General features: G+C 37.0%; 117 protein-coding genes, 11 tRNA genes, 1 riboswitch and 3 other annotated features (1 of these 132 running past the window's edge). Of the genes, 111 read left to right on the forward strand and 17 right to left on the reverse strand.

What is annotated here, in order from left to right; translation table 11 throughout:
- Positions 1-2: 2 nt before the first annotated feature.
- From AC6UDC_RS02920 to AC6UDC_RS02955, 8 genes are all read left to right on the forward strand, one after another.
- Positions 3-75: transfer RNA gene (locus AC6UDC_RS02920), tRNA-Val, on the forward strand.
- Between the two features lie 8 nt (positions 76-83).
- Positions 84-158: transfer RNA gene (locus tag AC6UDC_RS02925), tRNA-Asp, on the forward strand.
- 68 nt (positions 159-226) lie between these two features.
- Positions 227-299: transfer RNA gene (locus tag AC6UDC_RS02930), tRNA-Phe, on the forward strand.
- 6 nt (positions 300-305) lie between these two features.
- Positions 306-388: transfer RNA gene (locus tag AC6UDC_RS02935), tRNA-Tyr, on the forward strand.
- Between the two features lie 10 nt (positions 389-398).
- Positions 399-469: transfer RNA gene (locus AC6UDC_RS02940), tRNA-Trp, on the forward strand.
- A gap of 14 nt (positions 470-483) precedes the next feature.
- Positions 484-556: transfer RNA gene (locus AC6UDC_RS02945), tRNA-His, on the forward strand.
- Between the two features lie 56 nt (positions 557-612).
- A tRNA-Cys gene (locus tag AC6UDC_RS02950) sits at positions 613-683 on the forward strand.
- 30 nt (positions 684-713) lie between these two features.
- Positions 714-798 (forward strand) — tRNA-Leu (locus AC6UDC_RS02955).
- A 190-nt stretch (positions 799-988) separates the two neighbouring features.
- Here AC6UDC_RS02955 and AC6UDC_RS02960 read toward each other — a convergent pair.
- On the reverse strand, positions 989-1522 hold the full coding sequence (locus AC6UDC_RS02960) for an Ltp family lipoprotein (RefSeq protein ID WP_500695751.1): 534 nt from the start codon (positions 1520-1522) through the stop codon (positions 989-991).
- A 745-nt stretch (positions 1523-2267) separates the two neighbouring features.
- Here AC6UDC_RS02960 and AC6UDC_RS02965 point away from each other — a divergent pair.
- From AC6UDC_RS02965 to AC6UDC_RS02995, 7 genes are all read left to right on the forward strand, one after another.
- Positions 2268-3632, forward strand: a complete 1365-nt coding sequence (locus tag AC6UDC_RS02965; protein ID WP_500707161.1) for a purine-cytosine permease family protein — start codon at positions 2268-2270, stop codon at positions 3630-3632.
- 1 nt (position 3633) lies between these two features.
- Positions 3634-4869, forward strand: coding sequence for a cytosine deaminase (gene codA / locus AC6UDC_RS02970; protein WP_500721233.1), 1236 nt, complete (start codon positions 3634-3636; stop codon positions 4867-4869).
- Positions 4870-4946: 77 nt separating this feature from the next.
- Complete coding sequence (locus AC6UDC_RS02975; RefSeq protein WP_500721235.1) at positions 4947-5993, forward strand: zinc-dependent alcohol dehydrogenase family protein; 1047 nt, start codon at positions 4947-4949, stop codon at positions 5991-5993.
- Positions 5994-6230: 237 nt separating this feature from the next.
- Positions 6231-7532 carry a uracil-xanthine permease family protein gene (locus AC6UDC_RS02980; RefSeq protein ID WP_500721238.1) on the forward strand — a complete coding sequence of 434 codons (1302 nt, stop codon included), beginning with the start codon at positions 6231-6233 and terminating at the stop codon, positions 7530-7532.
- Between the two features lie 314 nt (positions 7533-7846).
- Positions 7847-8626 (forward strand): transporter substrate-binding domain-containing protein, encoded by a 780-nt coding sequence (locus AC6UDC_RS02985; protein WP_500693618.1) that lies wholly within the window; start codon positions 7847-7849, stop codon positions 8624-8626.
- 24 nt (positions 8627-8650) lie between these two features.
- On the forward strand, positions 8651-9367 hold the full coding sequence (locus AC6UDC_RS02990; protein WP_500693619.1) for an amino acid ABC transporter permease: 717 nt from the start codon (positions 8651-8653) through the stop codon (positions 9365-9367).
- The gene (locus tag AC6UDC_RS02995; RefSeq protein ID WP_500695745.1) at positions 9367-10104 is read left to right on the forward strand and encodes an amino acid ABC transporter ATP-binding protein; all 738 of its coding nucleotides are present in this window, start codon (positions 9367-9369) and stop codon (positions 10102-10104) included. Before AC6UDC_RS02990 ends, AC6UDC_RS02995 begins: the two co-directional genes overlap by 1 nt.
- 37 nt (positions 10105-10141) lie before the next feature.
- On the opposite strand, the gene AC6UDC_RS03000 is transcribed toward AC6UDC_RS02995, so the two are convergent.
- Positions 10142-10837 (reverse strand): hypothetical protein, encoded by a 696-nt coding sequence (locus tag AC6UDC_RS03000; protein ID WP_500721242.1) that lies wholly within the window; start codon positions 10835-10837, stop codon positions 10142-10144.
- Positions 10838-10942: 105 nt separating this feature from the next.
- A riboswitch (SMK box riboswitch) is annotated at positions 10943-11024 on the forward strand.
- Here AC6UDC_RS03000 and metK point away from each other — a divergent pair.
- Positions 11022-12209 (forward strand): methionine adenosyltransferase, encoded by a 1188-nt coding sequence (gene metK / locus AC6UDC_RS03005; protein WP_500721244.1) that lies wholly within the window; start codon positions 11022-11024, stop codon positions 12207-12209. It overlaps the preceding riboswitch by 3 nt.
- Positions 12210-12270: 61 nt before the next feature.
- Positions 12271-13740, forward strand: a complete 1470-nt coding sequence (locus AC6UDC_RS03010; protein WP_500699548.1) for an MDR family MFS transporter — start codon at positions 12271-12273, stop codon at positions 13738-13740.
- Positions 13741-13742: 2 nt separating this feature from the next.
- Here the strand turns inward: AC6UDC_RS03010 and mnmM are convergent, their stop codons facing one another.
- Entirely contained in the window at positions 13743-14312 is a 570-nt protein-coding gene (gene mnmM, locus AC6UDC_RS03015) for a tRNA 5-(aminomethyl)-2-thiouridylate-methyltransferase MnmM (RefSeq protein WP_500699547.1), read from the reverse strand.
- An 87-nt stretch (positions 14313-14399) separates the two neighbouring features.
- Positions 14400-14593 (forward strand) — a binding site (T-box leader).
- 62 nt (positions 14594-14655) lie between these two features.
- Between mnmM and leuS the strand changes: the two genes are divergently transcribed.
- Entirely contained in the window at positions 14656-17073 is a 2418-nt protein-coding gene (gene leuS / locus AC6UDC_RS03020) for a leucine--tRNA ligase (RefSeq protein WP_500721246.1), read from the forward strand.
- Between the two features lie 73 nt (positions 17074-17146).
- Positions 17147-18829: a putative polysaccharide biosynthesis protein gene (locus AC6UDC_RS03025; protein ID WP_500693626.1), complete on the forward strand. Its 1683-nt coding sequence runs from the start codon at positions 17147-17149 to the stop codon at positions 18827-18829.
- A 44-nt stretch (positions 18830-18873) separates the two neighbouring features.
- Here the strand turns inward: AC6UDC_RS03025 and AC6UDC_RS03030 are convergent, their stop codons facing one another.
- Entirely contained in the window at positions 18874-19698 is an 825-nt protein-coding gene (locus AC6UDC_RS03030; RefSeq protein ID WP_500721249.1) for an NAD(P)H-hydrate dehydratase, read from the reverse strand.
- A gap of 110 nt (positions 19699-19808) precedes the next feature.
- Between AC6UDC_RS03030 and pepV the strand changes: the two genes are divergently transcribed.
- Positions 19809-21212: a dipeptidase PepV gene (gene pepV / locus AC6UDC_RS03035; protein ID WP_500721253.1), complete on the forward strand. Its 1404-nt coding sequence runs from the start codon at positions 19809-19811 to the stop codon at positions 21210-21212.
- 37 nt (positions 21213-21249) lie between these two features.
- Here pepV and AC6UDC_RS03040 read toward each other — a convergent pair whose 3' ends face one another.
- Positions 21250-21882: a deoxynucleoside kinase gene (locus tag AC6UDC_RS03040; RefSeq protein WP_500721256.1), complete on the reverse strand. Its 633-nt coding sequence runs from the start codon at positions 21880-21882 to the stop codon at positions 21250-21252.
- Positions 21883-22039: 157 nt separating this feature from the next.
- On the opposite strand from AC6UDC_RS03040, the gene AC6UDC_RS03045 reads away from it, so the two are divergent.
- Genes AC6UDC_RS03045 through AC6UDC_RS03055 form a run of 3 tightly spaced genes read left to right on the forward strand, consistent with a single transcriptional unit; the run spans position 22040 to position 23871 of the window.
- Positions 22040-22726: a CPBP family glutamic-type intramembrane protease gene (locus tag AC6UDC_RS03045; protein WP_500709179.1), complete on the forward strand. Its 687-nt coding sequence runs from the start codon at positions 22040-22042 to the stop codon at positions 22724-22726.
- Between the two features lie 14 nt (positions 22727-22740).
- Positions 22741-23367: a hypothetical protein gene (locus AC6UDC_RS03050; protein WP_500721259.1), complete on the forward strand. Its 627-nt coding sequence runs from the start codon at positions 22741-22743 to the stop codon at positions 23365-23367.
- A 3-nt stretch (positions 23368-23370) separates the two neighbouring features.
- On the forward strand, positions 23371-23871 hold the full coding sequence (locus tag AC6UDC_RS03055; protein WP_500693632.1) for a phosphatidylglycerophosphatase A family protein: 501 nt from the start codon (positions 23371-23373) through the stop codon (positions 23869-23871).
- A 32-nt stretch (positions 23872-23903) separates the two neighbouring features.
- Here the strand turns inward: AC6UDC_RS03055 and AC6UDC_RS03060 are convergent, their stop codons facing one another.
- On the reverse strand, positions 23904-24131 hold the full coding sequence (locus tag AC6UDC_RS03060; protein ID WP_500693633.1) for an SH3 domain-containing protein: 228 nt from the start codon (positions 24129-24131) through the stop codon (positions 23904-23906).
- Between the two features lie 588 nt (positions 24132-24719).
- On the opposite strand from AC6UDC_RS03060, the gene AC6UDC_RS03065 reads away from it, so the two are divergent.
- The 3 genes from AC6UDC_RS03065 to AC6UDC_RS03075 all read left to right on the forward strand — a co-directional run bounded on the left by AC6UDC_RS03065 (position 24720) and on the right by AC6UDC_RS03075 (position 27475).
- Entirely contained in the window at positions 24720-24956 is a 237-nt protein-coding gene (locus tag AC6UDC_RS03065; RefSeq protein WP_500693634.1) for a hypothetical protein, read from the forward strand.
- Between the two features lie 297 nt (positions 24957-25253).
- The gene (locus AC6UDC_RS03070; RefSeq protein WP_500721262.1) at positions 25254-26525 is read left to right on the forward strand and encodes a BspA family leucine-rich repeat surface protein; all 1272 of its coding nucleotides are present in this window, start codon (positions 25254-25256) and stop codon (positions 26523-26525) included.
- A 104-nt stretch (positions 26526-26629) separates the two neighbouring features.
- Complete coding sequence (locus AC6UDC_RS03075; RefSeq protein ID WP_500695734.1) at positions 26630-27475, forward strand: glycosyltransferase family 8 protein; 846 nt, start codon at positions 26630-26632, stop codon at positions 27473-27475.
- 111 nt (positions 27476-27586) lie between these two features.
- On the opposite strand, the gene AC6UDC_RS03080 is transcribed toward AC6UDC_RS03075, so the two are convergent.
- Positions 27587-27670 (reverse strand) — tRNA-Leu (locus AC6UDC_RS03080).
- A 131-nt stretch (positions 27671-27801) separates the two neighbouring features.
- Here AC6UDC_RS03080 and AC6UDC_RS03085 point away from each other — a divergent pair.
- From AC6UDC_RS03085 to AC6UDC_RS03100, 4 genes are all read left to right on the forward strand, one after another.
- Positions 27802-28260, forward strand: coding sequence for a MarR family winged helix-turn-helix transcriptional regulator (locus tag AC6UDC_RS03085; protein WP_500693637.1), 459 nt, complete (start codon positions 27802-27804; stop codon positions 28258-28260).
- 210 nt (positions 28261-28470) lie between these two features.
- Positions 28471-30018 carry a UDP-N-acetylmuramoyl-L-alanyl-D-glutamate--2,6-diaminopimelate ligase gene (locus tag AC6UDC_RS03090; RefSeq protein ID WP_500693638.1) on the forward strand — a complete coding sequence of 516 codons (1548 nt, stop codon included), beginning with the start codon at positions 28471-28473 and terminating at the stop codon, positions 30016-30018.
- Complete coding sequence (locus AC6UDC_RS03095) at positions 30008-31264, forward strand: carboxylate--amine ligase (protein WP_500695733.1); 1257 nt, start codon at positions 30008-30010, stop codon at positions 31262-31264. Before AC6UDC_RS03090 ends, AC6UDC_RS03095 begins: the two co-directional genes overlap by 11 nt.
- A 4-nt stretch (positions 31265-31268) precedes the next feature.
- Positions 31269-31994 (forward strand): aspartate/glutamate racemase family protein, encoded by a 726-nt coding sequence (locus AC6UDC_RS03100; RefSeq protein WP_500721267.1) that lies wholly within the window; start codon positions 31269-31271, stop codon positions 31992-31994.
- A 22-nt stretch (positions 31995-32016) separates the two neighbouring features.
- On the opposite strand, the gene AC6UDC_RS03105 is transcribed toward AC6UDC_RS03100, so the two are convergent.
- Positions 32017-32382 carry a DUF1516 family protein gene (locus AC6UDC_RS03105; RefSeq protein ID WP_500721270.1) on the reverse strand — a complete coding sequence of 122 codons (366 nt, stop codon included), beginning with the start codon at positions 32380-32382 and terminating at the stop codon, positions 32017-32019.
- A gap of 61 nt (positions 32383-32443) precedes the next feature.
- Here AC6UDC_RS03105 and AC6UDC_RS03110 point away from each other — a divergent pair.
- The 7 genes from AC6UDC_RS03110 (at position 32444) to AC6UDC_RS03140 (ending at position 41839) form a co-directional block, all read left to right on the forward strand.
- Positions 32444-32514 (forward strand) — tRNA-Gly (locus AC6UDC_RS03110).
- 220 nt (positions 32515-32734) lie between these two features.
- The gene (argS, locus tag AC6UDC_RS03115; RefSeq protein ID WP_500693641.1) at positions 32735-34426 is read left to right on the forward strand and encodes an arginine--tRNA ligase; all 1692 of its coding nucleotides are present in this window, start codon (positions 32735-32737) and stop codon (positions 34424-34426) included.
- Between the two features lie 100 nt (positions 34427-34526).
- The gene (locus AC6UDC_RS03120; protein WP_500721274.1) at positions 34527-36641 is read left to right on the forward strand and encodes a transglycosylase domain-containing protein; all 2115 of its coding nucleotides are present in this window, start codon (positions 34527-34529) and stop codon (positions 36639-36641) included.
- Positions 36642-36694: 53 nt separating this feature from the next.
- Positions 36695-37042 (forward strand): YlbF family regulator, encoded by a 348-nt coding sequence (locus tag AC6UDC_RS03125; RefSeq protein ID WP_500693643.1) that lies wholly within the window; start codon positions 36695-36697, stop codon positions 37040-37042.
- A 59-nt stretch (positions 37043-37101) separates the two neighbouring features.
- Positions 37102-38313: a metallophosphoesterase family protein gene (locus AC6UDC_RS03130; protein WP_500721277.1), complete on the forward strand. Its 1212-nt coding sequence runs from the start codon at positions 37102-37104 to the stop codon at positions 38311-38313.
- Positions 38303-40864, forward strand: a complete 2562-nt coding sequence (locus AC6UDC_RS03135) for an AAA family ATPase (RefSeq protein WP_500721281.1) — start codon at positions 38303-38305, stop codon at positions 40862-40864. The genes AC6UDC_RS03130 and AC6UDC_RS03135 overlap by 11 nt, the downstream gene beginning before the upstream one ends.
- A 15-nt stretch (positions 40865-40879) precedes the next feature.
- Positions 40880-41839 carry a 3'-5' exoribonuclease YhaM family protein gene (locus AC6UDC_RS03140; protein ID WP_500695728.1) on the forward strand — a complete coding sequence of 320 codons (960 nt, stop codon included), beginning with the start codon at positions 40880-40882 and terminating at the stop codon, positions 41837-41839.
- A 36-nt stretch (positions 41840-41875) separates the two neighbouring features.
- Here the strand turns inward: AC6UDC_RS03140 and AC6UDC_RS03145 are convergent, their stop codons facing one another.
- The 3 genes from AC6UDC_RS03145 to AC6UDC_RS03155 form a co-directional block, all read right to left on the reverse strand.
- Positions 41876-42757: a peptidylprolyl isomerase gene (locus AC6UDC_RS03145; protein ID WP_500721284.1), complete on the reverse strand. Its 882-nt coding sequence runs from the start codon at positions 42755-42757 to the stop codon at positions 41876-41878.
- 120 nt (positions 42758-42877) lie between these two features.
- The gene (locus tag AC6UDC_RS03150; protein ID WP_500721289.1) at positions 42878-43168 is read right to left on the reverse strand and encodes a hypothetical protein; all 291 of its coding nucleotides are present in this window, start codon (positions 43166-43168) and stop codon (positions 42878-42880) included.
- A gap of 3 nt (positions 43169-43171) precedes the next feature.
- The gene (locus AC6UDC_RS03155; protein WP_500721292.1) at positions 43172-43612 is read right to left on the reverse strand and encodes an HIT family protein; all 441 of its coding nucleotides are present in this window, start codon (positions 43610-43612) and stop codon (positions 43172-43174) included.
- Positions 43613-43727: 115 nt separating this feature from the next.
- On the opposite strand from AC6UDC_RS03155, the gene AC6UDC_RS03160 reads away from it, so the two are divergent.
- Genes AC6UDC_RS03160 through trmB form a run of 3 tightly spaced genes read left to right on the forward strand, consistent with a single transcriptional unit; the run spans position 43728 to position 46323 of the window.
- A complete protein-coding gene (locus tag AC6UDC_RS03160; protein ID WP_500695725.1) occupies positions 43728-44465 on the forward strand; it encodes an ABC transporter ATP-binding protein in 738 nt (245 codons plus the stop codon).
- Positions 44458-45672, forward strand: a complete 1215-nt coding sequence (locus AC6UDC_RS03165) for an ABC transporter permease (RefSeq protein ID WP_500721295.1) — start codon at positions 44458-44460, stop codon at positions 45670-45672. Before AC6UDC_RS03160 ends, AC6UDC_RS03165 begins: the two co-directional genes overlap by 8 nt.
- A 9-nt stretch (positions 45673-45681) precedes the next feature.
- A complete protein-coding gene (gene trmB / locus AC6UDC_RS03170; RefSeq protein WP_500699530.1) occupies positions 45682-46323 on the forward strand; it encodes a tRNA (guanosine(46)-N7)-methyltransferase TrmB in 642 nt (213 codons plus the stop codon).
- On the opposite strand, the gene AC6UDC_RS03175 is transcribed toward trmB, so the two are convergent.
- Complete coding sequence (locus AC6UDC_RS03175) at positions 46320-46652, reverse strand: hypothetical protein (RefSeq protein ID WP_500693653.1); 333 nt, start codon at positions 46650-46652, stop codon at positions 46320-46322. The two genes, trmB and AC6UDC_RS03175, sit on opposite strands and share 4 nt — an antisense overlap.
- An 82-nt stretch (positions 46653-46734) precedes the next feature.
- Between AC6UDC_RS03175 and AC6UDC_RS03180 the strand changes: the two genes are divergently transcribed.
- From AC6UDC_RS03180 to rpmF, 25 genes are all read left to right on the forward strand, one after another.
- The gene (locus AC6UDC_RS03180; protein ID WP_500699529.1) at positions 46735-47058 is read left to right on the forward strand and encodes a thioredoxin family protein; all 324 of its coding nucleotides are present in this window, start codon (positions 46735-46737) and stop codon (positions 47056-47058) included.
- Positions 47059-47077: 19 nt separating this feature from the next.
- Positions 47078-47716 carry a YtpR family tRNA-binding protein gene (gene ytpR, locus AC6UDC_RS03185; RefSeq protein ID WP_500721299.1) on the forward strand — a complete coding sequence of 213 codons (639 nt, stop codon included), beginning with the start codon at positions 47078-47080 and terminating at the stop codon, positions 47714-47716.
- Positions 47717-47760: 44 nt separating this feature from the next.
- On the forward strand, positions 47761-50082 hold the full coding sequence (locus AC6UDC_RS03190) for a DNA translocase FtsK (RefSeq protein ID WP_500721302.1): 2322 nt from the start codon (positions 47761-47763) through the stop codon (positions 50080-50082).
- A gap of 77 nt (positions 50083-50159) precedes the next feature.
- The gene (murC, locus tag AC6UDC_RS03195; RefSeq protein WP_500693956.1) at positions 50160-51491 is read left to right on the forward strand and encodes a UDP-N-acetylmuramate--L-alanine ligase; all 1332 of its coding nucleotides are present in this window, start codon (positions 50160-50162) and stop codon (positions 51489-51491) included.
- Positions 51492-51503: 12 nt separating this feature from the next.
- Positions 51504-52205 (forward strand): Bax inhibitor-1/YccA family protein, encoded by a 702-nt coding sequence (locus AC6UDC_RS03200; protein WP_500693657.1) that lies wholly within the window; start codon positions 51504-51506, stop codon positions 52203-52205.
- Between the two features lie 93 nt (positions 52206-52298).
- On the forward strand, positions 52299-54962 hold the full coding sequence (gene polA / locus AC6UDC_RS03205) for a DNA polymerase I (RefSeq protein ID WP_500721306.1): 2664 nt from the start codon (positions 52299-52301) through the stop codon (positions 54960-54962).
- A 12-nt stretch (positions 54963-54974) separates the two neighbouring features.
- A complete protein-coding gene (gene mutM / locus AC6UDC_RS03210) occupies positions 54975-55817 on the forward strand; it encodes a DNA-formamidopyrimidine glycosylase (protein ID WP_500695718.1) in 843 nt (280 codons plus the stop codon).
- Positions 55810-56403 (forward strand): dephospho-CoA kinase, encoded by a 594-nt coding sequence (gene coaE, locus AC6UDC_RS03215; RefSeq protein ID WP_500721309.1) that lies wholly within the window; start codon positions 55810-55812, stop codon positions 56401-56403. The genes mutM and coaE overlap by 8 nt, the downstream gene beginning before the upstream one ends.
- Before the next feature lie 17 nt (positions 56404-56420).
- Positions 56421-56912, forward strand: a complete 492-nt coding sequence (nrdR, locus tag AC6UDC_RS03220) for a transcriptional regulator NrdR (RefSeq protein WP_500693661.1) — start codon at positions 56421-56423, stop codon at positions 56910-56912.
- Positions 56909-58252 carry a DnaD domain protein gene (locus AC6UDC_RS03225; RefSeq protein ID WP_500721313.1) on the forward strand — a complete coding sequence of 448 codons (1344 nt, stop codon included), beginning with the start codon at positions 56909-56911 and terminating at the stop codon, positions 58250-58252. The genes nrdR and AC6UDC_RS03225 overlap by 4 nt, the downstream gene beginning before the upstream one ends.
- 2 nt (positions 58253-58254) lie before the next feature.
- Positions 58255-59181, forward strand: a complete 927-nt coding sequence (dnaI, locus tag AC6UDC_RS03230) for a primosomal protein DnaI (protein ID WP_500710915.1) — start codon at positions 58255-58257, stop codon at positions 59179-59181.
- Positions 59182-59442: 261 nt separating this feature from the next.
- Positions 59443-61416 (forward strand): threonine--tRNA ligase, encoded by a 1974-nt coding sequence (gene thrS, locus AC6UDC_RS03235; protein ID WP_500721564.1) that lies wholly within the window; start codon positions 59443-59445, stop codon positions 61414-61416.
- Positions 61417-61433: 17 nt separating this feature from the next.
- Positions 61434-61558 (forward strand) — a sequence feature (ribosomal protein L20 leader region).
- Positions 61559-61596: 38 nt separating this feature from the next.
- Entirely contained in the window at positions 61597-62103 is a 507-nt protein-coding gene (infC, locus tag AC6UDC_RS03240) for a translation initiation factor IF-3 (RefSeq protein ID WP_500693664.1), read from the forward strand.
- 41 nt (positions 62104-62144) lie between these two features.
- The gene (gene rpmI / locus AC6UDC_RS03245; protein ID WP_010021583.1) at positions 62145-62339 is read left to right on the forward strand and encodes a 50S ribosomal protein L35; all 195 of its coding nucleotides are present in this window, start codon (positions 62145-62147) and stop codon (positions 62337-62339) included.
- A 34-nt stretch (positions 62340-62373) separates the two neighbouring features.
- Positions 62374-62730: a 50S ribosomal protein L20 gene (rplT, locus tag AC6UDC_RS03250; protein WP_010021582.1), complete on the forward strand. Its 357-nt coding sequence runs from the start codon at positions 62374-62376 to the stop codon at positions 62728-62730.
- 103 nt (positions 62731-62833) lie between these two features.
- Positions 62834-63379 (forward strand): YqeG family HAD IIIA-type phosphatase, encoded by a 546-nt coding sequence (locus AC6UDC_RS03255; protein WP_500693958.1) that lies wholly within the window; start codon positions 62834-62836, stop codon positions 63377-63379.
- Entirely contained in the window at positions 63379-64497 is a 1119-nt protein-coding gene (gene yqeH / locus AC6UDC_RS03260; RefSeq protein WP_500701031.1) for a ribosome biogenesis GTPase YqeH, read from the forward strand. Before AC6UDC_RS03255 ends, yqeH begins: the two co-directional genes overlap by 1 nt.
- A gap of 12 nt (positions 64498-64509) precedes the next feature.
- A complete protein-coding gene (gene yhbY, locus AC6UDC_RS03265; RefSeq protein WP_500695713.1) occupies positions 64510-64821 on the forward strand; it encodes a ribosome assembly RNA-binding protein YhbY in 312 nt (103 codons plus the stop codon).
- An 11-nt stretch (positions 64822-64832) separates the two neighbouring features.
- Positions 64833-65402: a nicotinate-nucleotide adenylyltransferase gene (locus AC6UDC_RS03270; RefSeq protein WP_500693667.1), complete on the forward strand. Its 570-nt coding sequence runs from the start codon at positions 64833-64835 to the stop codon at positions 65400-65402.
- Positions 65395-65997 carry a bis(5'-nucleosyl)-tetraphosphatase (symmetrical) YqeK gene (yqeK, locus tag AC6UDC_RS03275; RefSeq protein ID WP_500721316.1) on the forward strand — a complete coding sequence of 201 codons (603 nt, stop codon included), beginning with the start codon at positions 65395-65397 and terminating at the stop codon, positions 65995-65997. The genes AC6UDC_RS03270 and yqeK overlap by 8 nt, the downstream gene beginning before the upstream one ends.
- Before the next feature lie 8 nt (positions 65998-66005).
- A complete protein-coding gene (rsfS, locus tag AC6UDC_RS03280; protein ID WP_500693669.1) occupies positions 66006-66365 on the forward strand; it encodes a ribosome silencing factor in 360 nt (119 codons plus the stop codon).
- Position 66366: 1 nt separating this feature from the next.
- Positions 66367-67104, forward strand: coding sequence for a class I SAM-dependent DNA methyltransferase (locus AC6UDC_RS03285; RefSeq protein WP_500707138.1), 738 nt, complete (start codon positions 66367-66369; stop codon positions 67102-67104).
- Positions 67105-67109: 5 nt separating this feature from the next.
- The gene (locus tag AC6UDC_RS03290; protein ID WP_500721319.1) at positions 67110-68228 is read left to right on the forward strand and encodes a nucleotidyltransferase; all 1119 of its coding nucleotides are present in this window, start codon (positions 67110-67112) and stop codon (positions 68226-68228) included.
- 82 nt (positions 68229-68310) lie between these two features.
- The gene (locus AC6UDC_RS03295) at positions 68311-68865 is read left to right on the forward strand and encodes a YceD family protein (RefSeq protein ID WP_500696743.1); all 555 of its coding nucleotides are present in this window, start codon (positions 68311-68313) and stop codon (positions 68863-68865) included.
- A 42-nt stretch (positions 68866-68907) separates the two neighbouring features.
- Positions 68908-69087, forward strand: coding sequence for a 50S ribosomal protein L32 (gene rpmF, locus AC6UDC_RS03300; protein WP_010021570.1), 180 nt, complete (start codon positions 68908-68910; stop codon positions 69085-69087).
- An 87-nt stretch (positions 69088-69174) separates the two neighbouring features.
- Here the strand turns inward: rpmF and yidC are convergent, their stop codons facing one another.
- Both yidC and AC6UDC_RS03310 read right to left on the reverse strand, forming a co-directional pair.
- Positions 69175-70146 (reverse strand): membrane protein insertase YidC, encoded by a 972-nt coding sequence (yidC, locus tag AC6UDC_RS03305; protein ID WP_500721321.1) that lies wholly within the window; start codon positions 70144-70146, stop codon positions 69175-69177.
- Positions 70147-70216: 70 nt separating this feature from the next.
- The gene (locus AC6UDC_RS03310; protein WP_500693673.1) at positions 70217-70501 is read right to left on the reverse strand and encodes an acylphosphatase; all 285 of its coding nucleotides are present in this window, start codon (positions 70499-70501) and stop codon (positions 70217-70219) included.
- Positions 70502-70587: 86 nt separating this feature from the next.
- Here AC6UDC_RS03310 and AC6UDC_RS03315 point away from each other — a divergent pair, with 86 nt between their 5' ends.
- From AC6UDC_RS03315 to greA, 8 genes are all read left to right on the forward strand, one after another.
- Positions 70588-71355 carry a TrmH family RNA methyltransferase gene (locus AC6UDC_RS03315; protein WP_500696742.1) on the forward strand — a complete coding sequence of 256 codons (768 nt, stop codon included), beginning with the start codon at positions 70588-70590 and terminating at the stop codon, positions 71353-71355.
- Positions 71356-71442: 87 nt separating this feature from the next.
- Positions 71443-71925: an HDIG domain-containing metalloprotein gene (locus AC6UDC_RS03320; RefSeq protein ID WP_500693675.1), complete on the forward strand. Its 483-nt coding sequence runs from the start codon at positions 71443-71445 to the stop codon at positions 71923-71925.
- Between the two features lie 17 nt (positions 71926-71942).
- A complete protein-coding gene (locus AC6UDC_RS03325; protein ID WP_500721324.1) occupies positions 71943-72281 on the forward strand; it encodes a winged helix-turn-helix transcriptional regulator in 339 nt (112 codons plus the stop codon).
- Between the two features lie 262 nt (positions 72282-72543).
- Positions 72544-73581 (forward strand): phenylalanine--tRNA ligase subunit alpha, encoded by a 1038-nt coding sequence (gene pheS / locus AC6UDC_RS03330; RefSeq protein ID WP_500695707.1) that lies wholly within the window; start codon positions 72544-72546, stop codon positions 73579-73581.
- Positions 73582-73595: 14 nt separating this feature from the next.
- The gene (pheT, locus tag AC6UDC_RS03335; protein WP_500721326.1) at positions 73596-76007 is read left to right on the forward strand and encodes a phenylalanine--tRNA ligase subunit beta; all 2412 of its coding nucleotides are present in this window, start codon (positions 73596-73598) and stop codon (positions 76005-76007) included.
- Positions 76008-76020: 13 nt separating this feature from the next.
- Entirely contained in the window at positions 76021-77148 is a 1128-nt protein-coding gene (gene mltG / locus AC6UDC_RS03340) for an endolytic transglycosylase MltG (RefSeq protein ID WP_500693679.1), read from the forward strand.
- A gap of 12 nt (positions 77149-77160) precedes the next feature.
- On the forward strand, positions 77161-77835 hold the full coding sequence (udk, locus tag AC6UDC_RS03345) for a uridine kinase (protein ID WP_500696780.1): 675 nt from the start codon (positions 77161-77163) through the stop codon (positions 77833-77835).
- A gap of 63 nt (positions 77836-77898) precedes the next feature.
- A complete protein-coding gene (greA, locus tag AC6UDC_RS03350) occupies positions 77899-78375 on the forward strand; it encodes a transcription elongation factor GreA (RefSeq protein WP_500693680.1) in 477 nt (158 codons plus the stop codon).
- A gap of 45 nt (positions 78376-78420) precedes the next feature.
- On the opposite strand, the gene AC6UDC_RS03355 is transcribed toward greA, so the two are convergent.
- The gene (locus tag AC6UDC_RS03355) at positions 78421-81060 is read right to left on the reverse strand and encodes a YfhO family protein (RefSeq protein WP_500707131.1); all 2640 of its coding nucleotides are present in this window, start codon (positions 81058-81060) and stop codon (positions 78421-78423) included.
- 147 nt (positions 81061-81207) lie between these two features.
- On the opposite strand from AC6UDC_RS03355, the gene AC6UDC_RS03360 reads away from it, so the two are divergent.
- The 7 genes from AC6UDC_RS03360 (at position 81208) to AC6UDC_RS03390 (ending at position 86470) form a co-directional block, all read left to right on the forward strand.
- A complete protein-coding gene (locus AC6UDC_RS03360) occupies positions 81208-83271 on the forward strand; it encodes a peptidoglycan D,D-transpeptidase FtsI family protein (protein WP_500696738.1) in 2064 nt (687 codons plus the stop codon).
- 122 nt (positions 83272-83393) lie between these two features.
- Positions 83394-83543 (forward strand): 50S ribosomal protein L33, encoded by a 150-nt coding sequence (gene rpmG / locus AC6UDC_RS03365; RefSeq protein ID WP_500693683.1) that lies wholly within the window; start codon positions 83394-83396, stop codon positions 83541-83543.
- Between the two features lie 55 nt (positions 83544-83598).
- Entirely contained in the window at positions 83599-84132 is a 534-nt protein-coding gene (locus AC6UDC_RS03370) for a 5-formyltetrahydrofolate cyclo-ligase (protein ID WP_500693684.1), read from the forward strand.
- A gap of 10 nt (positions 84133-84142) precedes the next feature.
- Positions 84143-84817, forward strand: coding sequence for a rhomboid family intramembrane serine protease (locus AC6UDC_RS03375; RefSeq protein ID WP_500693685.1), 675 nt, complete (start codon positions 84143-84145; stop codon positions 84815-84817).
- 36 nt (positions 84818-84853) lie between these two features.
- Positions 84854-85081 carry a YqgQ family protein gene (locus AC6UDC_RS03380; RefSeq protein WP_010021549.1) on the forward strand — a complete coding sequence of 76 codons (228 nt, stop codon included), beginning with the start codon at positions 84854-84856 and terminating at the stop codon, positions 85079-85081.
- A 1-nt stretch (position 85082) separates the two neighbouring features.
- Entirely contained in the window at positions 85083-86045 is a 963-nt protein-coding gene (locus AC6UDC_RS03385) for an ROK family glucokinase (RefSeq protein WP_500693686.1), read from the forward strand.
- Positions 86046-86065: 20 nt separating this feature from the next.
- Positions 86066-86470, forward strand: coding sequence for a rhodanese-like domain-containing protein (locus AC6UDC_RS03390; protein WP_500696736.1), 405 nt, complete (start codon positions 86066-86068; stop codon positions 86468-86470).
- 43 nt (positions 86471-86513) lie between these two features.
- On the opposite strand, the gene AC6UDC_RS03395 is transcribed toward AC6UDC_RS03390, so the two are convergent.
- Positions 86514-86690, reverse strand: coding sequence for a DUF3042 family protein (locus AC6UDC_RS03395; RefSeq protein WP_500693688.1), 177 nt, complete (start codon positions 86688-86690; stop codon positions 86514-86516).
- Positions 86691-86782: 92 nt separating this feature from the next.
- On the opposite strand from AC6UDC_RS03395, the gene miaA reads away from it, so the two are divergent.
- The 24 genes from miaA to AC6UDC_RS03515 all read left to right on the forward strand — a co-directional run bounded on the left by miaA (position 86783) and on the right by AC6UDC_RS03515 (position 106166).
- Positions 86783-87703, forward strand: a complete 921-nt coding sequence (gene miaA, locus AC6UDC_RS03400; RefSeq protein WP_500707129.1) for a tRNA (adenosine(37)-N6)-dimethylallyltransferase MiaA — start codon at positions 86783-86785, stop codon at positions 87701-87703.
- Positions 87690-88214 carry a hypothetical protein gene (locus tag AC6UDC_RS03405; protein ID WP_500707128.1) on the forward strand — a complete coding sequence of 175 codons (525 nt, stop codon included), beginning with the start codon at positions 87690-87692 and terminating at the stop codon, positions 88212-88214. The genes miaA and AC6UDC_RS03405 overlap by 14 nt, the downstream gene beginning before the upstream one ends.
- 74 nt (positions 88215-88288) lie before the next feature.
- Positions 88289-88362, forward strand: a tRNA-Arg gene (locus tag AC6UDC_RS03410).
- Positions 88363-88462: 100 nt separating this feature from the next.
- Positions 88463-88535, forward strand: a sequence feature (ribosomal protein L21 leader region).
- Between the two features lie 16 nt (positions 88536-88551).
- A complete protein-coding gene (gene rplU, locus AC6UDC_RS03415) occupies positions 88552-88860 on the forward strand; it encodes a 50S ribosomal protein L21 (protein WP_500693691.1) in 309 nt (102 codons plus the stop codon).
- Positions 88861-88865: 5 nt separating this feature from the next.
- Positions 88866-89186 carry a ribosomal-processing cysteine protease Prp gene (locus tag AC6UDC_RS03420; RefSeq protein WP_500693692.1) on the forward strand — a complete coding sequence of 107 codons (321 nt, stop codon included), beginning with the start codon at positions 88866-88868 and terminating at the stop codon, positions 89184-89186.
- Between the two features lie 26 nt (positions 89187-89212).
- The gene (gene rpmA, locus AC6UDC_RS03425; RefSeq protein ID WP_010021538.1) at positions 89213-89509 is read left to right on the forward strand and encodes a 50S ribosomal protein L27; all 297 of its coding nucleotides are present in this window, start codon (positions 89213-89215) and stop codon (positions 89507-89509) included.
- 114 nt (positions 89510-89623) lie between these two features.
- Positions 89624-90184: an elongation factor P gene (gene efp / locus AC6UDC_RS03430; protein WP_039143941.1), complete on the forward strand. Its 561-nt coding sequence runs from the start codon at positions 89624-89626 to the stop codon at positions 90182-90184.
- Between the two features lie 43 nt (positions 90185-90227).
- On the forward strand, positions 90228-90656 hold the full coding sequence (locus AC6UDC_RS03435; protein WP_500693693.1) for an Asp23/Gls24 family envelope stress response protein: 429 nt from the start codon (positions 90228-90230) through the stop codon (positions 90654-90656).
- The gene (nusB, locus tag AC6UDC_RS03440; RefSeq protein WP_500699511.1) at positions 90653-91051 is read left to right on the forward strand and encodes a transcription antitermination factor NusB; all 399 of its coding nucleotides are present in this window, start codon (positions 90653-90655) and stop codon (positions 91049-91051) included. Before AC6UDC_RS03435 ends, nusB begins: the two co-directional genes overlap by 4 nt.
- Positions 91052-91145: 94 nt before the next feature.
- The gene (locus AC6UDC_RS03445; protein ID WP_500707127.1) at positions 91146-92009 is read left to right on the forward strand and encodes a bifunctional 5,10-methylenetetrahydrofolate dehydrogenase/5,10-methenyltetrahydrofolate cyclohydrolase; all 864 of its coding nucleotides are present in this window, start codon (positions 91146-91148) and stop codon (positions 92007-92009) included.
- On the forward strand, positions 91999-93348 hold the full coding sequence (gene xseA, locus AC6UDC_RS03450) for an exodeoxyribonuclease VII large subunit (protein ID WP_500706561.1): 1350 nt from the start codon (positions 91999-92001) through the stop codon (positions 93346-93348). The genes AC6UDC_RS03445 and xseA overlap by 11 nt, the downstream gene beginning before the upstream one ends.
- Positions 93348-93599 carry an exodeoxyribonuclease VII small subunit gene (locus tag AC6UDC_RS03455; protein WP_500693697.1) on the forward strand — a complete coding sequence of 84 codons (252 nt, stop codon included), beginning with the start codon at positions 93348-93350 and terminating at the stop codon, positions 93597-93599. Before xseA ends, AC6UDC_RS03455 begins: the two co-directional genes overlap by 1 nt.
- Positions 93586-94458: a polyprenyl synthetase family protein gene (locus AC6UDC_RS03460; protein ID WP_500721332.1), complete on the forward strand. Its 873-nt coding sequence runs from the start codon at positions 93586-93588 to the stop codon at positions 94456-94458. Before AC6UDC_RS03455 ends, AC6UDC_RS03460 begins: the two co-directional genes overlap by 14 nt.
- Before the next feature lie 7 nt (positions 94459-94465).
- On the forward strand, positions 94466-95284 hold the full coding sequence (locus tag AC6UDC_RS03465) for a TlyA family RNA methyltransferase (RefSeq protein WP_500707126.1): 819 nt from the start codon (positions 94466-94468) through the stop codon (positions 95282-95284).
- Between the two features lie 12 nt (positions 95285-95296).
- Positions 95297-97003: a DNA repair protein RecN gene (recN, locus tag AC6UDC_RS03470; protein WP_500721337.1), complete on the forward strand. Its 1707-nt coding sequence runs from the start codon at positions 95297-95299 to the stop codon at positions 97001-97003.
- Positions 97004-97085: 82 nt separating this feature from the next.
- Positions 97086-97703 carry a guanylate kinase gene (gene gmk / locus AC6UDC_RS03475; RefSeq protein WP_500693701.1) on the forward strand — a complete coding sequence of 206 codons (618 nt, stop codon included), beginning with the start codon at positions 97086-97088 and terminating at the stop codon, positions 97701-97703.
- Positions 97703-97906: a DNA-directed RNA polymerase subunit omega gene (gene rpoZ, locus AC6UDC_RS03480; RefSeq protein ID WP_500693702.1), complete on the forward strand. Its 204-nt coding sequence runs from the start codon at positions 97703-97705 to the stop codon at positions 97904-97906. Before gmk ends, rpoZ begins: the two co-directional genes overlap by 1 nt.
- Before the next feature lie 104 nt (positions 97907-98010).
- Positions 98011-99216, forward strand: a complete 1206-nt coding sequence (gene coaBC / locus AC6UDC_RS03485; protein WP_500693703.1) for a bifunctional phosphopantothenoylcysteine decarboxylase/phosphopantothenate--cysteine ligase CoaBC — start codon at positions 98011-98013, stop codon at positions 99214-99216.
- A 20-nt stretch (positions 99217-99236) separates the two neighbouring features.
- Positions 99237-101660, forward strand: coding sequence for a primosomal protein N' (priA, locus tag AC6UDC_RS03490; protein ID WP_500721340.1), 2424 nt, complete (start codon positions 99237-99239; stop codon positions 101658-101660).
- A 10-nt stretch (positions 101661-101670) separates the two neighbouring features.
- Positions 101671-102615, forward strand: coding sequence for a methionyl-tRNA formyltransferase (gene fmt, locus AC6UDC_RS03495; protein ID WP_500707123.1), 945 nt, complete (start codon positions 101671-101673; stop codon positions 102613-102615).
- Positions 102602-103942 (forward strand): 16S rRNA (cytosine(967)-C(5))-methyltransferase RsmB, encoded by a 1341-nt coding sequence (gene rsmB, locus AC6UDC_RS03500; RefSeq protein ID WP_500707122.1) that lies wholly within the window; start codon positions 102602-102604, stop codon positions 103940-103942. The genes fmt and rsmB overlap by 14 nt, the downstream gene beginning before the upstream one ends.
- A 9-nt stretch (positions 103943-103951) precedes the next feature.
- A complete protein-coding gene (rsgA, locus tag AC6UDC_RS03505; RefSeq protein WP_500707121.1) occupies positions 103952-104857 on the forward strand; it encodes a ribosome small subunit-dependent GTPase A in 906 nt (301 codons plus the stop codon).
- Between the two features lie 2 nt (positions 104858-104859).
- Positions 104860-105519 (forward strand): ribulose-phosphate 3-epimerase, encoded by a 660-nt coding sequence (rpe, locus tag AC6UDC_RS03510; protein ID WP_500707120.1) that lies wholly within the window; start codon positions 104860-104862, stop codon positions 105517-105519.
- Positions 105520-105521: 2 nt separating this feature from the next.
- A complete protein-coding gene (locus AC6UDC_RS03515) occupies positions 105522-106166 on the forward strand; it encodes a thiamine diphosphokinase (protein WP_500707119.1) in 645 nt (214 codons plus the stop codon).
- 57 nt (positions 106167-106223) lie between these two features.
- Here AC6UDC_RS03515 and rpmB read toward each other — a convergent pair whose 3' ends face one another.
- Positions 106224-106409, reverse strand: coding sequence for a 50S ribosomal protein L28 (rpmB, locus tag AC6UDC_RS03520; RefSeq protein WP_500693710.1), 186 nt, complete (start codon positions 106407-106409; stop codon positions 106224-106226).
- A 193-nt stretch (positions 106410-106602) separates the two neighbouring features.
- On the opposite strand from rpmB, the gene AC6UDC_RS03525 reads away from it, so the two are divergent.
- The 7 genes from AC6UDC_RS03525 to smc all read left to right on the forward strand — a co-directional run.
- Positions 106603-106965 (forward strand): Asp23/Gls24 family envelope stress response protein, encoded by a 363-nt coding sequence (locus AC6UDC_RS03525; RefSeq protein ID WP_010021513.1) that lies wholly within the window; start codon positions 106603-106605, stop codon positions 106963-106965.
- Positions 106966-106995: 30 nt separating this feature from the next.
- A complete protein-coding gene (locus tag AC6UDC_RS03530) occupies positions 106996-108696 on the forward strand; it encodes a DAK2 domain-containing protein (protein WP_500707117.1) in 1701 nt (566 codons plus the stop codon).
- Positions 108697-108772: 76 nt separating this feature from the next.
- The gene (gene recG, locus AC6UDC_RS03535) at positions 108773-110803 is read left to right on the forward strand and encodes an ATP-dependent DNA helicase RecG (RefSeq protein ID WP_500707116.1); all 2031 of its coding nucleotides are present in this window, start codon (positions 108773-108775) and stop codon (positions 110801-110803) included.
- Positions 110804-110818: 15 nt separating this feature from the next.
- Positions 110819-111850, forward strand: coding sequence for a phosphate acyltransferase PlsX (plsX, locus tag AC6UDC_RS03540; RefSeq protein ID WP_500710951.1), 1032 nt, complete (start codon positions 110819-110821; stop codon positions 111848-111850).
- A gap of 12 nt (positions 111851-111862) precedes the next feature.
- Complete coding sequence (locus AC6UDC_RS03545; protein ID WP_500693715.1) at positions 111863-112135, forward strand: acyl carrier protein; 273 nt, start codon at positions 111863-111865, stop codon at positions 112133-112135.
- An 80-nt stretch (positions 112136-112215) separates the two neighbouring features.
- The gene (gene rnc / locus AC6UDC_RS03550; protein ID WP_500693716.1) at positions 112216-112947 is read left to right on the forward strand and encodes a ribonuclease III; all 732 of its coding nucleotides are present in this window, start codon (positions 112216-112218) and stop codon (positions 112945-112947) included.
- A gap of 13 nt (positions 112948-112960) precedes the next feature.
- Positions 112961-115343, forward strand: partial view of a chromosome segregation protein SMC gene (gene smc, locus AC6UDC_RS03555; RefSeq protein WP_500721344.1) — the 5' portion only. It continues 1151 nt past the right edge of the window; the window shows 2383 of its 3534 coding nt (coding positions 1-2383); its start codon is at positions 112961-112963; the stop codon falls past the right edge of the window.

The raw sequence follows: 115343 nt of genomic DNA on the forward strand, positions 1-115343 counted from the left end.
TTGGAGGATTAGCTCAGCTGGGAGAGCATCTGCCTTACAAGCAGGAGGTCACAGGTTCGATCCCTGTATCCTCCATAACATATGGTCCGTTGGTCTAGTTGGTTCAGGACGCCTGCCTGTCACGCAGGAGATCACGAGTTCGAGTCTCGTACGGACCGTTTGTTGTGGGTAACCCTTGCAACATTAATTAAATAGTTTTATTATTATAAATGTCATAAAAGACAATGGCTCGGTAGCTCAGTTGGTAGAGCAACGGATTGAAGCTCCGTGTGTCGGCAGTTCGATTCTGTCCCGCGCCATTATATGGAAGGATAGCGAAGTCTGGCTAAACGCGGCGGACCGTAAATCCGCTCCTTCGGGTTCGGTGGTTCAAATCCACTTCCTTCCATTTTATTTATAGGGATATCGTACAACGGTAGTATACCGGTCTCCAAAACCGTTGATGTGGGTTCAATTCCTACTATCCCTGTTTATGATGTTATGGCGGTAGTGGTGAAGTGGTTAACACATCGGTTTGTGGTACCGACACGCGTGGGTTCGATTCCCACCTACCGCCCTTTTGATTGCTTGGTTCCAGTAGGGAAGGGCAGTTGTTAAGGTTAGTGCCTTTATGGCGGTATAGCCAAGTGGTAAGGCAGAGGTCTGCAAAACCTTCATCACCGGTTCAAATCCGGTTACCGCCTTTGTTTTACTGCTTTAGCAATCATTAGCATGCCGGAGTGGCGGAACTGGCAGACGCGCTGGACTCAAAATCCAGTGATCATTGCGATCGTGTGGGTTCGAACCCCACCTCCGGTATAACATAGTTATATAGCTTATCTTAGCAAATCAAGAACGTTGTCATAACAACGTTCTTTTTTTTATACTCTGATCTTACTGTGTATAGTTTATTTAATTTTTAAGTGGATCATACCCTTTAAATACGTGTTAGAAATAAAATGACCAAAATAAAAAGCCATCGTAAAATGACTTTTTATCTTATTATGTTTTATTGGTTAATTTGACCTAAGTTGTTTTTATTAATGGCATACTTAGCTTGTTCAGGGGTGTATCCCTCAGCTTCAGAGGTTAGCTGATCGTAAACTTGTTGAGCTGATAAATGTTGTTCTTTCGAATAGTTTTTTGCTGATTTAACCGCGTTTTCTTGATAATCTTTATCACTGAATTTATTAACGGCCGATTGAGCCGCTTCTGGTTTAAATTTATTTCCAGATTGTGATGTTAATTGAGTGTATAAACGCTTCTTAGACATTGGAACAGATTCCATATAGCTTTTAGCGGTATTGTATGCATTATTGCTCTCAGTGTTTGCGCTATCAGTTGTTGAAATTGCCGACGCCGTTTTAGACGAACTTTCTAGTTTTACTTTTTGGGATGTTTGACTGTCCGATGTTGCAGAACTACTTTTCTTTTTATCACTGTTACTTCCAACAACGAAGATTACTACAAGTATGATGATTGCAATTATGATCCAAACCCAGAATCGTTTATACCATTTCTTTTTTTGTTTTTCCTTTGCCATAACAAACTCCTTATATTAGCTTTTAACGTCAATCGGTTTTGGACGTATTTTATAATCATACTGATTATTTATTATTTAATAACACCCGAAACACTACCTATTTAGTATATCAAAGTAGCATAAATAAAAAAATCATCAACTTAATCTTTAGTTGCTGACACATAATTATTGATGATAAAGTAGTTTTGTCAAAATAGTTGACGTTCCTTATTCCATCGTACACGCGGCAAAGATTGAGGGAGAGGTCAGGTAATTAAGCTTTCTTCTTGCTAAGTAACACTGATCTGACATATACTAATAGCGCAGGGATGAGTCCGGGTACATTAAGGTTCTGTTGATCCTTCATTGTTGTTAATTTATTAACTGCCCGGACTTAGACCTGTTTTTTGATGGCTAAGCTAATTATGATAATTGATGCATTAAGATGAAATAGGGATCACCATTTGGTGATCCCTATTTTCGTTTATTTCGAAGTTTTATTTTTAATTTTCTCAATTTTAATTTTTGTTTCTTAAGCTTTAACTTTTGTTTTTTTAATCGTAACTTTTCACGCTTAAGTCTTGCTTCACGTCTCCCAAGCATATTGATCAACCCCTTAATTGAACTAGTACTTATGATACACTCTTCTTTTTTATAATCCAATCATCATTTTCATAGCTAAATTTAGCTTTTAAATCACTTTAAGAATTACTATAATTGGTTCAATGTGAATTTTGGTTATCATTTTAATTCAAGGGAGGAAAAAATGGAAAACGAAAATAAGTACGAAGTTCATCCCATTCCAAAGAACGAACGCAACATGAGCTATTGGGATATGTTTGCTAACTGGTTTGGAGCAAACGCTAATAATGGAACTTGGTTTATTGGGGGTATTATTGCCGCTTGTGGTTTATGGGGCGGTTTTAGTGCTTTGGTGATTGCCTCAATTATTTCATATCTGTTTCTAAGTTTAATTGGATATGAGGGGTATAAAACGGGTTTATCGACGACAACTTTGAGTCGGGCGACATTTGGAATCAGGGGAAGCATGATCCCATCGGTTGTCAATTTAGTGATGTTTATGGGTTGGACCGCGGTTAATACTTTTATTGCGGCAACTTCATTATCCTATATTTTTAATTCATTCTTTGGATGGCCAATCTTTGGGAAGCCTGGTGGAACGTTCGGTTTAGTTGTCGGAATTCTGGTTATGAGTATTTTACATATTCTTAGTGTTATATCAGGACAACGATCCATTAGAATTATTGAAAGAGTTGGAATTATTCTAGTTATTGTCTTTGTAATATGGGAAGTCTTGGTAGTGTTTAGAGATGTTTCGTTTACCCAACTTGCTCATTATATGGTTCCCAAAAAGGATCGAATGCCGTTTGGAGCAGCAATTGATAGTCTGGCTGCGTTTAACTTGGCATGGGTTACCAGTGGAGCTGATTTTACTAGATTTACTAATAAAAAGCGTGTTTCAACAAGTGCACCATTTTTTGGAGCTTTACTAGGGGCAGTCAGTTTTGCATCCATCGGATTATGTACTACCATCAGTATTGCCATTACGTCTGGAGTCTATGATCCCAATAATTCTGATCCAAGTACAGTGGCCAATAAATTGGGTCTAGGAATGATTGCAATGATTGTGATTGTCTTAACCAGTATGACTGCTAATGCTGTTAATTTACAGGCGGCTGGATCAGCATTAACGAATATGTATCATAAATTGACATTAAAACAGTCGTTGTTGATTGTCACCGTGGTGGCGATGATTTTAACCTTTACCCCACTTTTAAGTGGAAGCTTTCTTTCTGCTTTTACGGCCTTCCTTGATTATATTGGGATGTTTTTAGGTCCAATCATCTCCATCATGCTAGTAGATTATTTTCTTCTTAATGATCGTGACTACCGTTTGGAATCATTTGGAGATCCGAAAGGAGAGTTTTGGTATAGCCATGGGGTGAATTGGTTTGCGTTTGCACTTTGGATTTTAGGAATTTTGTTATACTTAATGTTGAAAAATGTTGCAATTGTTAAAAATACCATCGGAGCAACTTTTATTGTAATGGCAATTATTGCTGTTCTCTACTACGTTATCGGTCGGGCGTTAGAAAGACGGGACAAATAAAATGATTATTAAACAGGGATATATTGAGAATTCAACAAAAAAACAAGACATTTTAGTTAAAGATGGAAAGATTAAAGAGATTGGTGATCACATTGATGATCCTAAAGAAGAGGTGATTGATGCGAATGGTAAATTAATTATTCCACCATTTATTGATTCACATGTCCATTTAGATTCGACTCTGACAGCCGGTGAACCCGGGTTTAATGAAAGTGGAACTCTATTTGAGGGTATTTCAATTTGGTCTGAGCGAAAACAAAGCTTATCTGAAAAAGACGTTAAGGAGCGCGCCATTAAAACGCTCAAGAATCAGGCTGAACATGGAATTCAGTTCGTTAGAAGTCACGTTGATACTACTGATCCCAATCTTACCGCTCTTAAAGCACTTCTTGAGGTAAGGGAGCGGGTATCTAGTTTTATTGATCTCCAATTAGTTGCTTTTCCACAGGATGGGATTCTATCATTTCCACATGGCAAAGATTTACTAACAGAAGCTGTCAAAATGGGAGTTGACGCCGTGGGTGGAATTCCCCACTACGAATTTAATCAATATTATGGGCGTGATTCACTAAAGTTTTTGATGAACTTAGCTGAAAAATATGGCAAACTTGTTGACGTTCACTGCGATGAAATTGATGATCCCAATTCCAGAAATTTGGAAGTTCTAGCTACTTTGGCGTATGAATCAGGACTAAGTGATCGGGTGACTGCAAGTCATACAACGGCTCTTGGATCGTATAACGATGCATATGCCGATAAGTTGATGAGAATTCTTAAGATATCAAAGATTAACATGGTAGCCAATCCACTAGTTAATATGCATTTGGGTGGTCGATTTGATACTTACCCTAAACGACGGGGTCTAACGAGAGTCAAGGAACTTTTAAAGCATGGAATCAACGTCTCGTTTGGAGAGGACGATGTAAAAGATCCGTGGTATCCAATGGGGAACGGTAACATGCTGGATGCGCTTTACGTTGGTATTTTAGCGAGTCAATTGATGGGGTACCATCAGATTATGGATTCATATAAATTGGTTACTACCAATGCCGCTAAAACTTTACATGTTAGTGATCATTATGGAATTGAGAAGGGGAAACCCGCTAGTTTCTTAATCTTTGATACAGATAATTTTTATAATGAAATTAACGAAAGAAGAACGCTTTTATACTCGATTAGAAACGGGAAAGTTTTGGTTAAAAAACAACCAGGAGAAGTTCAAACTCATTTTGATTAGGTTTTAGTCAGTGTACTTCACTTTCATTTTCCTTGTGATATGATGAACGTAAAGATTACATTGAGGAGGCAATTATAATGGTAGAAGAAGCTAATACCGAGATCCCTAAAACTATGAATGCTTGGGAAATTGTTAAACCTGGACCGATTAACGGAAGGAAATCTCCCTTAAAATATGTTAGAAAAGACGTTCCAGCACCTGGTGATGGTGAAGTCTTGGTTAAGGTGTTAACGTGTGGAGTTTGTCACACGGATTTACACGTTACCGAGGGTGATTTACCAGTCCATAAAAAAGATCTAACTCCTGGACATGAAATTATTGGTAAAGTAGTTAAAAATGGTCCCCATACTCGTCGATTTAAAATTGGTGATCGAATCGGAATCTCATGGTTACGGAAAACATGTGGTGTATGTAAGTATTGTCGTTCTGGCAGAGAAAATCTATGTCCATATTCTAAATATACGGGATGGGATCATGATGGTGGCTATGAGGAGTATACAACCGTTCCAGAGGGATTTGCTTATCGAATTCCAGAACGGTTTAATTCGCTTCAAGCAGCCCCACTGCTTTGTGCTGGAATCATTGGGTATCGGGCTTTTGAACGTGCTAACATTCCAGCTGGTGGTACCCTTGGAATTTATGGCTTTGGTGGGTCTGCTCACATCACCGCGCAATTGGCGATTGATCAGGGAATTGACGTTCACGTCTTTACACGAGGTGAAGATGCCAAACAATTTGCCTTGTCACTTGGGGCAAAATCAGTCAATAACACATATGATATGTCGCCCGTTCCTCTAGATTCATCGATTATTTTTGCACCAGTCGGTGAGGCTGTTCCTAATGCGTTGAAAAGTTTAGCTCCCGGAGGTACTTTAGCATTAGCCGGAATTCATATGACTGATATCCCTCAGATGAGTTACGAAGAGCATATTTTTCACGAAAAGAACTTAACGAGTGTTGAAAGTAATACGAGAAGTGATGGCGAAGAGTTTTTGACTTTAGCTGATCGTTTACACATTGAACCTGACGTTACTGAATTTCCACTTTCAAAGGCGGATGATGCCTTGAAAAGGGTTGCTAAAGGTGATTTGAAAGGTGCTTGTGTTTTAAACGTAGGGTTATAGAGTAATTAGCTTATAAGTAAAGTACAAGTGATGCCAAAACGATAAACCTTTTTGTTTGGAGATTTTATTGACAAACAATCATAAAAAATATATCATTTCAATTAAATAAATCTTTAAGTGTGTCCAGTGAGGCAGCAAGATTTCGAATTTTAAAGTGATACTGTAAAACTTTATTTAATCGAAGACTGTTGTCCCTTGGACAGCAGTTTTTTTATTAGAGAAGGGGAGTCAGTATAAATGTCTCAGAAAAAGGACTATGTATTAGGAATTCATGACCGTCCATCACCACTAAAATGGATCGGACTTTCCTTGCAACACATGTTTTCAATGTTTGGCAGCACAGTAATTGTTCCATTGTTAGTCGGTTTAAGCCCAAGTATTGCACTTTTTGCTTCAGGAATTGGGACCTTACTGCATATCTTAATTACTAAGGGGAAAATTCCCGCTTACATGGGATCAAGTTTTGCCTTTGTCACTCCAATGATGGCACTTATGAAAACGACTGGAGTTTCAGGAGTTTCTCAAGGAGTGGTTGCGGTCGGCTTAGTTTATGTGGTTGTGGCTATGATCATTTCATTTATTGGATCTGATTGGATTGATAAGATCCTACCACCAGTGGTAGTGGGGCCGATCGTAATGGTGATTGGACTATCACTTGCAGGGAGTGCTGCCCAAAATGCAATGATGGATCATGGAAAATATAGTTTGGTTTTCTTTAGCATCGCGATGGCCACCCTGTTTTTAGCAATTTTTTTCAACGTTAAATTAAAGGGATTCTTGGGATTAATTCCGATTTTATTGGCAATTGTCTGCGGGTATTTAATTTCGATGGCGTGTGGATTAGTTGATATTCACGCAATTGCCACTGCTCCATGGTTTAAAATGCCTCCGTTTCATATCATTGGCACCGAGCGAGGCTTCAAGTTTGACTGGAATGCCATCTTGATTATGGCTCCAATCGCTTTTGTTACGATGACCGAACACATGGGTCATTTGATGGTACTCGGCGAAATGACTCACAAGAATTTCTTTAAGAATCCAGGTTTAAATCGAACGCTTGCTGGGGATGGAGCCGCATCGCTTGCAGCTGGAATTCTTGGTGGACCAGCGGTAACTAGTTATGGCGAAAATATTGGAGTCATGGCAATTACCAAAGTTTACAGTGTTTGGGTCATAATCGGAGCAGCGATTTTTGCCATGATCTTTGCGTTCGTGAATAAGTTAAATGTTTTAATCATGCAAATGCCACTCCCAGTTATTGGTGGAATTAGTTTTCTCCTATTTGGGACAATTGCTGCTAATGGTGTCAAAGTGATGATTGACAATAAATTGGACATGGATAAGAAACGCAATTTAATGATTGCGTCGGTTATCTTGGTAATTGGAATTGGTAATGCATATATTCAAATTGGAAGTTTCCAGTTTACTGGAGTGGCTTTAGCAACTGTGATTGGAATCGTTTTGAATCTTCTCCTACCAAAAGACGAACATGATGATCCAGATCTTGAAGATCAATCTATTGACCCAGTGAAGAAATAGTAATATTATGATTTTATGTTAAAGAACACGAAGGGAGAAACTAATTATGTGTAAACCATGTTGTTGTAAAAAAGATTTGACAAAATCTGACAACACTTTTGGTATGCACTCAAAGGTTTCTCTATAAATGATATTAATTTATTATAATTATAAGAGGACTGGTGGATCCAGTCCTCTTTTTTGTGTTCTTTTGTGATTATTTAGGAGGTATCATCATGAAAAAGTTACTTGTCTGTTTAAATTTTTAGAGTAAAATAAACATAGCGAGTTAGTTAATTTTGCACAATATATTTTAATGAATGGGGATTTTAATTATGAAGAAAAGATGGCCTTTACTTTTACTAACAGGAGTGGCCGCGTTGGCTCTTACCGTTACCGCATGTGGGAAACAATCCGAGACTAAAAAACCTGGGACTTTGACGGTTGGTATGGAAGGAACTTATGCTCCGTATTCTTACAAGGATAAGAACGGTAAGTTAACCGGCTTTGAAGTTGATTTGGCTAATGATGTTGCTAAAAAGATGGGGATGAAGGTTCAATACAAGTTAACTGGATGGGATTCATTAATTCAGGGACTCAATTCTAATTCTTACGATGTTATTTTTAACAATATGGCAATTAATCCAGCTAGAAAAAAGCAGTATCGGTTTGCCACTCCATACATTTATTCAAAGGCAATCATGATTACTAAGAAAGATTCACCAATTAAAAATGCTCAAGACTTTAAGGGTAAGAAGGTCGCTGAAGGTACTGGTACTGATAACTGGAATAACGCCGAAAAGCTGCATGCTAAACCAGTTACTTCACCAGACTTTAATACTTCAATGCAAATGATTGATCAAGGTCGTGTTGTTGGTGCCTTAAATGCTCAGCCAGCATGGCAAAGTTGGTATGCAAGCCATAAGAATACTGACCTTCAAGCTAAACTAGTTCCAACTAATGTTATTCCACAAAGTCAAATTGCTCCAATGATGAACAAGAAGTCTGCTAAGTTAAATAAGCAGATGGACAAAGCAATTAATGAACTTCGAAAAGATGGTACCTTGAAACGATTATCAATGAAGTACTTTGGAGAGAATATTACCGATAAATAATATTAGTTAGGAGCTTAAAGAATTATGTGGGACATTATCATTTCATCATTACCGAGTCTCTTAGAGGCAATGATTAAATACACCATTCCACTAACAATTATTTCATTCTTTTTTGGTTTAATTCTTGCGATTGTTACCGCACTGATAAAGTTTTTAAAACCACATGGGAATGCATTTGTTAGAGTTATGTGGGGCATTTTTAGAGCCATTGCCGACGTATACGTGTGGGCTTTTCGTTCCACTCCATTGTTGGTTCAGTTGTTCATTATTTATTTTGGTTTACCGAATCTGCAAAATTTCATTCCCGGTTTTAATTTTGAAATTCCAGCCTTTACGGCAGCAATAATTGGGTTTTCGTTAAATACTGGTGCTTATGCTTCGGAAACCATTCGGTCAGCTCTGATGTCTGTTCCCCAAGATCAATGGGATGCTGCGTATACTCTGGGTTTTAGCACCACTCAAACCCTGTGGTACATTGTTTTACCACAAGCAGCACGAATCGTACTTCCTCCACTATCTAATGAATTTATTGGATTAGTTAAGGATACCTCTCTTGCAAGTACGATTACCATCACAGAGATGTTTCAGGTTAGTCAACAAATTGCGGCGCACAACTATCAGCCACTACTTATGTACACAGAAGTAGCCGCTCTTTACGCTATTTTGTGCAGTATTTTAACGATCCTTCAACACTATCTCGAAAAGCGTTCTTCAAGATACTTAAAGGGGGATGAAGGCTAATGATTAAGATTGAAGACATTGTAAAAAAGTACGATGGAAAAACCGTTCTGGATAAAATTAGCACGGAATTTCCTGAGGGAAAAACGACCGTAATTGTTGGTCCTTCTGGTTCTGGAAAGTCAACGTTGCTACGTTCCCTGGACTTGTTGGTTCATCCCGATTCAGGCGTAATTAGTTTTCCCAATTTTTCGTTAAACTACGCGGATAAGATTACCAGTAAACAAAGTAAGGAATTACGAGCACAGACTAGCATGGTCTTTCAAAATTGGAATCTTTTTCCTAATTTACGGGTGATTGATAACATCACGGCTGCACCAATCCATGTTCATAAGATTTCGAAAAAAGATGCGGTAGCTCAGGCAGAAAAATTATTGAAACGGGTTGGTCTTGAAAAATATGCTAATTTCTATCCCGATGAATTATCTGGAGGAATGCAACAACGAATCTCGATCTGTCGGGCATTGGCAGTCAAGCCTAAGTACATTTTATTAGATGAACCTACCAGTGCGCTTGATCCGGAGTTAGAGACGCAAGTTTTAGAAATGCTGGAAGAGTTAGCTGATCAGGGACAGTCAATGATTATGATTACTCACAACATTGAGTTTGCTAAATTATCTGCTGATAAAATGTTATTCATCGAAAATGGTGAGAAGATTTTTGATGGATCAAAGGACGAATTTTTTAATAACCCTTCGCCAAGAATCAAAGAATTTTTAGATGCAATTTCTTTACAGTAAATAAAAATGAGGACTTCATATTTTGAAGTCCTCATTTTTATATGAAAGTTGCTAATCCAATAATTATAAATGAAAGTAAACAATTTTCTGGGGTTTCTTTTTCGCTGAAGATTTGAATTCCGTATGAGATTAATACTAAAGTAATTAAAATTGCACATTTTAATAAGGGAAAATTTGCTAGCAGAAGCGCTGCAAAGATTAAAATGAAGATAAAGTTTAATTTAGTTTCAAGTCGGTGATTAAAGAACGGAACAAAGAACAAACAGTATAAGCAAAATAGAATTCCAACGTTTACGAGGACACTTGATTCCAGGTATTGGTTATCGAGATAACAAAAAGAAATGACCGGAGCAATTGAATTTAAAAAGGAAAAGCAAACCAGTCCATAGTAATTTTCGAGTTTAAATTTGGGCGTCATTACAATGATGTTGGTGATTCCAAGGATGACAAACAGGATGATTAATAAGATGGGAAACAAGGAGACAATCGCTAATAACACTGGGATGACGTTGAGAAATAAATTGATCCTTGGATCATAACGAATGATGAAAAGTAGAAGGGAAGCCGACCAAAGAAACTCTGATAGGATTAGCACCACCAGTCTGGTATTCCATTGTACTGATAGTAAGTCTACTTGCGAAGCAAAGAGCCATATTAGTGTATTCAAGATGATGAATACCGTAAGAATTAGGGCATGTAAGGTCGTTTGATTTTTTTCAATAAAAGTTTTCATAATATTGTCCTTTTTGTATTAATAAATCCATGTTAATCAATTATGTAAATTTGTTCAATGGAGGTTTTGTGTGCTTTTTAATTACTTGCGAATATGTTATTATTATAAAGTTATGAGCAGATTCCCGATAGGATTCACGAAGAGTGAAGTTGCCTTGTAACCACAAACAATAGGGGGAATAAGAATGTCAGAAAAGCGTTTATTTACTTCTGAATCAGTTTCAGAAGGTCATCCGGATAAAGTTGCCGATCAAATTAGTGATGCAATCCTGGATGCAATTTTAAAAAAAGATCCAGATGCACGAGTTGCCTGTGAAACCTCAGTTACTACAGGGCTTGTATTGGTGTTTGGTGAAATCTCAACTAGTGCCTATGTTAACATTCAAAAAGTTGTTAGAGATACAATTCGTGAAATTGGTTATAATGATCCTAAATACGGATTTGATGCAGACAGTGTTGCTGTGTTAGTTTCACTTGATGAACAGTCACCAGATATTGCGCAGGGAGTTGATGAGTCGGTTGAGACTCGTGGTGGAGACGTCGATCCTCTTGATAAGATTGGTGCTGGGGACCAGGGAATTATGTTTGGTTATGCAGACAGTGAGACCCCTGAGTTAATGCCACTCCCAATCTCATTGAGTCATCATTTAATGCAGAAACTCTCTAAGCTTCGTAAAAATGATTCTATTCCTTATCTTAGACCGGATGCCAAAGCGGAAGTAACGGTTGAATACGATCAAAATGATGATCCTAAGCGTGTTGATACCGTGGTTTTAAGTACTCAACATGATCCTGATGTTACTCAAGAGCAGATTCGAAAAGACGTTATCGATAAGATCATCAAAACGACAATTCCATCTAAGTATCTTGATGAGAACACTAAGTATTTAATCAATCCAACCGGAAAGTTTGTGGTTGGTGGTCCCGTTGGGGATGCCGGGTTGACTGGAAGAAAAATCATTGTTGATACATATGGTGGGGCAGCTCATCATGGTGGCGGTGCTTTTTCTGGGAAAGATGCGACTAAGGTTGATCGTTCTGCAAGTTACGCAGCGCGGTATATCGCTAAAAACATTGTTGCGGCTGGACTTGCAAAAAAGATTGAAATCCAGTTGGCATATGCCATTGGAGTTGCTGAACCGGTTTCAATTTCAGTTAATACGTTTGGAACTTCAAAGGTTTCAGACGATCAGTTAGTCGCTGCCATTAGAAAAGTATTTGACTTGCGACCGGCTGGAATTATTAAGATGCTTGATTTAAAGCGGCCAATTTATAAACAAACGGCTGCTTATGGTCACTTTGGAAGAACGGATGTCGATCTTCCATGGGAGCATACCGATAAGGTAAAAGAGTTACAAAGTTATTTTAAATAGGATTTAAATGACGACCTTCAATGGTCGTTTTTTATTGTATCAAATAGAAAGATGATGAAATATGAAGGGTAAAACAAACGTTAAAGTTGTGACAATTGCATTATTTGTTGCCACATTTATGAGCGCAGTTGAGGGAACCATTGTTTCGACGGCAATGCCCACGATTGTCGGTGATCTTCATGGGGTGTCGTTGATGAACTGGGTTTTCTCAATTTTTCTTTTGACAAATTCAATTGCCACCCCAATTTATGGGAAGTTAGCCGATCAATTAGGTCGTAAATCGGTTTTTATATTTGGTCTGGTGGTCTTTGTTATTGGCTCCATGTTGTCAGGAATGTCCAATAGTATGGGAACATTGATTTTATGGCGAGCAGTTCAAGGAGTCGGTGCAGGAGTGATTATGCCAGTATCATTTACCATTATTGCTGACATGTATTCTTTTGAAAAACGAGCTCAAGTGGTTGGTTTGAATGGATCAGCGTGGGGAATTGCCTCAGTGGTTGCACCATTACTAGGCGGATTTTTGGTTGACAACCTTTCTTGGCATTGGGTTTTCTTCATTAATGTTCCGATTGGGATACTGACGATTATTTTGATTGCATTATTTTTGCACGAACCAAAACGCAAGATTGAAAGTAAGATGGATTTACCTGGTGTCGTCTTGATTGCGGTTCTTTTGTTTTCAGTTATGTACATGTTTCAAGTCTTAAGTGAAGCTCCAATCAATTGGATAATGGTGACTGGATGTTTGGTGGTAGCAGTTATTAGTGGAATCTTATTTTATCGACAGGAGAAAAAAGCGACTGATCCACTAATTCCAATCCAGATGTTTAAAAGTCGAACATTTGTCACCCAGAATTTAATTGCAGCTCTGATTAGTGGTTTTATTTTTGGATATGAGGTTTATTTGCCGGATTGGACCCAGGGTATTTTAGGATTAAAAGCCACCATGGCTGGCTTTGCGATCACACCTAGTTCCGTTCTATGGCTGGTTGGTTCTTTTATTTCAGGGAAAATGATTCTGAAGTACCGGCCACAACAGATTATGAACTTTAGTTTGGCATTTGTTTTGCTAGGAGCAATTTGTATGGTCCTGCTTCCGATTACTACGCCATTTTGGGTTTTCTTTGTTCTTTCAGCCGTTTTAGGAACTGGCTTTGGAATTACCATTACTACTTCCACCGTTACGGTTCAAAACGAGGTTTCACCAGAACACGTTGGGGTGGCTTCTTCGTTTAATACCCTGAGTCGGACCCTTGGTCAAACAATTATGATTTCCATCTTTGGAATTGTGATGAACACTTCGATGGCAAAAGGGGTTAGTGAACATCCAGGGACTAACTTAAAAATGATGAATACACTGATTAATCCCCAGACGGCGGTTAATTTATCCAAGCAGGTTTTGCCCGTGCTGCATGAGATTCTTTACAGTGCCATTCATCATATCTTTATTTTGGCTTTATTATTAGTAATTTTATCGTATGTGGTGAACTGGTTCGACCATAAGAATATGCAAAAGAAAACGAACTAACATTACTTAGTTCGTTTTTGAATTGCTACTAGGATTGGCGGATCATTGATTTGATTGATAAATTGGTATTTTAAAACGTGGTAACTGTGTTGATCGAGGCTACTAGCAAATTTTAAAACCTGCTCCTTTTCTTCTTTGCCGCCAGCGTGACCATAGTACAGTACTAAAATGATGATTCCGTTAGGAGTTAAACATTTAAGAATATCACTGACGGCTTTAATGGTGGTTTTGGGTTTTGTTATGATTTTTTTGTCACCAGTGGGAAGGTATCCTAAGTTGAAAATTGCGGCCGCAATTGGACTGTTCTGAACGTATTTCTTAACGTTTTCATGTCCATCAAGAATAACTTGACATTGTTTTTGCTCACCGTATTTCGTTAAGCGTTGTTTGGTGGCTAAAACGGCATTCGGTTGAATATCAAAGCTAAAAACATGGCCGTTTTTACCAACAAGTTGAGCTAAATAAAGGGTATCGTGGCCTAGTCCGGCCGTTCCATCGATTACGGTTTCACCTGGTTTAACAATTTGTTTTAGTAGAGTGTGGCTAAAATTTAATGCTGATTGTAGTTTCATTTGAAACACCTCACTAATTATTATATCAGTTGTTTGTGATTAACTTGTTTTTTTGAATAAAATTTGGTAGAGTTTATTTAATCATATAATATATCATTTAGGTGAAGTATTAGATTGTTTTATTTTTCAGAAACCAAGTGGGTGATGCAAACTTGGAAATAGAATGATTGAACTTATCATCGAAGTTTTAACCGAATTAAAAGTTAAACGTTTTTCCGCGTTATGGAATCAAGGGTCTCTTATGAGAAATTTAGGTGGTACCGCGGAACCTCGTCCTATAGAATTGTTTTTCTATAGGCTTTTTTTATGGTGATTTTTAACGAACTAATAAGGAGTGAATTTGATGGCTTACGATCATTCAAAAATTGAAAAGAAATGGCAGAAGTATTGGGATGATCACCAAACTTTTAAAACCAGTGATAAACAAGAGAAAGATAAATATTACGTGCTAGACATGTTTCCTTATCCATCAGGTCAGGGGCTTCATGTCGGTCATCCAGAAGGTTACACTGCCACTGATATCATGGCGCGCTTTAAACGGATGCAGGGTAAAAATGTCCTTCATCCAATTGGATGGGATGCCTTTGGGCTGCCGGCAGAACAATATGCGTTAAAGACCGGTCACAACCCACGTGATTTTACGAAGAAAAACATTGACAATTTTAGACGTCAGATTAAATCGCTTGGATTTTCTTATGATTGGGATCGTGAAGTCAATACTTCGGATCCTAATTACTATAAATGGACTCAATGGATTTTTGAAAAGTTGTACAAAATGGGATTAGCCTATGAAGATGAGATTGAGGTTAATTGGGCTCCTGATTTCATGGGTGGAACCGTTGTTTCAAACGAAGAGGTTGTTAATGGAAAAACTGAACGTGGTGGTTATGACGTTTACAGAAAACCTATGAAACAGTGGGTTTTGAAAATCACTGCCTACGCTGACCGTTTGTTAGATGATCTTGACGATTTAGACTGGCCTGAAAGCATTAAACAAATGCAACGAAATTGGATTGGCCGTTCCGTTGGGGCTAGTATCTCATTTGATGTAAATGAAGAAGATGAAAAGATCGAAGTCTTTACTACTCGTCCTGATACTATTTATGGGGTGTCTTACCTGGTGCTTTCACCAGAAAGTCCGATTGTAGATAAAATTATGACACCAGAACAAAAGGCCGATGTAGAAAACTACCGGGCTAAGATTGCCTCTAAATCAGATCTTGAAAGAACTGATTTAAACAAAGATAAATCGGGAGTATTTACCGGAGCTTACGCAATTAATCCTGTGAACCAAAAGAGAATTCCAATTTGGATTGGTGATTACGTTCTGCCAAGTTACGGAACCGGTGCAGTCATGGCCGTCCCTGCTCATGACCAACGGGATTTTGATTTTGCTAAGAAGTTCGATTTGCCCATCATTCCAGTGATTGAGGGTGGTGATGTTGATGATGCACCTTACACGGGCGATGGGGTTCACATTAATTCCGGTTTTCTTGATGGATTGAATAAAAAACAAGCTATCGATAAAATTATCGAATGGTTAAAGGATCATCATGCTGGTAATAAAAAGGTTAATTATCGATTACGTGATTGGATTTTTAGTCGCCAACGTTACTGGGGTGAACCCATTCCAGTAATTCACTGGGATGATGGCACAACTTCCTTAGTTCCAGAAGACCAGTTACCATTACGGCTTCCTAAAGCGGCTGACATTCAACCGTCTGGAACCGGAGAGAGTCCGTTAGCCAATCTTACTGACTGGGTGAACGTGACAGATAAGAACGGTCGTCATGGTAAGCGTGAGACTAATACGATGCCACAGTGGGCCGGCAGTTCATGGTACTACTTGAGATACGTTGATCCTCATAATGATAAAATGATTGCTGATCCAGAAAAATTGAAGTACTGGCTTCCAATTGATTTGTACGTCGGTGGTGCTGAACACGCTGTTCTTCATTTGTTGTATGCGCGGTTTTGGCATAAGGTGCTCTATGATTTAGGGGTGGTTCCAACAAAAGAACCGTTCCAAAAATTAGTTAATCAAGGTATGATTCTTGGTACTAATCATGAAAAAATGTCAAAGTCCAAGGGAAATGTAGTTAATCCCGATGATATTGTTAAACAGTACGGTGCTGATACGCTGCGCCTATATGAGATGTTTATGGGACCACTTTCTGAATCTAAACCGTGGAATACCGATGGAATTGTTGGTGCCAACCGCTGGATTAAACGAGTTTGGCGCTTGTACATGAATGATGATGACACGGTAAGTGATGTGATCGTTGATGATAATGACGGAAAGCTTGATAAGATTTATAACCAAACCGTTAAAAAGGTGACTGATGACTTTGAAAATATGCGTTTTAACGTTGCCATTTCTCAAATGATGGTTTTCATCAATGATGCATATAAAGCACAAAGGTTACCTAAAAAGTACGCGGAAGGGTTCATTAAACTTCTTTCACCAATTACGCCACATGTTGCTGAAGAATTGTGGCAAAAGTTGGGTCATGATCATTCCATTGAACTTGCCAAGTGGCCAGAAGCTGACGAAAGTAAGTTAAAAGAAGACCAAGTTGAACTGGTGGTTCAGGTTAATGGAAAAGTAAGAGGTCACATTAAAGTTAGCGTGGATGCTGGGAAGGACGAGTCTGAAAAAGTTGCTTTAAATGATGAAAATGTTAAATCATTCCTTGATGGAAAGACTGTTAGAAAGGTAATCGTCGTTCCAAAGAAAATTGTTAATATTGTTGCAAATTAAGCTTGAATAAATTTGAAATTATTTTTCGAAATGGTTAAAATTTATATTTGTAACGTGAAAGTAGGGGAAATTTGTGAACAACGATTTCGAACAAGATGAATTAGAAAAAGAAGAAATTGAAGATAGTGAAAGATCACAAGGTAAGATGGTTAAAGGATCAGCCTGGATGACCATTGGAAGCATCCTCTCACGAATTCTTGGTGCCATTTACATCATTCCTTGGCGATTGATTTTTGGAGCGTCATTGTTTCCGCTTGCCAACACGTTGTATACCATGGGTTACAACATTTATAGTGAGTTTTTGACAATTGCCATTGCGGGGATTCCGTCGGCGGTTGCAAAAGAAGTGGCCCATTATAATGCGTTAAATGAGTATGGGGTAAGTGCGCGACTTTATAAGAAGGGAATTACCCTTTCGGTTATTACCGGAGTCGTTTGTGCACTTTTAATCTATTTTTTTGCTCCAATCTTAGCTGGTAGTGGGGGTAAAAATGCGGTTCCGGTGATTCGTTCGTTAGCATGGGCCGTCCTAATTATTCCTGCGATGAGTTTAACTCGTGGATATTTTCAAGGCTTCCAACAGATGGCTCCGTCAGCAATGTCACAATTTGTTGAGCAACTCGCGCGTGTCATTTACATGTTGGCTTCAGCCTTCTTCATTATGATCGTGATCCACGGAAGTTGGGTAACCGCCGTTACCCAGTCAACTTTTGCCGCCTTCATCGGTGCTATTTTTGGTTTTTTAGCACTAGGATGGTATTACTGGCGACGACGTGATCATTTTCAGGGGCTTATTGCTTCAAGTGATAACGCTATTAACGTTAAGACTAACGATCTTTATAAAGAAATTATTAGTCAAGCGGTTCCGTTTATTATTCTTGGTTCTGGCATTACCATTTTTCAATTAATTGACCAATATTCTTTTTTTAGTATTATGCGTTGGGCAACTAATTATACTAATACTAATTTACAGTATATTTATGCTATTTTTGCGGCTAATGCGAATAAATTGATTATGATTGTGGTTTCGTTAGCTTCCGCCTTGGCAATTACCGTAGTTCCGTTGCTTTCTGAAGCCCGAACCAAAGGTGACATTCATTCAATTAGTAAGCAACTTAGTAATGCGTTAATTTTATTTGAATTTGTCATGCTTCCTGCAGCTTTAGGGATGGCAGCTATTGCTGGTCCGATCAACCGAACCTTTTATGGAACCGCCAATATGGATTTAGGAGCGGACATTTTAACGTTTTCTGCTATCATTTCAATTAGTCTAGGCTTGTTTACGGTGGTTACCGCATTAATGCAAGGAATCTCTGAAAATAGACGAGCAGTTAAATACTTTGTGGTTGGAATTGTAATTAAGTTAGTTGCGCAAGTTCCTTTAGTTTACTTCTTTGGAGCTTTTGGAGCCTTAATGGCAACCGCAGTTGGATTTACAGTTGCTAACTATCTGATTGTGCATTCCTTAAGACATGAGTTTGGATTGGAAATGAGTAGTATTAAATCTAATTCTGTTAAAATTTTAGCGTTTGCTTTGATCACATACTTTGTGGCCTTAATTGTAGTTTATGGAGCTAACTTCTTGTTTGGGATGGTAGTCAATTACAATAGTTCACTAATCAGTTTGTTTGTTTCGATTTTGGCTACGTTAGCTGGTGGATTTGTGTACCTATTCTTGGTACTTAAAAGTCGGGTAGCTGATAAGGTCTTAGGAAATAAGATGCAAAGTGTGAGGAAGTTTTTACACATTCGATAAAAAAAGAAGATCCAGTCAGGATCTTCTTTTTTTATAAATTAAATTCATGCTTCGTGTTCATGCATGAAGCGTGGAAGCCGTTGTGAGATTTGATGAGGGAGAACTACATATTGAGTGGCTGCTAGTTCGTCGGCAATTGCACTGTGGGAATAAACGGCTGCTAAAACAGCATCAACCTCGTCGTCAAATTGGGCAACGAATCCACCGATAATTCCAGCAAGAGTATCACCCATCCCTCCAGTTGCTTGAGCAGGCGTCCCAGTCGTGTTTTGGTATACTTCATTTGGAGTATAAACCTGAGTACGATTAGATTTAAGAACGACAATCCCACCAATTTTGTCGCGGGCTTCTCGGTTACGTGCCTCAGTTTGATCGGCCATTTTAATTCCTGATAAACGTTGCCACTCCATTTGATGTGGAGTGAAAATTAATTTGGCTTGTGGTAATTTTAACCCACGTTCAGCGATCATCGTGATGGCCGAACCATCAATTAAGAGGATTTGATCGGGGGTAACATTATCAAATACGGTTTCCATAATTTCACAACTATGATCATCGGTCCCAAGCCCAGAGCCAATGGTAATAACTTTCATAGCTTTAATGAGTTGAACCATTTGATCAGTGTCGTTATAGTCAGCAAACATTGCTTCGGGTAGCCAAGAGTGGAGCGCACTTTGATTCGTTGGATCCGTGATAGTAGTTGTGAGTCCAACGCCAGAGTAAACTGCTCCAAGCGAACTCATTATGATTGCACCACCAAAGTTTTCGTTTCCACCAACTAAAGCGATTTTACCGTAAGTTCCTTTAAAACTATTTTTGGGTCGAATGCGGATGGTTTTAGTTAGAATTGATTTATCAATTTTCTTCATTTTGTTCACCTCGGTTGCATTATATCATGCGTTGGTTGAATGTTGTCCAAATGAGTTGTTACTTTCTTGATTATGTTAGAATAAGGAATGACTAAGTAGGAGGGTATAACATGGCAATTGACTGGAAAGATAAAGCACAAAATTACAAAGATGATTACTTAAATGATTTAAAAAAATTGATTTCAATTGATAGTTCGAGGGACTTGGAGCACGCAACGGACAAATACCCATTGGGCCCAGGTCCAGCTCATGCATTACAACAGTTTCTCTCTTTTGGTGATCGTGATGGGTTTACCACCAAAAACATTGATAACGTAGTGGGATACATTGAGTATGGTTCAGGCGATGAAACCATGGCAATTTTGTCACATGCTGATGAGATGCCCGGTGGCGCAGGTTGGGATTCCAATCCATTCGAACTAAAGCTTGAGGGTAACAATGCAATTGGTCGAGGAGTTTCTGATGACAAAGGACCAGGACTTGCCGCCTATTATGGATTAAGAATGCTTAAAGATGCAGGGATTCAGCCGAAGGTCAAAATTCGCTTGATAATTGGAACGGACGAAGAGTGTGACTGGACTGGAATGAAACGCTATTTTGAGGTTGAACCAGATCCTTCATTTGGATTTTCGCCAGACGCCGAATTTCCCTTGATCAATGGGGAAAAGGGTAATGTGACGCTTGAAACGCATTTTGCTTCCAATAAAAGTGATGGTGAGAACACCCTGATGCATTTTAATGCCGGATTGCGTGAAAATATGGTACCACGTGATGCAGAAGCTGACGTTGTTGCTGCGGATGTCTCCAAAATGGCCGATGAATTTGAAAAATATTTAGATAGGGTTCCCGTAACTGGAAGCTATGAAATCGAAGGGAACAATATTAAAATCAGTGTAGTCGGGAAAGCAGCCCATGGAATGGAACCTAAGAACGGTATCAATGCTGGAACCTATTTAGCTGACTTTTTGGTTGATTATAGTTTTGATACTAGTGGTGCTAATATCCTGAACTTCATCGACGAAAAACTGCATGATGATTCTCGTGCTCATAAATTGGGGCTTAATTTTACTGATGATGTGATGGGAGAACTAACCATGAACGTTGGTCTAATGAATTTTGATCATGAAAATGGTGGGATGGTCAACACTAACTTTAGGTATCCCAAGGGGATTACGACTGATAAAATTTTAGCTAAAGTTCAAGATGCCGCTGATCGGTTTAACGGGTCAACCAAACAAATTTCGCAAATGGTGCCCCACTTTGTTGATGCAGACGATCCCATTGTAAAAACCTTAATGGGTGTTTATCGCGATCAAACTGATCAGGATGACGCTCAACCAGAAGTTGTTGGTGGTGGTACGTATGCGCGAATGATGAAACGTGGGGTTGCCTTTGGAGCACTTTTCCCAGGAACAGAGGACACGATGCACCAAGCTAACGAATACACACCTGTTAATGATTTGATTTTGGCAATGTCGATTTACGGTCAGTCAATTTATGAATTGTCTAAGTAGAGATAAAAAAACTTTGAACATCGTGTTCAAAGTTTTTTTATCGGATCGTTTTTAATTCTTTATCAATTTTTGCCAATACCTTAGAAACGTTTTGGGGATCTTCTAGATCGTACTTTTGAAGATTAATTTTCATCTTAGGACTGACGTTGTATTCGTCATACCATTTTTGGTAAGCTTTCCACATTTTGTAATAATATTCTTCCAGTCCTGGATCGTTGTCCCATTGTTCATAGTCACGACCACGCTTTTGGATTCGGTATAAGATGGTGTCGAAATCGCTGTAGGCATAGACTAAAAGGTCGGGACTTGTTTTTGGAAGCTCTTTAAGTTCATCCATCATATTTTCAAGTAGTTTTAAATAAACTTCTAATTCAACGTCAGAAATATTTCCCTCAGCATTATTTTCTTTGGTGAAAAGCGCGTCTTCGTAAATAGATCGATCCAACACGTTGTTGTCTTGTTTTAACGCCTTTTTAATCATCGAAAAGCGTTTATTTAAAAAGTATATTTGGAGTAAGAAGCCATACTGTTTTGGATCTTTATAATAAAGTGGCAAAACAGGATTGTCTCCCACTGGCTCGTAGAAGGGCTCTGTTCCATAATGTGCGGCAATTTTTCCCGTTAAGGTTGTTTTACCGACACCAATCATTCCAGCTGTAATAATCACCATGCTTAGCTCCTCTTTTAGTTTAATAACGTCTTTTAGTATATCATTTCGAATCAGTTAGGTTAACGATAGATTTGAACACTAATTTTCCTTCTTTGTTTCAGACCTTATTATTATGGTATTCTATGTTAGTGGAAAAATTTGGAGATGAATTGGATTAATGAAGTGGGAAATGAGTTTAATTAAATTTTTGAAAAGAGCCGTTGTATTTATTGGACTAATTTTTTTGATTTTTGCGGTTCAAGTACCAGTTCAAATGATTGGAATTCACGATTATCATGGATTCAAGGCTTTTCTTTATGGATCCTCTTACATTGTTATTTTTCTTGTCGTAATTAGTTTAGCGCTATGGGCTTATCGAAGTGTGTACAGGCAACGAAGTCATCGGCTTACTGGTCACGATTTAAAGATTATTTTATTGTCAATCTTTAGCTTTTTTGTTATTGAGATTGTGCTTCAAGTTTTAAATAAATTGATTTTTAACCAACTGGGAACAAAGAATAATAATGCCATTTTAAGTCTTTTTCAAAGTAACATGACGGTGTTGGTCTTGATGAGCTTTTCGGCGATTTTTTTATCCCCAGTGTTAGAGGAATTGGTGTTTAGAGGATTTTTTATTAATGCCTTTTTTAATCAAAATGCGTTTTGGCTGCCAATTGTTTTTAGTGGGTTACTTTTTTCTTGTGGTCACATGAGTTCTAACGTGATTAGTTTTATGATTTATGCTATTTTGGGAATGATTTTAGCGTATGTATACAAGAAAACGGGGAAAATTGAAGTTTCGATTGGGGTCCACTTTTTAAATAACCTAATTGCAACCGGATTTATGCTAATGGCAGTCTTATAGTGGTGGAGTGAAAAATGGACGTAGTTGAATTTAATTATTTTAATCAATTAAAGAATCAATTAATGGCGGCTGATGAAGAGTTGGAGCAGCTTAAAAAGCAGTATTTACACTGGATCATGAATCTTGATCAACTCAAAAATGATTATGACGTGAACACAATTGATGAATTAGCTAGTGTTTTAAACGATGGGGATGACGATCAAAAGTCAGCGGATTTAAAAAATGCCCTACTCAATAATGATAAGGATTATTTGTTGAATGGGATGAAAGAGTTGAATAATACTGACTTTCAGAAGTGTAACGTAATTAATCAACGAATTCATAATTTAACTCAAAAATTACATGAAGTTGAAATATTTTATAAGAATGTTGTTATTCCGATAGTTAACGAGATGAAGAAGAGTAAAATAATAGAGGTCATTGGTGTTTTAAGTTCTAGAAATAGTAGTGACGTGGTTTTGAACTTTAGATTTTTATCGAGTTTTGCCGAATTTCAAAGAGATTTTCATAAAGAGATGTACGTTGATGCAATTATAAAGGGTCATCTTAAGGATAAAAGTGTAATGACAATGATGATTACTCAAGATAATTATCCAAACGAATATGATATGACCCTGATGAAAGATATGGAGGAAGATTAACTAATGGTAGATCGAGGAGACTATAAATATCCTGACACTCAGGCGTATAATTTTGTGCTTAAGCGACTGAATGAACATGGAGTAACGATTAAAGATATTGCACAGATTGCAATTGATTTACAGAAAAAATATTCAAATGTTCCTGATTTAGACTATGTTTGTGGGATTGTTAATGATATTTTGCATAAAAGGGAAGTATTGAATAACGCAATGGTAGGGCTTGAACTGGATCGTTTAGCACAAGATGGCGAGTTAGAAGAGCCACTTGAAAGCATTGTCTCTCATGATTTAGGGGTGTTTGGCGTTGATGAAACGTTGGCACTTGGAATTGCTTCAATCTATGGGACGATTGGGGTTACTAATTATGGTGAAATTGACACTAATAAAAATGGAATTGTAAAAGAACTCGATACAAACGGTCAAATTGTCAATACTTTTATTGATGATATTGTTGGAGCTATTGCTGGCGCTACTGCCGCTAAAATTGCACATGATAATGCTTAAAAAAAGGTCCTCACTTTTGTGAGGACCTTTTTTTAGTTTGACTTCTTTACTGCTTTGATGCATTTTGAATTAAACCTGAATTCATCATGAATACTGGTTGATTCACCAACGTCATGTCTCACGACTTTTAACCAATCGTCTTGGTTATCACCTAAGCCAGTTGGGTTAACAAATGTAACTTCGACTAAATCGCCAACTTCATAAGGAAGATTTTTATCGTATTCAACTAAATTATAAGTTTCATAAGCTTTTGTTTTCATATTATTTCCTCCATTGGTTAATTATATCAAATTATGTTTTAATCGCTAAAATTATGCAGTAAATTTTTGTCAATAAAGCGACTGATTGGTTATATTATATAATAATAATTATTATATTATGAGACAAAAGTGAATTAATAATTAGGATAAATACTGATGTCAAGGTATTATAATTATGTTTTGTGAAATTTAAGACTCTATTGTCGTTGTTTTTAATAAAGTTTATAATCTAAATTGTGAAGTAAGCAGTAAGAGATTCATAATGAAATATTGAATGTTGAGATTAAAAATAACTAGACAATTTTGTGAATGCTAATGTAGGAAATAGTGTTCACGTGGTGTTAGAAAGTGTGAGAAGCTTTTAACACCGTAATTAATACTGTCATAAATGATAAGTTGGTGGAAGATAAGTGTTATTGAGTACGTGAAAAATCATTTAATGATAGCCTAAGTCTTGTTATAAGATTTGAAATTAAAACAACTATGCGAATTTATTCGTATTTCAATATGATGAATACTCTGAAATACCATTTAGGTCATGCTACTTCGTAGTATGACCTTTTTTGATGGGAAAGGAGGTGAGTCATAATGAAGGAGTTTAAACTAGTAGTTCCAAGTACAGATCGAAGCGTTCGGCTTAGTGGTAGAACTATTTACTATTACAGTATTGGAAATAAAAACAATTACTCCGTTGTTTTTCCATATGATGCCGAATATTTGAACTTACCGAACGGGAAAATGGTTTTTCGCTCGATTACAGACGATTATTTTGGCAAGGCCACAGATGGTAGTTCTTATCACGCTACTATTCGTCTAAACGACTAGTTATTGTAGAACCAGAAGCTAATACTTCTGGTTCTTACATAGACTCCAATGATTTTTATTGGCATGGTGATAGTTTAATCAATGTTTTTATGGATAGATTATAACTATATAAATCCAATGATATAGATTTATAGAAACTAAAAGAGGGAATAATAACGCACATTATTATTCTCTTTTTACATAATTAATGTAATTATTATGGTATTTTTTTCACATGATAAAGCATAAATGTTGACATGACGGCATTTATGGCCTACTTTAGAAGTGTAGGGAAATATAAGAGAGTGAGATGATCTAATGAAAAAGGTAACTAAGGGAGCATTAATCGCAGGTGTGACCGTTGGTTTATTCTTTGGCTTGCAGATGAATAGTTCAGCAAATCACACTGAAACTACATATGCAGCAGCAACGGATACTAAGGAAATGACCTCACAAGCTAGACCTAGGATTTCTAAATTAAGATATGATAGTGGTACGTGGGGACAGGTCAACTGGAACTATAATGAGATCAATCGGACTTTAACGTTGAGCGGTAAAGATAAAACCTTGGGAACCTATGCATATTCACAACTTGGAGATTTACGTCAGGCTTTAAATGATGCGCAAGTTATTAATATCCAAGATAAGATGTATGCCCCATCAAATTCTGATTATCTTTTTTCTCAATCGGCAGATGATGACCCACTCCACCAGGGCAATCAAGGTTTAAAAAACCTGCAAACTATTAATGGTCTCGATAAATTGGATACATCAAAAGTATCTGGTATGGATTATATGTTTAATGGTGATACAGCACTAAAAAGTATTGATGTCACTCACTTTGACACCTCAAATGTTAATCGTATGAGACTGATGTTTGGTGCCGATATTCTTCTTAAAGACATCGACGTCAGTCATTTTGACACTTCTAAAGTTATTGATATGAGTTCAATGTTTGTTTATGACTATGCTGTTAAAAACATTGCCGGTTTAACGAGTTTTAAAATTAATCCTAATAATCGTAGTTTGAGTAATATGTTTCAGGATGACCATCAGTTACAAAGCCTAGATTTAACTAGCTTCGATACTCAGGCAGCTTCTAAGGGTAAATATAATGGATTGTCCGCTTTCATGAAGGGTGATAATAATCTTCACCAAATTAAGTTAGGTGATAAGACAATCTTAAAGGCTCCTGATGCACCTGGTGCAGGTCCAATTATTCCAGAACCGGTAGTGGGTACCCAGTTTGTATTTGACGGAAAAGATTACACTGTTAAATCACCCAATTGGATGAACATTGATAATAACAATCAATTGCAGAATAATTTAAGTCTTGCAGATGGACAATCACATCCCGGTAATTGGATTTGGGCAACCAACTACAATGTCCCTTCGATTTCCATAACTGAACAAGTTAATTTTGTAAATAAAAAGGGGCAGTACGTGAATGCAACTTCAGTTACTGGTATCCCAGGTGAAAAGCAAACTTTAATTGCTCCAACTGGATATCGATTTGAGAATAATAACGCTACCATTACCATTGGAAGTAAAAATGCGACGGTAAACGTTGTTGTTGTTCGAAATAGATAGGTCATAAAGTGGTCCACTTTTATAAATATCGCTACGAAAATTAGTGATACTTATTTTTACAAGTGGCCAAATAGTTTCAAATATTTTTGAAGGGGATAATGTGTATGATTACAATTGCATCTACTACTGATAACAATATGGCGATACCGCTGGCAGTCAACTATTCGTCAATATTGAACCATAATAAGAATTCAAGTTTCACGTTTTACGTTGTTAATGATCATTTAAGTTCCAACAGTGCTGATTTGTTAAAGGCCTTGGAAAAAGTCTACGACAACTGTAAGGCAATTAACTTTTTGCAACCCAACACCGCTGCATATAAGGATGCTAATGTAAAATCTCCGGATAGTGCAATTAAAGAAAACACTTACTATCGAATTGAGATTCCTGAAGAAGTTCATGAACCTAAGATCCTTTATTTGGATGCTGATATGGTATGTGTGGGTGACATTTCGGATCTTTTTAATACCGATCTTGATGGCAACATTGTCGGTGCTGTTGAGGATTCTGGTTACGTTGACCGGTTAAAAAAGATGCATGTTAGTGATGAACCGGGTCAGTATTTCAATGCCGGATTGTTACTAATTGATACGAAAGCTTGGAATGATAATGACACTTCTGAGAAAGTTAGAAAGTTAGCAATTGATAAACCTGATATGCTGAAGTATCAAGACCAAGATGCTCTAAACGCCATTTTTAATGGACACTGGAAAAAACTTGACCCTAAGTATAATTTGCAAAGTCATCTAGTTAAGGGTGAGAGTGGATTAAATCCTATCCCAGAGCGTCGAGCAGCTGAGGCAAATGCACTTAAGCACCCTGTGATTATTCATTACACTAATTTTGATAAGCCATGGATCGTTAAAAATAACCATCTTCATCCATTACGCAATTATTATTACCAAGCTAAGAACCAATTAATTTACGATCTAGGCGATTATATTAGATAAAAAGTAGTGAGAGAGTGGACAATTGTCCACTCTTTTTGTTTACATAATTTAATTACTATTAATGAAAAAAGACGATATCAATAAGCTTGATAACGTCTTGTTAGTAACGAATGCCCGAGATGAGATTCGAACTCATACTCAGTAAACTGAACAGCGACCTGAACGCTGCGCGTCTGCCAATTCCGCCACTCGGGCAATTACTACCTTTCAATCATACAATAAAAATGTCGTAAAATAAACACTCAATTTTGTAGTATCCTTGTATTTATTATTTAATTGTGTAAAATATAAGATAGTACAAGAGTTTTTAGAAAGAAGAGATTATAATGGTTGAACCACGTAAGATTGAAAGCCAATTGTGCTTTGGAATCTATAATACAAGTAAAAAGTTTAGTCGGTACTACCAAATCGTTTTATCTCCATTTAATTTAACTTATCCACAATACATTACCATGTTGGTGTTATGGGAACATGCCCCAATGACCGTTCGTGAGCTTGGATCCTACTTAGACTTAGATAGTGGGACTTTAACCCCGTTGTTGAAACGGCTTGAAAAGCAGGGATGGGTGACAAGAACACGTAGTCATAAAGATGAACGAGTTGTCATCGTTGACACTACAGAATACGCTAAGGAACGTCGTGATAAAGTATATGAACACGTTAATCAATGTTTTTCTGTTTTGGATATGAGCCAGGATGATATTGAAAAATGTTTGAAGATGGTGAATGCAGTTGGTGACCGATTGGATAATGTTAGTGAGCAAAAATTAAAAGATGTTAAGTAGTAAAAAGACATTCTGTGTGAACTGGAATTAATTTAGTTTACGCAGAATGTTTTTTATTATATTAATTTATGTTTTCATTATTGGTTTTGAGTTAGTCATTATCTCTTTCTTTTGGTAGAATTGTCTAGGAGTAAATTAAAAACAAAATTAAAGTCCGAATGATTTATTTGGATTTCCATTACAAAAATTAGCGGAATGGAGCTGAATTTTTTGTCACTAAGCATTCAAGAAATTAAAAATATTCTTCGTGAACATGACTTATTAAAATCAGTTAATCAGACTAATGATAATGATTTTAACTACGTTAGTTATGATTCACGAGACATAAAACCGAAAACCTTATTCTTTGGGAAGGGAAACTTTAAGCCTGAATTTGTTACGTTAGCAAAAAAGGCTGGAGCAACTGGAATCGTGTGTGAAGATCATTTATCTGAAAGTAACGGAATGAATGAGATTTTGGTTACTAATATTCAAAAAGCAATGTCCTTGATCTCTGCTGCATTTTTCAATTATCCACAAGACGATTTGTTCATCATTGCCTTTACGGGTACTAAGGGGAAAACGACCTCTTCATATTTCACTCGGGATGCAATTAGGAGGGCGAGTGGGAATAAAACCGCCTTATTTTCAACTATCAATACCGTGGTTGGTAATGAACTAAATCAAACATTTAAGTCACATCTAACCACTCCAGAATCACTAGATATTTTTAAGAATATGAGATCCGCTGTCGATAATGGGATGAAATATCTCATTATGGAAGTTTCGTCTCAGGCATACTTAAAAAATCGGGTTTTTGGATTAAAGTATAACGTAGGTAATTTTTTAAATATTTCTCCCGATCACATTGGGGAAAACGAACATCCGACTTTTGCAAACTATTTGCACTGTAAAGAACAACTCTTGGTTAATTCAAATAAGTGCATTTTGAATGCCGATTCAGACCACCTGATTGATATTTATTATGCTGCCAAAACCACAACTGATCCCCAAAATATTTATTTGTTTGGTAAAAAGGGGACGACTCCACAACTTGAAATCGACCTTGATTTCACGTACGAGCCAGTTTCAGATAGCTTGACTGATAACGATATTCAATTAAGTTCCATTTCTGATAAAGCTAAAAAGTTAGGCTTAGACGGAAATTATCGCATTGGTATTCCAGGTGATTACAATGAATCAAATGCAACCGCTTCGATCATATCGGCTGGACTTGCTGGCTTTAAACGTGGTGATATGTTAGATGGTTTGGCAGGAGCAAAAATTCCTGGAAGAATGGAAATCTTTAAGTCTAAAAACCATGGGAACGTTCATGTGGATTATGCCCATAATTATGCTAGTATGAATGCATTACTAGGATTTTTAAAACGACAAGACCCTAGTGGAAAAGTTATTGTAGTGGTTGGAAGCCCGGGCAATAAGGGAATTGACCGTCGAGAGGGATTTGGCAAGGCGTTGACTCAAAATGCCGATGTAGCGTTTTTAACTACTGACGACCCCGCTTATGAAGATCCCATGAAGATTGCAAAGGAAATTGATAGTCATATCGATCATGATAAGGTTGACGTTCATTTCGAAATGGATCGTGAAAAAGCCATTAAAAAGGCCATTAATTTTGGTAAACGTGGAGATATTATTGTAGTAGCGGGTAAAGGACGCGATCCTTATCAAAAGATTAATGGTGTTGATACACCTTATCCAACCGATTCGGTTATCGTGGAAGATTACTTGGAGGGTTTAAATGGTAATGACAAATGAGAAAGTTCCAGATTTCACTCCGATCTTACTTGGAAGTGACTTTAATGTGTACGGGATGGCGCGTTCTTTCTACGAGTTGTATGGTAAGCGTGTCAAGGCTTATGCCCAGGAACGATTAGCCCCCACAAGATTTACCAAAATTGTGGATCTGACGTTTATTCCCGGCTTTAGTGAGGATCCAGTATGGTTTGAAGAGATGAAAAAGTTAAAAAAGAAGTATGCCAACCACAAAGAACCGGTCATTTTAATTGGATGTGGGGATGGTTATGCTGAGTTAATTTCTAAACATAAGAAAGATTTAGAAGATGTCTTTGTCTGTCCATACGTTGATTATTCGTTAATAAAACAACTTAATAGTAAAGAAAATTTTTATAAAATGTGTGATAAGTATGGAATGCCATATCCCGGCACCAAGATTATTTCCAAAAGCAATTTTGAAGATAATGACTTTGATCAACCATTTGATTATCCAATTGCACTTAAACCAACCAATAGCGTGGAATGGTTGGATATCCGTTTTGAGGGAAGAAAGAAAGCTTTTACCATTAAAAGTGATGCCGAGTATCGTGACATTGTTTCAAAAATTTATAATAATGGTTATACTTCAGACTTGATCGTCCAAGATTTCATCCCAGGTGATGACAGCAACATGCGGGTCTTAAATGCTTATGTTGACAAGAATCATCATGTTAAGATGATGTGTTTAGGCCATCCACTTTTGGAAGATCCGGCACCGTCTGCAATTGGTAACTACGTCACGATTATTCCTGACTTTGATCAACGGATTTATGATCAGATTCAACAGTTTTTAGAGTCGATTGAATTTACTGGGTATGCTAATTTTGACATGAAGTATGATGTTAGAGACGATACGTACAAGTTGTTTGAAATCAATTTGAGACAGGGACGCAGCAGTTTCTTTGTCACCCTAAATGGATATAACCTTGCTCAATGGGTGGTTCGTGATTACGTTCAAGATGACCTAGCGGACCAAAAGACAGTGTATGCCAATCAAGATCCTAAGAAATATTATTTATGGTTAGGGGTGCCCAATCGTGTTTTTCGTAAGTACGCCAAAGATAATGAAGATAAAAAGAAGGCAGAAGAGCTGATCAAAAAAGGTCAGTGGGGAACGACTTTTTGGTATAAAAAAGATGAAAACTTCATGCGTTGGCTACTTATGAAATGGATGGACCATAATTACGCAAAAAACTTCAAAAAATATTTTCATATGAATAAGGAATAAGATAATGAAAAAGTTTTTCACAATTATTGGTGGGATGGGGACCCAAGCGACTGAGAGTTATGTTCATTTACTAAATCAACGGACCCCAGCTCACTGTGATCAGGATTATTTAAATTATATATTAGTTAATCATGCGACGGTTCCGGACCGGACGGATTATATTACTGACCCAAAAAATAATCCGAGCCCACTAGTTCCACTTGAAGAAGATATTAAACAACAGAGCAAACTGGGACCAGAATTTTTTGCGTTACCATGTAATACTGCCCATTATTTTTATGATCAGTTACAGGGTATGACGGATGTTCCAATTTTGCATATGCCTAGGTTAGCGGTAGCCGCAATTGCCAAGAAGTTTCCACACGCTAAAAGAGTGGGGCTAATTGCCACTAAGGGAACTCTAAAGGACAAGGTATATGATAAAGAAATTACTAAAGCTGGATATGAAGTTGTGCACCCTACCGCAGAAATTGCGGACGAAACGATGGATTTAATTTATAAAGGTGTTAAGGAGCAGGATTATGTCGATCCAAAATTATATCATCATATTTTAAATCAAATGGTTAATGAATTGGATAGCGATGTGGTGATTTTAGGTTGTACTGAGATTTCGGTAGCAGAAGAACGAGCTGGTAATCATGATTACCCTGTGATTGATGCGCAAGCGGAGCTAGTTGATGAATCAATTCGATTAGCTGAAAAAATGCAAAAAAATAAATCATCCAAGTGATTGGATGATTTTTTAGTAGTAATTATTGAATGAAAAACAAAAGCCCAATTGAGATTAAAATCGAAATCAGTGTCAATAAAATTACGTAGGGTTTTAAATTACCTTGGATTTTTCTCTGGTAACAAATATCAATGAAAGAAATCGCGACGATTGTCATTATAAAACTTAAAGAGACCAAATAACGATGCTCGTTAAAGTGATTCAAGGTAAAAACCACTTCACTAATCAACAAAAGAATGTAAAACGCGCGCGTATAGACGACACCCTTAATAATCTTTTTGTCTTGTTTACGCGTGATTCCGATTGTTAGTGAGATTAATAAAAGAATCCATAGTAAAGTAATTATGTAGATTAACATGATGTTTAGCCTCCAATCAAATTTTATCATACGGCTCTGTAGAAGTCTTGATGACAAGGGGTATAATTCATGATATAATTATACACGTATTGCGGGTGTAGTTTAGTGGTAAAATTTAAGCTTCCCAAGCTTACGTCGCGGGTTCGATTCCCGTCACCCGCTTTGGGAAGCTACCAACGATGAGAGTGTAGTACTAATTATAATTTCAAAGCAAATCTAAGTTGATGTGAGTTAGATAAATTGTGATTGGGAAGGCGTCCTTTCTAGGTATACAAATTTAATAATGAGTGGGTATTTCCAAATAGAGTGGTACCGCGGGTAATCTCGTCTCTTGCATTGATTTAATTAATGTAAGAGGCTTTTTATTTATGAGGAGGATATTATGGATTACAGACAACAAGTTGCAGACGTAGTTGCTGATGCAACTAACAACCAAATTTCAACGAGTGATATTTACGGAAAAATTGAGAAACCGAAAACTTCAGATAACGGGGACTTAGCATTTCCAACTTTCATTCTAGCTAAGGAGTTACATAAAGCTCCTCAACAGATCGCAAAGGATATCGTCAATAATGTTGATGGAAGTCAGTTTGATAAAGTCGTTGCCGTTGGTCCTTACGTTAACTTCTTCTTGGATAAAGGAAAAGTTAGTAAGCAAGTCATGTCAGAGGTTTTGACGGATAAAGAGCACTATGGTGATAATTACGATGGCAAGGATCAGACCGTGACCATTGATATGTCTTCTCCAAATATTGCTAAGCCAATGTCAATGGGACACCTTCGTTCCACTGTGATTGGAAATTCAATTTCCGAAATTTTAAGAAAAAATGGATATAAAACAATTAAAGATAATCATTTAGGTGATTGGGGAACCCAATTTGGTAAGTTAATTACGGCTTACTTAAAGTGGGGAAATGAAGAGGACGTAAAGCGTCATCCAATTCATTACTTAGTTCAGTATTACGTTAAATTTCATAAGGAAGATCAGAAAAATCCTGAACTAGACGAAGAAGCACGCGAATGGTTTAAAAAACTCGAAGATGGTGATCCCGAAGCTACCAAACTATGGAAGTGGTTTAGGGATGTGTCGTTAGAGGCTTTTAATAATACCTATAAAAAACTGGGCGTTAAATTTGATACCTATAATGGTGAGTCATTTTACAATGACAAAATGGATGAAGTGGTTGACATCCTAAAAAAAGATGGATTGCTTCAGGAATCTCAAGGAGCTCAAGTGGTCGATTTAAGTAACGCTAACCTAAATCCAGCACTTATCTTAAAGAGCGATGGGGCTTCTCTTTACATTACTAGAGACATTGCAACGGCGTTATACCGTGAACGGACGTATCATCCAGTCATGAATCTCTACGTGGTAGGATCCGAACAAACTAATTATTTCCATCAACTAAAAGCTGTCTTAAAAAAGATGGGCATAAAGAATGCGGACGGTGTTCATCATATCCCGTTTGGCTTAATTACGGTTAATGGAAAAAAGCTTTCAACTAGACGTGGGAATATTATCTTATTAAACAAGGTTTTAGATGATTCAATTACCATGGCAAAACAACAAATTGCTGAGAAGAATCCTGATTTACCGAATAAAGATGAAGTGGCTACACAAGTTGGGGTTGGTGCCATTATCTTTGGTGATCTTAAGAGTGAGCGAATCAATAGCATTGATTTCGTACTTAAAGACCAATTAAAATTTGAAGGTGAGACTGGTCCATACGTTCAGTATGCCCATGCTCGTGCTGAGAGTATTTTGCGGAAGTCTGGTAAAAAAGAATTTGATGAATCAGCAAATGAATTGACTGATGCAGGTGCTTTTGAAGTCATTAAGTTACTTCAGGCTTTTCCAGAAGTTGTAAAACAAGCTCGAAATGAATTCGAGCCTTCTGATATTGCTAAGTATTCGCTAAGACTAGCTAAGTCATTCAATAAATATTATGCTCATTCTAAGATTTTAGCGGACGATGATGAGCAAGACGCCCGTCTCGACCTTGTCAAAAGTGTTGCGATTGTATTAAAAGAGTCGTTAAGATTGTTGGGAATTAAAGCACCCGATCAAATGTAGAATAAAGTGGATGTCAATTGACATCCACTTTATCTTTTAAAATCCATTAATGTCCATGTGTTACAATAGCATTTAATGATAAAAGGAGATTTGGACTTTTATGGATAACAACAGCAAAAGTAAGTCAATATTTAAAAGAATTTGGGGTTACTTCAGAAAATTCTGGCGTAGATTTCAAATTACAAGATGGATTATTGTAGTTGTTTTATTCGTTATCTTGGTTTTAAGTAGTTATTTGACGATTGTGGCAAAGACTTCGCACGTTCGTGATCTTCAGTCTAATTTATCAAAATCGACTGTGATTTATGATTCACATCACCAAGAAGCTGGCAAATTGTACGCACAAAAAGGTACTTACGTTCAGATGAATAAGATTTCAAAAAATATTCCTAATGCCATCCTTTCGACGGAAGATCGTAATTTTTATAAGGAACACGGTTATTCGGTTAGTGGTTACGGGAGAGCCATTTTACTTGCGATTAAGAATAAGGTACTGGGTCGTGATTACATTAGTGGTGGAGGAAGTACAATTTCGCAGCAGTTAGCCAAGAATACTTTTCTTTCCCAGCAACAAACTTTGACCAGAAAACTTAAAGAATTATTCATTTCAATTGAGATTGAGAACGTTTATTCAAAGAACCAAATTTTGACGATGTACATGAACAACGCTTACTTTGGTAATGGTGTGTATGGAGTCGAAGATGCCTCGAAGCGATACTTTGGGCAGTCTGCGGAAGATTTACCGGTCCAGGATGCAGCTGTGTTAGCAGGGATGCTATCGAATCCTAGTAATAATCCGATTGATCATCCGGAGGCGGCACGTCAGAGGAGAAATGTGGTTCTTGATTTAATGGCAAAGAACCATAAGATCACTAATTCAGAGGCAAAAAAATACCAAGCCATGCCGTTGAACACTAAAAATTCCTATCGTTCTACTAATGGGTATAAATATCCCTATTATTTTGATGCTGTTATTAATGAGGCTATCTCAAAATATGGATTAACTGAATCTGACATCATGAATCACGGGTATAAAATTTATACGAATCTAAATCAGCAACAGCAGCAAAGCTTTCAGACTGATTTTAAAAATCCTAATTTGTTTCCTAATGATGCTTCGGATGGGACCAAGGTCCAAGCTGCATCGGTTGCTTTGAATCCAAAAAATGGTGGGGTTCAAGCGGTTGTTGGTGGACGTGGTAAGACGGTTTTCCGTGGTTATAATCGTGCGACCGATATTAAACGTCAGCCTGGTTCGACGATGAAACCACTTGCGGTCTATACGCCAGCTCTTGAAAACGGGTATTATTATGATTCTGAACTTGAAAACCAGAAGAAATCGTATGGATCAAATCACTATACTCCGCATAATTACAATGATGTTTATACAGGAAAAGTTCCGATGTACCAAGCTCTAGCACAGAGTATGAACGCGCCCGCAGTTTGGTTATTAAATAAGATCGGAGTGAACAAGGGATACGATTCGGTTAAAAAATTCAACTTACCGGTCACGGATAAGGATAAGAATCTAGCATTGGCCCTTGGGGGCTTGTCCAACGGAGTTTCCCCACAACAAATGGCTGGTGCCTATACTGCTTTTGCTAATAAGGGGAAAATTTCACAGCCGTTCTATATTACTAAGATCGTTGATTCGACAGGGAAGACGATCGTTGATAATGAACATCCAAGTTCAAAACAAATCATGTCTCCTTCAACGGCACGACAGATGACAAGTATGATGCTTGGTGTCTTTGATAATGGAACTGGTGTTGATGCTAAACCGAGCGGGTATCAAGTTGCCGGAAAAACTGGAAGTACTGAGGCTGATAATACTCCAGATTCCGATGCTACCAAAGATAAATGGATCATCGGATACACTCCTAACGTTGTGGTAGCAACTTGGGAAGGCTTTGATAGTACCAACTCTACGCATCATTTAGAGAATTTGACTGGGACCGACGTTGGTCCGTTGTACAAGACACAAATGCAACAAATTCTTCCGTACACCAAGGGAACCCAATTTGGTGTCCAAGACGCACAAACGGTGGCACGTGATGGTGATGAAGATAATGATACGCAGAATTCTAAACTATTTAAGGGTATTACTAATGATACTGGTAAAGTCGTTAAGGGAATCGTTAAAGAAGGTGCCAGTGGAATTAAAAAGGGTGCCTCAGAAGTTATTAGCGGTGCGAAAGCTTTACTAGGCCGATAGCTTCACGTATGTTAAAATATACACTGTAACAATATTTAAGGAGGGAAATAATTATGGCAGAAAATGATGTAATGAAAGACGCACAAACTTTACAGGATGCACTAGTAAAGACTGATGAATTTAAAGAACTCCAAGCCACATACGATGAGTTAAAGAAGGACAAAGATGCTTTTAAGACATTTAAGGACTTTCAAACTAATCAAAATGAATTAAGACAAAAGCAAATGGCTGGTCAACAAATTTCGCAAGATGATATGAAAAAAGCTCAAGATCTTGCCAATAAAATGAACAGTCTTGATATCATCAAAAAATTGATGGGTAAAGAAAAAGCAATGGGCAAAGTCATTGATGATGCTAATATGTTAATTACTAAGCCTTTACGTGATATGTATGAAGCTTAATTGACCGTTAATCGGAGCGCCCATTGGTGCTCCGATTTTTTTGTATGGGAGAAATTATAATGAAGTTTATTCATGCGGCAGATTTACATTTGGATAGTCCGTTTTTAGGAATCAGAGAGGATGCTACCACTCCGAGTAAGCTGTGGGACATTTTGCACGAGGCTCCATTCGATTCATTAAAGAAGATTATTGATGATGCCATTTTAGATGATGTTGATTTTGTTTTGCTAGTGGGAGATTTGTTTGACAGTAGTCACCAAAGTGTCAAAGCCATTAGTTTTTTGATTAAACAGTTAGAACGATTGGATGAACATGATATTCCTGTACTTCTTTCGTTTGGTAATCATGATTATCAAAGTGAAGGTGCTAAAAATTTCAATTTTCCGGCTAATGTTTACGTATTTCCCAAAGAAGTGACGACGCACACATTGACTCTTAAAGACGGAAGAACAGTTGCTATTACAGGTTTTAGTTACGCTACTAGGAATATTTCAGATGATATTATCTCTGGATTTCCAGAACGTTCAAACGCTGACTACCAAATTGGGATGGTTCACGGTGCTATTAAGGGTGGCAACGACTCACAGTATGCACCGTTTACCATTAACGAAATGGAAAATTTGGGATATGATTATTGGGCATTAGGGCATATTCATAAACGTCAGCAGTTATGTCATCATCCCTTAATTGAATATCCGGGGAATATCCAGGGCCGTCATAAAAATGAAATGGGTGAAAAGGGGTACTTATTAGTCAGTGATGAGACTAATGGAGGTTTAAACGTTCAGTTTGAACCCACCTGTCCGCTCATTTGGTCAAATCTTTCAATGAATTTACGGGGAACTGACTCAGAAGAAGCGGTCGTTAATCAAATTATGGAGAAAATTGAGTCGAGTGATTTTTCCAAACTTAATTTATTGAGTGTGAAATTAAATATGAGCGAAGAAGCCAATTTTTTGTCAGAAGAATTGCTCGACCGGGTTAAGGAAAAGTTACAATATGATTTTGAACGATTTAATGCTTGGGTTTATGAAATTGACGTTGTTGATAATTCTGGGATGAAATTTAATGATCTAGATCAGAAATTCTGGGATGACACTAAGCATGAAGTTTATAATGAAGAAAACCTTAAAAATTTGGCGAAGAAGCTTTTTAAGCACTCTTACATTCGTGACAACTTTTTAAGTGATGAAGCCATCTCTAAATTACTTGATGAGAGTATGAATTTAATTACTAGTAAAACGAAAGGGAACGTGAAGGATGAGGATTAAAAAAGTTGAAGTATTCGGCTTTGGCAAACTTCATAATTTAACACTGAACTTTAAGGAGTTTCAGGTTATTTATGGAAGAAATGAGGCTGGAAAAACAACCCTCTTAAATTTCATTAAAGATGTTTTATTTGGCTTTCGGGACAGTCGGAGTAAGCGAGACTTCACTCCCAAAGATGACTATAAAATGGGTGGTCGTTTAACGGTTGAACAAAATGGAACTATTTATCTTGTTCAAAGAAATGAAGGTAAAAATGGTGGGTTATTAACCGTTTTTGATCAAAATAAAAATGAATTACCTGCTGGAATTTTGGATAAAATTTTAGGTCCAATCAATCGGGAATCATATGATAACCTGTTTTATTTTGGCAACGTTGATTTAAATGATATTTCGAGATTAAATCGTGAAGAATTGTCAAAACGAATCCAGCGTGTTGGGGTCGTAGGGATTGATAACTGGATTGAACTAGAGGACGAAAATCAGGAAAATGGTGGTAAGATCTATAAGCCGACTGGTAAAAAGCCTGAGTTAAACCGACTTTTAGTTGATCGAGAAAGATTGAACGCGAAAGTACATGAAGCCAGTAATGAATATCCCAAGTACCATGAATTGACCATTCAAGCTAAAAAAGAACAAGAAAAAAAGACTCAGAATCGCAATAAAAGAAATAAATTTTCTGAGCGATTAAATCAGGTTAATCAAGATTTAGCGAACTGGGATAAATATGCTCAATTAAGACAATTACAAGACGATAAATTAGCGGTTAAACACGGCTTTTCTGAGCATGACTTTGAAACATTTCAAGACATCCAAAATAAGATTAGTAATATTCAATTAGATGTTAAGAATGATGAACAAAACATTATTGATTTTAAGAATACGCATCAGGAATCCAATTCTGATTTGAAATTTTACAATGATAATGCTGATTTAATTCGTAATTTATATTTAGAACTGGACGGCCAAATCCAACAGGTCAGACGGATTGAACAGCTTGATCATGATATCAAAACATATCAGACTCGTTTGGCTAATGATGAATTTGATGCTGGTGGAAGTGAAAGTATTCCGTTTAATGATGATGAGATTGACAAAATATCGACCTTAATAGATGAGTATCAAAATGTAAAAGCACAAATAAACTATCAGGTTCATGCGATGCCCACAAATGAGAGCGGAGATAATTCGTTATCATTAATTGCTGATGCGGTTGGTCTAATGATTATTGGAATTGGAATTTTTATGGGTGGAGTAACTCTTCCTATTTTGGTGGTCATTGGGTTATTGTGTATTGGTTTTGGCATTTATCGTTATGTGCAAAAATCGAACCAACCAGTTAAAGAGGAGAATGATACTGACCATTTAAAGCGAAAATTGACTCAGATTGAGCAAGAGTTGGGTCAAATGGGAAACGAGCATCACATCCAGAGTATTCCATTTAACCAATGGACAAGTGCTTTACAAAACTCCATTAAACGACGTGACTTAGATCGTGATAGTTTACAGAATTTCATTGGAAACCAAAAGACAATGAATGAGAAGGTTGAGAGTTACCTCGATCGTTGGAATTTTGCTTCCAGTAAAATTGGTTTAAGTGATTCCGATAATGAAATGGTAGCGTTAAGTAAAATTAGACAGTTCATCTCAAATGTAAATGATCAAAAGCGAAATGCGGAACAGGTGAGCCATGAATTGAGTAGTTTAACTTCAATGGTTGATCGCCATCGTGAGCAGTTGAAAGAAGTAAGTGATCGGCTTGACCATTTCCTAAGGGAACGAAACGTTGCAAGTAGTAGTGATTTTAAAAAATTATACGATGAGCAGCGGATCGCTACGGATAAAAACAAACGTAAAGTGGAGTTAGAAAACTCACTTGATCAGACAATTGTTGAAAGATTACAAAAATACGATGATGTTAATCAGTTAAAAAAAGTGATTAATGATCTTCAGAAACAAATTGGACAGTTGGACGCAGATTTTTCCGATCAATCTGATCGGTTGGCGCAACTTAACGTGCAAATTAATCACATGGAAAAAGATGGGACGCTTGATTCATTGACCCAGGAATTGGCCAGTATGGATACTAAAGTTAACGAATTGGTTCAAAAGTGGTTGGTTTACCAGTTAACTAATCAGTGGATTGAAAAAGTACTCGATGCCGCTAGTAGTGGAAGAATTCCTAAAGTTAGAAAGGATGCAGCTAAATTCTTTGAAACACTAACGGACGGTCATTATAGTAAAATTGATTATAATAAGAGAAGTATTACGGTTGTTAACTCTGATGGGGTTAAGTTCAAGGTTGAGGAACTTTCAAAAGGAACCATGCAGCAGTTATACTTATCGTTGGTTTTTGCGTTAACGTTGGCTTTTAGTGATGAATATCCAATGCCAATTATGATTGATGATGGTTTTGCTGACTTTGATCACTTTAGAACTGATAAGGCAATTGAATTAATGAAAGCTTTGGCTAAAAGCACGCAGGTGATTTATTTTACGGCTGATGATCGAATTAGACACGATGTAAGTGGCGATCATTTAATTGAATTAAAGTAGTGGAGGTGGAGTCAAATGAGCAAAAAATTGAAAGAATATCAAATGGATGAAGAAATCGATGCGTTTGTATTGGTTAAGTCGGCTGATACTAGAATTGCTAAGAACGGAAAACAATTCATTTCGTTTGTTTTTGAAGATAATTCCGGAGAGATCGGTGGAAAACTTTGGGGTGCCAGTAATGAGGATGTAAAGACTTTTAAAGCTGGTCAGGTCGTTCACATTAATGGCAAACGGGAAGCTTACCAGGGAAGTCCACAAATTAAGATTAATCATCTTCGACAAACAGAATCTGGTGAACCCAGTGATCCATCTAAGTTTATGCAACATGCTCAAATGACTCGTTCTGAGATGGAAGAATATATTGGTCAGACAATTTTCGAAATTATTAATCCAACGTGGAATCGAATTGTTCGGGTACTTCTTAAAAAGCACCAGGATGAATTCTTTACTTTTCCGGCAGCTAAATCGAATCATCATGCTTATGCAGGTGGATTAGCATTTCACACCATTTCGATTTTGAAGCTGGCCAAGGAAGTCGCTAAGCTCTATCCACAAGTTAATTCTTCACTTCTGTATGCAGGTGCCATCCTTCATGATTTAGGCAAGACTACTGAGCTGTCAGGACCCGTTTCGACATCTTATACTAGTGAAGGTGATCTGTTAGGACATATCAGTATTATTGATGGGGAAATTGTTGAAGCTGCTGACCAACTAAAAATCGATCAGCATTCTGAAGATTTATTACTTTTAAGACATATGGTGCTCTCACATCATGGAATTAAGGAGTATGGATCCCCGGTTACGCCTGAATTGCTGGAAGCGCAGATTCTCCATGATTTAGATGAACTTGATGCTTCAATTAACATGATTACTGGGGCTTTAAATGATACGGAAGCAGGATCATTTAGTAAACGAATTTTTGGAATGGATCGAAATAAGTTTTATAAACCTGATAAAAAAGAAAATGGTCAGTAACTTTTAAGTTACTGACCATTTTCTTTTTATGATTGATTATTTCATTGGTTTTGGAGTTGATGTGTAATCAGCTAAGATGTTTTGTAAGTCTTTGTCTTGGATCTTTACATCTCCATCTTTAAGAACTTTTGAAACGACAGCGTGTAAGACATTACTATCGCTCATGCGTTCAGTTGCCAACTGGTCTTTTAATTCAGCTTTGTGATCCTGATATTTACCCTTGGAAGGGTGGTTGACCATTTGGATTACTTGGTATCCAGCTTTAGTTTTGACAGGTTCTTTGGTGTATTCACCATTTTTGAGTTTAAAGGCAGCATTTTTGAAGTTATTGTCAAGACTTGGATCCATATTATCGAATGGAGCCATCTTGCCGCCGTCTTTCTTGTTAGCATCAGTTGAGTACTTCTTGGCTAAGTCAGAGAATTTTTGACCGTTTTCTAAGCCAGAAATTACTTTTTCAGCGTCACCTTGATTTTTGGTGGTAATCTCATTAACGGTTACTTTAGGTTGATATTTCTTGAATTGGTTTTGCAAATCTTTGTCAGAGAAACTTGTGTTAGCAATCACAGCTTGCTTTAACAGAAGATTATCTTTGATTTGTTCTTTTAAACTTTTCTCAGTTAAACCTTGTTGACTGAGAAGGTTTTTAAATTGAGAACCATATTGTGACTTGTATTGGTTAAATTGGTCATCAACTTGAGATGATTTAACTTTATTACCATATTCTTTGTTAAGAACTTTGTTCAAAATCATAGTTTGGAGAACTGTTTTACCCTGTGGGGTCTTTTTCATACTATTGTAATATTGACTTTCTGTAATTTTACCACCACTAGTAGTAGCAACTGTTTTACTACCACAGGCAACCAGTGAAACACTTAAAAGTAATCCTGCAACTCCAACGAGCCATTTTTTCTTCATATATTAGCACATCCATTTCTTCAAAATATTAAAGTACTCAAGACATTCAGTACTCCATTTATTTTTAATATAACATATATTTGATGCAAATTAATATTTGGTCGAATAATTTAATTGAAATTAAATGTTATTTATTTCGTTAGATAAAAGATCAATTCTAGGCTTTAGCTGAAATTGGGCTTCCTGTACGTCACGATTAAGACCATCTATTATTGGTTTTGCATCATTTAAAGCTTTTGTGAATTGGTTTAAATTTTGTTTAACTGAACTAGCTGAATGAAAAATGTTTTTAAGGTCGGCAGTGGTTACGTTATCTGTGGGATTAGACTTCTTTTTTAAAAGCAATAAACCAGTAAGTGACACACCAACTATTATTCCGGCACCAATTAAGCAAGCGGTCTTTTTTTTCATGAGTTAATCCTCCAATTGTTTGGTAATTGAATCAGCAACTTCTTGGTATTTAGTTTCATCATATTCTTTAGAATTATCAGAAAAGTTAATTGAAAAAGTATCATCTTTACCGTAACGGGGAATTAAGTGAAAGTGAGCATGCGGAACAGATTGATAGGCAATTTTCCCGTTATCATTAACGATATTCATTCCTTTGATGTTTGGGTTAGAATTTTTGACCGCACGTGCAATTTCTGGCACTTTCGCAAATACTTTACCCGCTGTAACGGAGTCAAAATGAAAAATATCTTGAATATGTTTTTTAGGAATCACCAGAGTGTGGCCAGGAGTTGTTTGGGAAATATCTAAAAATGCAAGAATTTCGTCATCTTCATAAACTTTATAACTAGGGATTTCACCCTTGACAATTTTACAAAAAACGCAATTTGGATCGTAATCAGTCATATAAATCTCTCCCTTCAAGTTAATCCAATTATACACTAACATTACCTGCATAATAAGTGATAGCAAGCAATTATGGTATACTGATTACAATAATGAAAAGAAATGAAGGGTAAATATGAGTTTGCAAGTAGAAGACTTGACTGGTGGCTACTCTAGTGTGCCAGTCTTAAAAAATGAGACTTTTGATGTTAATGATGGCGAATTAGTTTCTTTAATTGGTTTAAATGGTGCTGGGAAGTCAACTACCATTAATCATATTATTGGACTCATGAAGCCATTTACTGGAACCGTTAAAGTCAATGGTTTGCAGATTGGTCAAAACATTGAAAAATACAAACAACAAATTGCATATATTCCGGAAATGCCAGTATTATACAAAGAATTAACTTTAAAAGAACACATTGATACTACTATCATGGCTTATAATTTGGATAAACAAGTAGCGTGGGAGAAAGCTAATCAGTTACTTAAGACTTTTCGGTTGGATAAACGACTTGATTGGTTTCCTGCCAACTTTTCAAAGGGAATGCGTCAGAAAGTGATGATTGTTTGTGCGTTCATTACTAATGCGTCGCTTTATGTAATTGATGAACCATTTTTAGGTCTTGATCCGCTCGCGGTCGATGATCTTTTGCAGTTGATTGAAGAAAAGAAGAGTAAGGGTGCCAGTATTTTAATGTCGACTCATGTTCTTGATACCGCAGAAAAGTATTGTGATCGTTTTGTGTTAATTAACAAAGGTGAGATTCAAACGGAAGGAACGATGGAACAGATTAGAAAAGAGTATCCCAATGATGGGAAGTCACTTTCAGATATTTATCTGTCTTTAGCAAGGGATGATAAAAATGAATAGGATTTTCCAAAAAAGGTTAAGCAATCATTTAATCGAAATGACTAAATACCTTAAATATGTTTTTAACGATTTTTTTGTGATTGCGATTATGTTCTTTGTGGGTGGCCTTGGCTACGCTTACTCTGGATTTTTAAAGCAATTATCAGGCAATTTATGGTGGGAGCGCCCGATTGCGATTTTGATTTTACTAGTGGTGCTTCAACTTGGTGGATTGGCAACTTTAATCAAGTCCGCTGATAAGGTTTTTATGGCCCCTAAGGAATACCAATTTGCTGGTTACTTTAAGGGAGCATTTCTCTATAGTTTGTTTATGGCATTGCTGATTGATTTAGTAACGTGGTTTGTACTAATGCCATTTTTAAGTGTTTCGATTGGATGGACAATTTCAGAGTTAATCGGGTTGTTAATCGTAATTTTGCTTTTGAAAACCGGTTGGATGTCATATCAAGTAATCAAACTCTATTTTCAGTTAAATCGACATGTAGTATTAGCCGGTGTAACTGAGTGGGTTATCCCCCTTATTATTCTGGTATTAGCATTGTACTTTAATGTTTTTATAGCTGCACTATTAGCATTAGTTGTGGCTGCATTGTTAATGTATGTCGCTATTCTAACCAAAAATAAGATCTTAAACTGGAATTATGCAATTGAACATGAAGATTCTCGTATGAATCGGATTTATCACTTTTATAGTTTATTCACCGAAGTCCCTGAACTTTCAGGTCGGATTCACCGCAGAAAATACTTGGATCCAATTTTTAAGTTGTTAAAAAAAGATCAAGGTCACGTCTATTCGAATTTGTATCTTCGATCATTATTAAGAGACAGTGGACCAGGTTCACTATACTTTCGCTTAATAATTATTGCCGTTATTTTGGTATTGATTATTCCTAATCAAATTATTGTTTCGTTAATGACAATTATTTTTGTTTATTTAGTCGGATTTCAGTTAATCCCATTTTATGAGCATTTTGAAAGTAATGTGTTTACCCATATTTATCCGGTTAGTCAGAAGATCCAGCTGACGGATTTTCGACAGATCGTTCAAATTTTACTTTTGTTTGAATGCTTTATCCTCCTGATTGCAATGTTAATCGCCCGGATGTCGGTTCCTGTAATCTTAATAACGGTGGTAATTTGGATTGTTGAGGGATATGTCTTAACGATTCCCTATTTAAATAAAAAAGTTAAACAAATTAGAAACTGAGGTTAAATGATGAGAGTTAGAAATAAGCCCTGGGCAAATCAATTTATTTTAGATCATCCTGAATTAATTGTTGATGATCCAGAAAAATACATGGGAAAGTGGGAAACACGTTTTTCTAGAGACGCCCCAATTTATGTCGAAATTGGTTGTGGTAAAGGAAAATTTATTACTGAAATGGCAGAAAAAAATCCCAATATTAATTTTATTGGGATTGAAATTCAAAAGTCAGTAATTGCAATGGCACTAAAAAAAGTCGTAAATAGTCGTTTAGATAACGTTCAATTGATTCATACTGATGGCGGTCTTGTGAACACCATTTTTAAAAAGGGTGAGGTTTCAAAAATTTTTCTAAACTTTTCTGATCCCTGGCCAAAGAAACGACATACAAAACGGCGACTTACCTCGCCGCGTTTTCTTAAGAGTTATCAAGACGTGTTACCTGACCAAGCTAAACTGGAGTTTAAAACTGATAATCGTGGATTATTTGAGTATTCGTTGGTTAGTTTGAATAATTTTGGGATGAAGTTTGAATCCGTTAATCTTGACTTGCATGCTAGCGATGCTGCTAAAGATAATGTAGAAACTGAATATGAAGAGAAATTTAAAGAAAAGGGCCCAATCTATAAGATTGTAGCCCAATTTGTTGATTAACTAATCGACTTTGTGTTTAAAAGTTGAACGTTATCGAGGTTATTTGTGGTCAAATCGAATGTAAATCCATATGATTTAATGTCATGGTTATCATCGTCTAAAATGTTGATTCCGCCAAGGAACTGGCCATCTTCGTTTTGGTTAAAGTCGATCCAGTAACCATACAACTCACTATTATCAAACTTTTTGCTTAATGTATCGGACAAGTGACGTCTAACCCGATCTTGGTCGCGTTCTTGCTTGAATTTAATAAGTGAATACAGCGAAACTCCCGCAATTACGGATCCAGTAATAAAAGCTAGTTTGTGTTTTATGATAATAAAAAGCATCCCTTCGATTGAATTTGTTGAATTTATTATATAACATTTTTAATACGAGTGGGTTATAATATTAATGTTTAGGAGGGATACGATGGAACAATTACCAGTAATGAATCTTAACGAATTAAAGCAAAAAATTAAGCATGGAAAGTACATCCTATTTTTCTCTGCCACATGGTGTCCAGATTGTGCGTTTATCAAGCCTGTTATGCCAGAAATTGTAAAAGATTTTCCAAACTATGACTTTATTGCAGTTGATCGGGATGAAAATATCGATTTAGCTAAGGAAATGAACATTTTTGGAATTCCAAGCTTCGTTGCCTTTGATAATGGGATTGAGACTGGTCGTTTGGTTAATAAAGATCGAAAAACCAAGGAACAAGTAGAAGATTTTATTAAATCTCTTCCACAATAAATTCGGAGGTGAGCTAAATTTGATGATCGCAAGTTATAATCCAAGCCAAATGAGTGATGTTTTGGTTGTCATTCTTGGAGAAGGATCGGAACCACAGAAAATATCAAAATCAAATGATATTGTTCAGATTAAAGATAAGAAAGGACACGTAGTTGGCTATAATTTTTTCAATGCCAGTGAGATTTTAGGGAACTTAAAATCAGAGAATGGAAAAGTTGATCTTTCAAGTAACGATGTTGAAGTTTTAAATGATGCATTGAAAGAGGCTGGGTTTAAAACTTTCTTACCTACTAGTACCGAACCAAAGTTTGTGGTTGGCTACGTTGAAAAAATGGAAGATCATCCGAAGTCTGATCATCTTCACATAACTCAAACAAAAGTCCAGAATGGAGAAATGCTGCAACTTGTTAGTGGGTCTCCCAATATGAGACCGGGAATCAAAGTTGTCGTAGCGGAAGTTGGAGCCATGATGCCAAATGGACAAATTATTTGGCCAGGAGAGCTTCGTGGGGTAAAAAGTGATGGAATGATTTGTTCTGGAAGAGAATTAGACATTCCTAATGCACCCGATAAACCAGGAGCTTTAGTTTTACCCGATTCTTATGAAGTTGGGCAACCATTTGATTTTGATAAAGCAAAAAATCTTTTTGACGAATAGTTTCTATTCGTTTTTTTATACATAATTCTTTAAGGGTGATTAAATTGGAACATTATGATGGACCGGCATTTTATCGTAAATACTTTAATGGGAAAGTTCCTTTTAAGAGTAGCGATAAAAAAATCAATGATTTTCATAGAACAACAAAAAAATCAAATCAAGAAATTATCCGTAGTGACGATTCTAATGTTAAACAATCAGCCTATCAGTCTCGTTATCAACCAAAGTATCAGAGCGGATTTCAGTTGCGATTTAAAGATGATAAAAAGCACTATGTTGAGTCCCGAAATTCCTTAGTGGAAAGAACAAAAGAATTTACTCCGCGTTCCCGTAACCAAAATAGTAATTTCTATTCCGTTCATCAGTCAGTCGGAAAACCATATCAAGATGCAGCCGTTGAATTGGAGAAGAATGATGATGATTTTGTTCTTTATCTAAATCCTAAAGATCCAACTGCCGTTCCAGCTGATGATCTAGATTTATGGGAAAATGACGTTCAACCAATTGTTAAAGAAAATGTAAATAAGAATGAAAACATTGTGGATAACTCTAAGCCTGTGGATAACTCTGAAGATGATAAAGAATCTTCAGCCAGTAAACGTGAATTAGGCCACTCGCTCGCAGATATCTTTAAAGAGGAGAGTGGCTTAGCGGCTAATCTAGCTTTGTTTAGTGATGATAGAAAAGATAATGATGATCAAAACGCATCAGGTACGGTATCAAGTAATCCCACTTTAAGTGAATCGGATCCACAAGATAAGTTAAAAGAACCTGATGAAAGAAGCGATAACGAGAAGACGTCTTCTCCAATTGATAGTACTGATAAGCGTCAACAAGATGAGGAAAAAGCACTTCTTCAACCTGCTAACGAACTTACTGATTCAAAAAGTGAAACCACAACGAATCATAGGCATTTGGCCGACACTTCAAGCAATCAGGAGGGTCAGACTAATTATCAATTTCCTCGTCGTGACCTGCTTAATCCACCAATTTCGACTTCTGATGATGGTTTGAGTGAATGGATTGAAAAGCAAGTTAAAGCACTTGATGATACATTAAGGGCGTTTGGGGTTCATGGTCACGTAGTCGATTGGACCGATGGACCGACCGTTACTCAATTTCAAGTTAAGTTGGAACTTGGTGTTAAAGTAAGCAAAATCACTAACCTAACTGATGATTTAAAGATGGCCCTAGCAGCCAAAGATATTAGAATCGAGGCTCCAATTCCTGGTAAGTCGACGGTTGGAATCGAGATTCCTAATCCAAAGCCTAGACCAGTGATGCTTTCAGAGATTCTAGATTCAAATGAATTTGAATCTAGTCATTCACCGTTAGAAGTAGCATTAGGGATGAGTATTGGTGGCGCTTCTAAGACTGCCGATATTCAAAAAATGCCACATGCTTTGATTGCTGGTGCAACGGGATCTGGAAAGAGTGTGTTCATAAACAGTTTGCTTGTTTCATTGTTGTATCGCAATTCACCCCGTGATTTAAGGATGATTTTAATTGATCCTAAGGCGGTTGAATTAGCGCCATATAATGGGATTCCACATTTATTAACTCCGGTTGTTTCAGATCCGAAAGAGGCTTCTGCTGCTTTAAAATGGGTCACTGAGGAAATGGACAACCGTTATGAGCGGCTAGCTGTTGCTGGGGTCAGAAATTTAACTCAGTATAATCAAGAAGCACATAAAAATGGTCGTGATGCGGATAAGTTGCCACAAATCCTAGTTGTCATTGATGAACTTGCTGATTTGATGATGGTTGCATCAACTGAAGTCCAAGATTATATTGTTAGGATTACACAAAAGGCTCGGGCAGCTGGGATTCACTTGATTGTTGCCACTCAAAGACCGAGCGTTGATATTGTAACTGGGACCATTAAGAATAATATTCCAACACGAATTGCCTTTATGGTTTCAAGCCAGATTGATTCAAGAACAATCATTGATCAAAGCGGAGCTGAACGACTACTTGGTAAGGGAGATATGCTTTATCTGGGTAGTGGTGCCAGTCAACCAGTGCGACTTCAGAGTGCTTTTGTTACTAACCAAGAAGTTGAGCGAGTTTGTGATCAAGTTCGAAGTCAGGAAACACCAAAGTACGAGTTTCAGCCCAAATCATTGCTTAAAAGTGCAGAACAAGCTCAACAACATGATGACTTGTGGAAATCAGTTTTGAGTTATATTGCAGACGAAGATGGAATTTCAACTTCAAAATTGCAACGAGTGTTTTCCATTGGATACAATCGTGCTGCAAGTATTATTGATGATTTGGAGCAAAATAATTTTATTTCAGGTGAGCATGGATCTAAACCGCGAGATGTTTATTTGACGAAAAATGAACTTGCTAAATTGAATATTTAAATTTTTAGATTTTCATTACTTTAATTGGTATTATTAAACCAGACAATAAAAAGGGGAATTCCAACTAAATGACTAACATAAATAAAGACACTACTTATTTTTTTGTAGGAATTAAGGGTACTGGGATGAGTGCGATGGCACTTATTCTCCATGATCGCGGTTGTAAGGTCATGGGTTCTGACATTGAAAAATACACCTTTACTCAGCAAGGATTAGAAAATGCTGGAATTAAGATTGAACCATTCAATCCTGATAATATTAAAAAGGGAATGACGATTATTAAAGGGAATTCTTTCCCTGATACGCATCCGGAGATTGAAAGAGCCGAAGAGTTAGGACTAAAAATTTATAGTTATCCTGATTTCTTGGAAGAATTAATTGAGGGATACACGAGCATCGGAGTATGTGGTGCTCACGGAAAAACCAGTACCACTGGACTACTTTCTCACGTATTAGGCGGGATCGCACCAACTGATTATCTGATTGGTGATGGATCTGGGAAAGGAACCACTGATGCGCGTTTCTTTGTCTATGAGGCCGACGAGTATCGCCGCCATTTTCTGGCAACTTATCCGGATTATGCCATTATGACTAACATTGATTTTGATCATCCGGATTACTATACCGGAATTGAGGACGTTTTTGACGCTTTTCAAACCTTTGCAAACCAGGTTAAAAAGGCTATTTTTGCTTGGGGCGATGATCAGAATTTACGGAAGTTAAAAGCTTCAGTTCCAATTTATTACTATGGAACTAGTGATGATGACGATTTTCAGGCGGTGGATATTAAGCGAACAACTGCTGGATCGACTTTTCACGTTAAATATGACGGAAAGGACCTAGGGGAATTCAGTATTCCTTTGTATGGAGAACACAATGTCTTAAATTCTTTGGCGGTAATTGCCGTTGCATATTTTGAAGACGTTAATTTGGACGAAATCAGACGTGAACTTCAAACTTTCAAGGGGGTTAAGCGTCGTTTTTCTCAAGTTAAAGTTGGCGATATGACAATTATTGATGATTACGCACATCATCCCTCTGAGATTAAGGCCACTTTAGATGCCGCTAGACAAGAATATCCCAATAAGGAGATCATTGCTGTTTTTCAACCCCATACTTTTAGTCGAACGATTGCCTATCTTGATGACTTTGCTAAAACGTTAAGCAAAGCAGATAAGGTATACGTTACTAAAATTTATAGTTCTCCAAGAGAAAAGTCGGGACACGTTAAGAGCGAGGATTTGGTTAATAAAATTACCAAAGATGGTGGCTTAATTGAGGAAGAAAACATGTCTCCACTGTTGCAATATCACGATGCCGTGGTAATATTTATGGGTGCTGGAGATATTCAAAAGTACGAAAGAGCCTACGAGGAATTGTTAAGTCATTTAAGTAAGAAGGTTAATTAAAGGAGAATAAAAATGAATAATTTTGATGGAGAAAGTGGTCGTCGGGTAGTTGGCGATAATGCTGGACTCAACGCGTTTTTTACCAAAGTATATGGGATTATGGGAATTGCGGTTTTAATTTCTGCTATTTCTGCGTATTTAAGTAGTGTTTTTATGCCAAACATCAGTAGTGGAGCCTCAGGATTAGTAATTTTAATCGTTTGGTTCATAATTTCCTTTGTGATTTCGGGATTTGCACAAAGTAATCCGACGTTAAGCTTTATCGGATTATTGGTTTTCTCGGTTTTAACAGGGCTTTCACTTAGTTACATTTTCATTGCCTTTAATCTTGGTACCATTGGAGCAGCGCTAGTATCCAGTGCTAGTATTTTCTTGGTAATGAGTGCGATTGGTTTCACTACTCACAGAGATTTAACCAAGTTAAGCACGCAATTGTTTGCAGCATTAATTGCTTTAATTATTGCGATGGTAATTAACTTATTCTTGAGAAATCCATGGATTGAGTTATTTATTTCAGCCGTTGGGATCATTATTTTTACTGCGTTGAGTGCTACTGATACACAAAACTTAAAGAAAATGTACATGCAGTACTCTGGTAACATTAATGTAAACGGACTTGCAATTTCTGGTGCACTTCAATTGTATCTTGATTTTCTAAACCTATTTACATTTCTTCTTGAGGTCTTTGGTATTTTTGGAAATAATCGAGATTAATAAAAAAACATGGTCGATTGACCATGTTTTTTTTCGCAATTGAACCGATTATAAGTGTTAAAATAATAGTAATTAATTCTAAAGGAGAATTTTATGGCAGACAAGAAATTATTATTAATTGACGGAAATTCTTTAACGTATAAAGCATTCTTTGCGTTATTTACTTCCTTGGAACGTTTTACCAATGAAGACGGATTGCACACCAGTGCGATCTATGGTTTTAATCGAATGCTAGATGACATTTTAAAGGATGTTCAGCCAACGTCAGCTCTTGCCGCTTTTGATGCAGGTAAAACAACCTTTAGAACCAAAATGTACGAAGATTATAAAGCCGGACGGGCAAAAATGCCCAACGAATTACGTGAACAATTCCCGTTTGTAATGGATCTGCTCCATGATCGGGGAATTAAAACCTATGAATTGCAAGACTATGAAGCTGACGATATTATTGGGACGCTTTCAAGGAAAGCGGCTAATGACGGCTATCAAGTTACTATCATAACGGGAGACCGTGATCTTACCCAACTTTGTTCGGATAAAGTTACCGTTGCGATTTCAAAGAAAGGTGTGAGTGAAATTGAGAAATACACGCCAGACTTTGTAAAAGAGACGATGGGAATTACTCCTAGACAGATTATTGACGTAAAAGGTCTTCAGGGAGACAACTCGGATAACTATCCGGGTGTTGAAAAAGTTGGTCCAAAGACCGCGATCAAGTTAATTCAAAAATTTGATAGTATTGATAATCTTTATAATCATATCGATGAAGTTTCTGGTAAAAAATTGAAAGAGCATTTGATTAAGGATAAAGACCAGGCATTTTTGTCTAAAAAATTAGCCACCATTGACTGCAATGCTCCCCTCACAATTTCATTATCAGATTTAAAGTATGATGGTCCCGATAATGATAAGTTAGTTGATTTTTATAAGAAAATGAACATGAAATCCTTTTTAAAGGAAATGGAAGGATCAGAGAGTCAGTCGGCTGAGAAACTTCCAGATGTTAAATATACGATTTTAAATAAAGACAATTTAGCCGAGTTAGATCACTTGTCAGAAGATGTTGTCTTTAACATTGAAATGTTGGATGAAAATTACCATACTGCTCCATTTGTTGGTTTTGTTATTGGGGATAAGGATCATTGGTTTGTAAGTAAGGATATTGATCTTTTAGATGATCCGAAAATAAAAGGCATTTTAGAAAATCACGATATTAAAAAAAATGTTTTCGATGCTAAAGCGCAAATTGTGGCTGCCAATCGCGAACATATTCAGTTAAATAATGTTGATTTTGACATGTTATTAGCTTCATATTTACTGAATACCCTTGATAATAGTAATGATTTGGCTAAAGTGGCTAATCGGCACGGATATTATGGGGTTAAACCGGATAGTGAGGTTTATGGAACTGGAAAGAAAAAACAGCTGCCAGAAAATGATGAGACTTTTTTTGCTCACATTGTCAGGAAAGCATTGGCAATTAATGATTTAAAAGATAAAATGATTGATGATTTAAAGAAACACAATCAATTAGATTTGTACCGTAACATAGAAGTTCCATTGTCTTATGTGCTAAGTGCAATGGAGATTGAAGGAATTACGGTGGACGTAGATACCCTCGAAGCATTGAAGAGTAAATTTACTGAGCATTTATCAGAAATTGAGCAGTCGATTTATCACGAGGCTGGAGAAGAATTCAACATCGGGTCACCAAAGCAGTTAGGTGAAATCCTGTTTGATAAGTTGAAATTACCAGTTGTGAAAAAAACCAAAACAGGGTACTCTACGTCGGTTGATGTGTTAGAAAAAATTGCGGGTCTGAATCCGATTGTCGATAATGTCCTGGCGTACAGACAACTGTCAAAACTGATTTCAACTTATATTGATGGAATCAAAAAAGACATTTATTCTCGTGATCATAAAGTTCATACCCGTTATCTGCAGACCTTAACTCAAACTGGAAGATTGTCCTCGGTTGACCCAAACCTTCAAAATATTCCAGTTCGAACTGAAGAAGGTCGCAAAATTCGTGAAGCGTTTGTTCCTCGTCATAAGGGATGGCAACTATTTTCATCGGATTATTCTCAAGTTGAATTACGTGTCTTAGCTGCCATTTCTGGAGATAAGAACATGCAGGAAGCTTTTAAAAATGGGGAAGATATTCATGCAGCGACCGCACGACGGATATTTGAACTTCCAAGCAACGAGGATGTTACTCCCGAGTTGAGAAGACAAGCAAAAGCTGTCAATTTTGGGATTGTCTATGGAATTAGTGCTTATGGACTTGCTAAAAATACTGGCATATCACGAAAACGGGCTCAAGCATTTATTGATAAATATTTTAAGGAATATCCAGGGGTCAAAAAATACACCCAAGATAGCGTTAAGTTCGCCGAAGATCATGGGTATGCTGAAACCATCATGAAACGTCGACGCTACCTGCCGGATATTAATTCTAAGCAATTTCAGAAACGTTCGTTTGCCGAAAGAACGGCAATGAACTCACCCATTCAGGGAAGTGCTGCCGATATTGTTAAAGTTGCAATGATCAGAATGCAAAAAGAACTTAAGAAACACGGTTTAAAGGCCACAATGTTACTGCAAATTCATGATGAACTAATCTTTGAAGCACCAAAAGAAGAGATTCCAATTTTAGAAAAATTAGTTCCAAGTGTTATGGATTCTGCGGTTGATCTGGATGTACCGCTAAAAGTTGAAAGTCATTACGGACCAAATTGGTATGATATAAAAAAATAATGGGGTGTAGGAATGCCTGAGTTACCTGAAGTTGAAACGATAAGAAGAGGGTTAACCAATCTTGTACAGGGTAAAAAGATTGTTTCCGTGGATGCTTTGTATCCAAAAATGTTGAATTTACCAGTAAAAGAATTTGAAGATTTGTTAGCTGGTAAGGATATTTTACAAATTGATCGGAGGGGTAAATACCTCTTAATCCGGCTAAGTGACGATTATACTTTAGTTTCTCACTTACGAATGGAAGGTAAATATGATGTGGTACCTGAGGGTACTGAGAATCAAAAACATACTTACGTTGTTTTTCATTTAAGCGATGGTCGAAAGCTTCGTTACAATGACACAAGAAAATTTGGAAAGATGAATTTAGTTAAGGATTCTCAGGTTTATGATTTGTCAGGATTGAATAAAATTGGACCGGAGCCAACTGAGAAGGATTTAACGTTTGATTATTTAAAGAAGCAACTGCATAAGTCTCACCGAAAAATTAAAGCATTTTTATTAGATCAATCTAACATTGCTGGGATTGGGAATATTTATGCTGATGAAAGTTTGTGGTTATCTAAGATTCATCCGGAACAGGCTACTAACTATTTAAGTGATCAGGAAATTGAAACTTTAAGGGAAAACATCATTAAAGAAATTCAGTTAGCTATCAAGGGTCATGGAACAACGGTGTTTACTTATAAAAATGCCTTTGGTGAAGAGGGCAGCTTTCAAAATCATCTTCATGTTTATGGTAAAAAGGGACAACCGTGTGAGCGTTGTGGAACTACTATTGAAAAAATCAAGGTTGCACAAAGAGGTACTAGTTTCTGTCCTCATTGTCAAAAAGTTCATGGTGATCTAAGTGAGTAAAGTTATTGGATTAACCGGTGGAATTGCAACCGGCAAATCGGCTGCAAGTGATTATTTAGTTACTTTAGGGGTTTCTACATTAGACCTAGATTCCATCACACATGAATTGGAACAAGATAATCAAGAGTTAATTCATCAAATTAGTGAGCAGTTTGGCAGTTTAGTGATTAAAAGTAACGGTCAAATTGATCGAGGTGTTTTGGGTAAGATTGTTTTTTCAAATCGTGATGGTATGAAAAAGTTAGTCCAAATTGTTAACCCATACCTTTTTCGTGAAGTTAATACTCGGCTAAACAAGTTACACGATCAACGTTTAGTGATTTTAAATGCTCCCACCCTTTTTGAAAATGGATTTCAGATTTTAACTGATGCCAATCTGATGGTTACGTGTGATCCAGTTGTTCAACTGCAACGGTTAGTTAGAAGAAATGATATTTCAATAAGTCGAGCTAGTAAAATGATTGGTGCTCAATGGGCACAACCAATAAAAGCACGACTGTCTGATTGGTGTATTGATAACTCTGGCACTTTCGATCAATTGGAGTCGTCGGTTAAAGACTGGTATGATTTAGTAAGTGTTATGTAATTAGTGAAGGTGAAAAAATGCAATGTCCACGATGTCATCATATCGGTTCAAAGGTTTTAGAAAGTCGTCGGGTCAAAGATGGTGAAAGTATTCGTCGAAGACGGGAATGTGAAGAGTGTGGATTTCGGTTTACGACGTTTGAAGTGATTGAATCAAGCCCCTTGTTAGTTGTAAAAAAGAACGGTGATCGAGAAGAATTTAATCGTTCTAAGATTTTGCGTGGAATTGTCAGATCATCTGAAAAGCGTCCAGTTTCGATGGAACAGATGAACCATATTGTTGATAAGGTTGAAAAAATAGCTTATGACGCTGATGATGGCAGCCATGAAGTGGCTAGCCAAACTATTGGTGAGGGTGTTATGAAAGGACTAAAAGAAGTTGACGAAATTGCTTACATTCGGTTTGCAAGTGTTTACCGCCAATTTAAGGATATGTCAGTCTTTTATAATAAACTCAAAGAATTAATGGATGATGAAGACGAAAATAATGAGGATAAGAATAAAGAATGATCAACGGAATTAATCCTAAAACTGATTTTAAAGTTTATCGATCACAGCCCATTAGTGATGTTGAACGTCATTATGTCGATTTGTTGTACATGCCCGTCATTGGTAAAAATGCATATGCCTTATACAATTGTTTATGGTTAATTGATGATGAGAAGCACGTTAATTTTGAATTAATGTCTGATCTTAGCATTGATGCCAAAGAACTAGATGATTCACTTATGAAACTTGAAGGATCCGGTTTGCTTAAGACGTATGTTGATCATTCTTTTGAAATCGACTTGTATGAGTATCAACTTTTACTGCCACTTAATCCTGACCAATTCTTTAGTGATAGTCTTTTGAGTCTGTTATTACTTGAAATGGTTGGTGAAGATCGCTATTTACAACTTTCAGATGAACTCTTACCAGAACATTTTGATTTTAGTGGGTTAGATGATCAAACTCGTAATTTCCTGCAAGTATTTTCAGTTAATAATGAGAAAGTAAATGACCAACCAAGTGTAATCAAGGCAGTTCGACACAAGACTAATGTAAAAAAAGATTCCTTTGATGATAAGCTTTCAAACGATCAGTTTGACTTTAAGCTATTGATGAATATTTTGGATAAGTCCTTTGTTGAAAATGAAAGTGTTAAAAAGTATGAGACACTCTTTAGTAACACCAACCGATTATATGGAATTGGTGAACTTGAGATGGCACAATACATTGAGAAGGCCAGTAACTTGGTTAACAATCGGTTTGACCCTAAAAAGTTTAAGATATTAATTTCTAGACGAAATCAAATAAAGGCTCCAGCAGAAAATCAATCCAATCAAAACCATGTCCATGAGGCAGACAAGTTACAAAGTAAGCTAACGACCAAGGAACAGCAATTGGCCCAAATTGCTGATTCTTCCGCTCCAGTAGAATTTCTTGATTCTTTAAAGAGTGAAAAAGGTGGTTTTACTACTTCCGCTGAAGAAAGGATTCTATCTGAACTTATTAATCGCAACACTTTAAGTAATGGAGTTATCAATATCCTTGTTTATCACATCTTGATTGACGAGGGTAAACCTACCATTAATAAAAATTTAATTGACACCATTGCAAATGATTGGGCGCAAAGAAAAATTAATAGTGCATCAAAAGCGATTGACGATATTAAGCACCATCAGGAACAGGTTACTGAAAGTAAAAACAATCGACAAAGAAGATACCGAAGGCGTACAAATGTCAAAGAAACATTGCCTGACTGGGCTAAGGAAAATAAAAGTCGGGATAATGAAAAAATTTCGACTACTCAGCGAAAACGAATTGCTGAGAAATTAAATTCATTAAATAAAAAGTCTGGGGATGAGTAATCATGAAGAATGTTAGTGATGAGATGAGCCAATTGATGAAAAAGAAAAATTTGAATCATAATTACCAACAGTTAATGAATTCGGTTTATTCTGATCCAGACGTTAAAAAATTTTTAAGTGATAATGAGAGTGAATTAAGTGATGATGTTGTGAAACGGTCGGCATCAAAACTGTATGAGTTTGTCAATGAAAAGAAAAAGTTGGAAGAGGGAAACGCTAACTTTGCTAAGGGATACCAACCAACCTTGGTTTTAAGTGACCATTTGATTGACGTTTCGTACGAACCTACGCAAGCGTTGTTAAACAAGCAGAAGCGAGAACAATTTGCGTCACGCATTAAGTCCATTTCAATGCCCAAAGAAATTAAATCGGCAAATTTAAGTGATTATGAACAGACAGCTGAACGAGCTCAAGCTTTGGAAGGAGCACTTGATTTTATTGGTTCATATGAAAATAATCCTCAGCATTTTCAGAAGGGGTTGTACCTATACGGTCCCTTTGGCGTAGGTAAAACTTATTTACTTGGAGCAATTGCCAATCGTTTGGCCTCTGACGGTTATAGTTCGGTTTTGATTCATTTTCCAAGTTTTGCCGTTGAAATTAAAAATGCAATTGGAAACAATCAAGTTGGCGGTAAGCTGGATGAAATTAAAACTGCTCCAGTTTTGATGATTGACGATATTGGAGCAGACTCAATGTCATCTTGGATCAGAGACGACATTCTTGGGGTTATTTTAGAGTATCGAATGCAAAATGAGCTTCCCACCTTTTTTAGTTCTAACTTTTCTATGGATCAATTGGAACAAGAGCATTTAAAGGTTAATGCTCAGGGAGATGTGGAACCACTTAAAGCTAAGCGATTGATGGAACGAATTAAATTTTTAGCAAAGCCCATTGAACTTGATGGTAGGAATCGCAGGAATAAATAATGATTATTCTTGACATGTAACAGGTCGTTGTTTAGACTGTTAATTGTTAAGGACATGAGTGATTACGAATTTCACAGAGAGGATAGGTTTTCTGGAAACTATCTGTTTGGAGTAACTTACTTACCACCTTTATTAAATGACATTAATAAATAGGTTTTAAACGAGATGTCCAAATAAATGGACGAATTTGGGTGGAACCGCGCTAATGGCGTCCCTAGTATTGATTTACTAGGGACTTTTTTTATGAAAGGAATGAGTAAAATGGCTAAATTATCATTTGAGTTTCCAGATGGTAACAAGAAAGAATTTGATTCGGGGGTTACTGCGGCAGATATTGCCAAGTCAATTTCAGTTAGTCTAGCCAAAAAGGCAGTTGCGGCTAAGATTGATGGAAAAGTTGTTGATTTGATGCAACCACTAAAAGATGGTGGCAAGATTGACATCATTACTTCCGGTTCTGATGAGAGTCTTAAAATCCTACGACAGGGTGCTGCTCAGTTACTGGAAACGGCGGTCAAAGAAAAGTATCATGATATTCGCATTGGTGAAATTGCCGCGGATGAAGATGGTTTTTTTGTTGATACTGACAAAGAAGATCGTCAAGTTAGTTCAGATGAACTTGATGAATTAGCTGATAAAATGAAAAAGATCATCAAAAATAACGCTACGGTCGAAAGGGTTTATCTAAGTAAAGATGACGCTTTAAAAGAAGTTGATGGTGATCCTTATCAAGCACAACTAATTGCCAACATTGATTCTGATAATATTCTTTTTTACAGTATCGATGGGGTTAAAACGCTAGCTCAAGGGGTAGTAGCTCCAAGTTTGAAAGATCTAAAACACTTTAAGCTCCTGTCTGTTGCTGGTGCTTATTGGGAAGGTAAGTCATCCAATCCAATGCTTCAAAGAATTTATGGCACTGCTTTCTTTAAAGCTGATGACCTAGATGAAGATTTGAAGAAGCGTAAAGAGGCTAAAGAGCGTGACCATCGTGTTATTGGGAATAACCTCGACTTATTCTTTGTCGATCCAAAGGTTGGGGCTGGTCTTCCTTACTGGATGCCAAAGGGTGCAACGATTCGTCGTACAATTGAGCGTTATATCACTGATAAAGAGATTGCTCATGGTTACCAACATGTTTATACCCCAGTATTAGCTAATTTGGATTTGTATAAGCAATCTGGTCACTGGGATCACTATCGAGACGACATGTTTCCACCAATGAAGATGGATGATGACGAAATGTTGGAATTACGTCCAATGAACTGTCCATCTCATATTCAGATTTACAATCATCATATTCGTTCTTATAAAGAGCTTCCTCTACGAATTGCTGAACTAGGAATGATGCATCGATACGAAAAGTCTGGTGCACTTAGTGGTCTTCAACGAGTTCGTGAAATGACTTTAAATGATGGTCATACGTTTGTTGCTCCTGATCAAATTCAAGAAGAATTCAAAAAAATCTTGAATTTGATGATGGAAGTTTATCATGATTTTGACATTAATAACTATACGTTCAGATTAAGTTATCGTGATCCAAAGAATACCGAAAAGTACTTTGACGATGATGAGATGTGGAACAAAGCGCAAACGATGTTAAAGGGTGCCATGGATGACTTAGGTCTTGATTACGTTGAAGCCGAAGGTGAAGCCGCATTTTACGGTCCTAAGCTTGATGTTCAAACTAAGACGGCTCTGGGAAATGAAGAGACGTTATCTACCATTCAACTGGACTTTATGTTACCGGAACGATTTGATCTTCACTATGTCGGAGAAGATGGTAAGGAACACCGTCCCGTTATGATTCATCGAGGGATTGTTTCTACCATGGAAAGGTTCACCGCTTACTTGATTGAAATGTATAAGGGTGCTTTTCCAACATGGCTTGCACCCGATCAGATTCAAATCATCCCGGTTAGTGATGAAAAACACGGTGACTATGCTCGCAAATTAAACGAAAAGTTTCGTGCACTAAACTTACGTTCCAATGTCGATGAGCGGGGCGAAAAGATGGGTTATTTGATTCGTGATGCTCAAACCAAGAAGATTCCATATACACTAGTTGTTGGTGATGATGAGATTAAGAATAATACGGTTTCTGTTCGTAAGTATGGTGAAGACGATAGTAAAGATATGTCAATTGATGACTTTATTTCAGAAGTTCTACATGATATTGCTACTTATTCACGTAACGATGAAGAAGAGTCCAAGCCAGTTGACAAAATTAAATAAAGTTGGTACTATTATGTAGTCAAAAGCAGAAGCTTCCCGCTTCTCGCCTGAGTGATTTTGATTGCTGGGCATTCTACGAATGAAAGTCCTAATGTTTTTAGGTGTAGCGGGTGCTCTGTAGCATCCGCTATTTTTCTGCTTAAAATTACCTGGAGGTGAATTACCATAGCAAGAGATAAGATGGTTAACGAGGGTATCCATGCTCGCGAGTTGAGATTAATCGGTGCTAATGGAGATCAATTAGGAATCAAATCTACTAAAGAAGCTTTGTCAATTGCTGAAGAAGCTAATTTGGATTTAGTTGTTGTTGCTCCCAAAGCAAAACCACCCGTAGCCAAGATTATTGATTACGGGAAATATCGTTTTGATCGCCAAAAGAAAGAGCGTGAAGCTCGAAAGCGTCAAAAAACTGTTAGTGTTAAAGAAATTAGGTTAAGTCCGACAATTGATAGTAATGACTTCAATACCAAGCTTAAAAATGCCAAGAAATTTTTGACTAAGGGCGAACGTGTTCGAGTTTCTATTAGATTTAAGGGACGTGCTATTACCCATAAAAGTATTGGAAGAGACGTCTTAAACAAAATGGCGGAAGCTACTTCTGACGTTGCTGATGTTACTCAACGAGCAAAAATGGATGGCCGAAGTATGTTCTTAATGCTTGCACCAAGTAAGAATGAAAAGAAATAACTCATTTAATTGGGTTATGAATCGATGAGGAGGAATATAATATGCCAAAATTGAAATCAAATCGTGCTGCCGCAAAGCGTTTTAGAAAAACTGCTAATGGTGGTTTAAAGAGTGGTCATGCCTACACTAGTCACCGTTTTCACGGTAAAACTAAGAAACAACGTAGACATTTACGTGGAACACGTATGATGGCTAAGTCAAACTTGAAGACTTACAAAGAATTACTACAAAAATAAGCGAATAATATAGTTTGTATAGGGGGATTTTAATATGCCACGAGTAAAAGGTGGAACTACCACACGTAATCGTCGTAAGCGTGTTCTTAAATTAGCTAAGGGATACCGCGGTGCTAAGCATCGTTTATTCAAAACTGCTAAAGATCAAGTAATGAAGTCACAGGAATATGCCTTTCGTGACCGTCGTGCCAATAAAGGTAATTTCAGAAAGATTTGGATTGCAAGAATTAACGCAGCCACTAGAAATAATGGATTGAGTTACAGTAAATTCATGCATGGTTTGAAACTTGCTAACATCGATATGAACAGAAAAATGTTAGCTGACTTAGCAGTTAACGATGCTGATGCCTTTTCTGCATTAGCGGAAAAAGCCAAAGCAGCATTAAAATAAGCCTAAAAAACTTTCACCGCTCTTGTTTGGTGGAAGTTTTTTTATCGGATTGGGATGCTCCCAATCTATACATAAATGATTTAAAATAGAAACATCAATTCTTATTTACAGAGAGGTCTATATGCTATCATTATTCAAACCGACTTGGATGGTTAACAATATTTATCAAATTTCCCCAGAAAAACTTGAAAGTTACGGGATTAATGTAATTCTGACCGATTTAGATAATACCCTAATTCCGTGGAATAATCCTGAGGGAACCGTAGAACTGCACGATTGGCTCAAAAGAGTTCGAGATCATGGAATCAGGGTGATTGTGGTTTCAAATAATAATCGGGAAAGACTAGAGAAAGCTCTTACTAGTCTTGAGTTACCATTTATTGCCCGGGCTTTAAAACCACTTACTTTTGGGATTTTAAGGGCTCTTAAAACGTATCGTTTAAAACGAAGCCAAGTGGTAATGGTGGGAGATCAAATTTTAACGGATATATGGGCCGCTAATAATACTCGAATTAGAAGTATTTTGGTAAAGCCATTGGTTACTTCAGATGCGTGGAACACACGGATTAATCGTTTCTTTGAAACGTTTGTATATGCACAATTGATGCGAAAGTACAGTGATTTAAAGTGGAAGGATGATATTGATTAATGGATAATGATGAAAATAATGAGCCCTTATATTGCATTGGGTGTGGGGCACAAATTCAAGATACCGATCCGAAACAGGCTGGTTACACGCCTAAATCAGCAATCAAGAAGGGAATTGATTCTGGAAAATTATACTGTCAGCGTTGTTTTAAGCTTCGTCATTATAATCAAATTGAACCAATTAGCATCTCAAATGATGAGTTTGTAAAGTTATTGAGTGAAATTAGCGACACTGATTCGTTAGTAGTATACGTCGTGGATGTATTTGATGTAGATGGAAGTATGATTCCTGGGATTCAGCGCTTTGTTGGTAACAATCCGATTATTTTAGTTGGTAACAAATCAGACTTGTTGCCATCGTCGTTCAACCAGAACAAAGTTAAAGATTGGTTACGTCAAATGGCAAATAAGAATGGAATTAGACCCATTGATATTGAATTAGTATCTGCCAAGACGAATCAATCAGTCGACGATCTGTTAAAAGCCATTTCAAAAAATCAGAAGGGCCGAGATGTCTATGTGGTTGGAGTAACTAACGTTGGCAAATCTACCTTAATTAATCAAATTATCCAACAAAGCACTGGTGAGAAGCAGGTTATTACTACCTCTAAGTTTCCTGGTACTACCCTCGATTTGATCAAAATACCGTTGGAAGATGGAAAAGAGTTGATCGATACACCTGGTGTTGTTCATGAAGATCAGATGGCTCACTATTTAAGTTCTAAAGACTTGAAGTATGTTTCACCGCAAAAACGGATTAAACCCAGGACTTATCAGTTGGATCCAGGGCAGACGTTATTCTTAGGTGCAATTGGCCGGTTTGATTTTATCTCGGGGGAACGTCATGGCTTTACCGTTTATGCTGACAATAATCTGATGATTCATCGAACCAAATTAACAAATGCTGATGAATTTTTTGAGAAACATGCCGGTGAATTATTGACCCCACCAACTGGTAAGGACAACGTCGTTGAGTTAAAACGACATGAATTTAAAATTACTGACAGAAGTGATTTAGTGATTGAAGGACTGGGATGGATTACCGTTCCGAAAGGTTCCACGGTTGCTGGATATGCTCCTAAGGGTGTGTCAGTGTTAGTTAGAAAAGCAATGTTTTAGGAGTATTTAATAATGAATTTAAAGGGAAAACAAAAACGATTTTTAAGAGCAAAAGCGAATCATATGCGGCCCATTTTCTCAGTTGGAAAGAATGGGTTAGATGAGACTTGGATGAATGAAGTTAAAAATGCTGTTGATCACCGTGAATTAATTAAAATTAATCTTCAACAATCTGCCGATGTGGATGTGAGTGACGTTAAACAATTTATTGAGAATAACTCGGACATCCAAGTTGTCCAAACGATTGGTAAGACACTTTTATTGTTTAAGGAATCAAGTAAGGACAATTATCGTAAATTATCGATTGAAGTGGCAAATTTGTAGGAGATTGATTGATGCGCAAAAAGGTTGGAATTTTAGGTGGAACTTTTAACCCCATTCACTATGGTCATTTAATTATGGCTGAACAAGCTTTAACCCAATTAAACCTCGATTTAGTTCTATTTATGCCCGATTATTTGCCACCACATGTTGATTATAAGTCCGCAATTGATGCTTCTGATCGGGTTAACATGATTAATTTAGCCATTAGGGATAACGCTAATTTTAAAATTGAAATGATTGAAGTAAATCGCAAGGGGAAAAGTTATAGCTATGATACGATTAAGGAATTAACTAAAATTCATCCCGATGTTGATTATTACTTTATCATTGGTGGCGATATGGTCGAATATCTGCCAAAATGGTATCGAATTGATGATCTTATTAAAATGGTTAAATTTGTTGGCGTTAATCGTCCGGGTAATTCTGAGTCTTCTAAGTACCCAGTAAGTTTTGTTGACTCACCTGAGATAGCTATTTCATCGTCTTTAATTAGATCACATCTTGAAAAGGGTGAAAGTGTCAGATATTTGTTGCCAGATGCGGTGTTACGGTACATTAAGGAGCATGATTTATATGGATAAAGAGAAAATTAATTATCAAAAATATTCTAAGTATGATCGTGATCAAATTGTTGCCAAACTAAAAGCGACGTTAAAAGAGAAAAGGTTTCAACATTGCTTGCGAGTTGAAGAGACCGCCATTACCTTAGCACGAGAGTTTAATGTGGACGAAACTTTAGCTGGACTTAGTGGTCTGGTTCATGATTATGCCAAACAACGGCCGGATTCGGAATTTATTGACATTATTAAGTCCCATCATTTGAATCCAGAACTACTTAATTATGGAAATGCTATTTGGCATGGCTACGTGGGTTATCTGATTGTGGAATCAGAACTTGGGATTCATGATAATCGAATTCTAAACGCGATTAAATATCATACGATCGCATCGCCTGACATGGACAAAGTTGCACAGATTACTTATATGGCTGACTACATTGAGCCGGCCCGTGATTTTGATGGGGTTGAAAAAGCTCGTAAGATTACCAATCAAAATTTACGGGATGGTGTTAAATATCAAACTAAAAGTACCATTTCATATTTGGCAAGCAACGGAAAGGCAATTTATCCCGGTGCGATTACAGCTTTTAATGTAATTGTTGCTGGTAAAAAGTAGGGGATTATATGGATAATAATAAGATTTTACAAAATATTGTTGAAACTGCTGATAGTAAACGCGCCCACGATATTGTGGTTTTAGACATTGAAGAATTGTCGTTGGTCGGTCGTTATTTTGTCATTATGGATGCTCCTAGTGTTCGTCAGGTGAAGGCAATCGCAAATGATATTATTGATCGATTGAGTGAGGAGCACGTTGAAGTTTTACGGGTCGAAGGGCTAAATACAGGATCTTGGGTATTAATTGACCTCGGTGATATTATTATTCACGTCTTTAAGAGTGAACAACGGTCCTTTTACAACTTAGAGAAGCTTTGGTCTGACGCTCCTGATCTTGATATAACTGATTGGGTCAGTGAAGACTGATATGATTTATTCTGAGTTTGCGTCATTTTATGATAAATTATTTGACAATCATCTATATCAAAAGTGGTATGAGTTTGTAGCTGATAACGTCCCTAAAGAAAAGCATATTTTAGATTTAGCCTGTGGGACTGGTCGCCTTTTGGTTACTTTAAAAAAAGCAGGTTATGTCGTATCTGGAGCTGATTTATCGGATGATATGCTGGCCATCGCAAATGATCATTTAAATGAAAGCCATGTGTTTGACGTGGCGTTAATTAATGCCAATATGTTAGATTTGGATGGTGTACCCAATTATGGTGTCATTACGTGTTTTGACGATTCGATTTGTTATTTAGAAAATATTGAGCAAGTTAAAACAATGTTTGCTCAGGTTAAAGGACATCTTGTTAAGAATGGTAAATTCTTATTTGATGTAATCACCCCTTATCAGACCGATGTTGTTTATCCAGGCTATATGTTTAACACCAACGATGGTGACCATGCTTTTATGTGGAATACCTTTGTTGGTGATTTTCCTCATTCAGTGGAACATGATCTATCTTTTTTTGATTACAATCGGAATATTAACGGTTTTGATGAATATAATGAAACCCATAAAGAACGAACCTATCCCTTGGTAGAATACATTCAGGCACTGAATGAAGTCGGATTTAATAACGTTAAGGTGACGAGTAACTTTGGAAAAGATAAGGTTAAAGATGATACTACCCGTTGGTTCTTTGTATGTAGTGAGGAATAATCCAAATGAAAGCTGTTGGAATAATAACCGAATATGATCCTTTCCATAATGGTCATCTTTATCAATTACAGGAAGCTAAAAGACGAACTGAAGCGGATGTAACGGTAATATTTATGAGTGGTAATTGGACTCAGAGAGGTGAGCCAGCTATCTATGATAAATGGATCCGCACTCAGATGGCTTTAGATAACGGAGTTGATTTAGTAATTGAACTTCCAATATCGGATGCGGTTCAACCTGCCAGTATTTTTGCAGAGCGGTCGATGAAACTTGTAGAAGCTTTGGGCTGTTCATACTTATCGTTTGGTAGTGAGCACAGTGACTGGAATTTTACGAAGTTGGCATCTATTGACGTTCATCCGTCTGATAATTTTCATAATTATAATTTTTCCTATCCAAAATTATTTCAACGAACAATTAAAGAACAGAGTGGAATTGATTTAATTAAGCCAAATGATACACTTGCGTATTGGTATGCAAAGGCCAATCAGAAGTTGGGTTCCCCTTTAAAGCTAGTTCCGGTTAAACGGTACAGTAGTGAGCATAATAGTGGAGAGTTGAGGGGAAAAATTGCGAGTGGCAAAGCTATTCGCGCTTCAATTAAATCACATGATCGTCGTTACCAAAAGTTTATTCCCAATTCTTCTGTCGTCCTAGACAACGAAAAACCAGTTTTCTGGTCAGATTTTTGGCCCTTTTTACGTTATGAATTGACTCAGAGTTCGATAGCTGATTTAAATCAAATTTATCAGATGACTGAAGGATTAGAGAATCGTCTAAAGCAAATGGCGGTCAAAGACACAACCTATCAGTCGTTTATTAAAGATGTTAAGACAAAACGGTATACCTACACTAGGATTCAAAGACTGCTGGTCTATACGTTATTTAAAATAAAGAAAACACAAATGATTAGTTATAATCCAGTTGTCCGAGTTTTGGGAATGAACGATACCGGGAAAAGTTATCTGAATCAAGTTAAAAAAGCAATCCCATATCCGATCGTTGATCGAATTGGAAAAGAAGAATTTAATAATACGTTGGAACTAGAATGCCGTTCTGGAATTCTTTATGGAATGATCAATGGTCGAATGCAAGATAAATTTACTTATCCCATTGTTATATAGAAGACCGTGCTATCAAGGATAGGACCTTGACAATGAATTTTATGGTATGTATAATTAGTCGTGTTGCATTGGAGGTTAAATTATGAAGTGGTCATTTGAAAAACTACTAGGATATAAGAAAGAGCCGTTTACAACCCATGAGACAGTGGATTTAAAAGACGATTTAATGAATCGATATCCGAAAAGTATTCTTGATGCCACTTCCTTTGACGTTGATGTATCTGCTACTCCTGACAAGGGAGATGTGATTATAGATGCTCACGTCAAGGGTAGTGTAACAGTTCCTTCTTCACGATCGTTAACCCCAGTTAAGTTACCCATGGATTTTAACATTAGTGAGATTTATGTGTTAACTGAAACTGCGCTAAATCGATATGATAATGAAGAAGTAGTGTTAGTTGTTGGTGATGACTTGATGATTGATTTTGATAAAGCAGTTGCTGATAACATAATTGTCAACATTCCGATGCAAGTTCTTTCACCAGAAGAGCAAAAAGGCAAAGCAATGCCTGAAGGAAATGACTGGGAAGTTATTTCTGAAGATGATTTTAATCGACAGGTGGAAGAAGATAAAAATGTTGATCCACGTCTTGCAAAATTAAAGGATTTCAAACCTTCAGACGATGACAAGACTTAAAAATTCACTAGTGGAAATCAAATTAAGAGGAGGTTGTGAATAATGGCTGTACCAAAGAGAAAAACTTCTAAAGCAAGAAGAAACATGCGTCGTTCGCATGACAGTTTATCAGTTCCTGGCATGAGCCCATGTCCTAACTGTGGCGAACTACGTAAGTCACATTTTGTATGTCCTAACTGTGGTTACTATGACGGTAAAGAAGTAGTTGCCAAAAAGGGTTAATTTAAAATAAAGAACTTCAAAAACACCATGGGTTTTTGAAGTTCTTTTTTTGTACTAAAAAACCGACAATTTAATTGTCGGTTTTATTTACTCGTTATGATTATGATGCTGTTGTTTTCCCGCATTACGTTTTCGGTTGTTTTCGTGTTCAATCTCAGTTTCGGATTCTCCAGATTTAGAAACTGTATTTTTGGAGCTGGTTGTTGAACTTGGTTCGGCCCCTGTCTCAAGCTCTTCTTCTAATTCCTTTGGAATGACAACTTTGGGAGGATTCTTTTGGGCTTTTTCATTAATTTGTTTTCTAATTCGTGGACGGGACAAATTGATGATAAAGGTCTGAACGCAGGCAAATAATCCGCCAATAAAGAAGTAAATTCCTAATCCAGCTGGGGATGAAAGAGTAACAAATAGAATCATGATCGGACTAATTAACATCATAATCGCCATTTGCTTTTTCTGTTCTTTAGGGATCCCAACGGTTGAAAGGTATCCTTGAAGTGCATAAGCCAGAAACGACAAGACGGCTAATAAGATGCTGGATTGGCCTAGTTTAATGCCCATAAAGACGGTATGAGAAACTTCAGGTGAGTAACGAATAGCTGCATACAGAGCAGCAAACACTGGCAACTGGATCAATAATGGCAAGCATCCAATCCCACCTGTCATACTGATTCCGTTGTCTTTATAGAGTTGCATCATCTGCTGATTTAAGGCAACCTGCTGTTCTTTGGTCGTTGCTTTTTTTAGGAGTTGTTGAATCTTGGTCATTTGTGGTTTAACCAAATTCATTTTTTCCTGTTGAATAGTAGATTTTTTCATCTGACTAATCATCATTGGTAAAAGCAAGGTTCTAACAATTACGGTAATTGCAATTAAAGCCCATCCATAGCCACCAACGTATTGTGCTAGCCAATCCATAACGTGTTGCCCGGGAACGGCTAAATAATGATAAACGAATCCAAAGGGACGTCCCTTTGAATCGGTTCTTACACATCCAGTTAAAAAAATGCCAACCATGGCAATAAAACCGAATAAACCTAGTTTCTTAATTTTTTTCATTTAGTTAACTCCTAACTTTTAAGTAACATGTTACATACTAACCTAATAAGAATATTTCAGCAATTTCAAGTTAGATTTTAATTGAAAATGAATTTGGAACTTTTGGAAGTTTAATTGACTGTGTTTTAATGTTTTGGATCTTAGCAAAACTATTGGGTGCAGTTTTAATTGAATGAATAAAATCGTCTAACTCCGATTTAGTCCCATTCGCGATGATTAAAACGGTTCCGTTGGGCATGTTTTGGACACTTCCAGTAATCGAATATTGATCTGCGATTTTTTTAGTACTATATCGAAATCCAACGCCTTGGACAAGTCCTGAAACGATTATTTTGACTGACTGATTGTTTGACAAAATGATTCTCCTTAAAAGCGTTTACCGTAACTGTGATATTATAAGAACAACAATATCAATTCTAATTCATTTTAAGGGGAATATAAATGGAAAGAATTAATTCTAAACAAAACCAAACCATTAAAGATATTAAAAAGTTACATACCAGTAAAGGAAGAAAAAAGAGTGGGGAATATTTAATTGAAAGTTGGCATCTGGTATCCGAGGCAATGAATTATCTTAAAGCAGATCAGTTGGTAACCATCTTAGCAACCGAAGATCAATATTTGGCTCATGGAGATGACCTTTCTGGTGAAAATATCATTGTTATATCAGATGAAGTTGCTACTGAATTAAGTGATACTTCGACAACTCAAGGAATTTTTGCCGTGTGTAAGATTGAAGAACCAAAGATTGATGTTGCTAAAGTTAGCGGAGCTTGGCTTCTGCTTGATAACGTTCAAGATCCCGGTAATATCGGAACGATGGTAAGGACAGCGGATGCCGCAGGTTTTTCTGGAGTGATCTTTGGTGACGGAACTTCTAGTGAATATAACGGGAAGGTTTTACGTGCCATGCAGGGAAGTCAGTTTCATCTTCCGATTATTAAAATGAATCTAGAACATGCCGTTGAGATGTTTAAGAAGCTAAAAATTAAGGTATATGGGACAGAGCTTAATTCCAGTGCCATTAACTATCGAGATGTCCCTTCTAAAAATGATTTCGCTTTAATTATGGGTAATGAGGGGAATGGAATGAGCCCTGGCTTACTAAAATTAACTGATGATAATTTGTATATTCCCATTGAGGGGAAGGCTGAATCTTTAAATGTAGCAATTGCGGCTGCTGTTATCATGTTTCGAATCAAAAATTAAATTGTTTCTTAAAGTGAGTTCTTATTATTGAATGGAACTTATCTAATTGGGTAGAATTAATCTAGAGACGGATTGGAGTAATGTAGTATGGAAACAGAATCGTGGAAAGATGACCCTGAATATGTTTCAATCATTTCTGATTTGTTAGAAAGTCCGCAAATTCAAAAATTAGGTGATTACACCCAACATCACCATTCGACTAGATTGAAGCATTCAATTGCAGTGTCTTATGAGAGTTATAAAATTGCTAAAAAGATGAATTTAGATTATCGAGCGGCTGCCCGTGGCGGATTATTGCATGATCTATTCTATTATGATTGGCGAACCACTAAGTTTGATTTAGGTTCACATGCATATATTCATCCACGTGTTGCTTTAAGAAACGCCAAAAAGATCACTGATATCACTCCGAAGGAACAAGATATTATTCTAAAACATATGTGGGGGTTAACCCTTGCAAGACCCAAGTATATGGAAAGCGTGATTGTTTCACTTGTTGATGATTATTCGGCGGTTGATGAATTTTTCTCACCGATGAAGAAAAAAGTTAAAGGATTATTAAAAAGATAAGTTAGGAGGATATGAGAATGGATTTAACTGATAAAGAAATCATTCATTTGTGTCCTAAATTTCAAGTGGCGTTTCAAATTCTAGGGAAAAAATGGAACGGTTTAATCATTGAATCATTTTTATTGGCTGGACCACTTCGATTTCGCGAATTAGCCAATAAAGTTGAGGAATGTAGTGATCGTGTGTTGACCGAACGCTTAAAAGAGTTGGCTAAAGTGGGAATCGTAAAAAGACAAGCTGATAAGAACTCTGGAGTGGTTTATTATCAGTTAACTTCTAAGGGTAAAGAACTTCGTCCGATTATGAAGGCGGTTCATGGATGGTCTGACAAGTGGTGTGATCCTGATCATGCTTGACCAGTGATAAAAATTGCTATAATATTTATTTAAATACAATGATAAAAGAAGTAGTAGACCGACGAACACAGAGAGTTCATGTTAGCTGAAATTGGACGTTACGGTTGAATTCGCTTTTTGATGTTAGCATTGAATATTAAAATGTTCGGTCGATGTCGTTATTCATCATTATAAGTGCGCACTTTGGTGTGAATTTGGGTGGTAACGCGATGCTTCGTCCCTTTTTTGGGATGGAGCTTTTTTTATGGAATTGGAGGTTAGTATGGCTTTAAAAGAAGATTTAGAACAAATTAAATCCAGTGGGTTGCAGGATATTGAGGCTACTAGTGATAGTAAAGCTTTAAATGATTTAAAGGTGAAACTTTTAGGAAAAAAGGGCTCAATTACTAAAGCCCTTCATGGAATATCATCACTTCCAGTCGAAGAAAGACCAAAGATTGGTAGCTTGGCGAATAAAGTTAGAGACGAACTTTCAAAAAAGATTGATTCCAAAAGATTGGAATTAGATCAAGCCGCTCTAAACCAAAAGTTAAAGGATGAAAAGATTGATGTCACCCTGCCAGGTGACTCGGTTCCAAAGGGGCATCCTCATGTTATCCAACAAATTATTGATGAAATTGATGATATTTTTATTGGAATGGGCTACCAGGTTCTTTCGGGTCCGGAAGTAGAAGAGGAAGTTTATAATTTTGAAATGATGAATCTGCCGAAGAACCATCCCGCAAGAGACATGCAGGATACTTTTTATATTACCAAGGATATTTTAATGAGAACTCATACCTCACCGATGCAGGCACGAGCACTTCAAAAACATGATTTTTCTAAAGGCCCCTTAAAGATGGTTTCCCCGGGCGTAGTTTATAGACGTGATACTGATGATCCAACTCATTCTCACCAATTTCATCAGGTAGAGGGAATTGTGATTGATAAGCACATTACGATGGCCGATTTAAAGGGAACTCTTGAGGTAATGACACACAAATTGTTTGGGGATAAATTTAAAGTCCGTCTCAGACCAAGTTACTTTCCGTTTACCGAGCCATCAGTTGAAGCAGACATTACCTGTTTTAATTGTAATGGAAAGGGTTGCGATGTATGTAAAAATACTGGTTGGATTGAGGTCCTTGGGGCAGGAATGGTTCATCCTAACGTTTTAAAAATGGCTGGAGTAGACAGTAGTGTATATGGTGGATTTGCCTTTGGGGTGGGTCCCGACCGATTTGCCATGCTGAAATACGGAGTGGACGATATTCGGGACTTTTATCTTAATGATCTACGATTCTTGTCACAGTTTGATTAAGGGAGGAAATAAATTTGCTGATATCTTATGAATGGTTGAAAGACTACGTTCAAATTAAGCTTTCTCCAAAAGAACTAGCTAATAAAATTGAAAAAACGTCAGTTGAAGTTGACTCCGTTTTTAAGCGGAGTGATGGACTAAAGAAAATCGTGGTTGGAAAAATCTTGTCCATTAAGGATCACCCCGATGCAGATCACCTTCACATTACGCAGGTCGATGTCGGCGAACAGGAACCGATTCAGATTGTTTGTGGTGCGCCAAACGTTCAGGTAGGTAAAAAAGTCATTGTTGCCTTATCTGGCGCTCGAATTGCCGATAACGTTAAAATTAAAAAGTCCAAGATGCGTGGGGTTGAATCAAATGGTATGCTCTGTGCCTTAGATGAGATCGGGTTTGATAAGTCATTGGTTCCTGATGAATGGAAAGACGGAATCTATTTCTTACCAGAGAATGCCCGAATTGGTGACGAGGTTTATAACTATTTGGGAATGAATGAATCGTTAATTGATTTGGACGTCACTCCTAATCGTGGAGACATGTTAAGTGTTCGTGGAACTGCTTATGATTTGGGGGCGGTATTTAATGAGTCGGTTGACTTCATCGAACATGCTAGCGCTCCAACTGGAACGCACGACAGCAAGGAATTCGTTTCAGCAAAGGCTGATACTAATTTAGCGCCAATTTATAAGCTTAAAGTTGTTAAAGGCGTAAACGTGAAGCCTAGTCCACTTTGGCTTCAAATTAAATTATGGAATTCGGGCATTAAACCAATTAATAATGTCGTTGATATTACTAATTTTGTTATGACTAAGGTTGGACAGCCAATGCATGCCTATGATCTTGACAAATTAAAAACTAATAAGGTTGAGGTTAGAAATGCTAAAGATGGTGAGTCAATTACGACTCTAGATGGCAATGACCGTAAATTAACCGACACGGATGTTGTTGTTGCGGCTGACCAGCCAATTGCTTTAGCAGGACTAATGGGTGGAAAAAATTCGGAAGTTACTTCTGACACTAAAAATATTTTATTGGAGGCAGGAGTTTTTGATCCAGTTAAAACCAGGAAGATGGCACAAAAACAGCTCTTACACACGGATGCCTCACAACGCTTTGAACGGGGAATTGACCATGGAAACGTTGAACAAGCACTTGAGTATGCTTCGGGAATGACCCAAGATTTAGCTCTTGGTCAATCTCAACAAGGGGTTGTTAGTGGGAGTGATGTTGAGGTTAAGCCACGAGTGATTTCAATTTCAACTTCTCACATTAATCACGTTCTTGGGACTAATCTTAGTGACGAGGAAATCATTTCAATCTTTAAACGTCTAGGTTTCTCAGTTGAGGCATCTGGAGACGATCTGACGGTCACGGTTCCTACTAGATGCTGGGACATTCAAATTGATGCTGACTTAATTGAAGAGGTTGCCAGAATCTATGGATATGACAATATTCCGTCAACATTACCAATCACTCAAACGACTGAAGGTGGACTAACACCAAAGCAATTAATGATTCGAAAATCTAGAGAAACACTTGAGGGACTTGGATTAACGCATGCTATGTCATATTCGTTAACTACAAAAGCCAAGGCAAAGATGTTTATGGTAAATGGTAGTCATGAGACTAATTTGCAGTGGCCAATGACAGAAGATCATGCCGTTTTACGTATGAATTTAATTTCAGGATTATTGGATGATGTGGCATATAACCAGGCTCGAAACGTGCTTAATGTGCCACTTTATGAGCAAGGTCGTGTTTTTTATAAGCAAACTCCTGATCAGATAAGACCAGACGAAGTGGAACATATTGCTGGTGCCATTTCTGGATCGTTAGTTGCTCCAAGCTGGGACCAGAAAGCTAAGTCAGTTGATTTTTATCAAATTAAAGGAATTCTTGAAAAATACTTAGAAAGTCTTTCCTTAAAGGGTGACGTTACTTATGTTGCGACTGATAAAATTCTCGAAATGCATCCAGGTAGAACAGCGCTTGTTAAACTAGATGATCACATCATCGGTTTTGTGGGAGAAGTTCATCCAGAAGTCGCTAAACAATTTAAGATTAAAGAAACCTATGTTTTTGAACTTGACCTTGATTATTTAAATGTGGCTCCTAAGTCTGGACAACAATACCAAAAGGTTGGTCAGTACCCTGCTATTCATCGTGATATTGCTATGTTAGTGGATCGTACCATTACTAATGAGGACATATATAATGTAATTATTAGGAGAGGTGGCGCCTACTTACAGAATGCTACCGTATTTGACGTATATCAGGGGCAAAATGTGCCTGAAGGCAAAAAATCAATTGCCTATTCATTGATTTTTGAAGATCCTAACGCCACTTTGAAAGACGAGACTGTTGATAAAGCGGTCGATAAAATTCAAAAACGTTTGACCACTGAATTAAGCGCTGAGATTAGATAAGGGTGGATTCATAATGAGTGAGAGAAAAAGGCATTTGGGTGGTTTTATTTCCAAAATTAAAACTAGTTCATTTGGGAAGAAAATTATTTATTCTGTGATTGCAATTATTGTAATTTTAGTAATTGCAATTGCGTTATTTGGACATCACTATTTTAAAACTTCACTTCAACCACTGGATCCTCATGATAATGAAGTGACTCAAGTTAACATTCCAAGAGGCGCTTCCACCAAAAAGATTGGGGCAATCTTACAGAAGTCAGAAGTAGTTAAAAGTGGGATGGTATTTAATTACTATGTAAAATCACACAACATCACTAGTTTTAAGTCAGGATATTATCAATTAAAGCCGTCAATGTCCCTAGATACGATTGCCAAGAGTTTACAAAAGGGTGGAAGTTTCGAACCCATTCAAAGCACTGATAGTAAAGTTACCGTTCCAGAAGGAGCTAACATCGACCAAATTGCGGATATTGTGGCTAAAAATACCGATTTTTCTAGGGCAGAATTTATTTCCCTGATGAAGAATCGTAATTTCTTTGATGAAATGACCAAGGATTATCCAGAATTACTGGGGTCCGCTAAAGATGCCAAGGGGACCCGTTATCTTTTTGAAGGATACCTTTATCCAGCGACATATCCCGTCCCTAAACATTCGTCGTTAAAGATGATGGTCAGTTTAATGCTCGCTAAAAGCAATCAAATGTATGGTCCATATTATCAAAGAATGAAAGAGCAAAAGCTGACGGTTCAGCAAACTTTAACGTTAGCATCTTTGATTGAACGTGAAGGTGTAAGTCAAAATGATCGTAATAAGATGGCTGGTGTGTTAAGAAATCGCATTGATAAAAAGATGCCACTTCAATCGGATGTGGCTGTTTTGTATGCACTTCATAAAAACTCAAAGACACTTTCAAAACGTGATTTAATGGTTAATTCCAAATATAATCTTTATGTTAATAAAGGGTTTGGTCCTGGACCATTTGATAACCCTTCGGTAAGCTCAGTCCAAGCTGTGCTATATCCAACTGATATGTCTAAAGGATATTTATATTTCTTGGCCGATCCGAAAACTAAAAAGATTTATTACGCTAAAACCTTAAAAGAACAGCAAAATAACATTAAAACTCATATGGATCGATAGTGGAGGATTAAAATAGTGAAAAGCAAAAAAAGACCCGTAATTATTGGAGTTACCGGAGGCTCTAGTAGTGGTAAAACAACGGTAAGTAGGTCAATCTTGAATCGTTTGCTGGGACATTCAATTGCAATCTTGCAGCAAGATTCTTACTATAAGGATCAATCCAATATGACGATGGACGAAAGAAGACAGGTTAACTACGATCATCCGCTTGCTTTTGACACTGATTTAATGGTTAAGCAATTGAAGCAGCTGTTAAACTATGAATCAATTGAGAAACCGGTTTATGATTATTCCAAATTCACCCGGAGTGGTGAAACTGTTACTCAAGAACCACGTGATGTAATTATTGTTGAGGGGATTTTAATCCTTGATGATAAAAGGCTCCGGGACCTAATGGATATTAAAGTTTATGTAGATACTGATGCTGATATTCGCGTCATTAGGCGGATTGAGCGGGATACCAAAGAACGTGGTAGAACGCTTGATTCGGTAATTCAACAATATTTAGCAACCGTTCGCCCCATGCATCTCCAATTTGTTGAACCCACGAAACGATATGCTGATATAATTATTCCTGAGGGTGGCAAAAATCAAGTAGCAATTGACTTACTAGTTACTAAAATTCAATCAATTTTAAATGACATTGGTGACGATCCGATTAGTAATGCAATTGATACGACAATATAATTAAGTTGCCAAACTTTAATTTAAATGGTATTTTAATTTTGAATAAAATAGTGAGGTGTGAGAATGGCTGAAGATGAAATGTACCCGATGACTGAAGAGGGGAAAGAAAAGCTCGAAACTGAATTAAAAGATTTAAAGGTCAATCAAAGACCAAAGATTGTTGATCGAATCAAAGTCGCTAGAAGTTACGGCGATTTATCTGAAAATTCTGAATACGAATCTGCCAAAAACGAACAAAGTATGTTAGAGAGCAGAATTGCTACGGTAGAGCACATGCTACAATATGCTCAAGTGGTTGATAAGGAAGAGACCGACGAAGATGAAGTGACCGTTGGAAAAGAAATTCAGTTTAAGGAACTACCTGATGAAGAGCCAGAGACATTTACAATTGTCGGAGCTGCTGAAGCTGACCCGATGAGTGGAAAAATCTCGAATGATTCTCCAATTGCACAGGCTTTGCTTGGCCATAAAGTAGGGGAAAACGTTGATATTGATATTCCTGCTGGCGTAATGCATGTCAAGATATTATCAGTTAAATAATAATTTTAATTTAAAATAGGGCAATCGTCTCAAGTGACGATTGCCCTATTTATTATATCTTTTTTTAAACCAACTTCTTAAAATTAAGGTGAGAAGTGTCAAAGCACTAATGATTATTCCCATATTTAAGAATGGTGGCCAATATGAAAGCTGAATGTGCTTCATTCCTTTTCCAGTTTTAAGTGCAATGAAGTAATGATCCCATTTCGTGATTGAATGTTTCTTTCCGTTTATTTGGGCACTCCAGCCTTTCGAGTATGGGATACTTGAAGCAATTACTGAATTAGAACCGTTTGTCTTTATATCAGCCTTTACCGTTCGTGCGTTTGGGCTGGATATTTTTTTGGTTCCCGATTGAAGTTTTCGATCGGTTTGCTTAAATAAAGAATTATTTAGCTGGTATAAAGTAAAGTTTTCTAACCAAAGTGATGACTTTTTCAAGCTGATTTTTACTTTAATCTTTTTGTTTTTTGCGTTATTGGCAATGTTAATGACCTTAATCGAATTAGATTCAGGACTAAGTGACAGTTGGTTACCATCAACTGACAAATCACAGTTACCGTTATTTAACGCTGTTCCCATCGTCAAATAGTAAGAGTCATTAGTTTTTGGCTTAAACGTGAGATCAAGAGAGGCCGGCTGTAAGACGTTGACTTTGTTGAAGATGGTGCCAGTAAGTTGATTGTGTTTGGTTACGTTGTTATATCTAACGTGATTGAAGTTAATGCTCGAAAAGAGGTTACTTTGGACTTGGTTGTCTCCCGTTAGATTTGACCATAGCTGTGTTTGGTATTGAATGGGATCTGGACTGGCAGCATTTTTGTGGATTGATTGGTCACTGGCTCTAAACATCATTGGTAACGCATACTGATTTTCGTATACTGAAAATCCCTCAGATGATCCCATGTTTTTGTATGAGTTTTGGTCATATCGTTCTGGGAATTCTCTAATACCTGGAACGTCAACTGAAGCTGTGTAGGGACGAGCCAGATGGTATTTCATTGAGAGCAGTGCATCTGAAACCATGGTCCCACTGGAATATTCAATTACACCATCGCCATTTGGCTGGCCAATCTTTCCAATTAGATCAGACATTTTAGGATTCATGACTGATGAAAATAGGGAGGCACCATAAAAATTAAAGTTAAAGGGGTCATTTTTAGTTCGGGAAAAGTCCTTGCTGATTCGATATGGGCCATCTAAAGAATGATGTTTCAGGTAAGTTGTGACATGATCTAATTTATTTACGTAACCACGGTATTCTGAGTTACTTAAGTATGAGATGTTATTTAAAGAGAGAATAAGATTAATGGTAATCCCAAAGACAATTAGTGAAAAAACACCCAAATTAAACCATTTTTCATTCCGGAAGTGGGTTAATAAAACGATGATGGCGGCTAAAATCATAAGTCCCTCAATCACAATTGTGAACCATTTAAGGTAGTTATATTGAGGCATTCTAATGGTGGTATAAGCGACCATTAGTGCAAGCAATAAAATTATGAGCCACGTTCCAATTTGCTTAAAACTAATTGCCTGAATGTGAGCCAAACTAACTAGTGCGACCATGATGAACCAGAAACATATTACAAACGAAAAACGGTAGGGGTACCAGATTGGAAACTGAAATGCGTGCCAAAATAAGTCGAGTGGCTGAAAACACGTTGAAAGCAGTAAAAAGATGGTCATTACCAAAGTTAAAACTCGAGTTCTTTTGGAAAAGGTTTTATTAACAAAAAAGAACAAAAATAGTACCAAAATCGTTTCTGAAATAAAAAGGTTTGGTAAGCCCTTGGGCATTTGGTCAAAATTAAAAGCACCAGGAGCAAATTTAGTTACTAAGTCAAGCATTGGATATTCAAATTTAAATTTCAATTTATCAGAAAATCCCTGGCCCTTGGAGTTAATCAGTGAATAAATGGTGGGCAGAAGAATGAAAGCAGCTAACCCCACCGAAATTAATCCATTTGCGACTAGTCGCAAAAATCCAACAAACATATCTTTGATATTTGAAACATGGATGGCTAAATAGTAGATAGTTAGTGCTACGATAAAAATCGTAATCATGTATGCCATATAATAGTTAATGATCAACATAGCGGTATATGATGTAATGAAAAGTAGTTTTTGGTTGTTTTTTAAGAGTTTAACTAAACCAAGCACAATTAAAGGAAGTAAAATCATGGCATCGAGCCAAATGATATTTAGGTTATTTGCAATCATCCAACCATTTAATGCATATGCAGTTGCAAATGATGACAGTATGAGTGAAGAATTAGTAAGATGAAGTTTGCGAACTAGAATGGTAAAGGTCAAACCAGATAAGCCAATCTTTAAAAGTAATAGGATGAGAATCCCTGATGGGAGAGATGCATTATTAAAAAAGAGTAAGATAAGGTTTAATGGACTCATTAGATAGTAAGCCCAAGTCCCGATCATTTCATTCCCTAGTCCGTTAGAAAACGAATAAAGAATTGATGAAGGATGGTGCAAGATGGCTCTTCTAAAATATGCAAAAAAATCAATGTACTGTTGTCCTAAATCAACCGTTAGAATCGTATTATTTCCGAAGGGTGCCATATTGCGATATGCTGCGTATAATGCCATAATAACTAGTGGTATTAAAAAGCTTAGGATTAATGCGAAGTTTTTAGGTAGGCTCTTTTTTATTTTTTGGTTAAGCATTTAATTACCTCATTAATTTATAAAGCAATGAATTATAATAAGATTAGATTTGTCGTTTTTCTAATAAATAGAGTATCATATATAAATTAAGAAAAGCGCCATAAGTGATGAATTCGAGTTATTAATTAGTTAAGGAGCGTTAGCATCGTGAGAAACTTTTTTGATCGGTTATTTAGAAGAAGGAGTCGGGATTCAAGCCGGCGAAACGGTAATTCCAAAATTCCATTTCGACTGAATTTTATCTTCGCAATTGTTGGAATATTGTTTGCAGTTTTAGTATTTCGACTAGCATACATGCAGATTTTTCAAGGATCAGTTTATAAATCTGATGTTAATCAGAGCGATAATTCAGTTAAGTATGGTAATGTTCCGCGTGGGATGATCTATGACTCAACCGGGAAAGTTTTAGTTGGTAACAAAACTCATCGGGCCATCACCTATACTAAAGGATTAAGCGTAATGCCCCAGGAGATTTATAATGATGCCAATAAACTTGGGAGTTACATCACCCTCCCAACTAAAGGGCTTACTAAAAAGCAGATTGGTGAATACTACTTGGCCGATAAGACTAACCTTACAAACGCTACTAAGGAAGTTCCTAATGGAACAAAGTTAGCGCCACAAGCAGCCTACAATAAGGCTTTAGATATGATCCAGAATGGGAAAATTGTAAAGGTTACCCCTCAAATGAAGAACGCAGCTGCTATTTTTACTGAAATGAGTGGGGCTTATCAATTATCAACTACCAACATTAAAACTGATGGTGTAAGTAACAAAGAAATTGCTGAAGTCGGTGAACATGCTTCTGAAATGCCTGGAGTTCAGGTTGGAACAAGTTGGTCTCGTGATTATCCATCTGGAAATGAGATTCAAAGTATTGTTGGAAATGTTTCATCCAGTAAAACTGGGTTACCTTCTGATCGGGTTAATGAACTTTTAGCTGAAGGGTATTCAAGAAATGATTCAGTTGGACAAAGTAATTTGGAACAACAATATGAACCAATTTTACGTGGCTCTAAATCCCAGACCGAGGTTAAAGTTGGAGGGGATAACAAGATTGTTAAAGAAGTTAAGAAGTATCCAGGCCAACGGGGCCAGAATCTTCAGTTGTCCATTAACTCTAAGTTTCAAAATAAACTCCAAGATTTGGTTAAGGGTGCAGAGTCTGGTGGCGTTGGTGATTCAACGGGAGCTTATGCCGTTGTTATGAACCCAAAGACCGGTGCGGTAATTGGAATGGCTGGTGTTAACCGTGATCCTAAGACTGGTAAAGTAACACCAAACGAATTAGGAACCATCAACAGTGCCATTGTAATGGGATCGGTTGTTAAAGGTGCGATGGTTTCAGGTGCCCTAATGGATAAGGTTATTACACCGAATAACAGTACAATGGAAGATATGCCAATTGATATTGGTGGAGCTAAAAAGAGTTCTTGGTTTAACAAAAATGGTGAGGCCAATATGCCGGTTAACGCCCAGGGTGCTCTAGAGGTTTCCTCTAACTCTTACATGATGCAACTTGCTATGAAAGAAGGGGGCTTCAGGTATAAAGCGGGAGGATCACTTAACATGAGTCCCAACATTTTTAACATCGAACGAAACTACTTCAATCAATTTGGTTTAGGTGTTAAGACTGGGATTGATCTACCGGGTGAAACTGCTGGCATTCAAGGACCATCAACGTTTGCTAATATTGGGAAATCTTTGGATGAATCATTTGGTAACTATGATTCGTACACTACGATTCAATTAGCCCAATACATGTCCACCATTGCTAATGGCGGATATCGTTTGAAGCCACATGTGGTTCAAAATGTAAGATCAACCAATACCAAGAACGGACAACTTGGAGCTGTTCAGAATACGACGATGCCAACGGTGTTAAATGAAATTCCAATGACACAACAAGAACGAAACGTTGTTACCCAGGGATTGTATCAAGTAGTTCATGGTACCAATAAATATAAAACCGGTGGAGATTTGTCAAGCCTATCTCCCGAAGTATCTGCTAAGACGGGTACTGCCCAAACATTTTACAATGGAAAACCAACTGTTACTCTGAGTTTGGCTTCCTATGCACCATCAAAGGATCCACAGGTAGTGGTCGCATTAGCCATTCCTAATCTTCCGGTTGACGCTGAAAGTAATAACTTGAATCTTGCTAAACAAATTTATCAAGCATACTGGGATGATGTTCAGAATAAGCCATAAAATACTGTTAAGTAAAATTACTTAACGTTCTTTAAATGAGACTGGATATATAGTGCTAAAGATGTTAATATTATGATTGTTGAATTAGTTATAAAAAACGAATATGTTTGGAGGTATTTGACATGCGTGTTCATATCACTTTGGAATGTACTGAATGCCACGAACGCAATTACTTATCAACTAAGAGTCGTAGAAATAATCCCGATCGCTTAGAATTAGAAAAGTATTGCCCACGTGATAGAAAAGTTACTTTACATCGCGAAACAAAATAAGATTTTGGGTTTTTACCCAAAATCTTTTTTATTATAAAATTAATGGGTGATGTAAATGAATAAAAATAAAGTTAGAGAATTGGTTTTAAAAAGAATGAAAAATGCTAAGCCATCGGATCAATTCTTTTATGGGTTGTATGAAGCGCTCTTTGACCTTCAAGAATGGCAGAACGCCAAGGTGGTTGCCACAACCATGAATACCGCCATTGAGATTCCTACAGCTCCCATAATTTTTGCGGCTTTAAATGATGGGAAAAAGGTGGTGGTTCCTCATACACTTCCTAAGCATCAGATGGAGTTTGTTGAGCTTAGCCATACTTTAAAGTTTCAAAAGACTAAGTTTGGGATCTGGGAGCCCGTTAATGGAAAGACGATCATCAGTAATTTGATTGATTTGATAGTGGTTCCAGGAGTTGCTTTTAATCCTGATAGTAATCAGAGAATTGGTTATGGTGCGGGATTTTATGATCGTTATTTATCTCGATTTGACGGCTATAAGGTTTCACTGGCCCAAAAAGCACAAATCGTTTCTGAGTTAAATTGGAAGCCAGATCCATTTGACGTTAGATTGGATCGGATTATTTTTTAGAGGATTTAAGATGATCAAACAAAAACTTAAAAGAGTCAATAATTATCCCTGGGTAACGTACTTATTACTGTTCATCATGGTAGTTGTATACTTAATGATGACTTTAAGTGGTGGCTCAGAGAACACCGTTAATCTACTAAAGTTTGGTGCGCAATATAACCCCTTAGTAAAAGATGGTCAGTGGTGGCGCCTAATTACTCCCATTTTTGTTCATATTGGTTTTCAACATATTTTAATTAATGGAATCACCTTATACTATTTGGGGAAATTAATTGAACCAATCGTTGGTCATTTAAGATATTTTGTCATTTTTATGGTTGCAGGATTTTGTGGAAATTTAATGAGCTTCGCGTTTGGAAGCGGAATTTCAGCAGGATCCAGTACCGCTATTTTTGGATTATTCGGTGCCTTTTTGATGATTGCTTTTCAGTATCGTGGTGATTCATTTGTCAGAAGTACTGCAAAGACGTTTATTCTTTTTGTAGTAATTAACCTTGTATTTGATATCTTTACGCCTGGTATTGATATTTTTGGTCATATTGGCGGATTCATTGGTGGTTACCTGATTAGTTTTGTTGTAGGATTAAAGCACAATATCAATTTAGATAAAATTATGAGATTATTTTATGCAACCGCTTTAATTATTGGTATAATAATAATGTACTATTTAGGTTCTGTTCGTTGACACGTTGTACATAGTTAATTTAGGATGATGATTAAAATGACAACTCTATATGATGTTCAACAACTGTTAAAAAAATTTGGAATATATGTATATGTCGGTAAACGACTTTGGGATATTGAAGTAATGGCCTTAGAACTCGACCATCTTCATGATGCTCATGTAGTTAGTGATCGAGAGTTTACATCCGCAAAACTAGTATTAACACGTGAACACAGGATTGAAGAAAAAAACTTAAAATCTAAAAATGAGACGGGAGGTCTATAGAATGGCAAAGAATTTGATTGGGATTGACTTAGGTGGTACCACTACTAAAATGGCTTTTTTGGACGAAAATGGTGAGGTTCTTGATAAATGGAGAGTACTCACTGATACTAGTGATAAGGGCGCTCACATCGTTGAGAACATTGTTAAGTCAATCAACAAACATATCGAGGATTCTGACAAAACCATTAATGATTTTGTTGGAATTGGAATGGGAACACCAGGAACTGTAAACCGTGAAAAGGGGACAGTTTCCGAAGCTTTTAACCTTAACTGGAAGGATGAACAACCAGTTCGAGAATTGATTCAGAATGGGGTTGGATTACCATTTCAATTAGACAATGATGCCAATGTGGCTTCCTTAGGTGAATACTGGAAGGGTGCAGGTAGTACTGAAGACGACGTAGTCTTTGTTACGTTAGGAACTGGAGTTGGTGGTGGAGTAATTGCTAACGGTAAACTCCTTCATGGTGTTAATGGTGGAGCAGGTGAAGTTGGACACATTGCTGTTCAACCAAATGGTTACCTTTGTACCTGTGGCAAAAGGGGTTGCTTAGAACAGTACGCTTCAGCAACTGGAATTGTTCACGTAGCTAAGGATATGTCTAAAGATTTTAAGGGACATTCACGGTTAAAGGATCTCGAAAATACTGATGAAAAAATCACTTCAAAAATGGTTTTTTACCTAGCAGATAATGGCGACATTTTTGCTAATCAGGTTGTGGATAAGATTTGTTTTTACCTTGGATTAGCCTTATCTGATATTGGGAATACTTTGAACCCAGCAAGTATCATTATCGGTGGTGGAGTTTCGAATGCTGGAAACACTTTGCTTCAACCAACTACTAGATATTTCCAGGAAAATGCCTTTCCATCAATTAGAGATTCAACTAAAGTTAAATTAGCTCAGTTGGGTAATGATGCTGGGGTAATTGGTGCAGCTTCGTTAGCATTACAATTTAGATAAAAGTATTGGAGAGATTTTAATTGAGTAGTGTGATAGTTTCAGTTCTTTATTTTCTGATCACTCTAGGAGTGGTTCTGTTAATTTGGTGGTTATACCATGAATTTACTATTTTAATGGCCAAACGTTATTGTAAGTTTTTAAATGAAGATGAATTTCAAAGTGGGATTCGCAAATCGCAAGTTATTGACTTACGTGAAAGTAAAGCTTTTAATGATGGTCATATTCTTGGTTCAAGAAACATGCCATATTCAACTTTTCGAAGTTTTTATCAAGAACTGAGACCAGATCTACCAGTTTATTTGTACGATCAGAATAAGACTTTGAGTATGAAAGCTGCCAAATTCCTTCACAAAAAGGGTTTTAAAAATATTTCAATTCTTAACGAGGGTTACCAGCGATGGGATGGCAAAATTAAAAAGGGTTAAATAAAAAGAGAACTCGATCGAGTTCTCTTTTTATTATTAATAATTAACTTAAATGAGCTGAATGACTTTTTCTGTTTGCTCTTTTACGGTTTTCATTAATTTTGGACTCTTGTTCCTCCATTGGTTGAACCACCGTTTTCTTGAATGAAAGCCAAACTCCTGCAGCGATTCCAATACATGCTGCAACTCCTGTAGTAAATCCTTGTGTAAATTTACTCATAGTCATTGCCTCCTTTTTTATTATCTACTTGTCCATTATGCGTTATTTGCGCTAATATATCCAGTATAGAACATCATTAATTAGGTGAATTTATGAACAAATTATTAGCGATTGTTGGTCCAACGGCTGTTGGAAAAACGGACTTATCAATTAAAATTGCAAAACAGTTTAATGGAGAAATTATTTCTGGCGACTCAATGCAGGTTTACCGTCATCTAGATATTGGTACTGCCAAGATTTCTCGAACGGAGCAACAGGGAATTCCTCATTATTTAATAAACATCATTGATGTTGACGAACAATATTCGGTGGTTGATTTTGTTGAAGCTGCTGAAAAATTAATTAAGGAAATTACGAATCGAGGGCATCTTCCAATTATTGTTGGTGGCACTGGATTTTATCTTAATTCACTCTTAAGGGGATTAAATTTAGGAAGTAAGAATGATCCTGAAATTAGAGCAACATTGATTAATGAACTTAACGAATTTGGTCCAATGAAAATGTGGGATAAATTAAATCAGGTTGATCCTGTAACGGCATCAAAGACACCTGTGCAAAACACACGACGCATTTTACGGGCTCTCGAAGTATACCTTGTTAGTGGAAAGCCAATTTCCAAGCAGAATAATCAGGGACAGCAGTATGATGAATTGATTGTGGGACTTAATACGCGTCGTGATGTCCTATACCAGCGGATTAATCAACGAGTAGACCAGATGATGGAAAACGGGTTAATTAAAGAAAATAAATGGCTTTTTGAAAATGGGGGGAGTAAAATTCCTGCTAGTAAGGGAATTGGGTATCGCGAATTCATCCCATATTTCAAGGGTAACGAAAGTTTGGATCAAGTAGTAGAAGATGTTAAGCAAGACTCAAGACACTACGCTAAGAGACAACTAACGTGGTTTAGGAACAAGATGGATGTTACTTGGTATGATTTAATTCAACATCCTGAAGAAATTACTCAAATTGAACAGCAAATTAAGGAGTGGCAAAATAATGATGGATATTAACAAAATGGTTTCTGATACAGTCAACTTATATCGGCAATTAGATGCTAAAAATCAAACAATCTGGAAACCCGGAACTCATGTTTCAAGTTCTTACGTTTCGTTAGACATTCACTTTTCTGAATTGGCTAAAAATTCTGGGATGCTTCAAACAGACATCACTAGTTCCGAGAACAATCGTGACAACCAGCTCGAAAGTTACATTAGGACTCTCAGGGATTTTTTGCTAATTGCTAACCTACAAAGTTGGGTGGATGTGATTACTGTAGATGACGAGATGTTAAATAAGTTATTAGGAATGAAAAAGACTGATGACCTTAATTCTTTATATTTATCAATGCTGAATATGTTACTAAAAAGTTATTATGAGAAAAGCAAGATTGGATATAAGCACGCTTGGACTTTATTCTTAAAGTTCGGCCTTGTTGATTTAGGCTTTAGTTCAGATACAATCACCGATAGATTTAACAGTCTACTGCAAGATGATTTAAAGCTGGTTTTAAATGATCATTAAATCAAGCAATGTACTAAAAACCATTGACTTATAGTTCGATATTCAATATAATTATTCTTGTTGTTTGAGTTTATGTCGCAGTAGCTCAGCTGGATAGAGCAACGGTCTTCTAAACCGTAGGTCGAGCGTTCGAATCGCTCCTGCGACATCTCGAAAAAGGGGCACACGCTTGATATCTGGTGTGTCCCTTTTTCATTTGACTTATAACATTAATTTTTATATACTTATGATGTTGTAATTGTGGACTTCCACAGCTACAACCGCTCAGTTTGAGTTTTAAGGCCCATTGGGCACTTAATACTGGCGAGTCTAAGCAAATTATAAGGAGGTGCACTACATGTACGCAATTATTGAAACAGGTGGCAAGCAATACAAGGTTTCTGAAGGTGAAGCCATCTTTGTTGAAAAACTTGATGCTAACGAAGGTGACAAGGTTACTTTTGATGATGTTGTCTTTGTTAGTGGCAAGACTCCTAAGGTTGGTTCACCATTAGTTGATGGTGCTTCAGTCGAAGGAAAAGTTGATAAGCAAGGTAAGGGTAAGAAGATCCGTATCTTTAGATATAAACCTAAAAAGGGTGCTCAATCAAAGAAGGGTCATAGACAACCTTATACTAAGGTTACTATCAACAAGATTAACGCTTAAGCCATATGATTAAAGCTACATTTGATTTAAATCATAATTTAATAACTGGATTTAAAGTGACTGGCCACGCTGATTCTGGTGAGTATGGGCATGATATCGTCTGTGCAGCAGTATCAGCGTTAGCAATTTCTTCTGTGAACGGGTTAATTACCGTTTGTGACATTGATCCATATGTAGAACAGGATGAAAAAAATGGAGGATATCTCCAAGTTAAGATTCCGGTTGAACATTTGAATGATGTTAAGGTCCAAACGTTACTTAAAAGCTTTATGAATGGACTTATGGATATTTCAAAACAGTATTCGAATTACGTTGAAGTAAAATAACACTTTTAATTTGGAGGTGTAAACGCATGTTAAAAATGAATCTACAATTTTTCTCTCACCATAAAACCGGTGGTTCATCATCTAACGGTCGTGACTCAGCTGGACGTCGTTTAGGGACTAAAGCTGCTGATGGCTCATCAGTAACAACTGGTACAATTTTATACCGTCAACGTGGAACTCATATCTATCCAGGTAAGAACGTTAAACGTGGTGGAGATGACACATTATTTGCTTTAGTTGATGGGATTGTTCGTTTCGAACGTTTAGGTCGTGACAAACGTCAAGTTTCTGTTTACCCTGAAGCAGAAGTAGCAACTAAGTAAATCCAAAGAGGCCTAGCGTTAATGCAGGGGTCTCTTTTTTTATCAATATCGTAACTTGCTTTTACTTGATCGATATTGATATGATAGGAACATAAATATGTGGGAGGCATGAAAATGTCAATTTCAATTGTAAAAGTAAAAAATGGTATGACCATTCAAGCTGACAATAACATCTGGAAGATTGTTAGTTTTCAACACGTAAAGCCCGGTAAGGGTGGAGCATTTGTTCGTACTAAGTTAAAGAATTTAAGGACGGGAGCCGTTCAGGAAAAGACTTTCAGAGCTAGTGCTAAAGTTGAAAAAGCTAACATTGAAACCAAAAAGATGCAATACCTCTACGATGATGGTAGTGGCCTTGTCTTTATGGACATGGATAATTATGAACAACTAACGATTCCAAGAGAGCAAGTTAAAGAAGAAATGAACTACTTACAAGAGAATATGGAAGTTCAAGTTATTCAGTATGGCGGTGAAACTCTGGGAGTTGAAGTGCCTAAGACGGTCACACTTGAAGTAGCGGATACTGAACCTGGAATTAAGGGTGATACTGCTTCTGGTGGATCAAAACCTGCTACTATGACCACTGGTTTAACGCTTCAAGTTCCATTCTTTGTAAATAAGGGTGATAAGTTAGTGATCAATACTGATGACGGTACTTACATTTCTCGGGCATAATGGTCAGAAGGATCTGATTGTTTAGCCAATTGGGGGTTATATTATGGCAGCAGACGAAAGTTTCATTACACTCGACAATAAGAAATCAGACCTAGGGTCGATTAAAATTGCACCTCGTGTGATTGAGGTCATTGCTGGAATTGCGGCCGTGCAAGTTGAAGGTGTTAACCGGATGCGTGGCAGTTTTTCTTCCAGTGTTAACGAATTATTTGGAAGAAAAGAGCGCGGTAAGGGTATCAGATTAGCAATTGAAAATGGCAAATTGAATGTTGATATTTTTGTATACCTAAATTACGGGGTTTCGGTTCCTAAAGTTGCTTTAGAGATTCAAAACCAAGTAAAACAACAGTTGTTGTTTATGACTGACCTTCGTATCGGTTCCGTAAATGTTCACGTTGAAGGAATGATTCCTCCAAAGAGTACTGGTAAAGTTGATACTGATAAATTATTCGATAATGAGGATAAAAAGTGAAAATAAGTCGACATCAAATTAGAGAGTTAGCTTTTCAAACCCTATTTGCGATGGAAAGTAATGATGCTGTTGAACCAAGTGAATTTTTTGATTATCTTACAAATGAAGATGTAAAGGCACCAGAATATTACTTGGAAATTGTTAATGGGGTAAGAGAGCATAAAAGTGAACTTGATAAGATCATCACGGATCACTTAGCGAATAAATGGTCGATTGATCGAATTAGTAAAGCTGACCTGATTATCTTAAGAATTGCGCTGTATGAAATTAAGTATGAAGAAGCAACGCCAAATAAAGTTGCCATTAATGAAGCTTTAGAATTAGCTAAAAAGTTTTGTGATGATAAGTCACGAAACTTTATTAATGGCGTTTTAGATAGTGCGATTGAAAAATAAGAACCCGTGATGGGTTCTTATTTTTTTACATTTAGCTAGAACAAAAATAATATGCTAAAATTGTACTAATAATAATGTATCGGGAGATGTTTTCGTGGTTAGCATAATTGATGGCAGAAAGGTTGCAAGAGACCTGAACTTAAAAACAAAAAAGCGAGTTTTTAAACTAAAACAAGCTGGAATTACTCCAGGATTAGCGGTAGTAATCGTTGGAAATGACCAGGCAAGTCAAAGATATGTTCGAAGCAAAGAAAAAAAGGCAACAGAGTTAGGCATCTATTCCGTTAAGAAAGCTTTACCTGAATCAACCACGCAAGACGAATTGATCCAAATTGTGAGAAGTTTGAATGAGAACCCTGAAATCAACGGAATCTTAGTTCAATCGCCGCTTCCTGATCATATTAACGAAGACAAAGTGATTGAGGCAATTGATCCTACAAAAGATGTGGATGGTTTTCATCCCGTTAATGTCGGCAAGTTATTTCTTAATCTTAAGGAGAATTACCCGGTTGCATGTACTCCGAAAGGCATTATGATTTTACTATCGGAGTACCATATTGACTTAGATGGTAAAAACGTTGTGATTGTTGGCCGTAGTTCAATTGTTGGAAAGCCAATGTTAGCTTTGATGCTTAACGCCGATGCAACTGTGATTGACGTTCATAGTCACACTGATGATGTTTCAAAGTACACGAAGCAAGCTGATGTAGTTATTTCAGCGGTCGGCAAGTATGCCATATTAAATGATGATGATTTTAAACCAGGTGCCGTTGTTATTGATGTTGGTCAAAATATGGATGAGAATGGTAAATTGGCTGGCGACGTCGAATACAAATCAAAAAGTGACAATATCGAATATATCACTCCGGTGCCGGGTGGCGTAGGACCAATGACAATCGCAACCTTGATGCAACAAACGGTTGATATGTGTGAATGGAGCAAAAAGAGTGGCAAGTAAATATTTAACTGTATCAGCTTTGACGCAGTATATCAAAAAGAAATTTGACGTTGACCCATACCTAGGACGAGTTTACCTTACCGGTGAAATCTCCAACTTTCGCTTGCGACCAACTCATCAATATTTTAGTTTAAAGGATGACAACTCAAAAATTAACGTTACGATGTTTAAATCGGCCTTCTCTAAGGTTAAATTCATGCCAGAGGAGGGAATGAAAGTCCTTGTTACTGGACATGTTTCCGTGTATGAAAAAACCGGAATGTATCAGTTTTATATTGATCACATGGAACCGGATGGAGTAGGTCAACTTTATGAAGCCTACGAACAGTTAAAAAATAAACTTGCCAAAGAGGGCTTGTTTGAGGAAATTCATAAAAAACCTCTTCCAATGTATCCTAAGAGAATTGCTGTAGTCACGTCTCAAAGTGGTGCAGTTATTAAGGACATCATCACTACCGTTAGACGGAGATTTCCGATTGCTCAAATTGTTTTGTTTCCAGCAGCTGTTCAGGGTGAGAATGCAGCGAGTGAGATCGCTCATCAAATTAACCGAGTCAACGAAATTGGCGGCTTCGATACTCTTATTATTGGTCGTGGTGGTGGTTCTATTGAAGATTTATGGCCATTTAATGAAGAAATTGTCGCAAGAGCTATTTATAATAGTAAAATTCCAGTGATTTCATCAGTTGGACATGAAACTGATACAACGATTGCTGATTTAGTTTCTGACAAACGGGCAGCAACCCCGACCGCAGCTGCGGAGTTGGCAGTTCCTGTGCTTAGTGATGTAATTCTTGATTTAAAGACTAAACAGACTAGGATTTATAATGCCATGGATAACATTTTGGCCCGTTCGAGGTCACAATACGATAAAGTAATGAATTCTTACGTTTTTAACCAGCCCGAACGTCTTTATGAATCCTATGTCCAGCAATTAGATACTTTAAATACCAAACTGGGTACTAACATGAAAGATTTACTAAATCATTACCATAATCAACTTCAAGCTTATTTAGAACAACTAAAATTAAACTCACCGGTTCATAGCATCAATGCAAACCAAAAACAGGTTAATTATTATCTTGAATCGATGAAAAAGTCCGTTCAAGTGATTTTGAAAACAAAACGGAATCAGTTAAATTCAAACGTCAGTGCACTCGACCATCTCAGCCCACTACGTTTAATGAGTTCTGGATATGGGATGGTTACAAATGATCATGAGAAATTAGTTAAGTCGGCTAAGGATTTAAAAAAGGATGAACACATTCGTATTCAGTTCAGTGATGGAAGTGCTAGTGCAACCGTTGATCATGTTGGACTTAAAGGAGACAGTAAATAATGGCAGATAAAAAACCAACTTTTGAAGAAAATATGGATAAATTAGAAGAAATTGTTAATCAACTTGAACAGGGGGACGTACCTTTAGAAAAAGCCCTTTCAGAATTTAAAGATGGAGTTGAGTTAAGTAACGAAATGCAAAAGACACTTTCAAATGCACAAAAAACGCTTACTAAAATGATGGATGACAGTGATAATGAAATCCCATTTGATCGTGATCAACAAGGTGGAGACAGTGATGACACCCAATAAACAAACTCTTTCAGAATTTAAAGATAAATATATTCCGAAAATCGATCAAACTTTAGAAACAAACATTGATAAGTCGAGCTCGATAAAATTAATTGTAGATGCCATGAAATATTCTTTGATGGCTGGTGGAAAACGATTACGACCATTATTGACGTTAGCCACCCTAAAAACTTTGAATTACGAAGTTGACGAGTCCACCATTAAAACCAGTTCTGCGGTTGAGTTAGTTCATACCTATTCTTTAATTCATGATGATCTACCAGCCATGGACAATGATGATTATCGTCGTGGTCAACTCTCCAATCACAAAAAATTTGGCGCTGATATTGCAACTTTAGCTGGAGACGGATTGTTGACGTTAGCGTTTAACTGGCTTTCAAGAGCTGATTTGTCAGCTGTAAAAAAAGTTCAATTGATTCATTTATTGTCCCATGCTGCTGGTCCAGACGGAATGGTAGCTGGTCAAACTGTAGATGTTAGTTCAGATAACCAACATTTGAATCTGGATGAATTAATGCATTTACATAGAAACAAAACCGGTGAGCTGTTTCATTATTGTGTTATAGCAGGAGCGACCATTGCTGATGCTGATCAAGCAAGTCGGAAATGTTTATCTGCGTTTGCTTGGAATTTTGGGCTAGCATTTCAAATATTTGATGATATTAAAGATGCTCCTAACCTTGAAAATCAGGATGATGTTGATAAAAATACGTATGTAAATTTGTTGGGAATTAATGGAGCAATTCAAAAATTAGATGAGACTGTTAGTAAAAGTCAAGAGGCATTAAGTAAGTTGCCGGATGAATTTTCACCCGATTTGTTAGATTCATTTTTATCTTATTTTGTGGTGAAAAAGTGAGGTTATAATGGCAAAGGATAAAGAGCGGGTTGATGTCTTACTTGTCAAGCAAGGATTGTTTGACACACGCGAAAGGGCAAAAAGAGCCGTCATGGCTGGTGAAGTACTTGGAAAAAATGAACAACGCATGGATAAGCCTGGGGTGAAGATTCCAGTTGAAACCAAGCTGCATTTAAAGGGAAATGCACTTCCCTTTGTCAGTCGGGGTGGATTAAAATTAGCAAAAGCACTCAAAAGTTTTAATGTTAGTGTTCGTGATAGAATCGTTTTGGACATCGGATCCTCCACCGGTGGATTTACGGATGTAATGTTACAAAATGGAGCTAAATTGAGTTACGCCTTAGATGTTGGGACAAACCAATTAGTTTGGAAGCTTAGAAACGACCCTCGTGTTGTTGTAATGGAGAATACTAATTTTAGGTACAGTAAACCAGAAGATTTTACTTGTGGAGAACCTAGTTTCGCCTCAATTGACGTTTCTTTTATTTCTCTTAAATTAATTTTAAAGCCCTTAAAATCAATTTTAGTTAAAAATGGGGAAGTAGTGGCATTAATAAAACCCCAGTTTGAGGCTGGTCGTGGAAACGTTGGTAAGCATGGCATTGTAAGGGACAAAAACGTGCATAAACAGGTGATTACTAACGTCATTCAGTTTGCGACTGAGGCTGGTTTTTCTGTTTTAGGACTTGATTTTTCTCCCATCAAGGGTGGTGAAGGGAATATCGAATTCTTGATTCATCTAAAGTCATCTGATGACCCTGAAGTAGGAAACGATGTTGCAGTTGAAGATGTCATGGATCGGGCTTATAAAAGTTTAAATAATTAAGAAGGTGAGAAGTTGTTACAGGAAATTTCAATCAAAGACTTTGCGATTATTGATCAATTGGGAGTTAATTTTTACTCAGGGATGACAGTTCTGTCAGGAGAAACTGGTGCAGGAAAGTCGATTATTATTGATGCCGTTGGTCTACTTGCTGGTGGTAGGGGATCGTCTCACTTTATTAGAAAGGGTGCGAACAAATCAATTTTACAGGGAATGTTTGCCATTCCTAAAGATGGTCTTACTGCTCATGTGTTGGATAAATTTGGGATCGAACATGATGATGATACGGTAATTTTACAGCGTGAATTATATCGTAATGGCCGCAACGTATGTCGCATCAATGGCATATTGGTGAATACAAATACACTAAAAAAAGTTGGCGAAACTTTGGTTGATATTTATGGACAAAATGAACATCAAGCGCTGATGCAACCTGATAAGCACATTGGGTTACTTGATGAATTTGCTGGCGACAGCCTCAAACCTACGCTTAAGCTTTATCAGGAACAATATGAAAAATACCTTAAATTAAAGAAAGAATTAAATAATAAAAATAAAAATGAAAAAGAATGGGCTCAACGCATTGATATGCTTAAGTACCAGGTAAATGAAATTGAAACGGCTGATTTAACGGATGGCGAAGAAGAAGATCTGATAGCCGAAAGGGATCGTTTAAATAATTTTCAAGCCATTAGCGATAGTCTAGGAAGAAGTTTTAATGATATTAATGGTGATGAAAGTATTAGTCCGATTGATATGATCGGGGATGCCATGAATGCTCTTGAAGATTTAGAACGGTTAGATGATGAGTTTAAGTCAATTTCTGAGAATGTTAAAAATGCTTATTATACGCTGCAAGATGCTTCTGGAGAGATTAGTAATCAGATGGATAATTTGGAGTTTGACCCTGACAGATTGAACGAAGTTGAGCAACGCTTAAATACTATTTTTGAGTTAAAACGAAAATACGGTGATTCGATTAAACAGATTTTAAAGTATTACGATAAAATCTCTGGTGAATTAACTGATATGGAGACGGATGAAAAGAGTGGCAATAATTTAGAAGAACGCTTCAATGCTTCCGTCAAAGAATTAAATAAACTTGGGAAAAAGTTAAGTGATATTAGACATCAGCAAGCCGAAAAGTTAACTGCTGAAATTCATCAACAATTAGCTGATTTGTACATGGATAAAACGCAGTTCGAAGTTCGTTTTTCCAATTTACCTAAAGATACTTTTAATCGAAATGGAATTGAAGAAGTTGAGTTTTACATCCGAACGAATCCGGGTGAGGACATGGCACCGTTATCCAAAATTGCCTCAGGTGGTGAACTTTCTCGAATTATGTTAGCTCTTAAAACGATCTTTTCCCGCGTCCAAGGAGTAACTTCAATCGTGTTTGACGAGGTAGATACGGGTGTTTCGGGAAGAGTGGCTCAAGCAATTGCAGATAAAATTAGTGCAATTGGTAAGAAATCCCAGGTTTTGTGTATCACCCATCTGCCACAGGTTGCCGCCATGGCTGATAATCATGATTTCATCTCGAAGCATGTTGATTCTAATAATCGAACGGAAACTTCGGTTCAACCCTTATCAGGTGAGCAACGAGTTAAGGAACTTGCTAGAATGTTAGCAGGAACCACAGTTACTAAGTTAACCATGGAACACGCTTCTGAACTTTTAAACTTGGCCAATCAACAAAAAAGACAAAAAATTAAATAGCATTCATTTTATCTCTTATTGATTAATTGATTTATAAATTGCATAATATATATAAAGAAGTTACGAAAAAGGAGCGGTTTAAGTGAGTGAAAGAGGAATGTTAATTGTTCTTTCTGGTCCAAGTGGAGTGGGGAAGGGAACGGTTAGAAAAGCCCTTTTTAATGAGCCTGATGTCGATTTCAAGTATTCAATCTCGATGACTACCAGAAAACCCCGTGAGGGAGAAGTTAACGGGGTTGATTATTACTTTGTTTCAAAGGATCAATTTGAACAGAATATTAAAAATGGTAAGATGCTGGAGTATGCTAAGTATGTTGACAATTATTATGGCACCCCGTTACAATACGTAAACGAGACATTAGATTCAGGAAGAGATGTTTTTCTGGAAATTGAAGTTAATGGTGCCATGCAGGTGCGTGCCAACTGCCCCGATGGAGTTTTTATTTTCCTAACTCCACCTGACATTGATTCACTTAGGGATCGTTTGGTTGGCCGTGGGACTGATGATATTGAAGTTATCAACAAACGAATTGAAAAAGCTTCTAAGGAAATCCGAATGATGCAAAACTATGATTATGCAGTTGTGAATGATAAGGTTTCAAATGCGGTAGACCGAATTAAAACAATTGTTAAAAGTGAACGTTTAAAGGTAAACCGTGTTATGCCAAATTATCTTAATAAATTAGGAGATGAAGTTTAATGTTTATTTATCCACCACTTGAAGATTTATTGCAACACGTTGATTCAAGATATTCGCTCGTTATGTTAGCAAGCAAAAGAGCTGAAGAACTTGATCAAGGTGCGAAACCACTGCTTTCCCATTATAAGTCAGTAAAATCAGTTGGAATGGCGTTGGAAGAAATTGCTGCCGGCGTGTTAACCATCGCTCCAAAAAGTAAGTAAGAAAGGACTTTTGTGATGAATCTCATCACAGGGTCTTTTTTTATTAAATGAATAATAAGGGATGTGTAGTATAATTAATAAGAAATACTTTGGAGGGTATAATTTTGTTAAACGGGAAGCAAATTGTCTTATTTGTATCTGGTAGCGTTGCTGCTTATAAGGCAGTTTATTTATTGAGACTTTTAAAAAAGAATGGTGCTAGTGTCAAAGTTGTAATGACACCGTTTGCCAAACGATTTGTCTCGAAATTAACTTTTCAAGTTTTATCGAAGAATGATGTCTATGATGATCAAAGTTATTTTGATGACTCAACAACGATTAATCATATTGGGCTAGCTAAATGGGCCGATTTGGCAATTGTTGCCCCTGCTACCGCTGATTTTATTTCTAAAACAGCAAATGGGATTGCGGATGATTTTGCAAGTACGACTATGTTAGCCATGGAGTGCCCCAAGTATTTTGCGCCAGCAATGAATGATGTCATGCTAAAAAATCCAGCTACCCAAAGAAATCTTCAAAGATTAAAAGATGATGGTATCGAATTTATTGAGCCACAAGTTGGTCCACTAGCCGAAGGATATTCAGCTCTAGGTCGACTTGCTGAACCAGAAGAAATTTATCAGTTTGTGGTTAGTCAATTAAGTGATCATGATGACCAACCTCTTTCTGGGGTTAATATACTAGTAACTGCTGGTGGTACTAGAGAACCAATTGATCCGGTTAGGTACTTATCAAATAATTCATCAGGAAAGATGGGATATGCAATTGCTGAGGTTGCTAAAGAAATGGGGGCTAAAGTGACACTTGTAAGTGCCAACAGTCAGTGCCAGATTCCAGATGGTGTGAAAGTTATCAAAGTTAGTTCTGCTGATCAACTGGAGCACCAGGTACAACGCTTATTTTCAGATAATCAGGTTTTGATTATGGCTGCTGCAGTTAGTGATTTTAAACCTGCTCATGCGGAAAAACAAAAAATAAAGAAGGATCAAGACCATGATTCTTTAGATCTCCATCTAATTAAGAACGATGATATTGTTGCAAAAGTGGCACAACAGAAGAACCCTAATCAGGTGGTGGTCGGTTTTGCGGCCGAGACCAATGATCCTCTTAAAAATGCTAAGCAAAAGTTGATGAAAAAGAAATTAGACCTAGTGGTATTAAATGATGTTTCCAATTCATTAATTGGTTTTAATAGTGATGATAATCAGGTTTCAATCATCTCAAAGGATGGTTTGGTCAAAAAGACAGAAGTTGAGTCTAAATTAAAAGTTGCTAGTGAAGTGTTAAATGTCGTTGTTGACCTTTTATAGCTAATCTGTAATATGCAAGAATGGAAAGAAGGGGTAATTTGAAAATTGCAAAAGTGATTGTTGATGTTCCGACCATGCAAACAAATGTACCCTATTCATACTTAATTCCTACTGGATTAGAAGATCAACTGAAACGAGGCATGAGGGTCATTGTTCCATTTGGGAATGGAAACAGAAAAGTTGAAGGTTTTGTCGTTGATATTACAGATGAGAAACCGGACCAGCTTAATCAACTCAAAAAGATTGATAGTACCATGGATTTGAGCCCAGTGTTGAACGACGAAATGATTGAACTTTCTAAGTGGTTGGCTGATACAACTTATTCTTTTCGAATTAGTTGTCTTTTGACCATGCTTCCTAATGCGATGAAGGCAAGATATACAACCTATGTAAAAGCAACTGGAAATCTTGCCGATCAAGAGCTTAATGATAAGTTTAAAGACCAGAGTATGGTTCCGTTTGACACGGAGCATTTTAATAGTACGGAGATGGGGAAACTTGCTAAGTTACGTAAGAACAATAAAATCCAAGTGATTTACAAAGTTCAAAATGAAGCCAAAAAGAAAACGGAAACGGCCATTTTAAATCAATTAAGTGATTTTGGTCAGGCAAAAAAACAACTTCGTAAGAATGCCACTTCTCAATTAAACTTACTTTCTGTCTTAGAGAACCATACTGATCAACCAATTATTCAGACCCACCTCGTTAATGATCTTAAAATATCCAATTCAGCGATTAGCAGTTTTGAAAAGAAGAATTGGATAAAAAAAGTTCAGGTTGAGAAGTATCGTGATCCGTACAAACATGACATTACAATTGATCAACCAAAAAAGTTAACCGTTGATCAAGCACATGCTGTTCGTGAAATTGATCGTTCCATTGAAGCCCATCGAAATGAAACCTATCTACTTGAAGGAGTAACTGGATCAGGTAAGACTGAGGTTTATCTTCAATCCATCCAAAAGGCTCTGGATTTAGGTGAGACGGCGTTGATGTTAGTTCCAGAGATTTCTTTAACCCCCCAGATGGTTAATCGAGTTAAAAATCGGTTTGGTAATCAAGTTGCTGTAATTCATAGTGGTTTGTCAACTGGGGAAAAGTATGATGAGTGGCGTAGAATTAATAATGGAAAGGCAAAGGTAGTAGTAGGGGCAAGATCAGCAGTTTTTGCTCCTCTTTCTGATATTGGGCTTATTATTCTTGATGAGGAACACGATACAAGTTACAAGCAGGATGATAATCCACGTTACCACACGCGGGATGTTGCCATTTGGCGTGGCAATTATCATCATTGTCCGGTCGTACTTGGGAGTGCAACACCTTCGCTTGAGTCAAGGGCTCGTGCCGGAAAGGGAGTTTATAAATTTTTATGCCTTCCCGATCGCATTAATCAAAGGCGTTTACCAGAAGTTTCAGTTGTTGACATGACCAGAGAAGAAGAGACTCATGATGGAATCTTTTCGCACCAATTACTTAGTGCGATTAAGCAAAGAATTGAAAAGCACGAACAAGTAGTGTTAATGCTTAATCGTCGGGGATTCTCGTCTTTTCTGATGTGTCGAGATTGTGGCTATGTTTTAAAGTGTCCCAACTGTGATATTTCTTTGACGCTTCACATGGATTCTCATACGATGAAGTGTCACTACTGCGGATTTGAGGAACCAATTCCTAAGTATTGTCCCAACTGTCACAGTAAAAATATTCGTTACTTTGGTACTGGAACTGAAAAGGTAGAGCGACAATTACATGAACTCGTTTCAAAAGCGCGAGTAATCAGAATGGATGTCGATACAACCCGGAAAAAGGGTTCTCATGAGAAGTTACTTCGTGAATTTGGTGAACATCATGCTGATGTTTTACTAGGAACGCAGATGATTGCTAAGGGACTGGATTTTCCGAATGTAACTTTGGTGGGGGTATTAAATGCTGATACCGGATTGGATTTACCTGATTTTCGTTCTAGTGAACGAACGTTTGATTTATTAACTCAAGTTTCCGGACGAGCTGGACGAGCTGATAAGGATGGAGAAGTCATTATTCAGACCTATAATCCAGATAATTATGTGATTCAATTGGCTAAAGACCAGGATTATGAAGCATTTTATCAAAAAGAAATGCAATTAAGACATTTAGCTGATTATTCTCCATACTTCTTTACCATTAAAGTTTCAATTAGTTCACTAAATGAGAGGCAGGCGGCTAATGAATCTTATGAGGTTGCTAATTATCTTAAAAAGTCGCTTGATCAAACTACCATTATTTTGGGGCCAACCCCTAGGCCGATTGCTCGAATGAAAAAACGTTATTATTTCCAAATCATTATTAAGTACAAACGTGACTTAAAACTCAATGAAAGCTTAAAGCATATTTTACAAATATCACAAAAAGAAGTTAGAAAGGGTTTACGGATCGGGATTGATCCAGAACCAGTCAGTTTTATGTAGGTGAATTATTATGAAATCAATTGTATTTATGGGAACGCCTGAATTTAGTGTTCCAATCCTAAAAGCTTTAGATCAGAACTACAAAGTGTTGGCAGTGGTAACCCAGCCAGATCGACCGGTGGGGCGAAAACATCAAATTGAAGAATCACCGGTTAAGAAAGCTAGTCAAGATTTGGGGTTACCGGTACTACAACCGCAAAAATTAGGTGGAAGTCCCGAAATGGAAGAAATCATTCAAATGAAGCCAGATTTTATTATTACTGCTGCATTTGGCCAATTTTTGCCGACTAAATTGCTTGAAGCAGCGCAAATTGCGGATATCAATGTTCATGGATCTTTACTGCCGAAATATCGTGGTGGGGCTCCGGTTCAATATGCCATTATGAACGGAGATAAAGAAACTGGAATTTCGATTATGTACATGGTCAAAAAGATGGATGCTGGTGACGTTTTAGCTCAACAACCTGTTAAGATTGAAAACATCGACGATACTGATAGTATGTTTAAAAAGTTGAGTTTAGTGGGACGTGACCTTCTCTTAAAGACTTTAAAAGAAGTTATTAATGGAACTGCACATCCCCAAAAACAGGATGAAGAACAAGTTGTGTTTTCGCCAAACATTAAGCGAGAACAAGAAGAGCTAGATTTTTCTCAACCTGCTAGTTTGGTTGATGCAAAAGTCAGAGCGTTAAGACCCGATCCGACCGCATTTGCAATGGTGAATGGGAAACCAAATAAGATTTGGGAAACAACGGTTATTGATGAGCAGACTGATTTAGATCCTGGTAAGGTGGTTAGTAAAGATAAACACCATTTAAAAATTGCTGCTGGGAACGGAACGGTTTTGGGAATTGAAGAAATTCAACCGTCTGGGAAGCCAAAAAAATCAATTACCGAATATTTGAACGGCAACCAGAAATTAGAAATTGGAGATCAATTTATTGACAGAAAATAACTCAAGTAATCCACGATACTTAGCCGTAAGAACACTAGAGCGTGTTCATGGCGGTGCATATTCTAATCTTCAAATCAACAATGTGATCGATTCTAGCACGATGAGTCTCAAAGATATTTCCCTGTATACTAATATCGTTTATGGTGTGATTCAGCACCGGTTAACGTTAGCTTATTATGTTGACCATTTAGTAAAAAGATCTGACAAACTTGATGGTTGGGTCAAAGAATTACTGTATACGGCAATTTATCAAATGCAGTATTTAGACAAAATACCAGATCGTGCGATTTTTGATGAATCAATTAAGATTGCCAAAAAGCGTGGGCATGATGGTATTAGACGACTTGTTACCGGAGTCCTTCACTACATCCAACGAAATGGATTGCCTCCAATTGATAAAATTAAAGACACTGCCACTTACGACTCAATCTTTTATAGTGTTCCGCTGTGGATTGTAAAGCAACTTAATGAGCAACTTGGTATGGATAAGACGGTTGATATACTTAAAAGTATTAATCAGCCAGCTAAGCAATCAGTCCGGGTGAGCCATCGTAAGATTTCTGATGATGATTTAAAGAAGAAATTTTTCCAAGAGGGATATGAGGTTAAGAGTAGTGAAGTAGCTGATCATGCGCTTATCTTATCTGGTAAAAGTGCTAGTGGTAGTCCTCTGTTTAAAGAGGGTTTGTTTACGATTCAGGACGAAAGTGCCATGTTGCCAGTTCAATCCATGGACATTAGAAATGATGACTATGTACTAGATGCTTGTGCGGCTCCTGGTGGTAAAACCACGCAAATTGCTGAATATTTGACTACTGGTAAGGTTGAGGCTTTAGATCTGCACCTCAAAAAATTAACCAAAATTGAGCAAAATGCAGCCCGAATGGGTGTGAAAGATAATATTGAAGTTCATGCCATTGACGCTCGTAATGTTTCTGAATTATTTGGTGAAAGTACTTTTGATAAAATCCTGGTTGATGCTCCCTGTTCGGGACTTGGATTGATGAGGCGTAAACCAGAGATTAGATACGATAAGACACTTGATGACGTTTTACATCTTGTAAAGATTCAAACTGAAATTTTGAATGCTGTGGCACCAACACTCAAAGTGGGCGGACAGTTGGTATTTAGTACATGTACCATCATGAATCAAGAAAATAGTGAGAATATCAGCAGGTTTTTAGATCAGCACCAAAACTTTAAACCGGTTTGGGTCAAGACAAGAAAAGACCTAAAGCCAAATCGTGATACAGATGCTTTAAAAATTTATCCAGACGACTATGATTCTGATGGCTTCTTTATCGCGGGCTTTCAGAGGATTCAATAGGAGATTAATGTGAGAAAAGGCAAGATTTATCAATCTTTGAGTGGGTTCTATGACGTTGAGTCCGATGAAAAAATGTACCGGACGAGAGCACGAGGGAACTTTAGAAAAAGAAATATTAAACCCATCGTTGGCGACCTGGTTGAGTTTGATGAAACTAATGTGAACGAGGGATACATTTTAAGGGTTTTACCAAGGTTTAATCAATTAGTTAGACCACCAGTTGCTAATACTGATCAAGCAATTGTAGTTAATTCAGCCATTGAACCTGCTTTTTCTTTCTCACTATTAGATAAGCAACTTGTGGCCCTCGAAAAGCAGAAGATTATCCCAATTATTTATCTTAGTAAGACTGACTTGTTAACGTCAAAAGCGCAGGTTGATTTTTTTAAAACGGTTGCGGATGATTATAGGAAAATTGGTTATGAAGTTGTGTTGCCTGATAAAAAAGATGATGTAAATGCAGTGAGTGATGTTTCGAAGTTACTTCCTCACAAACAATCAATCGTAATGGGTCAGACTGGGTCAGGAAAATCAACACTGCTTAACGAAATTGACCCTAAGTTAAAGCTTAAAACTGGAGTCGTATCTAAGTCTTTAAGTCGAGGGAAGCATACCACTAGGAAGGTGTCTTTACTAACGGTAAATGGCGGCTTGATTGCTGACACACCAGGCTTCTCTTCTTTTGATACTTTGGAAATTAAGTCAAATGAATTAAAAAATTATTTTCCGGAATTTGTACGTGCTTCACCCAACTGTAAGTTTCGTGAATGTCTGCATGTTAATGAACCTGGTTGTGCCGTGAAAGCTGGGGTTGAAAGTGGTACAATTCTATCGAGCAGGTATGATGATTATCTGCAAGAATATCATTTATTAAAAGCACAAAAGCCAATTTATAATAAGAAAAGAGGAAATTAAACATGATTAAAGTTGCTCCTTCAATTTTAAGTGCGGATTACGTAAACCTACAAAAAGACATTGAAAAGGTCGATAAGGGTGGTGCGGAATTACTACATATCGATGTTATGGATGGGATGTTTGTTCCAGCGATTGCCTATGGTCCAGGCTGGGTCAAAGAGATTCGCCCCATTACTGGATTAACACTTGACTGTCATTTAATGATTGAGAATCCTGAAAGATATATTGATACTTTTGCTGATGCTAACGCAGATATTATTGGGGTTCATGTTGAATCAACTTCCCATATTCATCGTGCTCTTCAAATGATTAAAGATAAAAACGTTAAAGCTGAAGTCGTAATTAATCCGGGAACCCCAGTGGAGATGATTAAGCCAGTCTTGTACATGGTTGATCAAGTTCTTGTTATGACTGTTAATCCCGGATTTGGTGGTCAAAAGTTTATTCCTGAAACGATTAGTAAGGTTAGAGAATTAAATAAATTACGTGAAGAAAATGATTCATATTCCTATGACATTGAAATTGATGGTGGTGTTAACAATAAGACGGTGGTTGACGCCTATAAAGCTGGCGCAAACGTCGCTGTAGCTGGTTCATATGTTTTTGATGCAAAAGATCCTGCTGCTCGTATTCAGGCTCTTAAGAACGCTACTAATTTTTAGTTATGAATAAGGTAAATGTCGTTGTTGGGGGACCAATTGAGTTATGGCCATCTAACTTAAAGACAAAAAAAATAAAGGGTCCCTTCATTGGGGTTGATCGAGGAAGTTTACGACTAATCAAATTGGGCATTATTCCTGAATACGCTGTTGGTGACTTCGATTCGGTTTCAGATTCGGAATTTAAAATAATATTACAAAAAGCCAAGCATGTTATTCGGGTTGATCCGGTAAAGGATGAGACTGATACTGAATTAGGTATCAGGACCGCTGGCAAGTATTTTCCTAAGAATGAGATAGATATTTATGGCTTTTCAGGCGGGCGTCTTGATCACTTGCTGACCAATTTTTTGATGGTCTTAAAGCCAAATATTAAACCCTATCTTTCAAAGCTGAGACTCATTGATAGTCAAAATGTAATCCGATACTTTCTAAGTGGGTCGTATCATATTAAGAAAATCACTGGAATGAAATATTTAGACTTTTGTCCGCTGTTACCAATGCATTTAACGCTCAGTGATGAAAGATATCAATTAAATCATTATTGGGTGGGGTATCCAACTTCTTATTCAAGTAATGAATTTATTGGAGATAGTGCTTCGTTTGTTTTTGATGAAGGAGTATTGATGGTGATTCAAAGTCGAGACTAAAAAACAGTACAACCATTCAATGGTTGTACTGTTTTTAATTAATTAAAATAATAATGATTATACTCTGGTAATCTTACCAGATTTTAAAGTTCTGGCACTAACCCAAACACGTTTGGGCTTACCATCAACTAAGATGCGTACCTTTTGTAGGTTTGGCTTCCAACTTCTTCTTGATGAGTTTAAAGCGTGAGAACGACGATTGCCGAAATGAGTTCTCTTACCATTAATTTGATCCTTAGCCATAATATCCCTCCTTACTTTGGAATTCTTTTATATTCAATAGTTTACCTAAATAACTTACCATAATACCGTCATAAATGCAAAGTTTCTTTCAAGTAAATGTCCTTGACACCATGATTCATATTTTTGTTTTATAATGGGGTGTGGTAACATTAGATATCGTTATGAGCTCGAAAGGATAAGGGGGATGCAAACGATGGCTGTAAAGTTAAACACTCAATATGGATCAATTGATATTGATAATGATGTAATTGCTACAGTAGTCGGCGGTGCCGCAACTGATAATTATGGAGTTGTTGGCATGGCTAGCAAAAACCAATTTAAAGATAATATGAATGAAATTCTTCGAAAGGATAGTTACTCAAAAGGAGTAGTTGTCAGAGAAGTTAACAAGAAAGTTCAAGTTGACGTCAACGTCATTGTGAGTTATGGAACCAAGATCTCTGAAGTTTCTCGTAATGTTCAGTCAAAAGTTAAATATAATTTGGAATCAATGTTAGGGATTAATGCGGATTCAGTAAACGTAATTGTTCAGGGTGTTAAAGTTATTAACGACTAGTGGTTTGAGTATAAGGAGGATTTGATAATAGTGTCATTAACTAAGATTACTACTAAAGAGTTCGACCAAATGGTTCAAGCCGCCGCGGTCGTTCTTAATAATAATACGGATTTTATTAATTCGTTAAATGTTTTCCCAGTTCCAGACGGAGACACTGGAACGAACATGAGTTTGTCATTATCAAGTGGGGAAAGTTACGTCGATAAATCAAATGATGATACGATTGGCGGCAAAGCTTCTGCACTTGCTAAGGGGCTATTAATGGGAGCGCGAGGTAACTCTGGTGTCATTATGTCTCAGATTTTCCGTGGTTTTGCAAAAAACGTTGAAGGTAAAAAGGATCTTGATGCTCAAGAATTTGCAGATGCTATTATCGCTGGAGCTAAGACTGCTTATAGTTCGGTCATGAAGCCCACTGAAGGGACCATCTTGACGGTAGTTAGACTAGCTGCTAAAGCTGGTGAAAATACTTCTTCAGATACTGATGATGTTATAAAGGTAATGGACTCAATTCTTGATGCTTCTGAGAAAGCTCTTAAAAAAACTCCAGATCTTCTCCCAGTATTAAAGCAAGTGGGAGTGGTGGATTCTGGTGGACAAGGATTGGTATTTGTTTTTCAAGCTTTTGATGATGTTTTAAATGGTCGAAAGATTGAAGACAAAGGTGAACATCAACCTAATTCTGAAGAAATGAACGAAATGATTGATGTTGAGCATCATAAGAGTGCTCAAGGTAAATTAAACCCAGCAGACATTGTTTATGGGTATTGTACCCAAATTATGGTGCGAATTGGGAAGGGAAAGCAGGTTACCCAGAAATTCGACTACGATACTTTTTATAACTATCTGGCGAAATTAGGGGACTCGCTTTTGGTTATTAATGATGATGAAGTGGTTCGCGTTCACGTTCACACGGAGCATCCTGGCAAGGTCTTGTCGTGGGGACAACAATTTGGTGACTTAGCAACCGTTAAAGTTGATAACATGCGACTGCAACAAGAATCAATCATGGAAAGCGATGAAAAAGCTCAAAAGACCGATGATTTAAAGGAAGAAAAAGAGCATAAAAAGCCGCGTGACTTAGCAATTATTGCGGTGGTTGCGGGAGCAGGTTTAGAGAAGCTCTTTAAGAGCTTAGGAGTAACTAACATCATTAGTGGCGGACAAACGATGAACCCTAGTACGCAAGATATTGTTGACGCTGTCAATAACAGTAATGCTAAAAAAGCGATCGTTCTTCCTAACAATAAGAATATTTTCCTATCGGCAGAGCAAGCCCAGGGAATCACAGACATTCCGATGGAAGTTGTCCACACCAAGACAATTCCACAAGGATTAACCGCGATGTTCTCATTTGATCCTGATAATACTTTTAAAGAAAACCAGACCCAGATGGACGACTCTTTAGATACCGTTAAAAGTGGCCAAGTGACGACTGCTGTTCGTGATACAAAGATTAATGGAATGGACATTAAAAAGGGTAGTTACATGGGAATTATTGATGGAGACATTCAGGTCCTTGGTTCTTCTTTAGATGATGCAGCTATTAAGATGCTGAAAAAAATGTTAGATGATGATAGCGAAAACGTTACGATTATTTTTGGAAAAGACGCTGATCAGGATGATGCTGATAAAGTTTCGAATGCTGTCTTATCAGTGGACGATGAATTAGAAGTTGAGACTCATGAGGGGGATCAACCAGTTTATCCGTTGATTATTTCCGTTGAATAGGTAATATTATATAGATAGATACTTAATAAGACTGCTAGTCCTTGTGGATTAACAGTCTTTTTAGGAGGTGAATTTGATGAGTGGGTTAGATGACCATGTGGAAACGCTTAGAGGAGTCGGTCCCAAAAAAGTTGAAGCTCTAAATGATTTGGGGATTGTGACCATTTATGATTTACTGACATACTTTCCATTTCGTTATGAAGATTTTCGAACTAAAGATCTTTCTGAAATTTCTGATCAGCAGGTGGTCACTCTGAAGGGTAAGGTTGCTATAAATCCAACGGTTAATTTTTTTGGAAGACGTAGAAGTCGTTTAACTATTAAGTTACTAGTTGGTAATGATGTGATTCCGGTGTCTTTTTTTAATCAGCCGTGGCTAAAGAAACAGGTTGAAGCCGGGGATGAAATTTTGATTTACGGAAAGTTTGATGCAAATAAAAAATCGATGGCCGGAATTAAAATTTTGAAAGCTGGTGATGGCGAAAAATTTGGTTCAATTTATCCCGCTAACCATAAGATTACCCAGAATACCATTCGCCAATTGGTAACCGAAGCCTATGATCAGTACCAAGGTCAAATTGAAGATTTCATCCCCAATTGGGTTTTAAAAAAGTATAAATTAGAAAATTTAAAAAATGTCATTTCTAACATGCACTTTCCAAAAAATCAAAGAGCAGCAGCACTCGCACGTAGAACCGCAAAGTTTGATGAATTTTTCTTGTTTCAAATGCGAATGCAAACTTTAAAACATCAGAAAAATCAGGCCCCTAATTCTGCGATAACCATTAATCGTGCTAAATTACAGACGTTTGTGAGTTCTCTTCCGTACGAATTGACCCTGGCACAAAAAAAGGTTATTTCAGAAATTTTATCTGATCTAAAGCGTCCATATCAGATGAATCGGCTTTTACAGGGAGATGTTGGGAGCGGAAAAACGGTTGTAGCGGCTATCGCAATTTATGCTGCGGTTCTTTCTGGGGAACAAGCCGTAATAATGGCTCCCACTGAAATTTTAGCCGAACAACATGCTGACGGACTTGCTGAGCTTTTTAAGGATACTAGTGTTAACATTGGACTACTGACTGGTGATACTTCTAGAGCGGCTCGAAATGAACTTTTACCCCGTATTGAAAGTGGCGAGATTAACTTGGTGGTGGGTACTCATGCATTGTTTCAAAAAGAGGTTAAATACCATAATTTAGGATTAGCTGTCATTGATGAACAGCATCGGTTTGGAGTTAACCAAAGAAAAGCCCTGAGAGAAAAGGGTAAATCGACGAACGTGTTATCAATGACTGCTACGCCTATTCCACGAACTCTATCGATCACAGCGTATGGTGAGATGGATGTCTCGGTAATTGATGAGTTGCCAGGTGGTAGAAAACCAATTAAAACGGCTTGGATTAAGAATCAACAGATTGATGCAATGCTTAATTTTGTCAAAAAGCGCTTAAATCATGGAGAACAAGTTTACGTGGTAGTCCCCCTTATCGGTGAATCTGAAGCAGTGGATATGAGAAACGTTACTGATACATACCAAAACTTTCAGCAAGAACTTGGTGATAAATACACGGTTGGCTTACTCCATGGTCAAATGAGTGATGAAGACAAAAATAAAGTAATGGATGCTTTTAAGACTAATAAGGTACAAGTTCTAGTTTCTACTACAGTAATTGAAGTCGGAGTTGACGTTTCCAACGCAAGTACCATTGTGATTTATGATGCTGACCATTTTGGGTTGGCTCAACTACATCAACTTCGGGGTCGTGTGGGGCGAGGGGACCAGCAAGCTTATTGTATTTTAATTGCTGATCCTAAAAATGAAACTGGTAGAAAACGAATGAATGTGATGTGTTCATCAACTGATGGTTTCTTTATTTCACAAAAAGATTTAGAATTAAGAGGTCCTGGGGACATTCTTGGTAAAAATCAGTCTGGAATGCCAACCTTTAAAGTTGGAGATCCAGTTGCTGACATTAATATTTTGAGCACAGCGCAGACCGTTGCAAAAGAAATCGTTGATGATGTTAATTGGGAACAGGAACCGAAAAATCGAAAGTTAGTAAAAAGACTTAAATCTTTAAATCAAGATGTTAAGTTTGATTAAGGAGCTTTGCCTATAATGATAAAAATTGCTGTTGATGCAATGGGTGGCGATAATGCACCTGATGAAATTGTCAGAGGGATTGAGCTTGCTCGTGATGAAATGGATTACGTGGAGTTTCAACTCTTTGGTGATTCTGATAAAATCAATTCGTTGTTAAATAACAAAGAAAATATCAAAGTGATTCAATCAGATGAAGTTATAAAAATGGAAGATGAACCCGTTAAAGCAGTAAAAGAAAAAAAGGGATCAAGTCTGGTCATGGCTGCTCGAGCTGTTAAAGATGGAACAGCTGATGCATTTTATTCCTGTGGAAATACTGGTGCCATTCTAGTTGCTGGTTTATTGATAATCGGTAGAATCAAAGGAATTGATCGTCCGGGACTGGTTACTACTTTACCAGTAATTGATAACGATACTGGTTTCACGTTAATTGATTGTGGAGCAAATGCTGATGCTAAGGTTGTTAACGTTTATCAGTATGCACTACTAGGTAAGTATTATGCTGAAAGAGTTTTAAAGATTAAAAATCCACGGGTTGGGTTGATTAATAATGGCACTGAGTCTGACAAAGGAAATAAGATTCATCAAAAAATGTATCGTGCTTTAAGAAAAAATGATGACATTAATTTTATTGGTAACATCGAATCACGAGGGTTGCTGAATGGAGTTACCGATGTAGCGGTAACCGATGGCTTTACCGGTAATGCGGTTTTAAAGAGTATTGAAGGAACTGCATTGTCAATGATTAATATGTTAAAAGACGGCATTATAAATGGTGGAGTGAAGTCCAAAGTGGGTGCTTTATTACTCAAGAATACTTTAAGGAAGATTGCCCACAAGATGGATTACACTAAGTATGGGGGTGCCGTCCTACTTGGATTGAAGGCCCCAGTGGTGAAGAGCCACGGTAGTAGTAAGGCTAAGACAATTAGAAATACGATACTTCAAATTCAGCAAATTATTAATTCTAATTTTGTTGATTCAGTGAAAGGATATTTTTCTAATCATACTGATGAAATGGATAGTATTAAAAATGGTGAGCAGTAGGAGGGATCACTGATGGATAGAGAAACAGTATTTAAAAAAGTAGCAGAAATCACCTCAAGTCGTTTTAAGGTTCCGGTTGATAAGGTAACGAATGACTTAAACTTTACTAATGATTTAGGCGCTGATTTTATTGATATGGCGGGATTTATCGTTGAATTAGAGGATGAATTTGGCGATGTTTTCACCAGTGAAAATACTGAGAATATCAGTGATGTCGGCGACCTAGTAAATGTAATTATGCGAGATATTGATCCAAAAACGAAAAAACACATTGCAAAGAAATAGATGATTCGTTGTTATGACGGGTCATTTTTTATTATGCAATTATCGTAATTTAGGCATTAATGATATAATTAAAAGAAAAAATGTTACCTTTGGAGGAAATAGAATTGCAAAAGCAGTTTGATGACTTGTTAAAAGACAAGTTTAATATTAAGTTTAACGATGAAGCACTTTTAGATGAAGCAATGACCCAAGCATCATACGTGAACGAGCATCCCGGTCAAGGATTAAAATTTTATGAACGTCTGGAGTTTTTAGGGGATGCTGTCTATCAATTAGTGGTTTCAGACTACATCTTTAGACGTTTTCCTGAATTACCACAAGGTCGACTGACTAGATTAAGAGCTGCTATGGTTAATGAGCATAGTTTTAGTCGTTTTGCCCGTGAATGTCATTTTGACAAGTATATCCGACTCGGCAAAGGTGAAGAAAAGGCGAATGCCAGACAACGTGACTCACTTTTATGTGATATTTTTGAATCATTTATTGGAGCGGTGTATCTCGATCAGGGAATAGAAACGGTGAGGAATTTTTGTCAGATTGTGATTTTTCCTAAGCTTGATGAGGGTTGGTTTGACGAATTCTTTGATCATAAAACTGAATTACAGGAAGTTGTTCAAGAAAATGGACCAGTTGATTTAGACTATGAACTAGTTAGTGAAGATGGTCCTGATAATGACCGTAAATTTAAAGTTGCGGTAAAAATTAACGGCAAAGAAATGGGAGTCGGGTTAGGACATTCCAAGAAAGATGCAGAACAGAAAGCGGCAAAGAAAGCACTCAATGAACTGGGAGTAAGCACAAGTATTAAGTAAATGAGGCATTAAGGTGAAGTTAAAATCAATTGAGATTGCAGGATTTAAATCTTTTGCAGATAAAACCACAATTGACTTTCAGGATGGGCTTACTGGAATTGTTGGTCCAAATGGTAGCGGAAAAAGTAATGTCATCGAGGCAATTCGTTGGGTTTTAGGTGAGCAGTCGGCCAAAACTTTACGTGGTAAAAAAATGTTAGACGTCATTTTCTCTGGGTCCAAGGGGCGCAGAGCTCTTAGTCGTGCAGAAGTTAGCATTTATTTTGATAATTCTGATCATTTTTTGGATTCTGATTATACCGAAATTAAAATCACACGTAAAGTTTATCGAAATGGTGATAGTTCTTATTCAATCAATGATAAAGATTGTCGTTTGAAGGATATTAATAATCTTTTTATGGATACTGGATTAGGTGAAGGTTCCCTTTCCATTATTTCTCAGGGGAATGTTGATGAAATTCTCAATGATGATGCTGAAAAAAGGCGATCAATTATTGAGACAGCTGCTGGAGTTTATCGATATAAAAAACAAAAGGTGGAAACTGAACAAAAGTTAGCTGATACTCAAGGAAATTTGGATCGAATCTCAGATATTATTAACGAGTTGGACAAACAAATTGGGCCTCTAAAGGAGCAAAGTGATGCTGCGTCCCTCTATTTGGATAAGAAAAAATATCTTGATCAATTGAAGTATTCTAAATTAGTGATTAAGATTAAAAATCATGAAAACGTGAAAATGAATCTGGAAAAGGAGCTCAAAAAGCAAAATACTACTTTTACTAATTTAAAAATACAAGTTAAGGAAGTTAAAGAACGCAAACAAGGGTTAACGAATAAGATTAAAAGTTTGGGTCAAAAGCGTGAACAACTTCAAAATCAACTTTTAAGTGACACTAAATCACTCGAATCAGCTCATAGTGATCAGCAGTTATCTCAGCAACGACGTGAATTTAATCAACAAAAGATTAACGACTTAGAAAGTAAAGTAAGTGATTTAAAAGAGCAACTGGAAAACGTCAAAGACAATATTACTGACAACCAAAGTCAAATTAGTAAAAAGCAAGCTCTCATTTCCGACTATTCTCATAAGATGAAGCAGCTTGAAGCAGCTTCTATTCGGCAAAATTTATTAGAAAAACAAACAGAACTTGAAAATATAAGAAATGATTACATAGATTTGATGCAGTCATTAGCCAGTGCCAAGAATAATTTAAAGTTAATGCAAAAATTATCCAAGCGTAGTGATAGTGAGGTAAAAGAGAAGTACCAGCAAATTAATGCGATTGAAGATCAAAGCAACCTTTTAAAGCAAGAAATCACTTCAGAAGAGACCGAATTATCGAAACTTCAAAACAACCAGAAACAAATGGTGGATGAATTAAAGCAAGTTGATAAGAAGTTGTCAGATTCAAGGGACAAAGAAAAAGAATTAAAGGCAAGCTGGTATGCTGCATTACGTGTTTTTCAGGAGACTAAAACGGAACGAGATAGTATTAAGTCAATCTTGGAAAATCATAATTCGCTTTATCGCGGGACGCGAAACTTATTAAAAAGCAAAGCGAATTTAACTGGTATTAAAGGAACAGTAAGTGATTTTATTGAAGTTCCTGATCGTTATGTTATAGCCATTGAAACAGCACTGGGAAGTCAGATTCAGCAGGTTATCACCGGGAATGTTAAAGATGCTAGAGATGCAATTCACTATTTAAGCGAGAAGAAACTGGGAAGAGTTACGTTCTTGCCTATGAATGCCGTTAATGAACGTTATTTATCCTCTAATGTGTTAAATGAGGTAAAATCGATTTCTGGCTTTGTTGGAATTGCTTCGGACCTGGTCAAAATGCCAACGGATATGACACGGGTTAAGAATCACCTGATGGGTGGTACGATGATTGCGGTTGATTTAAAAAGTGCTACAAAGATCAGTAAGACAATTGGTCATAAGGCTAAAGTGGTAACTTTAGATGGGGATGTCGTTAATGCTGGAGGTGCAATCACTGGTGGATCAAATCACAACCAGTCCACTGGCTTACTAAGTCAAAAAGAAAAATTGGTCCACTTAAATCAGCAAGTTGAAGAAATGAGCCAGAAGATGAATGCTGGTGAGGAGACTATCAAAAAATTCCAAGATCAGCACACAATAAAGCAGGATAAGCACGATGAACTTCGTCAAAAATTAAATGAATTAAAAGGAGAGATTCAAGCTAAACAAAAAAGCATTAGTATGAATCAAAGTAGTTTAAAGGAGTCTCAAAGAAATGCTGATGCAATTCGATTACAATTAAAAAACACAACTAGTGATGATGGTGTAAATGAGATTGATCTTTCTCATAAGATTAATGATTTAAAAATGCAAATTAAGCAAAATCAGTCTAAGAATACCTCAATCAAAAGTC

Source organism: Fructilactobacillus sp. X7R7C1 (genome assembly GCF_059901065.1).

Coding starts and splice junctions, on each gene's coding strand:
- AC6UDC_RS02960 (WP_500695751.1), bottom strand. CDS start 1,522: ATGGCAAAGGAAAAACAAAAAAAGAAATGGTATAAACGATTCTGGGTT.
- AC6UDC_RS02965 (WP_500707161.1), top strand. CDS start 2,268: ATGGAAAACGAAAATAAGTACGAAGTTCATCCCATTCCAAAGAACGAA.
- codA (WP_500721233.1), top strand. CDS start 3,634: ATGATTATTAAACAGGGATATATTGAGAATTCAACAAAAAAACAAGAC.
- AC6UDC_RS02975 (WP_500721235.1), top strand. CDS start 4,947: ATGGTAGAAGAAGCTAATACCGAGATCCCTAAAACTATGAATGCTTGG.
- AC6UDC_RS02980 (WP_500721238.1), top strand. CDS start 6,231: ATGTCTCAGAAAAAGGACTATGTATTAGGAATTCATGACCGTCCATCA.
- AC6UDC_RS02985 (WP_500693618.1), top strand. CDS start 7,847: ATGAAGAAAAGATGGCCTTTACTTTTACTAACAGGAGTGGCCGCGTTG.
- AC6UDC_RS02990 (WP_500693619.1), top strand. CDS start 8,651: ATGTGGGACATTATCATTTCATCATTACCGAGTCTCTTAGAGGCAATG.
- AC6UDC_RS02995 (WP_500695745.1), top strand. CDS start 9,367: ATGATTAAGATTGAAGACATTGTAAAAAAGTACGATGGAAAAACCGTT.
- AC6UDC_RS03000 (WP_500721242.1), bottom strand. CDS start 10,837: ATGAAAACTTTTATTGAAAAAAATCAAACGACCTTACATGCCCTAATT.
- metK (WP_500721244.1), top strand. CDS start 11,022: ATGTCAGAAAAGCGTTTATTTACTTCTGAATCAGTTTCAGAAGGTCAT.
- AC6UDC_RS03010 (WP_500699548.1), top strand. CDS start 12,271: ATGAAGGGTAAAACAAACGTTAAAGTTGTGACAATTGCATTATTTGTT.
- mnmM (WP_500699547.1), bottom strand. CDS start 14,312: ATGAAACTACAATCAGCATTAAATTTTAGCCACACTCTACTAAAACAA.
- leuS (WP_500721246.1), top strand. CDS start 14,656: ATGGCTTACGATCATTCAAAAATTGAAAAGAAATGGCAGAAGTATTGG.
- AC6UDC_RS03030 (WP_500721249.1), bottom strand. CDS start 19,698: ATGAAGAAAATTGATAAATCAATTCTAACTAAAACCATCCGCATTCGA.
- pepV (WP_500721253.1), top strand. CDS start 19,809: ATGGCAATTGACTGGAAAGATAAAGCACAAAATTACAAAGATGATTAC.
- AC6UDC_RS03040 (WP_500721256.1), bottom strand. CDS start 21,882: ATGGTGATTATTACAGCTGGAATGATTGGTGTCGGTAAAACAACCTTA.
- AC6UDC_RS03045 (WP_500709179.1), top strand. CDS start 22,040: ATGAAGTGGGAAATGAGTTTAATTAAATTTTTGAAAAGAGCCGTTGTA.
- AC6UDC_RS03050 (WP_500721259.1), top strand. CDS start 22,741: ATGGACGTAGTTGAATTTAATTATTTTAATCAATTAAAGAATCAATTA.
- AC6UDC_RS03055 (WP_500693632.1), top strand. CDS start 23,371: ATGGTAGATCGAGGAGACTATAAATATCCTGACACTCAGGCGTATAAT.
- AC6UDC_RS03060 (WP_500693633.1), bottom strand. CDS start 24,131: ATGAAAACAAAAGCTTATGAAACTTATAATTTAGTTGAATACGATAAA.
- AC6UDC_RS03065 (WP_500693634.1), top strand. CDS start 24,720: ATGAAGGAGTTTAAACTAGTAGTTCCAAGTACAGATCGAAGCGTTCGG.
- AC6UDC_RS03070 (WP_500721262.1), top strand. CDS start 25,254: ATGAAAAAGGTAACTAAGGGAGCATTAATCGCAGGTGTGACCGTTGGT.
- AC6UDC_RS03075 (WP_500695734.1), top strand. CDS start 26,630: ATGATTACAATTGCATCTACTACTGATAACAATATGGCGATACCGCTG.
- AC6UDC_RS03085 (WP_500693637.1), top strand. CDS start 27,802: ATGGTTGAACCACGTAAGATTGAAAGCCAATTGTGCTTTGGAATCTAT.
- AC6UDC_RS03095 (WP_500695733.1), top strand. CDS start 30,008: ATGACAAATGAGAAAGTTCCAGATTTCACTCCGATCTTACTTGGAAGT.
- AC6UDC_RS03100 (WP_500721267.1), top strand. CDS start 31,269: ATGAAAAAGTTTTTCACAATTATTGGTGGGATGGGGACCCAAGCGACT.
- AC6UDC_RS03105 (WP_500721270.1), bottom strand. CDS start 32,382: ATGATAAAATTTGATTGGAGGCTAAACATCATGTTAATCTACATAATT.
- argS (WP_500693641.1), top strand. CDS start 32,735: ATGGATTACAGACAACAAGTTGCAGACGTAGTTGCTGATGCAACTAAC.
- AC6UDC_RS03120 (WP_500721274.1), top strand. CDS start 34,527: ATGGATAACAACAGCAAAAGTAAGTCAATATTTAAAAGAATTTGGGGT.
- AC6UDC_RS03125 (WP_500693643.1), top strand. CDS start 36,695: ATGGCAGAAAATGATGTAATGAAAGACGCACAAACTTTACAGGATGCA.
- AC6UDC_RS03130 (WP_500721277.1), top strand. CDS start 37,102: ATGAAGTTTATTCATGCGGCAGATTTACATTTGGATAGTCCGTTTTTA.
- AC6UDC_RS03135 (WP_500721281.1), top strand. CDS start 38,303: ATGAGGATTAAAAAAGTTGAAGTATTCGGCTTTGGCAAACTTCATAAT.
- AC6UDC_RS03140 (WP_500695728.1), top strand. CDS start 40,880: ATGAGCAAAAAATTGAAAGAATATCAAATGGATGAAGAAATCGATGCG.
- AC6UDC_RS03145 (WP_500721284.1), bottom strand. CDS start 42,757: ATGAAGAAAAAATGGCTCGTTGGAGTTGCAGGATTACTTTTAAGTGTT.
- AC6UDC_RS03150 (WP_500721289.1), bottom strand. CDS start 43,168: ATGAAAAAAAAGACCGCTTGCTTAATTGGTGCCGGAATAATAGTTGGT.
- AC6UDC_RS03155 (WP_500721292.1), bottom strand. CDS start 43,612: ATGACTGATTACGATCCAAATTGCGTTTTTTGTAAAATTGTCAAGGGT.
- AC6UDC_RS03160 (WP_500695725.1), top strand. CDS start 43,728: ATGAGTTTGCAAGTAGAAGACTTGACTGGTGGCTACTCTAGTGTGCCA.
- AC6UDC_RS03165 (WP_500721295.1), top strand. CDS start 44,458: ATGAATAGGATTTTCCAAAAAAGGTTAAGCAATCATTTAATCGAAATG.
- trmB (WP_500699530.1), top strand. CDS start 45,682: ATGAGAGTTAGAAATAAGCCCTGGGCAAATCAATTTATTTTAGATCAT.
- AC6UDC_RS03175 (WP_500693653.1), bottom strand. CDS start 46,652: ATGCTTTTTATTATCATAAAACACAAACTAGCTTTTATTACTGGATCC.
- AC6UDC_RS03180 (WP_500699529.1), top strand. CDS start 46,735: ATGGAACAATTACCAGTAATGAATCTTAACGAATTAAAGCAAAAAATT.
- AC6UDC_RS03200 (WP_500693657.1), top strand. CDS start 51,504: ATGAATAATTTTGATGGAGAAAGTGGTCGTCGGGTAGTTGGCGATAAT.
- polA (WP_500721306.1), top strand. CDS start 52,299: ATGGCAGACAAGAAATTATTATTAATTGACGGAAATTCTTTAACGTAT.
- mutM (WP_500695718.1), top strand. CDS start 54,975: ATGCCTGAGTTACCTGAAGTTGAAACGATAAGAAGAGGGTTAACCAAT.
- nrdR (WP_500693661.1), top strand. CDS start 56,421: ATGCAATGTCCACGATGTCATCATATCGGTTCAAAGGTTTTAGAAAGT.
- AC6UDC_RS03225 (WP_500721313.1), top strand. CDS start 56,909: ATGATCAACGGAATTAATCCTAAAACTGATTTTAAAGTTTATCGATCA.
- dnaI (WP_500710915.1), top strand. CDS start 58,255: ATGAAGAATGTTAGTGATGAGATGAGCCAATTGATGAAAAAGAAAAAT.
- thrS (WP_500721564.1), top strand. CDS start 59,443: ATGGCTAAATTATCATTTGAGTTTCCAGATGGTAACAAGAAAGAATTT.
- infC (WP_500693664.1), top strand. CDS start 61,597: ATGGTTAACGAGGGTATCCATGCTCGCGAGTTGAGATTAATCGGTGCT.
- rpmI (WP_010021583.1), top strand. CDS start 62,145: ATGCCAAAATTGAAATCAAATCGTGCTGCCGCAAAGCGTTTTAGAAAA.
- rplT (WP_010021582.1), top strand. CDS start 62,374: ATGCCACGAGTAAAAGGTGGAACTACCACACGTAATCGTCGTAAGCGT.
- yqeH (WP_500701031.1), top strand. CDS start 63,379: ATGGATAATGATGAAAATAATGAGCCCTTATATTGCATTGGGTGTGGG.
- yhbY (WP_500695713.1), top strand. CDS start 64,510: ATGAATTTAAAGGGAAAACAAAAACGATTTTTAAGAGCAAAAGCGAAT.
- AC6UDC_RS03270 (WP_500693667.1), top strand. CDS start 64,833: ATGCGCAAAAAGGTTGGAATTTTAGGTGGAACTTTTAACCCCATTCAC.
- yqeK (WP_500721316.1), top strand. CDS start 65,395: ATGGATAAAGAGAAAATTAATTATCAAAAATATTCTAAGTATGATCGT.
- rsfS (WP_500693669.1), top strand. CDS start 66,006: ATGGATAATAATAAGATTTTACAAAATATTGTTGAAACTGCTGATAGT.
- AC6UDC_RS03285 (WP_500707138.1), top strand. CDS start 66,367: ATGATTTATTCTGAGTTTGCGTCATTTTATGATAAATTATTTGACAAT.
- AC6UDC_RS03290 (WP_500721319.1), top strand. CDS start 67,110: ATGAAAGCTGTTGGAATAATAACCGAATATGATCCTTTCCATAATGGT.
- AC6UDC_RS03295 (WP_500696743.1), top strand. CDS start 68,311: ATGAAGTGGTCATTTGAAAAACTACTAGGATATAAGAAAGAGCCGTTT.
- rpmF (WP_010021570.1), top strand. CDS start 68,908: ATGGCTGTACCAAAGAGAAAAACTTCTAAAGCAAGAAGAAACATGCGT.
- yidC (WP_500721321.1), bottom strand. CDS start 70,146: ATGAAAAAAATTAAGAAACTAGGTTTATTCGGTTTTATTGCCATGGTT.
- AC6UDC_RS03315 (WP_500696742.1), top strand. CDS start 70,588: ATGGAAAGAATTAATTCTAAACAAAACCAAACCATTAAAGATATTAAA.
- AC6UDC_RS03320 (WP_500693675.1), top strand. CDS start 71,443: ATGGAAACAGAATCGTGGAAAGATGACCCTGAATATGTTTCAATCATT.
- AC6UDC_RS03325 (WP_500721324.1), top strand. CDS start 71,943: ATGGATTTAACTGATAAAGAAATCATTCATTTGTGTCCTAAATTTCAA.
- pheS (WP_500695707.1), top strand. CDS start 72,544: ATGGCTTTAAAAGAAGATTTAGAACAAATTAAATCCAGTGGGTTGCAG.
- mltG (WP_500693679.1), top strand. CDS start 76,021: ATGAGTGAGAGAAAAAGGCATTTGGGTGGTTTTATTTCCAAAATTAAA.
- greA (WP_500693680.1), top strand. CDS start 77,899: ATGGCTGAAGATGAAATGTACCCGATGACTGAAGAGGGGAAAGAAAAG.
- AC6UDC_RS03355 (WP_500707131.1), bottom strand. CDS start 81,060: ATGCTTAACCAAAAAATAAAAAAGAGCCTACCTAAAAACTTCGCATTA.
- rpmG (WP_500693683.1), top strand. CDS start 83,394: ATGCGTGTTCATATCACTTTGGAATGTACTGAATGCCACGAACGCAAT.
- AC6UDC_RS03370 (WP_500693684.1), top strand. CDS start 83,599: ATGAATAAAAATAAAGTTAGAGAATTGGTTTTAAAAAGAATGAAAAAT.
- AC6UDC_RS03375 (WP_500693685.1), top strand. CDS start 84,143: ATGATCAAACAAAAACTTAAAAGAGTCAATAATTATCCCTGGGTAACG.
- AC6UDC_RS03380 (WP_010021549.1), top strand. CDS start 84,854: ATGACAACTCTATATGATGTTCAACAACTGTTAAAAAAATTTGGAATA.
- AC6UDC_RS03385 (WP_500693686.1), top strand. CDS start 85,083: ATGGCAAAGAATTTGATTGGGATTGACTTAGGTGGTACCACTACTAAA.
- AC6UDC_RS03395 (WP_500693688.1), bottom strand. CDS start 86,690: ATGAGTAAATTTACACAAGGATTTACTACAGGAGTTGCAGCATGTATT.
- miaA (WP_500707129.1), top strand. CDS start 86,783: ATGAACAAATTATTAGCGATTGTTGGTCCAACGGCTGTTGGAAAAACG.
- AC6UDC_RS03405 (WP_500707128.1), top strand. CDS start 87,690: ATGATGGATATTAACAAAATGGTTTCTGATACAGTCAACTTATATCGG.
- rplU (WP_500693691.1), top strand. CDS start 88,552: ATGTACGCAATTATTGAAACAGGTGGCAAGCAATACAAGGTTTCTGAA.
- AC6UDC_RS03420 (WP_500693692.1), top strand. CDS start 88,866: ATGATTAAAGCTACATTTGATTTAAATCATAATTTAATAACTGGATTT.
- rpmA (WP_010021538.1), top strand. CDS start 89,213: ATGTTAAAAATGAATCTACAATTTTTCTCTCACCATAAAACCGGTGGT.
- efp (WP_039143941.1), top strand. CDS start 89,624: ATGTCAATTTCAATTGTAAAAGTAAAAAATGGTATGACCATTCAAGCT.
- AC6UDC_RS03435 (WP_500693693.1), top strand. CDS start 90,228: ATGGCAGCAGACGAAAGTTTCATTACACTCGACAATAAGAAATCAGAC.
- AC6UDC_RS03455 (WP_500693697.1), top strand. CDS start 93,348: ATGGCAGATAAAAAACCAACTTTTGAAGAAAATATGGATAAATTAGAA.
- AC6UDC_RS03460 (WP_500721332.1), top strand. CDS start 93,586: ATGACACCCAATAAACAAACTCTTTCAGAATTTAAAGATAAATATATT.
- AC6UDC_RS03465 (WP_500707126.1), top strand. CDS start 94,466: ATGGCAAAGGATAAAGAGCGGGTTGATGTCTTACTTGTCAAGCAAGGA.
- rpoZ (WP_500693702.1), top strand. CDS start 97,703: ATGTTTATTTATCCACCACTTGAAGATTTATTGCAACACGTTGATTCA.
- priA (WP_500721340.1), top strand. CDS start 99,237: ATGGAAAGAAGGGGTAATTTGAAAATTGCAAAAGTGATTGTTGATGTT.
- fmt (WP_500707123.1), top strand. CDS start 101,671: ATGAAATCAATTGTATTTATGGGAACGCCTGAATTTAGTGTTCCAATC.
- rpe (WP_500707120.1), top strand. CDS start 104,860: ATGATTAAAGTTGCTCCTTCAATTTTAAGTGCGGATTACGTAAACCTA.
- AC6UDC_RS03515 (WP_500707119.1), top strand. CDS start 105,522: ATGAATAAGGTAAATGTCGTTGTTGGGGGACCAATTGAGTTATGGCCA.
- rpmB (WP_500693710.1), bottom strand. CDS start 106,409: ATGGCTAAGGATCAAATTAATGGTAAGAGAACTCATTTCGGCAATCGT.
- AC6UDC_RS03525 (WP_010021513.1), top strand. CDS start 106,603: ATGGCTGTAAAGTTAAACACTCAATATGGATCAATTGATATTGATAAT.
- recG (WP_500707116.1), top strand. CDS start 108,773: ATGAGTGGGTTAGATGACCATGTGGAAACGCTTAGAGGAGTCGGTCCC.
- plsX (WP_500710951.1), top strand. CDS start 110,819: ATGATAAAAATTGCTGTTGATGCAATGGGTGGCGATAATGCACCTGAT.
- AC6UDC_RS03545 (WP_500693715.1), top strand. CDS start 111,863: ATGGATAGAGAAACAGTATTTAAAAAAGTAGCAGAAATCACCTCAAGT.
- rnc (WP_500693716.1), top strand. CDS start 112,216: ATGTTACCTTTGGAGGAAATAGAATTGCAAAAGCAGTTTGATGACTTG.